At 30.8% G+C, this 115,343-nt stretch carries 107 protein-coding genes and 5 tRNA genes (2 of these 112 cut by a window edge); 54 read left to right on the plus strand and 58 right to left on the minus strand.

The genetic code is table 11. The annotated features are described in order from the left end of the window. A protein-coding gene (locus tag EQ921_RS04300; protein ID WP_128330729.1) for a hypothetical protein crosses the window boundary here: on the minus strand, positions 1–984 show its 5' portion. The gene continues 69 nt to the left of window position 1, outside the view; only the first 984 of its 1,053 coding nucleotides appear in the window; its start codon is at positions 982–984; the stop codon falls past the left edge of the window. Beyond that, positions 981–1,550, minus strand: a complete 570-nt coding sequence (locus EQ921_RS04305) for an RNA polymerase sigma factor (RefSeq protein WP_128330730.1) — start codon at positions 1,548–1,550, stop codon at positions 981–983. Before EQ921_RS04305 ends, EQ921_RS04300 begins: the two co-directional genes overlap by 4 nt. Positions 1,551–1,751: 201 nt before the next feature. On the opposite strand from EQ921_RS04305, the gene EQ921_RS04310 reads away from it, so the two are divergent. The 4 genes from EQ921_RS04310 to EQ921_RS04325 are packed head-to-tail and all read left to right on the plus strand — an operon-like array spanning position 1,752 to position 6,868. After that, positions 1,752–2,822: a DUF6263 family protein gene (locus EQ921_RS04310; RefSeq protein ID WP_128152963.1), complete on the plus strand. Its 1,071-nt coding sequence runs from the start codon at positions 1,752–1,754 to the stop codon at positions 2,820–2,822. Positions 2,823–2,844: 22 nt separating this feature from the next. Beyond that, on the plus strand, positions 2,845–3,075 hold the full coding sequence (locus tag EQ921_RS04315) for a hypothetical protein (protein ID WP_128330731.1): 231 nt from the start codon (positions 2,845–2,847) through the stop codon (positions 3,073–3,075). After that, complete coding sequence (locus tag EQ921_RS04320; protein WP_128330732.1) at positions 3,062–5,566, plus strand: YfhO family protein; 2,505 nt, start codon at positions 3,062–3,064, stop codon at positions 5,564–5,566. Before EQ921_RS04315 ends, EQ921_RS04320 begins: the two co-directional genes overlap by 14 nt. Positions 5,567–5,575: 9 nt before the next feature. Further along, entirely contained in the window at positions 5,576–6,868 is a 1,293-nt protein-coding gene (locus tag EQ921_RS04325; RefSeq protein WP_128330733.1) for a glycosyltransferase, read from the plus strand. A gap of 5 nt (positions 6,869–6,873) precedes the next feature. On the opposite strand, the gene EQ921_RS04330 is transcribed toward EQ921_RS04325, so the two are convergent. From EQ921_RS04330 to EQ921_RS04340, 3 genes are read right to left on the minus strand one after another with little or no spacing between them, the layout of a single operon-like run. Then, positions 6,874–8,109, minus strand: a complete 1,236-nt coding sequence (locus EQ921_RS04330; protein WP_128330734.1) for a glycosyltransferase family 4 protein — start codon at positions 8,107–8,109, stop codon at positions 6,874–6,876. Positions 8,110–8,134: 25 nt separating this feature from the next. Next, complete coding sequence (locus EQ921_RS04335; protein WP_128330735.1) at positions 8,135–9,409, minus strand: glycosyltransferase family 4 protein; 1,275 nt, start codon at positions 9,407–9,409, stop codon at positions 8,135–8,137. Beyond that, positions 9,396–10,424: a hypothetical protein gene (locus EQ921_RS04340; protein ID WP_128330736.1), complete on the minus strand. Its 1,029-nt coding sequence runs from the start codon at positions 10,422–10,424 to the stop codon at positions 9,396–9,398. Before EQ921_RS04340 ends, EQ921_RS04335 begins: the two co-directional genes overlap by 14 nt. Positions 10,425–10,527: 103 nt before the next feature. On the opposite strand from EQ921_RS04340, the gene EQ921_RS04345 reads away from it, so the two are divergent. Then, a complete protein-coding gene (locus EQ921_RS04345; RefSeq protein ID WP_128330737.1) occupies positions 10,528–11,145 on the plus strand; it encodes a VanW family protein in 618 nt (205 codons plus the stop codon). A gap of 59 nt (positions 11,146–11,204) precedes the next feature. Here EQ921_RS04345 and EQ921_RS04350 read toward each other — a convergent pair whose 3' ends face one another. After that, a complete protein-coding gene (locus tag EQ921_RS04350; protein ID WP_128330738.1) occupies positions 11,205–11,726 on the minus strand; it encodes an META domain-containing protein in 522 nt (173 codons plus the stop codon). 332 nt (positions 11,727–12,058) lie between these two features. Here EQ921_RS04350 and EQ921_RS04355 point away from each other — a divergent pair, with 332 nt between their 5' ends. From EQ921_RS04355 to EQ921_RS04365, 3 genes are all read left to right on the plus strand, one after another. Next, positions 12,059–12,853: a DUF2797 domain-containing protein gene (locus tag EQ921_RS04355; protein WP_128330739.1), complete on the plus strand. Its 795-nt coding sequence runs from the start codon at positions 12,059–12,061 to the stop codon at positions 12,851–12,853. 169 nt (positions 12,854–13,022) lie between these two features. After that, positions 13,023–14,363 carry a dihydrolipoamide acetyltransferase family protein gene (locus EQ921_RS04360; RefSeq protein WP_128330740.1) on the plus strand — a complete coding sequence of 447 codons (1,341 nt, stop codon included), beginning with the start codon at positions 13,023–13,025 and terminating at the stop codon, positions 14,361–14,363. Positions 14,364–14,401: 38 nt separating this feature from the next. Further along, positions 14,402–14,800, plus strand: coding sequence for a copper resistance protein NlpE N-terminal domain-containing protein (locus EQ921_RS04365; RefSeq protein WP_128330741.1), 399 nt, complete (start codon positions 14,402–14,404; stop codon positions 14,798–14,800). 50 nt (positions 14,801–14,850) lie between these two features. Here the strand turns inward: EQ921_RS04365 and EQ921_RS04370 are convergent, their stop codons facing one another. Together EQ921_RS04370 and EQ921_RS04375 are read right to left on the minus strand one after the other, a co-directional pair. Further along, positions 14,851–16,518 (minus strand): glycoside hydrolase family 3 protein, encoded by a 1,668-nt coding sequence (locus tag EQ921_RS04370; protein WP_164875579.1) that lies wholly within the window; start codon positions 16,516–16,518, stop codon positions 14,851–14,853. A 22-nt stretch (positions 16,519–16,540) separates the two neighbouring features. Further along, positions 16,541–17,113 carry a hypothetical protein gene (locus tag EQ921_RS04375; RefSeq protein ID WP_128330743.1) on the minus strand — a complete coding sequence of 191 codons (573 nt, stop codon included), beginning with the start codon at positions 17,111–17,113 and terminating at the stop codon, positions 16,541–16,543. Positions 17,114–17,317: 204 nt separating this feature from the next. On the opposite strand from EQ921_RS04375, the gene EQ921_RS04380 reads away from it, so the two are divergent. Continuing rightward, positions 17,318–18,127: a glycosyltransferase gene (locus EQ921_RS04380; protein ID WP_128330744.1), complete on the plus strand. Its 810-nt coding sequence runs from the start codon at positions 17,318–17,320 to the stop codon at positions 18,125–18,127. Here the strand turns inward: EQ921_RS04380 and EQ921_RS04385 are convergent. The 8 genes from EQ921_RS04385 to EQ921_RS04420 form a co-directional block, all read right to left on the minus strand. After that, entirely contained in the window at positions 18,124–18,738 is a 615-nt protein-coding gene (locus EQ921_RS04385; RefSeq protein WP_128330745.1) for a J domain-containing protein, read from the minus strand. The two genes, EQ921_RS04380 and EQ921_RS04385, sit on opposite strands and share 4 nt — an antisense overlap. Positions 18,739–18,883: 145 nt before the next feature. After that, the gene (locus tag EQ921_RS04390) at positions 18,884–20,533 is read right to left on the minus strand and encodes a ribonucleoside-diphosphate reductase subunit alpha (RefSeq protein WP_128152980.1); all 1,650 of its coding nucleotides are present in this window, start codon (positions 20,531–20,533) and stop codon (positions 18,884–18,886) included. Positions 20,534–20,537: 4 nt separating this feature from the next. Beyond that, on the minus strand, positions 20,538–20,831 hold the full coding sequence (locus tag EQ921_RS04395; protein WP_128152981.1) for a hypothetical protein: 294 nt from the start codon (positions 20,829–20,831) through the stop codon (positions 20,538–20,540). Beyond that, the gene (locus tag EQ921_RS04400) at positions 20,832–21,806 is read right to left on the minus strand and encodes a ribonucleotide-diphosphate reductase subunit beta (protein WP_128152982.1); all 975 of its coding nucleotides are present in this window, start codon (positions 21,804–21,806) and stop codon (positions 20,832–20,834) included. It lies immediately after the preceding gene. A gap of 293 nt (positions 21,807–22,099) precedes the next feature. Further along, a complete protein-coding gene (locus EQ921_RS04405) occupies positions 22,100–22,975 on the minus strand; it encodes an NAD kinase (RefSeq protein ID WP_228427634.1) in 876 nt (291 codons plus the stop codon). Between the two features lie 22 nt (positions 22,976–22,997). Further along, positions 22,998–23,654: a CBS domain-containing protein gene (locus EQ921_RS04410; RefSeq protein WP_128152984.1), complete on the minus strand. Its 657-nt coding sequence runs from the start codon at positions 23,652–23,654 to the stop codon at positions 22,998–23,000. Positions 23,655–23,681: 27 nt separating this feature from the next. Then, positions 23,682–24,041, minus strand: a complete 360-nt coding sequence (locus EQ921_RS04415) for an MmcQ/YjbR family DNA-binding protein (RefSeq protein ID WP_128152985.1) — start codon at positions 24,039–24,041, stop codon at positions 23,682–23,684. A gap of 163 nt (positions 24,042–24,204) precedes the next feature. Next, the gene (locus EQ921_RS04420) at positions 24,205–25,059 is read right to left on the minus strand and encodes a GyrI-like domain-containing protein (RefSeq protein WP_128152986.1); all 855 of its coding nucleotides are present in this window, start codon (positions 25,057–25,059) and stop codon (positions 24,205–24,207) included. A gap of 263 nt (positions 25,060–25,322) precedes the next feature. Here EQ921_RS04420 and EQ921_RS04425 point away from each other — a divergent pair, with 263 nt between their 5' ends. Beyond that, a complete protein-coding gene (locus tag EQ921_RS04425) occupies positions 25,323–26,567 on the plus strand; it encodes a D-alanyl-D-alanine carboxypeptidase (RefSeq protein ID WP_128330746.1) in 1,245 nt (414 codons plus the stop codon). Between the two features lie 98 nt (positions 26,568–26,665). Here the strand turns inward: EQ921_RS04425 and EQ921_RS04430 are convergent, their stop codons facing one another. The 6 genes from EQ921_RS04430 to rbfA all read right to left on the minus strand — a co-directional run bounded on the left by EQ921_RS04430 (position 26,666) and on the right by rbfA (position 32,816). After that, entirely contained in the window at positions 26,666–27,271 is a 606-nt protein-coding gene (locus EQ921_RS04430; RefSeq protein WP_128330747.1) for a hypothetical protein, read from the minus strand. A 10-nt stretch (positions 27,272–27,281) separates the two neighbouring features. Continuing rightward, positions 27,282–29,702, minus strand: a complete 2,421-nt coding sequence (locus EQ921_RS04435) for a TonB-dependent receptor (RefSeq protein ID WP_128330748.1) — start codon at positions 29,700–29,702, stop codon at positions 27,282–27,284. Positions 29,703–29,794: 92 nt separating this feature from the next. Continuing rightward, complete coding sequence (locus tag EQ921_RS04440; RefSeq protein ID WP_128330749.1) at positions 29,795–30,118, minus strand: hypothetical protein; 324 nt, start codon at positions 30,116–30,118, stop codon at positions 29,795–29,797. Between the two features lie 82 nt (positions 30,119–30,200). After that, on the minus strand, positions 30,201–31,124 hold the full coding sequence (gene galU, locus EQ921_RS04445) for a UTP--glucose-1-phosphate uridylyltransferase GalU (RefSeq protein WP_128152991.1): 924 nt from the start codon (positions 31,122–31,124) through the stop codon (positions 30,201–30,203). Between the two features lie 144 nt (positions 31,125–31,268). Then, the gene (locus EQ921_RS04450; protein ID WP_128152992.1) at positions 31,269–32,453 is read right to left on the minus strand and encodes an ABC transporter permease; all 1,185 of its coding nucleotides are present in this window, start codon (positions 32,451–32,453) and stop codon (positions 31,269–31,271) included. Positions 32,454–32,456: 3 nt separating this feature from the next. Next, positions 32,457–32,816, minus strand: a complete 360-nt coding sequence (rbfA, locus tag EQ921_RS04455; RefSeq protein WP_128152993.1) for a 30S ribosome-binding factor RbfA — start codon at positions 32,814–32,816, stop codon at positions 32,457–32,459. A gap of 242 nt (positions 32,817–33,058) precedes the next feature. Here rbfA and EQ921_RS04460 point away from each other — a divergent pair, with 242 nt between their 5' ends. The 5 genes from EQ921_RS04460 to EQ921_RS04480 all read left to right on the plus strand — a co-directional run bounded on the left by EQ921_RS04460 (position 33,059) and on the right by EQ921_RS04480 (position 40,509). After that, positions 33,059–33,940 carry a mechanosensitive ion channel family protein gene (locus EQ921_RS04460; protein WP_128330750.1) on the plus strand — a complete coding sequence of 294 codons (882 nt, stop codon included), beginning with the start codon at positions 33,059–33,061 and terminating at the stop codon, positions 33,938–33,940. Between the two features lie 291 nt (positions 33,941–34,231). Then, positions 34,232–34,762: a MarR family winged helix-turn-helix transcriptional regulator gene (locus EQ921_RS04465; RefSeq protein ID WP_128152995.1), complete on the plus strand. Its 531-nt coding sequence runs from the start codon at positions 34,232–34,234 to the stop codon at positions 34,760–34,762. Between the two features lie 5 nt (positions 34,763–34,767). Further along, complete coding sequence (locus tag EQ921_RS04470) at positions 34,768–35,904, plus strand: efflux RND transporter periplasmic adaptor subunit (RefSeq protein ID WP_128152996.1); 1,137 nt, start codon at positions 34,768–34,770, stop codon at positions 35,902–35,904. Between the two features lie 41 nt (positions 35,905–35,945). Next, complete coding sequence (locus EQ921_RS04475) at positions 35,946–39,101, plus strand: efflux RND transporter permease subunit (RefSeq protein ID WP_128330751.1); 3,156 nt, start codon at positions 35,946–35,948, stop codon at positions 39,099–39,101. A gap of 19 nt (positions 39,102–39,120) precedes the next feature. Continuing rightward, a complete protein-coding gene (locus tag EQ921_RS04480) occupies positions 39,121–40,509 on the plus strand; it encodes an efflux transporter outer membrane subunit (RefSeq protein ID WP_128330752.1) in 1,389 nt (462 codons plus the stop codon). 59 nt (positions 40,510–40,568) lie between these two features. Here the strand turns inward: EQ921_RS04480 and rsgA are convergent, their stop codons facing one another. The 6 genes from rsgA to EQ921_RS04510 all read right to left on the minus strand — a co-directional run bounded on the left by rsgA (position 40,569) and on the right by EQ921_RS04510 (position 46,281). Next, complete coding sequence (rsgA, locus tag EQ921_RS04485; protein WP_128330753.1) at positions 40,569–41,483, minus strand: ribosome small subunit-dependent GTPase A; 915 nt, start codon at positions 41,481–41,483, stop codon at positions 40,569–40,571. A 66-nt stretch (positions 41,484–41,549) separates the two neighbouring features. Then, positions 41,550–42,626, minus strand: coding sequence for a bifunctional 3-deoxy-7-phosphoheptulonate synthase/chorismate mutase type II (locus EQ921_RS04490; RefSeq protein ID WP_128330754.1), 1,077 nt, complete (start codon positions 42,624–42,626; stop codon positions 41,550–41,552). A 228-nt stretch (positions 42,627–42,854) separates the two neighbouring features. Further along, the gene (locus EQ921_RS04495; protein WP_128330755.1) at positions 42,855–43,634 is read right to left on the minus strand and encodes a TIGR02757 family protein; all 780 of its coding nucleotides are present in this window, start codon (positions 43,632–43,634) and stop codon (positions 42,855–42,857) included. Between the two features lie 5 nt (positions 43,635–43,639). After that, positions 43,640–43,972, minus strand: coding sequence for a 2Fe-2S iron-sulfur cluster-binding protein (locus EQ921_RS04500; protein ID WP_128153002.1), 333 nt, complete (start codon positions 43,970–43,972; stop codon positions 43,640–43,642). Positions 43,973–43,979: 7 nt separating this feature from the next. Continuing rightward, positions 43,980–45,032 (minus strand): NAD(P)/FAD-dependent oxidoreductase, encoded by a 1,053-nt coding sequence (locus EQ921_RS04505; RefSeq protein ID WP_128330756.1) that lies wholly within the window; start codon positions 45,030–45,032, stop codon positions 43,980–43,982. A gap of 307 nt (positions 45,033–45,339) precedes the next feature. Next, a complete protein-coding gene (locus tag EQ921_RS04510; RefSeq protein ID WP_128153004.1) occupies positions 45,340–46,281 on the minus strand; it encodes a LysR substrate-binding domain-containing protein in 942 nt (313 codons plus the stop codon). A 221-nt stretch (positions 46,282–46,502) separates the two neighbouring features. On the opposite strand from EQ921_RS04510, the gene EQ921_RS04515 reads away from it, so the two are divergent. The 8 genes from EQ921_RS04515 (at position 46,503) to EQ921_RS04545 (ending at position 54,528) form a co-directional block, all read left to right on the plus strand. Further along, positions 46,503–47,369, plus strand: a complete 867-nt coding sequence (locus EQ921_RS04515) for an RNA polymerase sigma factor RpoD/SigA (RefSeq protein ID WP_128153005.1) — start codon at positions 46,503–46,505, stop codon at positions 47,367–47,369. A gap of 81 nt (positions 47,370–47,450) precedes the next feature. Further along, positions 47,451–48,308 carry a DMT family transporter gene (locus EQ921_RS04520; RefSeq protein ID WP_128330757.1) on the plus strand — a complete coding sequence of 286 codons (858 nt, stop codon included), beginning with the start codon at positions 47,451–47,453 and terminating at the stop codon, positions 48,306–48,308. Positions 48,309–48,469: 161 nt separating this feature from the next. Beyond that, positions 48,470–48,543 (plus strand) — tRNA-Ile (locus tag EQ921_RS04525). 410 nt (positions 48,544–48,953) lie between these two features. After that, a complete protein-coding gene (locus EQ921_RS14730; RefSeq protein WP_164875580.1) occupies positions 48,954–49,091 on the plus strand; it encodes a hypothetical protein in 138 nt (45 codons plus the stop codon). A gap of 259 nt (positions 49,092–49,350) precedes the next feature. Beyond that, on the plus strand, positions 49,351–50,556 hold the full coding sequence (locus EQ921_RS04530; protein WP_128330758.1) for a DNA cytosine methyltransferase: 1,206 nt from the start codon (positions 49,351–49,353) through the stop codon (positions 50,554–50,556). Then, positions 50,553–52,715 (plus strand): ATP-binding protein, encoded by a 2,163-nt coding sequence (locus EQ921_RS04535; RefSeq protein WP_128330759.1) that lies wholly within the window; start codon positions 50,553–50,555, stop codon positions 52,713–52,715. Before EQ921_RS04530 ends, EQ921_RS04535 begins: the two co-directional genes overlap by 4 nt. Positions 52,716–52,725: 10 nt before the next feature. Next, positions 52,726–54,108 carry a hypothetical protein gene (locus tag EQ921_RS04540; RefSeq protein WP_128330760.1) on the plus strand — a complete coding sequence of 461 codons (1,383 nt, stop codon included), beginning with the start codon at positions 52,726–52,728 and terminating at the stop codon, positions 54,106–54,108. A gap of 3 nt (positions 54,109–54,111) precedes the next feature. After that, complete coding sequence (locus EQ921_RS04545) at positions 54,112–54,528, plus strand: very short patch repair endonuclease (RefSeq protein ID WP_128330761.1); 417 nt, start codon at positions 54,112–54,114, stop codon at positions 54,526–54,528. Between the two features lie 553 nt (positions 54,529–55,081). Here the strand turns inward: EQ921_RS04545 and EQ921_RS04550 are convergent. From EQ921_RS04550 to EQ921_RS04560, 3 genes are all read right to left on the minus strand, one after another. Further along, the gene (locus tag EQ921_RS04550) at positions 55,082–55,318 is read right to left on the minus strand and encodes a T9SS type A sorting domain-containing protein (RefSeq protein ID WP_164875581.1); all 237 of its coding nucleotides are present in this window, start codon (positions 55,316–55,318) and stop codon (positions 55,082–55,084) included. A 777-nt stretch (positions 55,319–56,095) separates the two neighbouring features. Then, a complete protein-coding gene (locus EQ921_RS04555; RefSeq protein ID WP_128330763.1) occupies positions 56,096–56,488 on the minus strand; it encodes a ribonuclease inhibitor in 393 nt (130 codons plus the stop codon). An 82-nt stretch (positions 56,489–56,570) separates the two neighbouring features. Then, positions 56,571–57,449, minus strand: coding sequence for a HEPN domain-containing protein (locus EQ921_RS04560; protein ID WP_128330764.1), 879 nt, complete (start codon positions 57,447–57,449; stop codon positions 56,571–56,573). A 299-nt stretch (positions 57,450–57,748) separates the two neighbouring features. On the opposite strand from EQ921_RS04560, the gene EQ921_RS14735 reads away from it, so the two are divergent. After that, positions 57,749–57,904: a hypothetical protein gene (locus EQ921_RS14735; protein WP_164875315.1), complete on the plus strand. Its 156-nt coding sequence runs from the start codon at positions 57,749–57,751 to the stop codon at positions 57,902–57,904. A gap of 103 nt (positions 57,905–58,007) precedes the next feature. Continuing rightward, positions 58,008–58,415 carry a hypothetical protein gene (locus EQ921_RS04565; protein ID WP_128330765.1) on the plus strand — a complete coding sequence of 136 codons (408 nt, stop codon included), beginning with the start codon at positions 58,008–58,010 and terminating at the stop codon, positions 58,413–58,415. A gap of 101 nt (positions 58,416–58,516) precedes the next feature. On the opposite strand, the gene EQ921_RS04570 is transcribed toward EQ921_RS04565, so the two are convergent. Continuing rightward, on the minus strand, positions 58,517–59,134 hold the full coding sequence (locus EQ921_RS04570) for a hypothetical protein (protein ID WP_128153022.1): 618 nt from the start codon (positions 59,132–59,134) through the stop codon (positions 58,517–58,519). A 506-nt stretch (positions 59,135–59,640) separates the two neighbouring features. After that, positions 59,641–61,533, minus strand: a complete 1,893-nt coding sequence (locus EQ921_RS04575; protein ID WP_128330766.1) for an MAC/perforin domain-containing protein — start codon at positions 61,531–61,533, stop codon at positions 59,641–59,643. Between the two features lie 656 nt (positions 61,534–62,189). On the opposite strand from EQ921_RS04575, the gene hxlA reads away from it, so the two are divergent. Further along, on the plus strand, positions 62,190–62,831 hold the full coding sequence (hxlA, locus tag EQ921_RS04580) for a 3-hexulose-6-phosphate synthase (protein ID WP_128330767.1): 642 nt from the start codon (positions 62,190–62,192) through the stop codon (positions 62,829–62,831). Next, entirely contained in the window at positions 62,821–63,387 is a 567-nt protein-coding gene (gene hxlB, locus EQ921_RS04585; protein WP_128330768.1) for a 6-phospho-3-hexuloisomerase, read from the plus strand. The genes hxlA and hxlB overlap by 11 nt, the downstream gene beginning before the upstream one ends. A 35-nt stretch (positions 63,388–63,422) precedes the next feature. On the opposite strand, the gene EQ921_RS04590 is transcribed toward hxlB, so the two are convergent. Then, the gene (locus tag EQ921_RS04590; RefSeq protein WP_128330769.1) at positions 63,423–64,052 is read right to left on the minus strand and encodes a Crp/Fnr family transcriptional regulator; all 630 of its coding nucleotides are present in this window, start codon (positions 64,050–64,052) and stop codon (positions 63,423–63,425) included. A gap of 126 nt (positions 64,053–64,178) precedes the next feature. Here EQ921_RS04590 and EQ921_RS04595 point away from each other — a divergent pair, with 126 nt between their 5' ends. From EQ921_RS04595 to EQ921_RS04615, 5 genes are all read left to right on the plus strand, one after another. Next, a complete protein-coding gene (locus EQ921_RS04595; protein WP_128330770.1) occupies positions 64,179–64,934 on the plus strand; it encodes a DeoR/GlpR family DNA-binding transcription regulator in 756 nt (251 codons plus the stop codon). Between the two features lie 13 nt (positions 64,935–64,947). Beyond that, positions 64,948–65,463 carry a 5'(3')-deoxyribonucleotidase gene (locus EQ921_RS04600; RefSeq protein WP_128330771.1) on the plus strand — a complete coding sequence of 172 codons (516 nt, stop codon included), beginning with the start codon at positions 64,948–64,950 and terminating at the stop codon, positions 65,461–65,463. Positions 65,464–65,803: 340 nt separating this feature from the next. Then, the gene (locus EQ921_RS04605) at positions 65,804–66,598 is read left to right on the plus strand and encodes a GIY-YIG nuclease family protein (protein ID WP_128330772.1); all 795 of its coding nucleotides are present in this window, start codon (positions 65,804–65,806) and stop codon (positions 66,596–66,598) included. A gap of 659 nt (positions 66,599–67,257) precedes the next feature. Further along, positions 67,258–67,917: a hypothetical protein gene (locus tag EQ921_RS04610; RefSeq protein ID WP_128153030.1), complete on the plus strand. Its 660-nt coding sequence runs from the start codon at positions 67,258–67,260 to the stop codon at positions 67,915–67,917. Between the two features lie 3 nt (positions 67,918–67,920). Beyond that, on the plus strand, positions 67,921–68,343 hold the full coding sequence (locus EQ921_RS04615) for a hypothetical protein (RefSeq protein WP_128330773.1): 423 nt from the start codon (positions 67,921–67,923) through the stop codon (positions 68,341–68,343). A gap of 207 nt (positions 68,344–68,550) precedes the next feature. Here the strand turns inward: EQ921_RS04615 and EQ921_RS04620 are convergent, their stop codons facing one another. The 6 genes from EQ921_RS04620 to pdxS form a co-directional block, all read right to left on the minus strand. Continuing rightward, the gene (locus EQ921_RS04620; RefSeq protein ID WP_128330774.1) at positions 68,551–70,815 is read right to left on the minus strand and encodes an excinuclease ABC subunit UvrA; all 2,265 of its coding nucleotides are present in this window, start codon (positions 70,813–70,815) and stop codon (positions 68,551–68,553) included. Between the two features lie 291 nt (positions 70,816–71,106). Then, positions 71,107–71,901 carry an SDR family NAD(P)-dependent oxidoreductase gene (locus EQ921_RS04625; RefSeq protein WP_128330775.1) on the minus strand — a complete coding sequence of 265 codons (795 nt, stop codon included), beginning with the start codon at positions 71,899–71,901 and terminating at the stop codon, positions 71,107–71,109. 180 nt (positions 71,902–72,081) lie between these two features. After that, positions 72,082–73,827, minus strand: a complete 1,746-nt coding sequence (locus tag EQ921_RS04630) for a hypothetical protein (protein WP_128330776.1) — start codon at positions 73,825–73,827, stop codon at positions 72,082–72,084. An 81-nt stretch (positions 73,828–73,908) separates the two neighbouring features. After that, on the minus strand, positions 73,909–75,684 hold the full coding sequence (locus EQ921_RS04635; protein WP_128330777.1) for a hypothetical protein: 1,776 nt from the start codon (positions 75,682–75,684) through the stop codon (positions 73,909–73,911). Between the two features lie 751 nt (positions 75,685–76,435). Beyond that, positions 76,436–77,002, minus strand: coding sequence for a pyridoxal 5'-phosphate synthase glutaminase subunit PdxT (gene pdxT, locus EQ921_RS04640; RefSeq protein ID WP_128330778.1), 567 nt, complete (start codon positions 77,000–77,002; stop codon positions 76,436–76,438). Positions 77,003–77,169: 167 nt separating this feature from the next. Then, positions 77,170–78,045, minus strand: coding sequence for a pyridoxal 5'-phosphate synthase lyase subunit PdxS (gene pdxS, locus EQ921_RS04645; RefSeq protein WP_128153037.1), 876 nt, complete (start codon positions 78,043–78,045; stop codon positions 77,170–77,172). A 612-nt stretch (positions 78,046–78,657) separates the two neighbouring features. Between pdxS and EQ921_RS04650 the strand changes: the two genes are divergently transcribed. Genes EQ921_RS04650 through EQ921_RS04665 form a run of 4 tightly spaced genes read left to right on the plus strand, consistent with a single transcriptional unit; the run spans position 78,658 to position 81,134 of the window. Further along, the gene (locus EQ921_RS04650) at positions 78,658–79,371 is read left to right on the plus strand and encodes a TIGR00730 family Rossman fold protein (protein WP_128153038.1); all 714 of its coding nucleotides are present in this window, start codon (positions 78,658–78,660) and stop codon (positions 79,369–79,371) included. A 58-nt stretch (positions 79,372–79,429) separates the two neighbouring features. Then, positions 79,430–79,900 carry a DUF6702 family protein gene (locus tag EQ921_RS04655; RefSeq protein WP_128153039.1) on the plus strand — a complete coding sequence of 157 codons (471 nt, stop codon included), beginning with the start codon at positions 79,430–79,432 and terminating at the stop codon, positions 79,898–79,900. Between the two features lie 38 nt (positions 79,901–79,938). Beyond that, positions 79,939–80,415: a lipocalin family protein gene (locus EQ921_RS04660; RefSeq protein ID WP_128153040.1), complete on the plus strand. Its 477-nt coding sequence runs from the start codon at positions 79,939–79,941 to the stop codon at positions 80,413–80,415. Between the two features lie 38 nt (positions 80,416–80,453). After that, entirely contained in the window at positions 80,454–81,134 is a 681-nt protein-coding gene (locus EQ921_RS04665; RefSeq protein ID WP_128153041.1) for an OmpA family protein, read from the plus strand. 56 nt (positions 81,135–81,190) lie between these two features. On the opposite strand, the gene EQ921_RS04670 is transcribed toward EQ921_RS04665, so the two are convergent. The 4 genes from EQ921_RS04670 to EQ921_RS04685 all read right to left on the minus strand — a co-directional run bounded on the left by EQ921_RS04670 (position 81,191) and on the right by EQ921_RS04685 (position 84,430). Further along, positions 81,191–81,532 (minus strand): hypothetical protein, encoded by a 342-nt coding sequence (locus tag EQ921_RS04670; protein WP_128153042.1) that lies wholly within the window; start codon positions 81,530–81,532, stop codon positions 81,191–81,193. A gap of 99 nt (positions 81,533–81,631) precedes the next feature. Then, the gene (locus EQ921_RS04675) at positions 81,632–82,612 is read right to left on the minus strand and encodes a C-type lectin domain-containing protein (RefSeq protein ID WP_164875582.1); all 981 of its coding nucleotides are present in this window, start codon (positions 82,610–82,612) and stop codon (positions 81,632–81,634) included. A gap of 24 nt (positions 82,613–82,636) precedes the next feature. Continuing rightward, a complete protein-coding gene (locus tag EQ921_RS04680) occupies positions 82,637–83,551 on the minus strand; it encodes a C-type lectin domain-containing protein (protein ID WP_128330780.1) in 915 nt (304 codons plus the stop codon). A 3-nt stretch (positions 83,552–83,554) separates the two neighbouring features. Beyond that, positions 83,555–84,430, minus strand: coding sequence for a C-type lectin domain-containing protein (locus tag EQ921_RS04685; protein ID WP_128153045.1), 876 nt, complete (start codon positions 84,428–84,430; stop codon positions 83,555–83,557). A gap of 1,247 nt (positions 84,431–85,677) precedes the next feature. Between EQ921_RS04685 and EQ921_RS04690 the strand changes: the two genes are divergently transcribed. The 6 genes from EQ921_RS04690 (at position 85,678) to EQ921_RS04715 (ending at position 93,935) form a co-directional block, all read left to right on the plus strand. Continuing rightward, positions 85,678–86,325 carry a response regulator transcription factor gene (locus EQ921_RS04690; RefSeq protein WP_128330781.1) on the plus strand — a complete coding sequence of 216 codons (648 nt, stop codon included), beginning with the start codon at positions 85,678–85,680 and terminating at the stop codon, positions 86,323–86,325. A gap of 231 nt (positions 86,326–86,556) precedes the next feature. Next, the gene (locus tag EQ921_RS04695; protein WP_128153047.1) at positions 86,557–87,024 is read left to right on the plus strand and encodes a LexA family transcriptional regulator; all 468 of its coding nucleotides are present in this window, start codon (positions 86,557–86,559) and stop codon (positions 87,022–87,024) included. Between the two features lies 1 nt (position 87,025). Then, a complete protein-coding gene (locus EQ921_RS04700) occupies positions 87,026–88,288 on the plus strand; it encodes a Y-family DNA polymerase (RefSeq protein ID WP_128330782.1) in 1,263 nt (420 codons plus the stop codon). Between the two features lie 303 nt (positions 88,289–88,591). Next, the gene (locus EQ921_RS04705; protein ID WP_128330783.1) at positions 88,592–90,478 is read left to right on the plus strand and encodes a tellurite resistance TerB C-terminal domain-containing protein; all 1,887 of its coding nucleotides are present in this window, start codon (positions 88,592–88,594) and stop codon (positions 90,476–90,478) included. Continuing rightward, entirely contained in the window at positions 90,475–91,797 is a 1,323-nt protein-coding gene (locus EQ921_RS04710) for an ATP-binding protein (RefSeq protein ID WP_128153050.1), read from the plus strand. Before EQ921_RS04705 ends, EQ921_RS04710 begins: the two co-directional genes overlap by 4 nt. Then, positions 91,797–93,935: a DEAD/DEAH box helicase gene (locus EQ921_RS04715; protein WP_128330784.1), complete on the plus strand. Its 2,139-nt coding sequence runs from the start codon at positions 91,797–91,799 to the stop codon at positions 93,933–93,935. The genes EQ921_RS04710 and EQ921_RS04715 overlap by 1 nt, the downstream gene beginning before the upstream one ends. 215 nt (positions 93,936–94,150) lie before the next feature. On the opposite strand, the gene EQ921_RS04720 is transcribed toward EQ921_RS04715, so the two are convergent. Beyond that, the gene (locus EQ921_RS04720) at positions 94,151–94,603 is read right to left on the minus strand and encodes a hypothetical protein (RefSeq protein ID WP_128330785.1); all 453 of its coding nucleotides are present in this window, start codon (positions 94,601–94,603) and stop codon (positions 94,151–94,153) included. A gap of 361 nt (positions 94,604–94,964) precedes the next feature. On the opposite strand from EQ921_RS04720, the gene EQ921_RS04725 reads away from it, so the two are divergent. The 7 genes from EQ921_RS04725 (at position 94,965) to EQ921_RS04755 (ending at position 99,659) form a co-directional block, all read left to right on the plus strand. Continuing rightward, positions 94,965–95,810: a hypothetical protein gene (locus tag EQ921_RS04725; protein ID WP_128330786.1), complete on the plus strand. Its 846-nt coding sequence runs from the start codon at positions 94,965–94,967 to the stop codon at positions 95,808–95,810. Beyond that, complete coding sequence (locus tag EQ921_RS04730; RefSeq protein ID WP_128330787.1) at positions 95,803–97,146, plus strand: PAAR-like protein; 1,344 nt, start codon at positions 95,803–95,805, stop codon at positions 97,144–97,146. The genes EQ921_RS04725 and EQ921_RS04730 overlap by 8 nt, the downstream gene beginning before the upstream one ends. 10 nt (positions 97,147–97,156) lie before the next feature. Next, the gene (locus tag EQ921_RS04735) at positions 97,157–97,534 is read left to right on the plus strand and encodes a hypothetical protein (RefSeq protein WP_128330788.1); all 378 of its coding nucleotides are present in this window, start codon (positions 97,157–97,159) and stop codon (positions 97,532–97,534) included. 12 nt (positions 97,535–97,546) lie between these two features. Further along, a complete protein-coding gene (locus tag EQ921_RS04740; protein WP_128330789.1) occupies positions 97,547–97,936 on the plus strand; it encodes a hypothetical protein in 390 nt (129 codons plus the stop codon). A gap of 150 nt (positions 97,937–98,086) precedes the next feature. Further along, the gene (locus EQ921_RS04745) at positions 98,087–98,284 is read left to right on the plus strand and encodes a hypothetical protein (protein ID WP_128330790.1); all 198 of its coding nucleotides are present in this window, start codon (positions 98,087–98,089) and stop codon (positions 98,282–98,284) included. 65 nt (positions 98,285–98,349) lie between these two features. Next, entirely contained in the window at positions 98,350–98,871 is a 522-nt protein-coding gene (locus tag EQ921_RS04750) for a hypothetical protein (RefSeq protein WP_128330791.1), read from the plus strand. A gap of 11 nt (positions 98,872–98,882) precedes the next feature. Further along, positions 98,883–99,659, plus strand: a complete 777-nt coding sequence (locus EQ921_RS04755) for a hypothetical protein (protein ID WP_128330792.1) — start codon at positions 98,883–98,885, stop codon at positions 99,657–99,659. On the opposite strand, the gene EQ921_RS04760 is transcribed toward EQ921_RS04755, so the two are convergent. Next, the gene (locus EQ921_RS04760; protein ID WP_128330793.1) at positions 99,630–100,037 is read right to left on the minus strand and encodes a helix-turn-helix domain-containing protein; all 408 of its coding nucleotides are present in this window, start codon (positions 100,035–100,037) and stop codon (positions 99,630–99,632) included. The two genes, EQ921_RS04755 and EQ921_RS04760, sit on opposite strands and share 30 nt — an antisense overlap. A 140-nt stretch (positions 100,038–100,177) precedes the next feature. Here EQ921_RS04760 and EQ921_RS04765 point away from each other — a divergent pair, with 140 nt between their 5' ends. Both EQ921_RS04765 and EQ921_RS04770 read left to right on the plus strand, forming a co-directional pair. Beyond that, complete coding sequence (locus EQ921_RS04765; RefSeq protein ID WP_128330794.1) at positions 100,178–100,477, plus strand: hypothetical protein; 300 nt, start codon at positions 100,178–100,180, stop codon at positions 100,475–100,477. A gap of 54 nt (positions 100,478–100,531) precedes the next feature. Continuing rightward, the gene (locus EQ921_RS04770) at positions 100,532–103,243 is read left to right on the plus strand and encodes a DUF4365 domain-containing protein (protein ID WP_128330795.1); all 2,712 of its coding nucleotides are present in this window, start codon (positions 100,532–100,534) and stop codon (positions 103,241–103,243) included. A 734-nt stretch (positions 103,244–103,977) separates the two neighbouring features. Here EQ921_RS04770 and EQ921_RS04775 read toward each other — a convergent pair. The 5 genes from EQ921_RS04775 to EQ921_RS04795 all read right to left on the minus strand — a co-directional run bounded on the left by EQ921_RS04775 (position 103,978) and on the right by EQ921_RS04795 (position 109,053). Then, positions 103,978–104,061 (minus strand) — tRNA-Leu (locus EQ921_RS04775). Positions 104,062–104,201: 140 nt separating this feature from the next. Further along, positions 104,202–104,870 (minus strand): ribulose-phosphate 3-epimerase, encoded by a 669-nt coding sequence (gene rpe / locus EQ921_RS04780; RefSeq protein WP_128330796.1) that lies wholly within the window; start codon positions 104,868–104,870, stop codon positions 104,202–104,204. A gap of 171 nt (positions 104,871–105,041) precedes the next feature. Next, positions 105,042–106,097, minus strand: a complete 1,056-nt coding sequence (locus EQ921_RS04785; RefSeq protein ID WP_128330797.1) for an NAD(P)-dependent alcohol dehydrogenase — start codon at positions 106,095–106,097, stop codon at positions 105,042–105,044. A 58-nt stretch (positions 106,098–106,155) separates the two neighbouring features. Then, entirely contained in the window at positions 106,156–107,697 is a 1,542-nt protein-coding gene (gene xylB / locus EQ921_RS04790; RefSeq protein ID WP_128330798.1) for a xylulokinase, read from the minus strand. A 21-nt stretch (positions 107,698–107,718) separates the two neighbouring features. Further along, positions 107,719–109,053: an MFS transporter gene (locus tag EQ921_RS04795; RefSeq protein ID WP_128330799.1), complete on the minus strand. Its 1,335-nt coding sequence runs from the start codon at positions 109,051–109,053 to the stop codon at positions 107,719–107,721. 189 nt (positions 109,054–109,242) lie between these two features. Here EQ921_RS04795 and EQ921_RS04800 point away from each other — a divergent pair, with 189 nt between their 5' ends. Next, on the plus strand, positions 109,243–110,253 hold the full coding sequence (locus tag EQ921_RS04800; protein WP_128330800.1) for a LacI family DNA-binding transcriptional regulator: 1,011 nt from the start codon (positions 109,243–109,245) through the stop codon (positions 110,251–110,253). Positions 110,254–110,265: 12 nt separating this feature from the next. Here the strand turns inward: EQ921_RS04800 and EQ921_RS04805 are convergent. The 3 genes from EQ921_RS04805 to EQ921_RS04815 form a co-directional block, all read right to left on the minus strand. Then, positions 110,266–110,338 (minus strand) — tRNA-Lys (locus tag EQ921_RS04805). A 39-nt stretch (positions 110,339–110,377) separates the two neighbouring features. Next, a tRNA-Lys gene (locus EQ921_RS04810) sits at positions 110,378–110,450 on the minus strand. 55 nt (positions 110,451–110,505) lie between these two features. Further along, a tRNA-Lys gene (locus EQ921_RS04815) sits at positions 110,506–110,578 on the minus strand. A 118-nt stretch (positions 110,579–110,696) separates the two neighbouring features. Here EQ921_RS04815 and EQ921_RS04820 point away from each other — a divergent pair. Next, positions 110,697–111,206: a shikimate kinase gene (locus EQ921_RS04820; protein WP_128330801.1), complete on the plus strand. Its 510-nt coding sequence runs from the start codon at positions 110,697–110,699 to the stop codon at positions 111,204–111,206. A gap of 25 nt (positions 111,207–111,231) precedes the next feature. On the opposite strand, the gene EQ921_RS04825 is transcribed toward EQ921_RS04820, so the two are convergent. Continuing rightward, complete coding sequence (locus EQ921_RS04825; RefSeq protein ID WP_128330802.1) at positions 111,232–111,618, minus strand: RNA-binding S4 domain-containing protein; 387 nt, start codon at positions 111,616–111,618, stop codon at positions 111,232–111,234. Between the two features lie 71 nt (positions 111,619–111,689). Between EQ921_RS04825 and EQ921_RS04830 the strand changes: the two genes are divergently transcribed. Beyond that, a complete protein-coding gene (locus tag EQ921_RS04830; RefSeq protein ID WP_128330803.1) occupies positions 111,690–112,382 on the plus strand; it encodes a hypothetical protein in 693 nt (230 codons plus the stop codon). A gap of 244 nt (positions 112,383–112,626) precedes the next feature. On the opposite strand, the gene EQ921_RS04835 is transcribed toward EQ921_RS04830, so the two are convergent. From EQ921_RS04835 to EQ921_RS04845, 3 genes are all read right to left on the minus strand, one after another. Then, positions 112,627–113,199 carry a 1-acyl-sn-glycerol-3-phosphate acyltransferase gene (locus EQ921_RS04835; protein ID WP_128330804.1) on the minus strand — a complete coding sequence of 191 codons (573 nt, stop codon included), beginning with the start codon at positions 113,197–113,199 and terminating at the stop codon, positions 112,627–112,629. Positions 113,200–113,365: 166 nt separating this feature from the next. Continuing rightward, a complete protein-coding gene (locus EQ921_RS04840; protein ID WP_128330805.1) occupies positions 113,366–115,051 on the minus strand; it encodes a PspC domain-containing protein in 1,686 nt (561 codons plus the stop codon). Next, positions 115,044–115,343, minus strand: the 3' portion of a protein-coding gene (locus EQ921_RS04845) for a PadR family transcriptional regulator (RefSeq protein WP_128153062.1). 48 nt of this gene lie beyond the right edge of the window; 300 of the gene's 348 nt are visible here — the last part of the coding sequence; the start codon falls outside the window, past its right edge; the stop codon is at positions 115,044–115,046. The genes EQ921_RS04840 and EQ921_RS04845 overlap by 8 nt, the downstream gene beginning before the upstream one ends.

A 115,343-nucleotide genomic window follows, 5' to 3' on the forward strand; every position in this document is an offset into this window, starting at 1 on the left:
TAGATTATTATCTAATGTTTTACACAAAGATTTAACAATTTTAAAATCATAGGGAACTCCTTTTTCTGAAACGGAAAAATGTAAAATTAATACACCTTTCGCAGAATAGCATTTATCTTCTTTTGACAAAACTACTTGTTCCTTTAAATACTCGTTATAAAGTTCATTGCCTATTACCGGAACTGCTTCATACTGAACATTATCTATAATTATCGCACTTTTTGAAAGTGATAATAACTCTCTATCGGGATACTGTTCTTTATTATCTTTATTTAATGCTAAGTCATTATTTGATAGTCTATCTTCTTGTTGTAAAGCAGAATCTGTAGTTATTACTCCCAGGTTACCATCCAGACTTTTGTTCTCTCCCCTCTCATTAATTCTACTTAATTTTTTAATCGGACTAGCTCTTAAAAATTTCTCAGATACATCTGGAACATTTTCTGTACTTATATCATCTTTATTAATACTGCTATACGAAGGTTCTAAATATGCCAAAGGCTCATTTAATGCTAAACTTTCATCTACCTTATTGGGCTTTGACTGATTTTTGTTTTTATTACTATAAGTACTGTTTTTTTCTTTTTTCTCATTATCAATTTTAGCTGTTCTTTCAGATTTTAATATAGATGACGGTTCATTTTCATACATAATTGATGGACTTGGCTTATTATCTTGTGGAAGTTGATAAGCTATGGTAGATTCTTGATTATTTGAATCATATAGTAAAAAAAGGGCTCCGATAGAAAATAATACTACGATACTGGCGGCTATATATAAATAGCTGGTATACGATTTTTTTGTTTTTGTTTTTTGATTTATCTGAGACTGTAAGCGTTTGATTGTATCCAAATGATCACCATTTATGGAATCATATCCATCTAAAGCATCTTGCAAAAAAGGATCAGTCATTGCATTACGCTCTATTTCATGTGCGTCCTTACCTCTTCGGTCTCCTTGTATGTAATCTAATAATTTTTTCACTTTAGATTTTTTTCTATACAAATTTTCAAATTTCTCTTTCCGTTCTGAATAAAACTTTTAACACTTTTTAACTGATTATTGGTTATATCAGCTATTTCTATGTAAGATTTTTCTTTAAAAAAAAATAAATTTACCGCCACTCTTTGAGGTGGAGGCAGTAATTCCATGCATTTTTCCAGGATTTTAAATCTATCTTCCTGCTCATCCTTCTCTTCTAATAGATGCACAATATCCTCAGATTCCATAATTTCACTATTAAAATCAACTACAATTTCTTTTTTAGAAGATCTAATTTCCTGAAGACAGTGATTTTTAGCAACTGAATATATCCAGGTTTTGAAGTTTAATACTGGGTAATTTAAAATTTTTGAAACTACATTTTCAAAAATCTGCATTACGGCGTCCTGAGCTTTGTCCTGATCTTTCAAATATTTAAGACATAAACCATAGATTAAAGGTATGTAACGATTATATAAACTACCAAAATATTCGGAATCCGAAGTTTCTTTATATTTTTTCAAAAGTTCTTCATCGGTAAAGCCTGATATTTGTATCTTTTCTTTCAAAAATTTTTTCTTACAGTAATATACAAAAGTAACAAATATATCAGTCTTTAACACTGATTTTATCAGAGTATTATTTTGTGATTCTGTTTTAAACACTTAGTTTTTATTCAAAATGTAAATAAGCTGTTAAAAATGACAGGTTTTTTATTCTTTTATTTACAAATAAAAATTATCTTAGTAACTTGCGAAAAATTTTACCTAATGAAAAAACCACTTATAGCGTTTTCAATTTTATTTGCTTTAGTGTCATCCTCTATATTTAATTCATGTAAAAATGAAGAAAAATCTAAATTGCTGGATTCAGCCTCTGTAATCCCTGCAAAAGATACTCAAAATCTCTCCCTTGTCAATAAGCCGGGCTTTGTTCCCTCAATTATAGATACAACTTCAAAGACTCCTATTGCAGAAACAGGAATTTATAAATCAGAAGATAATACATACCATTTACGATATATCCTTGAAAAAGGAAAAGTATACCCTTTTAATACCCGGGAAACTAATACTCAAACTTTAACCATACGAGGAGAAAGCCAAACTATAAGTATGGAATCGAAAGAACCGCTTAGCTTTACCGTATTGGATATTAAAGATGGAAAATATGTTCTTCAAGTGCATATGGGTGGTAAAAAAGTTATTACTAAAGCTGATGGCCAGCAATCGGTTTTTGATACTAACGGACAAAAACCTTCAAATCCTGATCAGGCCAAAATGTGGAAAATATATAAAGCCATAAGTAATATAACTTTTACCATGAATATGGATATTTATGGTAATGTTTCTAACATTAACGGACTTGATGCTGTTTATTCCAAAGCAAAATCCGCATTAACCGGAGATCTTAAAGGGAAAGAACTTGATGATTTTGTTCAGGCATTTAAAAAAGGATTCAATGCAGAGATTTTTAAAGCTCAATTTGAAAGTTCAATCATGAAGTTTCCTTCTCAGGGATTGAAAATAGGAGAAAAATGGAATAATAATCCTTCAATGAAAGGAAAAGGATATAATGAACTGGTTAAAGTAGATGAAAATTATGCAGAAGTAAAATTACAGGGTAATATACCCAGCCAATCAGAATCTAAGGTCTTAGAAGGTGTAACCTATAAAATTTCTGTTAAGGGATTTCAGAATGGTAAAGTTACTATTGATACTAAATCCGGATGGATTACTAAGGGAGTATTTACTGTTTCGGTAACTGAAACCCGTTCTGCTAAAAAAGGAGAAGAATCAGAACAAGCTGTACAAAAAACAGTTAACAATACTTATATTAATTAATTAATCAATAATTACATAGGAAATGGGAAGATTAATTGAATTTATCTTATTTGCAGTAGTTGCTTATTTTGTGTTTAAATTTCTAAACAGACTTTTCAGCCCAACCCCATCCAATAATAAAAAAACATCCCAGTCTTTTCAATCTACAGAGCGAAAATCACCAGATAACTCTTCTAAAAAAGATATAAAATGGGATGCTGAAACTGTTGATTATGAAGAAGTAGACACTAATAATAATAATGAAAAAAAATAGTTATATACTCCCTATTATAGGGTGTCTGGTAATTTTTACCATAATTTCTTTTGCATATTTCACCCCGCTTTTATCCGGTAAGTATATTTCTCAACCCGATATTATTCATTATAAGGGAGGAGCTCACGAACTTGAGGAATATAGAAAAGCACATGGTGAAGATACTTATTGGAGTAATTCAATGTTTGGTGGTATGCCTACTTATCAAATGGGTGCAAATTATCCTGCAGACATTATTAAAAGCCTGGATCGTTTATTGCGATATTTTCCAACTCCTGCTAACTACTTATTTTTACTTTTAAGCGGTTTTTTTCTTCTTGGAATGGTATGGTTAAAAAACTGGAAATATGCACTTTTAGGAAGTATAATGTTTGCTTTTTCAACCTACTTTTTTATTATTATCGGAGCCGGGCATAATGCCAAAGTTCATACTGTCGCCTATTTTGCTCCATTTGTAGCAGGAGTATATTTACTATATGAAAAAAAATATGTTTGGGGTTTTATATTAACAACTCTGTTTTTATCTCTACAAATAGCAGCCAATCACCCCCAGATGACCTATTACCTTTTCATGGCACTGGCTATTTTTGGAATCATACAACTGATACAAACCATACAAACTAAAACATTTAAATCTTTTGGTATCTCAACCGGATTATTGTTATCTGCATTTATTTTTTCATTAGGCATGAATTCATCACGTCTGCTTTCCACTTACGAATATTCGAAAGAAACGACCCGGGGTAAATCAGAGCTTACCATAAATAAAGATAATACATCAAATACTAATCATGGATTAGATACTGATTATATAACCCACTGGAGTTATGGAATTTTAGAAACTGTAAATCTTTTTATTCCTAACTTTATGGGAGGTGGAAACAATGAGAAAAGTTTTAAACCTGAGCATCTTCAGCCCGCCTTACAGGAAAATATCAGATCGGAACAGGAGTATGCCAATTTTCAAAAATCTTTCAATGGTTCCTATTGGGGAGAACAGCCAGGTACTGTGGGTCCTGCTTATCAGGGTGCTGTAGTTATTTTTTTATCTGTTCTTGCATTATTTTTCTATAGGAGCAAATACAAATGGTGGTTATTAGCAGCCACTCTATTAAGCTTTCTTCTTGCATGGGGTAAAAACTTCTCGGTCTTTACTGATTTTATGATTCAATATTTTCCGATGTATACTAAATTCAGAGCTGTTTCTTCAGCCTTGGTTGTTGCTGAATTTACAATTCCATTACTTGCTTTGCTGGGTGTTTATTCTTATTTTAAAGATGAACAATTTTCAGCTGAATATAAAAAGAAATATCTTCTGATAATTTCAGGAATTGTTTTAGGAATTTTATTAATTTTTTACTTTTTCGGATTCTCTTTATTTAAATTTCATACCAATTTGGAAGGAGAAACCATAAGTTCAGCTATTCTTGAAGCCATTAGAAAAGACAGATATGAATTATTTGAAGCAGACGTTTTGCGAACCTTTATATTTGTATTACTAACTTCTGCATTTTTATATTTATCTCAGATTCGTCAGTTTAAATCTGAATATGTTGTGTTTGCCTTAGCAGCCCTTTCTCTTATTGATTTATGGGGAGTTAACAAACGTTATTTAAATGATGAGAATTTTGTAGATAAACAACTTTATAAAAATCCTTTTCCTACTGAAATAACGGAAAATCAGATGCAAAAAGCAGAATCAGATCCTGCACTCGCCCGTATTGTAAATGCTGTTCCTGTTAATCAGGTGCTGGAAGCTATCAAAGAAAAAGATCAGGCTCATTACAGAGTATATAATTTACTCTTAAGCCCTTTTAATGAAACCAATACTTCGTATTTTCACCAATCTATAGGAGGATACCATGGAGCTAAGCTTCAGCGTTACCAGGATATAATTGATTTTTATTTATCGGATAGCATTAATTTGCCTATTCTGGATATGCTAAACACTAAATACATTATTACAGCTGATTCTGTGATTAGACCAATTCCTAATCCTAATAATAATGGAAATGCTTGGTTTGTCAAAGATGTTATATTTGCAAAAAATGCTGATGAGGAAATTAGCATGCTTGGTAAAATAGATAATAAAAAACAGGCTGTTATTAACTCTAAGTTCCAAAAAGATTTATCTATCAGTCCTCTTAAAGATACTCTCTCTAGTATTGAATTGATTGAATATGAACCTAACCATCTTACATATTCTTCCAATAGTAAATCGGAACAACTGGCTGTATTTTCTGAAATTTACTATCCACATGGTTGGAACGCTTACATAGATGATAAACCGACCATTATTTATCAGGCGGATTATATTTTGAGAGCACTAAAAATACCTGCAGGAAAGCATACAATTAATTTTAAATTTGAACCATCTGTAATTCAAAAAGGTAAAATTATCACTTTACTATCTTTTGTGTTTTTCATTATTTTAAGCGGAGGATTATTATTTTGGAAATATAAAAGAAATGAAATTGTAAAAACACCGTAAAATTTTAATATGGATAGGAAAATTTTAATAATTTCATACTACTGGCCACCAGCAGGAGGTCCGGGAGTTCAAAGATGGTTAAAATTTTCTAAATATCTTCCCGAATTCGGATATGAGCCTCATGTTTATATACCAAAAAACCCATCATATCCGATTGTTGATACTAGTTTACTTTCAGAAATTAGTCCGGAAGTAAAGATTATTAAAAAAAGTATTTGGGAACCTTATGGTATTGCTGAAAAATTATCTAAAAAAAATAAAGATTTTAAAGCAGGACAATTCGAGTCAAAAAAAAAGCAAGGAATATTATCGAGATTATCTGTTTTTATTCGGGGTAATTTTTTTATTCCAGATGCCCGAAAATTCTGGATTAAACCTTCCATTAAATATTTAGAAAAATATATCAAAAATAACCAGATTGATTTGATTATTACCAGCGGACCACCTCATAGTATGCATCTGATAGGTCTTGGTTTAAAAGAAAAAATGCCTAATATAAAGTGGATTGCTGATTTCAGGGATCCATGGACACAAATTTCTTATTATTCACAATTAAGTTTAACACAATATTCAGATAAAAAACATAAAAAGCTTGAAAGAAAGGTTATGAGCAATGCGGATATTATTCTTTCAACAAGTTATTCTGATAAAGAAAATTTTGAAAAGCTTGGAGCTAAAGAAGTTTTTTGTATTACCAATGGATTTGATTCTGAAATTTTAGACGCAAATAGAAGTCTAAAAACTGATAAATTTACACTTGCATATATTGGAATGCTTGAAACTTTAAGAAATCCTGATAATTTATGGAAAGCTCTTGAAGTTTTATTAAAGCAACATCCGGATTTTAAAGCTGATTTTCAATTAAAGTTTGTTGGTAAAATTGCTGAATCTATACTTGATGATTTAGGAGATACAATTATAATTGACAATATGGTTAATAAAGGTTATTTAAGCCATTCCGAATCTATTCAGGAAATGAATAATTCTAATATACTTTTAATAACCAACTTCCCTGAGGATAAATCTAAAGGAATTATACCAGGAAAGCTGTTTGAATATCTGGCTACTGGAAAAACTATTTTATCTATAGGACCTAAAGATTCCGATGTATCCAAAATAATAAATTACACACATACAGGAGAACACTTTACTTATGATGAAATAGATAGTTTAAAATTTTTCTTACTAAGTGAGTATGAAAAATGGAAAAATCAGATTTATCCTAGAACTTCTGAAAAAATAAACGATTTTCATAGAAAAAATTTAACTGAAAAATTAGTCCAGGTTATTAAAAAACATTGATTATATTAATTTGAACTTACTTCATTAATTGCTTTTATAAACTTTTCAATAATTATCTCCCATTGGTAATTATCATTAACATATTTTTTTCCATTTTTACTTAAAGCTAATTTTTCGTCCTTTGATAAAGATAATATTTTGTTAATTTCAATCTTAAAATCTTTAAAATTTGTATACGTAAAACCCGCTTTACTATTATTTATATGCTCATTCAACACTTCACATTTAGCATTAGCTAAAACAGGAATGCCTATAGACATAGCTTCTAACGTTACCATAGAAAGACTTTCATATAATGATGGTATAATTAGAGCTTCTGAATTTTTTAAATAATTCCATTTTTCTTCTTCACTAATGAAACCTGTAAAAATTACATTATCGTTAGTTTCAACTTTCAAATGATTTTCTCCTATTAATATTAATTTTGTATTTACAAGTTGAAGCTTTTCAAAATAATCAATAAGTACATCACAGTTTTTGCCTACATCAACCCTGCCTATATATATAAAATACCTATAAACAGGCTTACTCCATGAAGGATCTAAAATAATATTAATTTTATCAAAACCTACACCTGCAATATCGGATTTTGTTTTTTTTGCAACAGGATAAATTGTTTCTACCAACTTTTTCTCTGACAAAGTATTATACATAATAAACTTTGATTTTTGAAACAAGTTTTTGAATCCTTTAAAATAAAAGGGTGTTTCATCATGCACCGTTGGAATAAGTATACTTTTTTCTGAAACCTCCCTAATTCCACAATATGTTGGATAAAATAAATAAGTAAAAAAGACAACTGCCTTGTATTCTGATCTATTTACTTTTAAATAATTAACAATATCTTGACAATATGGACCTTGTTGTTGAATCCATTCTTTAAAAATTTTATTTGTATATCGATATTTAAACCGCTGAGTTAATAAATGAAAAAAATTATTTATTGTAAATTTATATTTTGAATATTTTAAATTTTTTTCTAAATAAATAGTCAGTTTTTGAGCTTTATCAAAATCTTTCTTTTTTGAATTGAATCTTCTAACTATAATGCCATCAGTTATTTCAGTTCCTTCATCGAAATAATTATCCCAACTAGTGTAACTAACCGCAGTAGTTGTTAAGATTTCAACCTCGTATTTGTGAATTAAATTACTTGCTAAATTATAAGCATGTTTTTCTGCACCACCGTTAATTTCTTTTCCATATCGCTGAATTACTATAGCTATTTTGTCTTTACTCACTTTAATTATTTAACCGACAATTTTATTAATTTTCTCCTTTTAACTTGCTGAAGAACTTATTTATAGATTTTCTTAATTTATTATAAACAGTTCTTTCCAGATAATGAACTCTTTGTTTCAAAAAAATATTTTCTGTTTTTATATACGTAAGGTTTTGTTTAACTTCTTCAGTATTTTTAAATGGAATTATGCTTTCTTCAATAACTTCAAGTCTTTTCTTCATTTTAGTCCCTATAACTTCTAATGAAAATCTATTTTTTATATCTTCTTGTGCTCTAAGACCAACTAATTTTGCCTGTTCTTGATTTTCATAAACGAACTGCATCAATTCAGCAGCATGATCAACACTAGGTTCAGACCAAAAATTACCTTTGAGCAAAGGTCCTATATCTTTTTTAAGTTCAGTTAATTCGTATTTAACAGGATATGAATTATTAATATTCATAAACTCCATGTTTCCAGAATAACCAGTTGCTATCACAGGTTTTCCTAAAGCCATAGCTTCTGCTATTGTCAATCCAAAGCCTTCGGATCTATGCAATGAGACATAACAGTCTGATTGATTTATAAGAGATAATAAATCCTCTCTTCTTAACATTTCTTCTTTGTAAAAAATATTTTTAAAGTTTTCAATTCTCTTAACTATGCGGTTCTTATCCTCCGGATGATGAGAAGGGATAGATGCTTTTAAAATCAAACTTACTTTTTCGTTTTCTGTTCCAAATGCTTTTTCAAAAGCATCAATTACTGCCATTACATTTTTCCTTAGTATTAAACTGTTATAATCAAAAATAAAGAGAAACTTATATGTATCGCTTTTTAATTCTGAATCATAGGATTCGTTGATTTTTAAAGAATTAATATCTATCGGATGAGGAATGTTTATTACTGGTATAGGAGACTTTAAAGAAATAGAATCTAAACAATATTTTGAACAAGTCCAAATTTCATCATAAAAAGAAAAATTTTCACAATATTTTTCTGGAAAATCTTCCATTTCCCACGCCCAAAATCCAATATTGTATTTATCTTTATAAAAACTAGGAGATTTTTCTTTTAAAAATTCCCAGGTAGTATCCATATTTACATGAACTATATTAACAGGGTATTTATTATCTTCACTTAATTCAATGGAACTATCATTTAATCTGTCTTTTAGATTAAGATTAAAATTTACAGCTTCAGCTTTAATTCCAACTTGGTTTAGTGCTTTTAAATTATCTCTGATTGCTTGACCAAAACCTATTTCAGCTTTGAAAAATCCTGTTAAGTTTACTCCAAAATCTTTAGTATTGTTCATCCGTTTTTTTATGAAATTGTTTTAATTGTTTTAATTGTTTTTCAAAATTAGATTCCTCGTTTAGTATTTGTTCTTTATAATCAATAAAATCTTTAATACTTGAGCTATAATTATTCATTACAAACTCTATACTTTCATTAATTTGTGGTATCAAACTTTCTGAGTACTCGAATTTATATTTTTCAGGAATATTTAAATCTTCCTGATATTTAGAAGAACCTCCTTTACCTGATATTATAGCGCAATCCATAAGTGCTGATTCTCTTAGCATTCTATCACGTCCCGGATTATAACCAAAATCAATATATAATTTTGATTTTTTCATAATTTCAGAAACTTCTTCAGGCGTCATCTTCTCTATAGGAATCCATTGGTATGACAAATTGTAATTTTTTATTTTATCAATTTGCTTTTTACCTTTTTTAGGATTATAAATGATAATATCTTCTTTAGTTTTGGAAATATCTCCCTGAAATATTGCCTTTTTTGTAAATACAGGATTCATATAATCGCATACTCTATCTATCTTAGATTCTAATACCCCTTTATCTAAAAGATATAAATAAGAACGATAAGATTGTGCCCAGTGAAATACATCAAATCTGTTTTCTAAGCCGTATTCAATTTCCTCTTTCTTCCCTACTATATATTTAGAAAAATAAAATTTTAATCCCCGATGTCTATTTTTCTTACAAATCTCATAAAAATCAACACTTAACCACCAGATAATTTTCTGTATATTGGGATAATGTGAAACATAATGAGTTAATGATTCTGGTATTATTAAAATATTATTCTTATCATCTATAACCTCTAAAGCTTCTTTTGTATCGTAGATTGTATAAGATGAAGGCTTAGGAGATTTATTTGATTTTTTATTTATATAAACCATTTGAGCATTATACTTCAACACTGTCCTTAGTTTATGACTCAGTTGATGAAGAGCTTCTGGTCCTCCAGTAGAGCTATTTGCAGGACAAATAATATATATTGTTGTTTTTGAATCTATATTCATTGATATTTTAAACTTCGGTAAAATTAAATCAAAAATAACATATAAGCTAATATTTACAAATATTGTAATAAATTTACAATTGAATCAGTAATTTATAAAAAAAATGCTTGGATTTGAAAATTTAAAAAACTTAATATTTACTTCTTATGCACAAAAGATAACTAAAGATAAAACATTTTATCCTTATAAAATATCATTAGAATATATTCTATCGGATTACACTTTAATAAAGAATAGAAATTTATTAGAAGAACTAACTAAATTTATTAGCAATTTTAATGAGGTAGTTATTAAGTCCAACCAAGTTTTTTCATTTTGCAAAATTTTTGATTCTTCTAAACCTACAAATCCTATTCTTGTACATTTAGTATCCAGTATTATTTATCAGCTGGCATTAACCTGTAATGTTGAGATAAAAGAAAGACATCATTTTAAATATGATTTATATTCCGATAAAAATCGCTTATTTCCGTTAGGTGCTGATGCTGATATAGATTATGGAACAAAAGATTTAAGATTTAAAAATAGATATCCTTTCCCTGTAAAATTAAAACTTGAATTATCTGAAAATAAATTAAGAGGAGAAATAGTATCAAAAGAAAAAATTAATTATTCAGAAATTAACTTTAAAAAGATTAATCATAAAAATTGTATTGAAATTTTCACCCGGGTTAACAAAAGAACTGTTGCTGTCTCAATATATAAATTAAATTCAATATAAAAGTAAAAAGGATCTCAATCAATTGATTAAGATCCTTTTTTACTTTGTTAAATTATATCTTATAATTTTTCAAATACTAAAACCGTTTTACCGTTTGCTAAAATTGAGAGAGTATTACCTTCCTCGTTAACTTCAGTAGCTGTTGATAAAGTATTTATAAATAAAGATTCATTTGAATTGTCACAAGATAGTTCTGTAAGAGATACTCTTGATATTCCTATTATATTATTATCTCTTAGGTAATAAGCTGTAAATTTATTGCAACCAGTAGTTCCATAAATTTGTTTCCAGAAATCATCAAATCTCATCATAGGCGAATCTGTGAATAATTCAGTAGCTTTCTGATTGTTAATTGATATCAGTTTCCATTTAATAACACTTTCATCTCCCAGATAAACCATTATTTTATCTAATTTGGTTTTATTCTGCGGATGAACTGATGCTTTGGCTTTTTGAGAAGTCTTTGCTTGCTTTTTTACATTCTTTTTGGATATTTTTTTAGTTCCTGAACAATTTACAAAGAAAAGTAAGGTTAAAAGAGCTAAACAAATAAAATTAAAATTGAATAAACGTTGTTTCATAATTGATAGCTAATAATTATAATGTTAAAAAATTCATTGACACAATATGAGGAGGTAAAGTTATAAAAAAACATAACAGATCCTAATTAATTTTATTAAATTTTATCTGATTATTTAGGTTATTAAATGTGCAAAATTTATTAAATATTAATTTTATATTTAAAATTATCTATTTTAGGGAGCTTATATATTATTTTCATCACAATTACAGTCTTTCATCTGAAAAACTTAAACTAATTAATTTATTGAAATTTGAGCTCATATCCATTATCTTTGCATTTAGCAATATGAATTTAACCTTACGGTAGGATTATACTTACCAATATTACTATATGACTATACCAGGTTTACTAACTAAGATGATTACTGAATATGCAAATCCTATTCAGTATTACCTGAATTTCGATGATGAAATAATTTCAGTTAATCAACTTTTAGAAAAAAAAATAAAAATTGAATTTAGTCATTATCAGTGTCTCGGATGTGGACAAGATTTAGAAATATTTGCTATGGGTTACTGTAAAAATTGTTATTTTAATTTAGCTCAGGCTGGAGACTGGATAGTAAGACCTGAATTATCAAAAGCTCATCTGGACATAGAAGACAGAAATATTGAGATTGAAAAACAAGCACAATTACAGCCTCATATAGTTTATCTAGCTAATTCAGGCGGAATAAAAGTCGGTGTTACAAGAAAATCACAGGTTCCAACCCGTTGGATAGATCAAGGGGCTGAATTTGCTCTTAAAATCGCTGAAACAGAAAACAGATATGAAGCAGGAATGATTGAAGTAGCCTTAAAAAGTCAAATATCTGATAAAACAAACTATAGAAAAATGTTGATCAATAATGTAGAGCTTTTAGATTTATCAAACGTAAAAAACAGTTTATTTGATTTTATTCCTAAGGAATATCAGCATTTTGTTACCGAAGATAATCAAATGTTTCAGATTCATTATCCTGTTTTAAAGTATCCTTCTAAAATCAAATCCATTAATTTAAAAAAAATACCTGAATTTGAAGGGGTACTTATCGGTATTAAAGGTCAATATTTACTGTTTGAGAATAACTTGGTATTTAATGTCAGAAGCCATGAAGGATTTGTTATAAATCTCAACATATCCTGATTGCCTAAATTTAAATTTTCATATATATTTCAATTAATTTTATTAAGATTAAATTTTACTAATATCTCAATGAATAATTAATATAAAAAATCAATTTTATACTTATAATATAAAGTTGTCTATTTTTTCTAATTATTTATTATTAGATTTGTATTAATAATTACAAGCTATGGCTGAATATAAAATGGTATTACCTCCTATGGGGGAAGGAGTAATGGAAGCTACCATTACCGGTTGGGTTAAAAATGAAGGAGATTATATTAATGAGGATGAAACTATTATTGAAATAGCCACGGATAAGGTTGATTCGGACGTTCCTTCGCCTGTATCGGGTAAATTGATAAAAAAACTTAAAGACGTGAATGATACCTGTAATATAGGTGAAGCATTTGCAATTCTGGAAGTGGAAGGTGTTTCTTCTGAAGATTCATTGGAAGATAAAAGTATTACTCCATCCATTTCAGAATCTGAAACTATAAATAGTGACCAAATAATCAAGGAAACTGTTAACGAACTCGAAAAGCCCTTAACTAAAGTACTTCAGGATCAGGATGATATACATGCAAAGGATAAATTCTATTCTCCTTTGGTTAAAGCTATATGTAAAGAAGAAAATATAACTACGGAGGAGCTTGGCAACATTCAAGGAAGTGGTTTAAACGGAAGAATTACAAAAGAAGATATTCTTACTTATGTAAAAAGCAGGGCAAAATCTTCTCAAAATTCCATATCAAATGAAAATAATTCATTCATTACAACTGAATCCGTAAACAATAAATCCTACCCGGTACATGCCTGTGCAGAAGATGAAGTAATAGAGATGGATCGTATGCGTAAACTCATTGCTGAGAATATGCTAAACAGTAAGAGGATATCTCCTCATGTCACTTCATTTGTTGAAGCTGATGTGACCAACATTGTACTATGGAGAAATAAATATAAAGATATATTTTATAAAAAAGAAGGAGAGAAATTAACTTTTACTCCTATATTTATACAAGCCATTGTCAAGGCTATTAAAGATTTCCCAATGATCAACATTTCCGTAGAAGGAAACACAATCATTAAAAAGAAAAATATTAATATAGGAATGGCTACTGCCTTAAGCGACGGTAATTTAATCGTACCCGTTATTAAAAATGCTAATCAATTGAGCTTGTCAGGCTTAGCTAAAACAATAAATGATTTAGCTAACAGAGCCCGAAAAAACAGCCTTAAACCTGAAGATGTAAAAGGAGGTACTTATACTCTTTCAAATATTGGCAGTTTTGGAAATATTGCAGGTACACCCATTATTAATCAGCCGGAAGTTGCTATTATGGTTGTGGGCAGCATTGTTAAAAAACCTGCTGTTATAGAAACTCCTCAGGGAGATTTAATTGGTATCAGACATAAAATGATTTTGTCTCATACCTATGACCATCGCGTAATTGATGGGGCACTTGGAGGAATGTTTGTAAAAAGAGTTTCTGACTATCTTGAAAATTTTGATATAAATACGGAAGTTTAAATATTTTAAAACTATTGTTCTTATAAAATATAATAATCATGAATAAATTTTCATCAGTATTTTTTACATTACTTTTTATATCCAGTTGTTCAGATAATAAAAAAACAATTAATCCTTTAATCTCAAATCAAGATTCTGTTACTTCAGCTCAATCTATTTATGGGACATATTCAGGAGAAATTTCTTGTGACGACTGTGAAAGTGTTGTTTTAACTATTATGGATAATCATCATTATTCTTTGACTATACATCTGATTGGGGAAGAAAAATCTTCCCAAAGTACTATAAAAGAAGAAGGAATATATACATGGAATGCTGATAAAACCATATTATCTTTAGACAAATTTAATTTTAAGTTTAAAGTTGATCATGGTAAGCTTTATTATCTCGATCACAATATAACAATCAATGAAGATGAAGTTCTTATAAAAAAATAATAACTAAAAAAAACAAATATCCGGACAGATATTTGTTTTTTTTAGTTTGATTATTTACCAATAGTTATTGGTATTTTTCCTTGAGCTTTTAAACTTCCATCCAGAATATTGATAATTGATGTTTGAGTATAGTTGTTATTCTGATAAGTCAAAAAAATATTTTTTATGTGATCCAGGTTAATTCCGTTTAAACTGTAAGGACTAATGAAATTACATAATGTAGTTGAATATTTTTTAGATAAGCTGTTTATGGCATTTTTTGATACATTTGATAATTTATGTGAATAATAAACTGTGGTTTCGGTATCTTTAAAAATACCTATGATCAATTCAAATTCTTTAGAATCATATTTTCCACTCGATAGCTGCTCTAAGGTTACCTGCTGAAGTATAGGGTATTTATCTTTTAAATTTCTATAAAATAAATGGTAATCTCCATCTTCGAGTGGTAAAAACAGGTATTTTTTCTTTTTATTTAAAGGATAATGATTCTTATCGGTTTTTAATTCTGTTAATGCAGCTGTAAAAACCTTCTCTTTTAAAACCTCAGATTCTTTATCGTTTAAATCTTTTATAAGGTTGGTTTCAGAAATTGGTTGATAATTACACAATCCTGCATGGTATTTAGCAAATAATATTTTTTTAACACTTTCCTCCAGTCGGCTCATAGGTATTTCTCCTTTTACAAGTGCATCTTTAATTTTTTCTTTCCCTGTTTTAACTCCTTGGGAAAATAGTAATATATCATTTCCTGCTTTAAATGCAAGATAATCCATTTCTCCAAAAGGAAAATTTTTAGCTACTCCCTGCATATTCAGTGCATCTGTAATGATCATACCTTTGTAACCGAGACGCTCCTTTAATAATTTAGTAATAATTTCATAGGATAAAGAAGCTGGTATTTTTTTATTTTTCTCATAAGCAGGTACATTTAAATGGGCTACCATAATACCCTCTACATTTTTCTTAATAAGTTCTTTAAAAGGATATAACTCCAATGAATCGAATCTTGCACGTGAATGATTTAATACGGGCATTCCTAAATGACTGTCTACATCAGTATCGCCATGACCTGGGAAATGCTTGGCAGATGAAAGAATTTTTTGACTCTGTAAACCTTCTATGTAGGCATTAGCTTTTCTTACAACGTTATATTTATCAGAACCGAACGAGCGGTTTCCTATGATAGGATTATTGGGATTGATATTGATATCTACTACAGGAGCAAAATCCCAATTTATACCTGCACGTTTACAATGCTTGGCAATCTTAGTAGCTACCTGATATACTAATGTATCATTGGTAAGAGCTCCTAATGTCATAGCCCAGGGGAATTTTATTGTTTCAGAAAAACGCTGAGCCAGCCCCCACTCTCCATCTACACCTATCAGTAAGGGTACTTTTACATTATTTTGCAATTTATTTACCCAGCGAACCTGTTTAAGAATATCATCCTGCATTAATATCAATCCTCCGATATGCTCTTTCTCAACCAAATGTGTAACTTCTTCAATATGTTTTGAATCTTTGTTTACATAGGCTGCAACTATAAATAGCTGAGCTATCTTATCATCCAAAGTAAGTGAATTATAAGTTGAGTCTACCCATGCAGAAGCTTTTTTTTGTTCATTTATAGTGATAACTTTATCTGCATGCTTTTGAGAATAAGAGCTCCCTGTTAATAAAAATATGCAAAATAAACTGATAACGTTTTTCATTGATAGATATTTTAAATATAAATTATATTTCAAGATCATAGTTGGATATAGAGAGACTGGTTAATATATTCTTTGTGTTAAAATAAAACGATACATAAATATTACCATCATTCATTTTATAAGCAGCTGAATTTTTGTATTTAACAAGCTTATTGGCATATATTTTTTGAATACCGGATAATGTACTTTTATGTAAAATTAAACCATTGCCTAACTCTAAAGAATTTAAACCTCCAAAATTAAAACTAACCAGAGATATTAAGTCAGAGCTACCCGGCTTCCCTCCTGTTTCAGATATTACACTAATTTGAAAGCCATTGGTAAAATCCCATGTATATATATTGCCTGCACCTTCTATAGGTTCAAAACTTGTATAACCTGCAATAGAATTTATTGAGCCTACAGTCTGCGGTAATTTAAAACCTGTTTTAGTGAAAAATAAATCTTTTACTTTGGCTGATGATTTGGGTCCATAGATTAACCATGATTTTTTATATTTTACAGATTCCGATTTAGTATTTTTTGTTTGAGAATTTAAATGAGCTCCAGACAAAATTATTCCTAATGTCGCTAGTATTAAAAAATTCTTTTTCATAATTTGCGGTTCAACTTAATTAAGTAAATATAGTGATAATTTTCAGGAGTTTTTTTATTAAACTTTTTCATAATTTTAACTAACGGCAAGCTATTAAATAAAAATACAGAATAAAACTATTATAAATAATTGTAAAGTTATCTCATAATTATTACCTTTAAGACTGAAATATTTATTTTTTATTTATAATTTGATAGTGTTAAAATGAAAACGTCCACATCGCTTGTTATTAGTACTTATAATAATTCCGATATACTGAATCTGGTTTTAAAAAGTATAAACATACAATCTTTATTGCCAGATGAAATTATAATAGCTGATTGTAGTTCAAACTACGAGTCAGAAATCATAATCTCTGCTTTTACATTAAAAACTAAAATACCGGTTATTCATATTAAACAAAGTGGTAATAAGTTACTAAAAGCTGAAATTTTAAATAAAGCAATTGCTAAATGTAAATCTGAATACATAATACAAATCCATGATGATTGTATACTGCATAAACATTTTATTAAAGACCATATTCATAGTCGTAAATATAATACATTCCTTTTTGGAACAATCATTCCTATTAATCAAAAAAAAACAGATTATATTATTAAAAATGATATATATACATTTAGTTTATTTTCAGGGAAAATTAAGAAAAGAATAAATAATATTTATTTACCTTTTTTTAATCGGTTTCATAAACCTACAGAGTATTTATCCAATGACATGACCGGAAATAACCTTTCATACTGGAAAAAAGATTTTATTGATATAAACGGTTTTAATGAACAATTTAATGAATATGCAGGTGAAGATTCAGATTTTTGCCAACGATTACTTTTTAGCAGTGTTTGGGGAAAAAAATTACAAAATTGCGGAATTATATATCATTTTAATTCTAATACTCCTACAATTGATAAAAACAGTTTTTCACTTATTAAACATACCCGAAGAAATAAAATCATATATTGTCCACAGGGCGTTGATAAATATTTAGGAATTAAAAAAAGCAATATACATTAACGGAATATAGTGCTTACTTTATGAGAAAAATTAACTAATATTTCCATTAAATAATTAGACTTCATCATCTTATGAGCATCTTTATATTCTTGTATACGGCTGATTTCAATCTCATTTTTACCCGCTAGTATTTCTAACCTTGAAGTTATAGATAGCATATGTTCACCTGATATAAAATCACAACATTTTAATGATTCATTAATGATTTGTTTGTTTATATCTGAGTTATTTTGATTAATAAGATATCGGATATTATTATCAGAAAGTATCGTATTTAATCCTCTGAATAAAGCCGTTTCACTGATTTTATTTTTTCCTTTTTTATAAATAAATGTTCTTATAGATTCCATTTTTTCTAAAAAAAGCTGAGGAGTTACCGGTTTTAATTCTCTTGCCATCCGCACTCTGTAACTCATATCGTATCGTTTACGAGTAGTCTCGTGCGATAAAGTTTTATATGCCTGATTTATTTCTATGAATAACTGATTAAACTCCAGATTACCACCATTGCGATCCGGGTGAAATTTAAAAGCTAAACGTCTGTACGCTTTTTTTATATCTTCAAAAGTTGCTGAAGGAGTAATTTCTAATATTTTATAATAATCTTTCATATCTTAATGAGCCTATAATCTAAAAGATACAATGGTTATAGAAACTAATACAAATTTACGACATTTTTTTATTTTAATAAATAACTTCATATAAACTAAAAAAGATTGCGTTACAGCAATCTTTTCTTAGTTTATAGAAAAAATTTTATGATTCGCAACTACTACAACTCACCAAATTCACTACCATTTCCTTAGCTACACTCTGACTGCGCTGATAGTATAATGTTTTAATACCTAACTTCCAGGCTTCTATGATTAATCGGTTAACATCTTTCACAGGTAGTTCTGCCGGAATGTTCAAATTTAAAGACTGGGACTGGTCTACATATTTTTGTCTGATGGCTGCCTGTTGAATAATTTCCAGCTGACTAATCTCTTTAAACGTTTTGAATACCTGCTTTTCTTCAAAAGAAAGTTCATTAATATGCTGTACACTTCCTCCATTAAGCATGATGCTTCTCCAAGTATCCTCGTTGTTTATTTCCTTTTCAGTCAATAACTTATCCAAATACTTATTTTTACGCATAAAATTTCCTTTGGATAATCCTGCCTTATAATAATTGGAACTAAATGGCTCTATACCTGGTGATGTCTGTCCTAAAATTGCAGAAGATGAGGTTGTTGGCGCAATAGCTAACAATGTTGTATTTCTTCTTCCATATCCTTTAAGTAAATCAGGCTCACCATATATTCTGGCTAAATCTTCAGTTGCTTTGTTGGATTTATCTTGTAAATATTTAAATATTTCTACTGTTTTTTGTTTGGCTTCCATTCCTTCAAATGGAATCATATTTTTTTGTAAATAAGAGTGCCATCCTAAAACCCCTAACCCTAAAGCTCTATGTCTTTTAGCAAATTTATTTGCCGGTTCCAGATAATAATTTCCTTCCGTTTTTACAATAAATTCCTGTAATACGGCATCTAAAAAGAATATTGCCAGTTTCACGGCTTCTGTATCTTTCCATTCATCGTATAGTTCCAGATTCATGGAAGATAAACAACAAATAAAGGATTCATCGAATGATGAAGGAAGCATAATTTCTGAACATAAGTTTGATGATCTGATAATTAAGCCTTCGTCTTTATAAACCTGCGGTTTATTTTTATTTACATTGTCTGAAAAGAAAATATAAGGCAGGCCTTTTTGCTGACGACTTTCAAGTACTTTCGCCCATATTTTTCTTTTATCCATGTCTCCATCAATCATCTCCTGCATCCAGTAATCAGGAACACAAACCCCGAAAAACAGGTTTTGGATAGGATTTCCAATATCTTTGATTGTTAAAAACTCTTCTATATCCGGATGGTCAATGTCCAGATAGGAAGCAAAAGCTCCTCTCCGTACACCTCCTTGAGAAATTGTATCCATAGCGGTATCAAATAATTTCATAAAACTCACCGCACCGCTACTTTTTCCATTATCTGAAACCGCTGATCCTCTTTCTCTCAAAGCCCCGAAATAACCGGAAGTTCCGCCTCCAATTTTCGTCTGCATAATTACTTCTCCCAATTTATGGGTAATGCCCTCAATACTATCAGGTATATGAACGTTAAAACAGGAAATAGGTAAACCTCTCTGTGTTCCCATATTTGCCCAAATAGGAGAACTAAGGCTCATCCATCCTCTTTCTATCATTTCCTGAAATGCTTCTTTTAATTCAGGTTTATATAATCTCTGGGCTGCGGCGGATGTAATTCTGTCTATAGCTCCTTCAACAGTTTCACCTTTTAAGAGATATCCTCTGTTTAAAATTTGCTCACTTTCCGAGTTCCTCCACCAAAGTTTTTCATTCATATCTTTAATCTAATCTTTTAACCATTAATTCTAGTTTTCCTTTTAATCCTGACTCTTTATGAGAAGCCAGCTTTCTGATAAAATACCCGTTATCTTTTCCTTCCGTATCAAGAAATGGCATTTCGTAAAATTCACTGAATTTAAAATTCTGTAAATAAACCGATAGAATTTCTTCCAATTCACTTAAAATCTGAAGATGTCTTTCTCTATCTTGTAATTTTACCGGAATTTCTCTTTCTATACTTGCCTGAAATTCCAGATAAATAAAACTGGCTTTTACTAAATAAAAATCACCCATTTAAAATAAATCATTCTCAGTTATACTCTTATCATGTTTGGTATACTCGGTAGGTCTTTTTGCAAAGAAATCATCCAGACTATTAGCAAAAACCTCTTCTTCAAACCAAGCCATCGGTTTGTATTGTTCGGCTGAAATATAATAAAGCTGTTCTATTCCTATTTGTTTTAAACTCTCATCCACTCTGAACTTCATAAAGTTTAACAAATTTTCTTTTTCAATGGTAGATATATTACCACTTTCAAAAATCCAGTCAAGAATCCTTCCTTCAATATCTATGGAGTTAACAACTGTTTCTCTTACGTGGCGAATCATATCTTCATCGAAGAAATCAGGAAACTCTTCCTTTATTTTATTCACAATATAAATACCAGCATTAGCGTGAACCTGTTCATCTACAGAAGTCCAACCAATAATATTGCTTACATTTTTCATTAGCCCTCTAAAACGTGTAAAGGACAAAATAATAGCAAACTGACTGAAAAGAGATACATTTTCAATAAGGATGGTAAATAATATTAGAGAGATAATGTATTTTTTACGGTCGTCTGATTTTGCATATTTCAGGGCATTATCAAGATATTCTACTCTTTCCCTAATTACCGGGATGGTAAGTAGCTTCTCAAACTCATTATTATAACCCAATACTTCAAGCAAACGGGAATATGCTTCAGAGTGCCTGAATTCACACTCTGCAAATGTACTTCCCAATCCATTAAACTCCGGTTTAGGAAAATGTTGGTAAATATTCCCCCAAAAAGTCTTGACAGCTACCTCTATCTGGGCAATTGCCAGTAAACTGTTTTTAATAGCATTTCTTTCACTATCATCCAGATGTGAATGAAAATCCTGAATATCTGCTGTAAAATCTACTTCTGAGTGTACCCAGAAAGCACGGTTTATAGCTTCGGTAAATTGTAATACCTCCGGATACTCAAATGGTTTATAATTAATTCTTCTATCAAATATTGACATAATCAAACTATATATTATTATTTCTAAATTTTACTTCATATAAGGCGACAACACTCCTGAAGAATTATATTTTAGTTAAATTTTTCATATTCTTCTGGTTTTTTACTTTAAAAATCGTAAAGGATTTTATTTAGTGTGCTTAACCTTAAACAATTGAGCGTTATTTATAAGGCGTTATTTACAGAAATAAAATTATAGATATTTCTCTTCTGTATCGGGATAAAGCCTAAAAGATATTAAGAACTTATAAACAAAAGACGCATAACAAATTGATATACATACATATACGAATGTTAATTTCTTGAATCCGTACCCCAGTTCAATTTTGCTCTAAGATTTTCATAATAGGAGTAATTGTTGTATTTAACAATCTTTATTTTAAAGTCTGCTCTCTTAATAACTATTTCGTCTTCTTCATTCATAGTGTGATATCTGGAATCAAGAGATAAAGAATACTGATGAGAACGGCTGTGAACTTTAAGCCTGATACTTACATCATCTTTAAGTATAAAGGGTCTGACATTTAAATTATGGGGAGCTATCGGAGTAATAACAAAGATATCTGCCATCGGATAAATAATAGGTCCTCCGCAACTTAAAGAGTAACCTGTGGAGCCCGTAGGTGTAGAAATTATTAATCCGTCAGCCCAAAATGTATTCAGAAATACATCATTTACATAAGTATCTACGGTTACCATAGATGTAGTTTCCTTTCTCATTACAGCTGCTTCATTGATTGCATAAGGTGGAAAGTCCTGAAAGTTATTTCGCACTTCTAACAAAGATCTTTCACTCAAGCTGTAATTTCCTTCTAAAATATCCGGAAGTTCCCTCAAGATTTCTGTTTTTTGCAAAGTAGCCAAAAATCCTAATCTACCTGTATTAATTCCAATAATGGGTATATTGGAATCTTTTATAAATGTTATGGCCGATAAAATGGTACCATCTCCTCCAAAAGTAAACAATAGTTCTGTATCCAGTGGTAATCCATCTTCTTTAGTAAAAGGAATAAAATTGGAATTTTTATATCCTAAAACCTGATATAGTTCTACGATATAGGTATCACAGACCAAAATTGTTATTTTCTTTTCTTCTAACTTTTGAAAAAAAGACACAAGAATTTCCTGATCTTCTTCTTTGACAACCTGCCCGTATATTCCGACTTTCATTTTTTTCGTCATTAAATCTTTACTAAACCTCCATAAATTTTTGTAACTGATCAAATCGATCTTTCAATAATTCGTTCTTTGAATCTTCAAAATATTTATTGGAAATCTGATATCCGAATCTTTCAAAGGTGTCTCCTATTGAACTTATATTTTCAGCAGCAATTTTTAACGTTATATATGTACGATCTTCTTCTGTATTGGTTACCAGCAATCCTAGTATACGTCCGTTGTTACTTTCTACAATATTAGCCACCTCACTTATTGAATATTTCTGGATAGGTGTAGCTATTGTCATAAAAACCCCAAATTCTGCAATAAAGGGATAAGATGCCAGTTCTTCAACCACATCTTCTTCGGATATTATCCCTAATAATTTATCTTTTGCATCTATTACGGGAATACTATTAGTTTCGTTATCACTGAATATTCTTAGTGAGTCGAAAATGGTTGCATATTCATATAAATAGAAATTATCCAGTTCAATCAAATGATCTTTCATAAAATCATCATCCTCCAGATTACTTACAATGTCAAAGCTAATGCTTCCCAGTAATTTACCCTGGCTAAGTACACTTAAATGCGTAAGTTTTAGGTCCAGCATAATTTGTTTAGCTTTCTTAACGGTATCATTCTCACTTAAAAGAGGAATATTTTTAGATAAATAATTAGTGATAATCATAATGCTAATGTATAACAAGATTTGTAACTAACCAAAATTTTGAAGGTCACTTCTTTGTTTCTTCGTTAATTTTTTTTCAACTTCTTTGTAAGAGTGTTCTATTAAGGTTTTCAATACTTTATCTGGAATCCCTCCTGCGAAGCTAACCGTATTCCAATGTTTTTTATTCATATGATAGCCTGGCTGAATATCTGAATATAAATCTCTTAATTCTAAAGCATAAGAAGGTTCACACTTCAGATTAACCCTAAAATCTTCCGTGTTTAATTTTGTTAAAGCATAAACCTTATCCATAACTTTAAATACAAGCGTATGCTCATCAAATGGGAAACATTCACTTGTACCAGGCAATTGCAGGCAAAAATCTCTGAATTCTTCAATATTCATTCTTTTAATTTATCTTAGTCTTATAAAAATACTATTATTCATATAGGTAACAAAATTAATTTTTTTACTAAATAATAAATTTATAAATAAAAATAAGATGCATTTTAAACACATCTTATTTTTATTGGTAATCATTGAAATTGATATTGTAATATCAACACATTTATTCAATTGGAATGTATAGTTCAGTCAGCAATTCTTCTTCTTTTACTTTTTCCGGGTCGTTAAGATACTTTTCAAAACTATATGAATTTCTTAGACTCAAATGGTTATCAGGTATATATTTAAATATAGTATCATATACATTTCCTAATTTTTTATATGATCCCTGATACCGGACTTTTAAATACTTTCCGCCTTTCATTTCTTTTACTCCTATTTCACCCTTAGGCAAAACATGAGCTGAAATAGTAAGACAACAATCAGTTCGTAATTTATCGGGTTCCGTTACTTTAGGATCGTCATAGTTTATACATATGTGCTCTATATCAGAAGAAAATAAAACGTTTTCTTTTACATATTCCCAAAGTTTTTTCCATGTTCCGCAATAGTCTAAAGAGTTATAATCTCCAAACAACTGAATATAAATAATTTGCTGGGGTTTGATAGATACCACCTGTGGTTCAAGATGTAGATTTTCCATAATTCTAACGGGTTTGATAATTGTAAATTTTTTATTTTTTCGATAATCGATTGGAGAAATACCGTAATATTGTTTAAAAATTTTCGATAAAGAAGAAGGTGTATTATATCCGATTCTGTAGGCAATATCTTTAAGTGGCAAATTTGTATATCTGATTAATTGAGCTGCAGTCTCAACTCTCGTTCGGATAATAAAAGATCCCAGAGGTTCACCTAAAAAGGCCTTCATAATTCTTTGAAAATGAAAGGGTGAAAAATGGGAAATACTTGCCAGTTTTTTTAAATCAATATCTTCATCTAAATGATTATTTATATAATCGATAACTATATTAATCCGTTTTAAATATTCTTCTTTAGTAGAAAATTTAGAATGCATTTTTACGATTTATTTCTATAAGCAAAATTACTATCCTGTAGCTAAACGTTCTTTTCCATTGTTGCTATTTTTAACTTTACACGCATTGGTTTTATACATTCTGGTACACTTAATTTATACCTAATTTTATAAGTTTTAAAGAAGAAACCTAAAGTTAAATATAAAAGCAGCTTTAATCAAATTTAGATTTACATATTAGTTAAACTGAATTAAAGATTATTTTTGTATTAATTAAAGTATAATAGTAAATAAAAAATTATAACATGCTTAGGTACGTAATAATAGTAATAATAGTATTTGTTAATTATCCGGTATTCTGCCAAACTCAGTTTCTTGATTCTCATTTTAATTCCGATTTTTATAAAAATCAATGGGTAGGTTTTAATTTATATGATCCAGTTGAAAATGAAGAACTTTATAATTATCAGGGAGATAAGTATTTTATACCTGCATCAAATACAAAAATAATGACCTTATATACCGGATTAAAAATTTTGCCGGACTCTATCCCTTCTCTAAAATACCAAATCTTACAAGATACTCTATATATAGCAGGTACAGGAGATCCTACAACTCTTGAACCTTTTTTCAAACAAAGAAAAGTCATTGATTTTTTAAGCAACCAGAAGTTGCCGATTGCTGTATATCTGGATAATTTTAATGATTCCAAATGGGCTCCCGGATGGTCCTGGGAAGATTATTCAGAATATTTTTCTGCAGAACGTTCACCTTTTCCTCTCTATGGTAATATTGTGACTATTTCGTCCACTTTAAACGTTTCCCCTATTTATTTTCAATCATTAGTTAAAAAAGAAAAGCATCAATATTTCAGAGATTTTACTAATAATCTGTTTTATGTTTCTACTCCAAAAACGTATGAAATCCCTTATATTACTTCACAGGATTTAACTCTGAAACTTATTGAAAGTGAAATTAATAAAAAGGTTTATAAAACCAATACATTTCCTACAGGAAACTCTAATATTTTATATAGCATTCCCTCAGATAGTTTATACCGAAGAATGATGCTGGTAAGTGATAATTTTTTGGCCGAACAGATTTTACTTATGAGCAGTCTGTATGTAAATGAAAGAATGAATAGTGAAGTAGTCATTAATCATATTTTAAAAAAACATTTATCAAAAATCCCTCAGGAACCTAGATGGGTAGACGGTTCCGGTCTATCCAGATATAATAATTTCAGTCCTAAGGATTTTGTGTATGTGCTAAATGAAATGTATCACGATATTGCTATAGAGCGTTTATTATCATTTTTTCCGGTTGGTGGTGTAAATGGAACATTGAAAAATAGTTACAAAGCAAAATCTCCTTATATTTTTGCCAAAACCGGATCAATGGGACAAGTATTTAACTTAAGCGGATTCATCAAAACCAAAACAGGAAGAATACTTATATTCAGCTATATGAATAACAATTTCAAGCATTCTAACTCTAGTTTAAAATTACAAATGCAAAAAATATTTGAATATATAAGAGACAACTATTAAAAAATTTCAATTTAAAAATTAAAAAAACTCTTCACAAGATGTGAAGAGTTTTTTTATGACTCGCAACAAGTTATTATTAGATATTAAGTAAAAATTTTTTATTGTAAATTTATTTTATAATGAGCTTCCAGATCAATTTCTCCTCCTAATTCATCCGTTGATACTGCATCCTGTTTTTTCTCAGCTGGTTGATGCATTAAGTATAAATAAACCTGCCCGGTAGCTCCTGCTTGTATGGTCCACACAGTTTTAAATCCTAATTTTCTACCTAAAGTATCAATTCTATCATCATCGGCATAAACGATACTCACATTAGATGTGTTTAGTTTTTGATAAAATACGAAATGATCATCTGCATCCTGAATAAAGATTTCATCTGTTACATCATGAAAATGATCATCATGAGGCGAGTAAAAGTGGGTTTCCACAAGGTATTCTCCAGCAGGTAAATTTACATCGGCAATAGGCAGCACAGTAGTGCCTTCCGGTACTTCGTAGGTAACTTCGTATATCGTTGCCGGTGAATTTTTTTCTCTGAATTGTAATACTACTTTAGATATTTCATCATGCTCGTGTTCAGGGATACTGTCTGTAATATCATTTCTGTCACTCGAAGAACATGAAGTTATTGCTAAACTTAATAAGATTGTAAATACTGAAAATAGAGCTACTTTCAGTGAAATTGATTTTATAATATTTTTCATTTTTTGTTTATTAAAAATTATACTGTAATTTTAAGATAAAATTTCTCCCCGTTTCATCAGCGTAATACCTCAAACGGTTCATATAGTCCCTGTAAGAAGTATCAAATATATTTCTAAGAGTCAAAGAAATATCTAAATTGTTATGAGAAGTTACTTCCCAAGTAAAACCTGTTGCTAAATCAAAAAGCTGATATGCAGCCGGCGGAGAACTTATATCTAATAAAGTAGGTACCAAAATTCCATTTTTAGCTATATCTATACTAAAATTATAATCCGGATAATGGGATTGTTTAAATACGGATGTAGAAGTAATTTTGGCAAAGAAATTATTCCATTTATTATTTTTATATTCTAAAGAGTTGACCCATTTAACAGGTGGCATGCTAATAAGTGCAATGTTATTTTTTTTGTCATTACCCCGCAGATATGAAAAATTAGATCCTAAAGTTAAATTTCGGATAAAATTATAATTAGCGGTTACATCAATTCCATAAATTTCGGCATTGGTCTGCAAATACTGCCAAACGGGAAATGCTCCTCTTATTGTGTATTCAGCACCTGTTGGAACCTGATTTATAAAATCTTTAATATAATTATAATGAATTGTGAAATCAATGTTCAACCTGTAATCCAGCAAATGAGTGTTTAAAGAAGCAATAAACTTATTGGATTTTTCATTTTTTAACTCCAAATCCCCCAGTTCTATAGCTGCAGCAGAATGATGCAATCCGTCACTAAACAACTCAGAAGGATTGGGATTTCTACTGCTTAATGAATAATTCACAGTTAAATCGCTAACGGCTCCCAACTTGTAAACGGCTCCTAAAGTTGCTGCATATCCATTAAATTCTAGCACCGGATTGGTTAAATAATTTAATCCCGTATCTTTTATAATTAAATTAGAATATTTTTTATCATATCCCAAAGCCCTCCAACGGGTCTTTTTATAAAATTTTAAGGCATCAATTTTTTGATAATCATATCTAAAACCTCCTTCCAAAGTTAATGCCTGATTAACTTTGTAGCTTTCCATCAAGTAAATACCAAAATTATTTTTTTCATAATATGGAATAAGTGGACTTACACCTGTTCCTGCATTAGGAAAGTTCTTTTGATAAACATACGATACTCCAATTTTCCCTTTAAATCCATTAAACTCATCATGATCAAAATTCAAATTAAAATCATGAGTGGTTAAATCCAGATTTAACGAAGGTTTATTTTTATATTCGGTTCTACGGATATCGTACTCTTTTCTGTTATTAAACTGATACCCATAGACAAACGTAAGTTTACCAAAATCAAAATTGTAATATGTATCAAATTTGGCTAAATTATGCTGTATTTTTTGCTTAGGAGCATCTATACGCATAGTAAAATCATTGATTATAGTCGGCTGTCGGCTATTAATGGCATTAACCAGGTTTTCAAGGTTTCCGATATGTGCCGACTTTAATATTCCTGATTCTGTACCGTAAAAGCTAAAAAAACCTTCAACTCCCCAATTATGCTTATGGTAGCCTAATTGTGCTGAAAAATCGTTTTCTTTAATCCCTGTGTTCGATAAAATATAATCGGGAGCAGATAAATCTCCCAACCTTTTATAAGTTCCCTGCAAACGTAAGGCAAAACCATTTTTCCAACCTTTCTCAATATTAGCAGAAATATTGCCTCCTCTACCATTAGAAATATACGAAGTCAAAAGGTTTCCCATAAGAGTATCTTTGGTCGTAAGTTTCTTAGGTTCAATCAAAATAACTCCTCCCGTGGCATCTCCCGCATATTGAAGAGCTCCTGCACCTTTTATTACAGATATGGAATTGGCTATATTTATATCAATATCAGGTGCATGTTCTACCCCCCACTGCTGATCTTCCTGTCTTATTCCGTTATTTAATACAGGAACTCTGCTGCTGTGTAAACCATGAATTACTGGTTTTACAATATTGTTTCCTGTACTTAATGCATTTACTCCTGCAATGGATGTTAACGCTGTACCTAAATTAGTATCGGAATACTGATTAATTTGACTTTTAGTAAGCTTGTTTTCTATTGAAGTAGTAGTTTGCTTTTTCGCTTTTCCAACGGTTATAATATTTTGAAGTTCTTTTTCGTGATGTTCTAGTGAAAAATTACGAATTGTTGCCCGATTTATACTTACCTGAAAAACTTTAGTTTTACACTCTGAATGTTTTAGTTCTGCCTGATAAGTACCTTCGCATAAATTCTCTAGACGGTAAGTTCCCTGAGCATCTGTATAGGTGTTATACAAAGACTGGTTCTTTGTATTTTTCAAGCTTATTTCTGCATTTTCTAAACCTTCACCGGTATGTATATCGGTAACCGAACCTGATAATGATAAAGTACAGGTTGTTTGCGACTGTACTATTGTTGTAAGCAACAATAACAATGCACTGATTAATTTAGCCATAAATCTTTTTGTATAAAAATAATAACGAATAATTATATTTTTGATTTCCTGATCTTTCAGGCATCAAAAATTAATTGACACTAATAATAAAATTATATGCAAAAAGGTGGCGGACGATTGTGTAGCTTATTAAAAAGCTTTTCGTTTATAAAAATTGATTTATACTGAATCTGATAAAGCTCAGTATGATTGGAGGTATGTACAAATGAGAAATGAGAAATTTCAACCGGTTCGGCATTCTGAAATTTACCAATCTGAAAAATTGTTTGACATACAGAACAGTGATCCTGATGTACTTGTTCTTGTTTATGTTGCTCAATATGAATAAATTCCTGAACTGCAATAAGCTTAAAAGCAAGCATTATTGCAAAAAAGAAATAAATAATTTTCAATTTATATAATTGAATTAACTTCATAAACAGCTAAAATTCAAGTGCAAATTTAATAAAAAAAACCTTCCGTAAAGTTCGGAAGGTTGTAAATTTTCAGTTTCTTATATTATTTACTTTCTTTTACAAGCTGTTTTTTAGATTTTTTTTCTTCAGATTTTTCAAGCTCTTTAGCTAGTTCTAGGATATAATCGTGAAGATTATCTTTGACTTCCGGATGTTTTAATCCATATTGTATACTGGTCTTTAAAAAACCGAATTTATCTCCTACATCGTAGCGGGTTCCTTTGAAAACACGAGCGAATACTCTTTGTGTTTTGTTTAAAGTATCTATGGCATCAGTAAGTTGAATTTCTCCACCTGCACCGGGCTTCTGACTTTCAAGAATTTCAAATATTTGAGGAGTCAGCAGATATCGTCCAATAATAGCCAAATTACTGGGAGCATCTTCTGGTTTAGGTTTTTCAACAAATTTTTGTACATTATACAAACCTTCTTCTACTGAATGTTCAGGAGCTATAATTCCATATTTAGATGTTTCTTCTTTAGGAACTTCCATAACCGCTATAGTTGGAGCATGAATTTTTTCATAATCATCGATCAACTGTTTCGTTAAAGGTACCTCATCCTGCATTAAATCATCTCCCAACATTACTACAAAAGGTTCGTTACCTACAAATGCTTTAGCCATTAAAACCGCGTGTCCTAAACCTTTGGGATGAGATTGTCTAATGAAATGTAAGTTTAAACCTGTAGTTTCTTCTACCAATTCTAGTAATTCGGTTTTATTTTTTTCTCTTAAGTTATTTTCTAACTCAGGGTTTGAATCAAAATGATCTTCTATAGGACGTTTGCCTTTTCCGGTAACTATTAATATATCTTCTATACCCGAATTGATAGCCTCTTCCACAATAAACTGAATGGTAGGCTTATCTACAATCGGAAGCATTTCTTTTGCTAATGCCTTTGTTGCAGGTAAAAATCTTGTACCTAAACCAGCAGCAGGTATAATTGCCTTTTTTACTTTTTTCATATATACACTAATTAAAAATACTTAATATAATTATTTTTTTATCTTAATTTTTGAATTTTATACAAATATACTAAAAAATTAGTTTTTTATCCGTAAATAAGTGTTACTTTAAATATTCTAAATAGCTGATATAATAATCTTTTATTATTTAAAAGTTAACTTCCTGGATGATAAAAATGAGACCAATAAACCAATAAATAAAACCGTTGAAATCACAATCAAGTAATTATAAGAATCAAACTTAACGGGAAAAGGCATAAATGAATTAGCCATGACTAAAGAATAATCTGCCTGTAGCCAGGTTAGTACAGTACCTAAAATAATTCCTAAAAGAACACCAGATACAGTTATGATAATTCCTATTGTAAAGAAAAGCTTTTTCAATCCTTTTCTACTGTATCCGAGAGATATTAATGATTTTGACTGATGTTTCTTATCTAAAATAATAATAATTATAGCTCCTGCCATATTAAAAGATGCAATGATAATGACCAGTATAAAAATAAGATAAATAAATAATTGCTCAACTTTCATCATTTTCAGAAAAGAAGCATCTTGCTCCTGACGTGTTAAAACCTGATACTGATTGCCTAATTCTGATTTCAATCTTGACTGAATAGACTTAACATCTCTGGTTTTTGTTTTGATCTCAATGGAAAAAGCACTTTCAGGAGGTAAATTCAGTAATTTTTGAGATACTTGAATAGGAACAAAAATATAGTTTTCATATTGATCATTGAGTGCGAAAATTCCGGTCATATGTACCTGTGTCTTCTCAAATGCATTATCTATAGTCAGCACACCCCTACCCGGTTTGGGCATATACAATGAAGAATAAGCCTCATTATCAATAGGCATTCCCAGTCTGTATGCCAAAGCAGTTCCAAAAGCAGCCTCGTCTTCACGCAAAGGATCAGGAAATTTACCTGCCTGAAAACAGGTATCTATTTTAACGACATTTAAAAAATTAGAATCTACGCCTTTTAAATAGGCTATTTCATCTTTATCGTTATATAAAACGTAAACTTTTTCTTGAATTACTTTTGTAAAAGTTTGAATGTCTTTTTCAGATTTTAAAACAGCCTCTATTTTCTGTATATTATTTAATAGCTTACCGGAAGCCGGTAGTATTTTCAAATCGGGATTAACATCACTGAATAATCTGATATTAAAGCTTTCTAAACCACTAAAAACCGACAAAATTACAAACATAGCACAGGTAGCTATAGAAATAGCTATCAACGAAGTGTACATAATTATGCTTACGGCTTGTGTACTTTTTTTAGAAATAAAGTATCGAAAAGCTATATACCATGATAAATTTTTCACAAACTATAAAATAGGGTTTTCATCTTCTCCCTTTAAAGCTCTTTCTATTTTTTCCACATCATCTAAAGTGGTATCTAAATAAAAAGACAACTCAGGAATTTGTCGCAACTGTTTAGCAAGTTTTTTGCCTAAAATTTTTCGTATTTGTGATTGCAATGCAGTAATTTCTTTCATAAGAGGATCCCTATATTTTTGAGGAAAAATACTAAGATAAACCTTAGCTGTTCCTAAATCTGGTGAAACTTTAACTCCAGTGGTCGAAATAAGAATTCCCTGACCTATATCGGCTGACTGCTTACGGAAAATTTCTGCTAATTCTTCCTGCAATAACTGATTAATTTTTTTTTGTCTATTACTTTCCATAATATTTCACAAATTTATAGAAATTAAATAACTTATAAAATTTAAATTTACTTTCAATTTTGAAATTATAAAGTCATTGCTTATAAATATTTTCGCCTAACCTAAAATGTTTAATAAATATTTTAGAATTTAATTTAGTTTTTAATAAATGTAAGGTATAAAATACTTGTTTACATACATCTAAAAACTACAAATGGCATATTAGTTGAGCTTTGTCCGTAAATACATAAATTATTTAAAATATGAATATACTTCAAGTAGCACAAGAAACTACCCCAAAAGAAATTGTAAGTTCTGCCACACTGGAAAAATTAATGGATAAATTAATCGATTTGGGTTATGAATTAGGGTTAAAAATTATTACCTGCCTAATTGTTTATTACATTGGTAAATTCATAATTAAATGGGTTGAAAAACTTGTACACAGAATTCTTGAAAGAAAAAAAATAGATCAATCCGTTAAGTCATTTTTAGGAAGTCTGGTAAACATCACATTAACAATTATGTTGATAATGTCTATTATTGGCATTCTTGGAATACAAACCACTTCATTTGCCGCTTTAATAGCATCTGCTGGCTTAGCTATAGGTATGGCTATGAAAGATAATCTGGGAAATTTTGCCGGAGGGGTGATGATATTATTTAATAAACCCATAAAAATCGGTGACTATATTTCAGCACAGGGCCAAGAAGGCACAGTTAAATCCATCGGTATATTATATACTTTGTTAACTACAGCAGACAATAAAACAGTATTTATTCCTAACGGTCCTCTTTCTACTGGTAATATTTTGAATTTTTCTACTCAGGAACAACGAAGAATTGATATTATTGTTGGTGTTGATTATGGAACTTCTCTCTCCCAGGTAAAAGAAATTTTAAACAGTATAATAAGCTCTAACCCTTCAATTTTACAATCACCAGCACCATTTGTAGGTTTACAAAAACTAAATGACAGCTCTATAGACTTTGTTATAAGAGTATGGGCTGAGTCTTCTGAATACTGGAATGTTTATTACTATCTTAATGAAAATATTTATGAACAGTTCACCAAAGAAAATATTAACATTCCATTCCCTCAATTGACGGTGCATATGGCTGGCAATACAACAGAAAATAAATAAAAATAAACTATCAAATTTATCAGTTATAATTATAGAACATAATAAATATTTACTTATTAAATTTTAAATCAAACCGATCATTATTATATCTTACTGAAAAGTAATAAAATGAATATTATACATCATTTTTTTGTTACCATAAATGTCTTTTTGGTCTGTTATTTGATATTCATATTTTTCAGTAAGTTCTTATATAATATGTATACTTATAGTTTAATTTTCAGAAAATAAAATTTTTTTTTATAAGTATACATATTATCTTTGCACTTCCAATTTTTAATTATGTGAGGTATGCAAACTGATTATAAAGAATTTTTTTCCAATATAACAGACAATGACAAAACAGGTTTTCTGCTTTGGAAAGTCAATAATTATTGGCAAAGAGCCTTTAAAAAAAATTTTCGAGAACTGGATATAACCCATAGCCAGCTTTTGCTTTTATTCGGAATTTTATGGGGAGAAACCCATCATCTGGAAGTTACCCAAAAAGATCTTTCCGATAAAGCAGGTATAGATCCAATGACTACTTCAACCGTTTTGAGAACACTTCAGAAAAAAGGGTGGATTAAAAGAAAATTTAATAAAAAGGATTCCAGAACCCGTCTGATATATATTACAGATGAGGGTAAAAAAATCGTTGACCATGCCGGAATAATAATTAAAGAATTTAATAACTCATTTTTTGAAGCATTAAAAGAACATCAAAAACAATTTCAGGAAAATTTGATAACCTTGCTTATGTCTGATGAAGACACAAAAAAAGAGTTTATTAACAATCATCCGGAAGAATTTAAAAAATATAATATTAATATCGAAAAATAATAAGTATGAAACTCAGAAGAATACAAATTATAGCCTTGCTATTTACAGCCGGTTCTGTAATTTTCACATCCTGCGGAGGAGATAAAAAGTCGGGAGCCGCTGCTGCAGGTATGGCAAACCAGGTAATGCCTTACCCGGTTAAAGTCGTAACTACTCAAACTGCCGTACTAACCAGCGATTATCCTGCTACAATAAAAGGAGAACAAGATATTGAAATTCGTCCAATGGTTGAAGGCTTTATAAAAACCATTCACGTTGACGAAGGTGCTTCAGTTAGAAAAGGACAACGTTTATTTACATTAGATGCACCTCAATATGCTCAAAATGTACTAAGCGCAGAAGCAGCTATAAAAACGGCTACAGCCGATTTAAACAATGCCCAAATGGACGTTGAAAAAATTACGCCATTGGTTGAAAAAGGAATTGTAAGTAAATACCAGCTTGAAGCTGCAAAATTTGCATTACAAGCTAAAAGAGCTGCTTTAAATCAAGCACAAACTGCTTTGGCTAATGCAAGAACCAATTTATCTTATACAAATATTACTAGTCCGGTAGATGGGATTGTAGGAGCTATTCCTTTTCGTTTAGGTAGTTTGGTTGGAAGTACAAGCACATTAACTACGGTTGCCAACACTTCTAACGTATATGTATATTTTTCATTGAACGAAAAACAATTACTTGACTTTTTAAAAGATACTCCGGGAGCTAACCAGGCTGAAAAAATACGCCGTGCAGAACCCATTCAACTCATATTGGCTGATGGTTCAGAATACAGTGAAAAAGGAAGGCTTGAAACCATAAACGGTATCGTAAATACTTCTACTGGTTCTGCTAATTTCAGAGCTAACTTCCCTAATCCTCAAGGATTATTGCGAAGTGGGTCTACCGGATCAATTAGAATAAACCGCACCGTAAAAAATGCTATCGTAATTCCTCAGAAAGTTACTTTCGAATTACAAGGACAAACTTTTGTATTTGTAGTACAAAAAGACAATAAAGTTAAACAGGTAACTATTAATGTAACTCCTGCCTCTGACGGACAATCATTTATAGTTAACTCTGGACTTAATGTAAATGATAAAATTGTTGTTAACGGAATTCAAAACCTTAAAGAAGGTATGGAAATCAAACCTCAACTTTAATTTAAATTCAGTTACTTTAATTTAATAAAAAAGAATAAAAAATGCTTAAAATATTTATTGAAAGGCCCGTTCTTTCCACAGTTATATCCATTATAATTGTGATTTTGGGAATTTTGGGAATTATATCCCTACCGGTAGCACAGTATCCGGAAATTGCCCCGCCTACTGTACAGGTAACCGCTAACTATCCTGGAGCTAATGCTGATGTGGTTATGAAAAGTGTAATTATCCCATTGGAAGAACAAATCAATGGGGTTGAGAATATGACTTACATGACTTCCAGTGCTGGAAACGACGGGAGTGCTTCCATAACCGTTTATTTTAAACAGGATGCAAACCCTGATATTGCAGCGGTAAACGTTCAGAATCTTGCTGCCAGAGCCAATAGCTTACTTCCAGCTGAGGTTACCAGAAACGGGGTAATTGTACAAAAAACACAAAGTAGTAATATTGTGTTTATGGCATTAATCAGTAAAAGTAAAAATTACGACCAGAAGTTTCTTCAGAATTATGCCAACATCAATATACTTCCACAGATAAAACGTATTACCGGTGTAGGAGATGCTCAGGCGAGAGGTTCAAACACCTACTCAATGAGAATATGGCTGAAACCAGATGTAATGGCTACTTATGGAGTTACCCCCACTGATATTTCCGGAATATTAGCTGAACAAAATATCGAAGCAGCTCCGGGTACCCTGGGTCAGAACAGTAATCAGACCTTTGAATATACTTTGAAATATACCGGGCGATTGGTAAGTGCCGAGCAATTTCAGAATATGGTTCTTAAATCCCTTCCCAATGGTGATGTATTACGTTTAAAAGACGTTGCTAAAGTAGAAGTTGGATCGGAAAGTTATTTGGTAACTTCTACTGTTAACGGATATCCTTCTGTAGTAATATCTATTGCACAGACTGCAGGTTCTAACGCTCAGCAAATTATCAAAGAGGTTGAAAAAACAATGGATGAAGCGAAAAGCTCATTTCCTCCGGGTATTGAAACTGTGTTTATGATGAATGCCAATGACTTCCTGGACGCCTCTATTGACAAAGTACTACATACTTTAGTGGAAGCATTTATCTTAGTGTTTATTGTGGTGCTGGTATTCCTACAGGATTTACGTTCAACTTTAATACCTGCGATATCAGTAATTGTTGCAATTGTGGGAACTTTCTTTTTCTTATTAGTATTCGGATTTACCATAAATATCCTTACTCTTTTCGCTTTGATTCTTGCCATTGGTATTGTGGTGGATGATGCTATTGTGGTCGTCGAGGCGGTGCATGCAAAACTGGAAGGAGGAATGAAAGATGCTAAAAAAGCTTCATTGCATGCAATGGATGAAATTGCCGGGGCTATTATAGCTATAACGTTAGTAATGGCTGCCGTATTTATTCCGGTTAGTTTTATCGGAGGTACTTCAGGGGTGTTTTATAAACAATTTGGTTTAACTCTTGCCGTTTCTATCATTCTATCTGCCGTTAATGCATTAACGCTGAGTCCAGCTCTTTGTGCCATATTCCTAAAACCTCACAGCGATGAGCATAAAACAGGTTTTGTACAAAAATTGAAAGATGGATTCAATGGTGCTTTTGATAATATGACTCAAAAGTATAAAAAAGTATTGGTTTGGACATCTAAAGCCAAATGGGTAGTATTTGCTATTATACTAGGATTTTGCGGAATCTTGTATTTTCTTATGCAAACCACTCCTACCGACTTTGTGCCACAGGAAGATAGTGGATTTATATTAAGTGATATCAGCTTGCCTCCGGCATCTACGCTAGAACAATCAACAGCTATAGCCAATCAGGTAAATGAAATAGCTAAAGGTATTGACGGAGTTAATAATATTGCCCAGCTGAATGGTATCAGTTTCATTAGTGGTGTCGGTGGAAATTATGCAGTTGTATTAATAAAACTGAAACCTTGGAATGAACGTCCGAACATTAAAATTGGTGACGTTGTACAACAATTGTTTATGAAAACCGGACACATACAAGGTGGTAGAGTAATCTTCTTCGGAGCTCCTACCCTTCAGGGATTTGGTTTATCCAATGGTTTTGAATTCCAGTTACAGGATCGTACAGGTGGTAGTATTCAGAAATTTTATGAAGCTAGTGGTAAGTTCCTTGCAGCTTTAAACCAACGACCAGAAATTATGTATGCCACTACATCGTTTAACCCTAACTACCCGCAATATGAAATCAATGTAAATGTTGCTAAGGTTAAACAAGCCGGCCTTGCTGTTACTGATGTTTTAGGTGCATTACAAGGATACATCGGAGGATTGTATGCATCCAATTATAATGAATTTGGAAAACAATTTAAGGTAATGATTCAGGCAGATCCTAAATATAGAAAAAATGTTGAGGATTTAAATGGAATGTATGTAAGAAACAGTTCAGGTGAGATGGCTCCTATATCCGGTTTCATTACACTAAAACGAGTTTACGGCCCCCAATCTCTTCAACGTTTTAACATGTTCCAATCCATGCCTGTAAACGGACAGCCTAATCCGGGATATAGTGCCGGAGATGCTATTAAAGTGATCAATGAAGTAGCAGCTCAAACTCTCCCTCAGGGATACTCTTTTGAATACTCAGGTATGTCCAGAGAACAGGTTCAAAATAGTGGGTCTCAAACTGTATATATTTTCTTATTGTGTTTGATATTTGTATATTTCTTATTATCAGCATTATACGAAAGTTACATCTTACCACTATCTATTCTTATTTCTTTACCTATCGGGTTAGCAGGTGCTTTCCTTTTTGCTAAAATATTTGGTATCACCAATAATATTTATTTGCAGATTAGTTTAATCATGCTTATCGGATTATTAGCTAAGAACTCTATCTTAATTGTGGAGTATGCCGTTCAGCGAAGAGAACATGGAATGTCTATTATTGATGCAGCTATTGATGGTGCTGTAGCCCGTCTTAGACCTATTTTGATGACATCATTTGCATTTATATTCGGTCTATTACCGTTAATGATAGCCAGCGGAGCTGGTGCTGTGGGTAACCGTTCCATTGGTACTGCGGCTGTCGGAGGTATGCTTATAGGGACTCTTATCGGTTTAGTTGTAACTCCTATGCTGTTTGTTGTTTTCCAAAGTTTACAGGAAAGATTTACCAGTAAACCTGCAACAGTTCAAGGGAATTCTAATGATGACGATGATGACGAAATATTATAATACTATAAAAAGACAAGGAATGAAAATCCAACCAATTCAATATATTACCGTATTAATTCTGGCAGGAGCGCTAACTTCATGCGTAACTGCCAAATACGAAAGGCCAGAAATTACAGATAATAAACTGTACAGGGATATGGAGATTAAAGATAGTACCACTATTGCTGACATTCCCTGGAGAGAATACTTTAAAGATGTAGAGCTTCAAAATCTGATCAATGAAGGGTTGCAGAACAGTTACGATCTACAAATAGCTGTTGCTAGGATTAAGCAGGCAGAAGCGGGTTTGTATTCTGCTAAATTAGGATATCTGCCTACGTTAAGCGCTAATGGCTCTTATACAAGCAGCAAGCTTAATAACACACAAGGTTTTGGTTTAAGAACCCATACGGAAGTATTTCAGTTAGGGGCTTCTGCCAGCTGGGAACTTGATGTTTGGGGCAAAATAACCAGTGCTAAAAAAGCTGCATTGGCAACATATTTACAAAGTGATGCATACAAACGTGTTGTTCAGACTTCTTTGGTATCTAACATAGCTAATAATTATTATTCTCTTTTAGCTTTAGATGAGCAGTTGAAAATTACCAATAATACAATTAAGCTTCTGGAAGAGAACGTTAAAACTATGGAGTACTTAAAGGAAGCAGATATTGTTACGGGAGCTGCTGTAGAACAAAGTAAAGCTTTACTTTATTCCACACAGGTGAGTGTACCTGATTTAGTACAAAACATTAAATCTTTGGAAAATGCAATTTGTCTGCTTTTAGGACGTACGCCGAGTACTATTGCCCGATCATCTATGGGTCAACAGGTTATACCTACCCAGATGGATTACGGTGTTCCCGCTCAGCTATTATCTAAAAGACCGGATGTAATGATGTATGAATATGCCTACCGGGCTGCATTTGAAAACACCAATGTTGCTAAGGCTTCAATGTATCCTTCCTTCACTCTTACAGGAAACGCTGGATATTCAACCTTAAAAAATCTGAATAACTTTTTTGATTATTCTAATTTATTTGCAAGTGTTGTTGGAGGGTTAACCCAGCCTATTTTTAATCAAGGGAAATTAAGAGCCCAGCTAAGAGCCAATCAGGCTGCACAAGAAGAAGCTTTATTGAATTTCAAAAATTCAGTATTGAATTCCAGTGTTGAAGTTTCTAATGCTCTTTTTGCTTATGAACAAGCAAAAAGTAAGGATACCAACAGAGGACTTCAAATTGCTTCTCTTCAAAATTCAGTTGATTATACCAAAGAGTTATTGATTTACAGCAGTGCTAATTATACTGAGGTTTTAACTGCAGAACAAAATCTGCTAAGTGCCAAACTAAGTCAGGTTAATGATAAGTTACAGCAACTTCAGGCTTCTATAAATCTATATAAAGCTTTAGGAGGAGGTGTAAACTAATTTCTCGATATTAGATATGAAAAAACCGGCTTTATTGCCGGTTTTTTTATTTTTATGAATTATTTTAAATCTTCCATTATTTTAAGATAATTCTGATATCTTTTCTTCGATATGCTCCCTTCTTCTACCGCTTTAACAACTGCACAGTGTGGTTCGTTGATGTGTAAACAATTACTGAACCTGCAATTTTCCCTTTCTTTGAATATTTCAGGAAAATAATCCTGAAGTTCTTCTCTTTTCACATCTACCAGCTCAAATTCCTTCACTCCCGGTATGTCAATAATACTTCCGCCAAAACTCCAATCATACATCTGAGCAAAAGTTGTAGTATGTTTCCCTTTTTCATTATATCCGGATACCGAAGCTGTTTTCAATGATAAATCAGGCTGCAACGAGTTAATGGTTGAACTTTTTCCACTTCCGGAATGACCAAAAAATACGGTTGTTTTATTTTTAACCCTTTCTTTCAGTTTATCTATATTAATCATTTTTTCTGCAGAAATTTCCAGGGTATCATAACCAATATTTTTATAAATACCGATAATTTCATTTTGTTCCTCCTTTTCATTTTCTGTTAATAAATCAATTTTATTAAATACCAGAAGAACTGGAATTTCGTAAGCTTCACAAGTGATTAGAAAACGATTTAAAAACCCTAAGGATGTTTGAGGATTTCGAGTGGTGAATATGATACAGGCTAAATCTATATTTGCCGCAAGTATATGGGTTTCTTTAGAAAGATTAACGGATTTTCGAATGAGGTAGTTTTTTCTTGGATAAATTTTTGTAATCCATGCCACTGAAGTTTCTTCCAGTTCATACTCAACCTTATCTCCCACTGCTAAAGGATTGGTATTCCTTATTTTTTCTTTTTTAAATTTTCCACGAATACGAGCCTCATAAACTTCATTTGTGGATATATCCTTTATAAGGTACCAACTTCCCGTTGATTTTGTGACCAGGGCCTGCTTCATCTCTCAAAAATAAAAAAAATGCATCACATAAGGATGCATTTTAACTATATCTGTATAAATATATTTTTATTTATCCATAATTTCGTTCTGTAAGTCTACCGATTCTTTATGAATGGAAACTAACAAATGTTCTAGAAATTCTTCAGATAATCCCATACGGGTACCATTACGAATTGCTAGTTTTTTAAGTACATTCCAACGATCCGGCTGAAAAATGGCTACGTTATGTTCTTTTTTAAGATTACCGATTTTTTTAGCTACATCCATTCTGGAAGCTAATAATCCTAATAATTGGTTATCTAATTCGTCAATTTCATTTCTATATCTGTTTAACTTAGTAGAAAAAACATCAGAAGAATCATTCTTTTTACGTAAGGTTATATCAACCAGAATGTCTTTTAAAGTTTCCGGAAGTATTTGCTGTTTAGCATCACTCCATGCTTCATCCGGGTTACAGTGTGTTTCTACCATTAATCCGTTATACTCAAGATTGAAAGCCTGCTGAGCAACCTCTGCAATTAAATCTCTTCTTCCTGCTATGTGAGAAGGATCTCCTATAATAGGAATATTCGGTAAACGATCTTTCAATTCAAGAGCAATCTGCCATTGCGGATTATTTCTGTATTTAGATTTATTGTGTGAAGAAAATCCACGGTGGATAACTCCTAAATTTTTAATACCCTGAGCTGCCAGTCTTTCCAGTCCTCCAATCCATAAATCCAAATCTGGATTTACCGGATTTTTTACTAAAACCACTTTATCCGTATCTCTTAATGCTTCTGCAATTTCCTGCATAGTAAAAGGATTAACCGTAGATCGTGCACCAATCCAAAGATAATCAACATCAAACTCTAATGCTAATTTAGCATGAGAAGCATTTGCTACTTCTGTAGCTGTAAGCATGTTGAACTCATCTTTAACTCTTTTTAACCAGTTAAGACCTATAGCTCCTACCCCTTCAAAACTTCCTGGTTTAGTTCTTGGCTTCCAGATACCGGCACGATACACCTGAACATAATCTTTGTCCAATCGTTCGGCAATTTCCATTACTTGTTTTTCGCTTTCTGCACTACATGGCCCAGCAATAATCAACGGTTTTTCAAATTGGTCTATCCAATCTTGTTTTATATCCTGTATATTCATATCTAAAATTACGTGAAAAATGCAAATTTATAAACTTAATTTATAAGTTGAGTAAATATTACTTATAAATTCGTTACTAATATATATATTAATATCAAACTTCAAAAATAAAAAATTATATTTTTATTTTTATAGTAAAAAGTAAACATGTTCTTATAAACTCAAATATCTTTTATACTATTTTAAATAAATTTGGCTAATGTTTTATAATTTAACAATTCTTTATTTTTATTTATTGGAAGAAAATTGTTCAAATACCCCTAATCCAAAAAGGGCAAAATCATACTTGGAAGGATCTTCCTTGTCTAAAGTTACCAGGTTTTCCTGCAATTCCAAAACAGATTTCCAATCATTCTGTGTACGGTTTAACAATTTTAGCATCCTCGCTGTGTTTCCCGAATGTACATCCAGTGGACAAACTAATTGAGACGGTTTAATACTGTTCCAAATGCCAAAATCAACTCCTTTGTTATCTTTCCTAACCATCCATCTAAGAAACATACTCAGTCGCTTGGCCGAAGAATTACGTGCCGGACTGCTTATATGCTTACGTGTTCTCAATGAATGCTCTATTTCAAAAAAAACGTTCCTGAAACGTTCTAAAGCATGATACGTATTAACCTCATTTTCTTTGACAGCAAATACTTTTTCAAGCCCTCCTTTATTTACATATATGTTTTGAAGTGATTTTATAAAGAAAACCAAATCGTCAGAGTTGAATGTACGGTGTACGCTTCCCTGTATTTTTTTTAAATCTGCCGGAGTATGATTCATGATAAAATCAAACGGCTGGTTGTCCAAATACTTTATTATTTTACCTGCGCTTTTAAGTATGCTTTTACGATTTCCCCAAGCAATGGTAGCTGCTAAAAATCCTGAGATTTCAATATCTTCTTTCAAAGAAAACCCATGTGGAACACTCACCGGATCCGGCTCTATGAATTCCACATGGTTATATTGTTCTACCTTTTCATCTAAAAAATATTTTACTACTGAAAGATCCTCCATAGAAATTAATATTCCGGAGCTATTTCCACTTCCAGCCCCTCTAAATCTTCCGTTATAGCTAACTGGCAACCAAGACGGCTGTTTTCTTTGACATTGAAGGCTTCTGATAACATAGCTTCTTCTTCGTCTCCCATTTCAGGAAGCGGCTGGTTTTCGTTTAGCACATATACCTGACAGGAAGCACACATTGCCATTCCTCCACAGGTACCGATAGTACCCTCAGGAGCCAGTTCATAGGCACGTATAACTTCCATCAAATTCATAGACATATCGGTAGGTGCTTCCACTTCGTGTTTATTTCCTTCCCTGTCTATGATAGTAATCTTTACATCTGACATATAAAATTTATTCTATGGATTTTACAACCGCTTTTTCCGCTTCTTTTACAGTTCCGTCAAAACCTTGAACTCCTCCTACGGTTGTATATTTTAGTACATATTTTTTTCCCGGATTTACTCTGTTATAAATACTTTGACACATAAGTGTCGCTTCATGGAAACCACAAAGAATAAGCTTTAATTTTCCGGGATAAGTATTGATATCGCCAATGGCATATATGCCTTCTACATTAGTTTGATAATCTAATGCGTTGTTAACTTTAATGGCATTTTTTTCAATTTCCAGTCCCCAATTGGCTATAGGTCCTAGCTTAGGTGTTAGTCCGAATAAAGGAATAAAGTAATCCACAGATTTATCAAAAACAGTACCTTCCTGTTCTATTACTAAAGATTCAACTTTTCCGTCTCCTTTTATACCGGTTATTTCTGCCGGAGTAATTAAATTGATCTTACCTTCATTTTTTAAAGCCTGAACTTTTTCTACGGAATCCAAAGCACCTCTAAATTCATTTCGTCTATGAACAAGAGTAACCTCCGCAGCAATGTTTGCCAGAAAAATGCTCCAGTCCAATGCAGAATCTCCTCCTCCAGCAATAAGCACTTTTTTACCTCTGAATTGTTCTGGATTTTTCACAAAATATTCCACTCCTTTTTCCTCATAATCAGAAATATTTTCAATCTGAGGTTTTCTAGGTTCAAAACTTCCCAGTCCGGCTGCAATAGCTACCGCTTTTGCGTGATGCCGGGTTCCTTTGTCAGTGGTAACGATAAAAGTACCGTCCTCCTGCTTATCTATAGTTTGTGCAATTTCATTTAAAGTAAATCCCGGTTCAAATTGTTTGATTTGCTCGTGAAGGTTTTGAACCAGCTCACCTGCCTGAACGGTAGGATACCCAGGAATATCAAATATAGGCTTTTTTGGATATAACTCTGTTAACTGCCCTCCTATATTGGGAAGTGCATCAATAATATGGCATCTTAATTTTAATAAGCCTGCTTCAAAAACTGTAAACAGACCTGTAGGACCTGCCCCTATTATCAGTATATCGGTTTCTATCATAATTCTATCTGTTAAGTTGTTGTTGTTTAATGATATATTTTTTAATCAAGTATAATCTTTCCGCTCATTTGGTCTGCTCCTGAATTATTCAAGATAAAAAACACGGTAGTTTAGTAAGATTATTATTCAGCTGCAAAGATAATGAACCTGTTTTTATAAGCCAAACCTTGTAAATTTTTAGTTAATGTATATATATACAATTAAAGTATGTTTGATCTGACAATCAAACATACTTTTTTACTTCAAGCTCTGTATTTACAATATGTATTTGAGCAATACTTTATTTACACAGAGAACCTAATTATTGTTATATCACCTTGATTTGAGGTTTGTTTTCGGTTTTTTCTTCTAAAAATAATTTTCCTCTGAGTATACTTTTTACCAGCTCTATAAACTTATCTGCAAAGGTAGTCCTTATTTGGTTTGTTGAATATATTAGCGATACTTCCCTGAATGGAGAAGCAGTAAAATATCTTACATTTTTTTTATCTACTTCTGATAAAATTTCGGACTCCAGTAAAGGAAGTATGGTAAAACCAAAACCTTCATTTACCAGGCTCACTAAGGTTGAAAAACTACCGCCTTCTAGCTTTATATTGGAATTGATAGCTTCTTTATGCTTACAAAGATCCAAAACCACGTCTCGGAAGCAATGACCTTCTTCGAGCATTAAAAGATAATTGAAATCAAGTTTATCAGTATCTAATATTTTTTCTTTGTACAAAGCACTATTTTGAGGAGAAACATAAGCAACCAATGGTTCCCTGTACATAGGGCGCTCTATAATTTGCATTTCATCCAGTGGTGTACTTGCTATACCGAAATCGATATATCCTTCTTTTATCCCTTTCAGAATATCTTCCGTTTTAAGTTCTTTTATGACTAATTCGGATTCCGGATATTTGTTTCTGAAGGTTTTATAAAATAACGGTACCAAGGTTGGGGTTATCGTAGGAATGATACCCATTACTACGGTACCGTTCATACTTTTTTTATCTTCTTCTACTATTTTGGATAATTTTCCTGCTTCCTGCAATATAATTTTTGCCTGGTTGACAATTTTTTTTCCTATCGGGGTAATTTTAATAGGATTGGTCGTTCTATCAAATAATTCAACTCCCAGGGTCTTTTCAAGTTTCTGAATCTGCATGCTTAGCGTAGGCTGGCTTACAAAAGCTTTTTCTGCGGCAACTGTAAAATTTTTATGTTCTGCAACAGTTAATACATATTGAAGTTGGATTAAAGTCATTCTATTTAGCTATATTTTATTTTGATTTAAAAAAAAGTTTTTCACCGCAATTTACTAAGATTATTCCAAATATTCTTAATAAAAAAAATTTTGTAACCTTTTGTGTTTTGTTTTCGTATATGATATGTATGGGTAGAGAAAACTGGTTTATTCTTCTACTCTTTAGGGTAACATTGTGTTTAATTTTTTAGATACATTTAAAAAAAAGCATTTTAAAAAGAATGAGACAACTAAAGATTACCAAACAGGTAACAAACAGAGAAACTGCATCTCTTGACAAGTATTTACAAGAAATCGGAAAAGTAGATTTAATTACAGCGGATGAGGAGGTTGATTTAGCCCAACGCATCAAAGCTGGAGACAGAGTTGCTTTGGAAAAGCTGACCAAGGCTAATTTAAGGTTCGTAGTTTCTGTGGCAAAACAATATCAAAACCAAGGGTTGAGCTTACCGGATTTAATTAATGAAGGAAATCTGGGATTAATTAAAGCGGCCAAACGTTTTGATGAAACCCGGGGGTTCAAATTTATTTCTTATGCGGTATGGTGGATTCGTCAGTCTATTCTTCAGGCTTTAGCAGAACAGTCCAGAATTGTTAGATTACCTCTTAACAAAATCGGCTCCATTAATAAAATAAACAAGGCATTTGCTCATTTAGAGCAGGAACATGAAAGGGCTCCTTCAGCTGCTGAGCTGAGTGAAGTGCTTGATATGAGCGAAGAGGATATTAAAGAATCGATGAAAAACTCAGGACGTCATTTATCCATGGATGCTCCTTTGGTTGAAGGGGAAGACTCCAACCTGTATGATGTACTTCGCTCCGGAGAATCACCAAGTCCGGACAGAGACCTGATGCTGGAATCTTTACAAACTGAGATTGAACGTTCTCTATCTACTCTTACTCCAAGGGAAGCTGATTTAATCCGTCTATATTTCGGGCTAAGCGGCCAACACCCAATGACTCTTGAAGAAATAGGAGAAACTTTTGATTTAACCCGCGAACGTGTTCGTCAGATCAAAGAAAAAGCTATTCGTAGATTAAAACATACCAGCAGAAGTAAAATTCTGAAATCGTATTTAGGAAAATAATTTATATTATATAAGTAATTGAGCAGTGTTTTCTGGCACTGCTTTTTTATTTGCCTTTATTTTAAATTTTACTGTTATTTTATGAAAGAAGTCCTTATCAGTGTACTGTTTAATGTCGGAGTTTCCATAATCTTAAAAATTTTCAGTTCCAAATCATCTGCATCTCAGTCCTTATTTCCAGTTATTACTTATAATTACATTTTTTCTGCACTGTTTTGCTATTTTATATATCATCCTTCGTTAACTACTATTAACTATAGCCAAGCACCCTGGCTCATTTATATCCTTATGAGTATTCTTATGCCTGTGATGTTTATTCTTATTGGACTATCAATTAAACACATTGGAATTGCACGTACAGATATTGCCCAACGAATTTCCTTACTATTAACTCTCGTAGCTTCTTTTCTCTTTTTTAAAGAAGATTTTACCTGGAAAAAAATAGCTGGCCTCTCCCTAGGTTTTATATCTATCTTTTTTATTTTCTATCAAAGCCGGAAAAGCAAATCCGAGGGTATATATTCATGGTTCTTGCCTGTTTTAATTTTCTTTGGTATGGGGGTCATAAGTATCTTATACAAAGTGATAGCTGCTAATCAGGAAATTTCTTTTACTACATCTACTTTTTTTATTTTCGTTGGTTCTTTTATAACCGGAGTAATTATTTTAGCATTTAGTAAACAAAAATTTAACCTTTCTTCTCTGGTTTGGGGCTTAGCGGTAGGTGTTTTTAATTTTGGCAATGTGTTGTTTTATTTGAAAGCTCACCAGACTTTAAAGCATAATCCTTCTATGGTTTTTGCTACGATGAACTTGGGCGTTATTATCTTAGGTAGTATTACCGGAATTTGCTTTTTTAAGGAAAAGATGTCTTCCCGTAATTATTTTGGATTGTTCTTAGCTCTTATATCTATTGTGTTAATCACTTTTTGGAAATGATAAGACAAAAAATAGTTAACAGAGCACTTATTTTTTATTACTTTTATTTTACTGATTCTTAGCAAAAAAGATAGTTATGGTTAAAAAATATCAAGTATTTTTTTAATTACGATTTGGAGAATTAAAGAAAAGGCGTATATTTGCAATCGCTAATCAGCACTGGTCCTATAGCTCAGTTGGTTAGAGCACCTGACTCATAATCAGGTGGTCCCTGGTTCGAGCCCAGGTGGGACCACTTTTTGAAATTTAAATTATTTAAAACCTGTATTTTAACGTACAGGTTTTTTATTTTTAGACAATGAATTGAATTTTTATTAGCAACATAACAACTTTTCATACGTACCAGGCGGATAGCTTTCTGCAATATCTATTTTTCTTCTTAAAATGATTTCTTTTTTGGTTAGCTTTCCCTTGTAATGTTTCTTTCTGTATTTTTTTAATATTCATCCTAAACTTTCTCAATAAAAACCTTTTCAAACATCTCTAATAAATCTCTGTTCTTTTGGTAAAGTGTTTGTTTTTCATAGTAAGCATTAGACTGATAAAAATATTAAAGAAAATAATAAAATTAGTCTAAATAACGACATAAATTCATCTACAATAGAAATAATAATTTAAAAACTCTTAACCAGAATATCTTTTACAATGAAGAGGATTGAACAACTAAGTGCTAAGTCTATAAAAAAGAAACATGGATTTACAGCAGGAATTCCTTTAAGAATAATAATGAATCTAAATTATACCGGATGCATAAGCTTACAGAGGGTGAAAGGGGCGATGTAATTATGGACTGGGACGAATTCCCAGAAGACATGGTAAAAGTAATTTACTATGACAAACAGGTGAATAAAATAATGGGATATGTGATAACTTTTTTCCTTGCAGTTTTTGGAGGCTGAATAATTGTAAATTGTTCATATAATTAACTAATTAACAAAACAATATACTATAGTGATACCAATTTTAAGATAAAAAATAATATTCTACTTTTACATATAAAAAATATTGTTTAACTTCCGAAGTTAAAAACATTCAAAAATTAATGAATTTTGTAGATTTATTTGCTGGTGCATCTGGAATGTCTGAAGGTTTTATAAGAGCTGGATTTAACCCTATTGCTCATATTGAAATGAATGAAGAAGCCTGTTTTACGATAAAAACGAGAGCAGCATATCATTATCTTAAATCAAAGAATAAATTAGAAATATATTATAGTTATATCAGAGGAAAAATTTCAAGAGAAGAATTTTACAAGAATATACCTAATGAAATTCTGGATTCTATCATAAATGTTGAGATAGATGATAATTCTATAAAAGAAATTTTTAGAAAAATTAATAAAAAAAATCAGAAAATTAATTTAATAATTGGAGGGCCTCCTTGTCAGGCATATTCTCTTTTAGGTCGATTTCAAGAAAATATAGAAAATGATCCTAGAAATAAACTATATATACAGTATGGCAGGTTTTTAAAGGAATTTAACCCTAAAGCGTTTGTTTTTGAAAATGTTCCGGGAATTTTGAGCGCAAATAAAGGGCAACACTTTAAAAATTTAAAAGCGTATTTCAGAAAGTTAGGATATGAGGTATATCACGAAATGCTGGATGCTTCAGATTACGGAGTGGTACAGGCAAGAAAAAGAATTATTATTGTTGGTTGGAAAAAGGAGTCAGATTTTGGCTTTCCGGATTTTGATAAAGTAAAGAAAAAATACACTGTTAATGAAGCTTTTGAGGACTTACCGGAATTAAAACCGGGTGAAGGTTATCAGTATATGAATTATAAAGAGTTAAAGAATAGTAATCTTGAAAAGTTTGAATTAAGAAACGGAATTGATTTTTTAACGCAGCATATATCACGCCCTCATAATGAAAGGGACCTAGCAATATACAAAACAGCCATTCAGAAGTGGAATAATGAAAAAATAAGATTAAAATATCCTGACTTACCAGAAGAACTTAAAACACATAAAAACGAATCTTCATTTATTGACAGGTTTAAGGTTGTTAATGGCACAGGAGTTTCTCATACTGTGGTGGCACATATTGCAAAAGATGGTCATTATTATATACATCCTGATGAGGAACAATGCCGTTCTATTTCAGTAAGAGAAGCAGCAAGATTACAGTCATTTCCGGATGATTTTTATTTTGAAGGTTCCCGCTCAGCAGCATTTAAACAAATTGGTAATGCAGTACCACCGTTAATGGCTTATGCTATTGCTAAAAAAATGAAAGAATTATTATGAGTAATATTAACAAACATAATATAAAAGCCAAAAGTCATATTTTAAGTCTTTTAGGAGACGAGCTAATTGGTAGTGATAGTCTTGCTATTTTTGAGTTGGTTAAAAATGCTTATGATGCAGATGCAGAAGAGGTAACAGTAGAATTTATAAATCTTAATCAGTCAGATCAGCAAATAATTATTGAGGATGATGGACACGGAATGACTAACAAAGTTATACAGGATGTATGGCTTACTATTGGTACTGATTTTAAAAGAGGGAAAAACAGAAAAGAAAGCAAAAAATTCCATCGAGTATCATTTGGAAATAAAGGAGTTGGAAGATTAGCTGTACATAAATTAGCTAAAAGAATAACTTTAGAGACCCAAGCAGAAGGAGAAATATTTTCAAGTCGTTTAACAATAGATTGGGCGGAATTAATAGCTTCAAAAGAATATATACAAGATCTTGAAGTGAATGTGGAAACTGTTGCAGAACAATTATTTGAAAAAGGGCAAGGAACAAGAATTATTTTAGATAAACTAACAACAAAAAAATGGTCAAAAAAAGCATTAAAAGACTTAGTCAGAAAAATTGATAACATAAAGAATCCTTTTAATCCTAATCCCAAATTTATCATAAAAATTGAAGCAAATGATTTTCATAACGAATGGATAAAAGAAGTCACCAGTAGTAATGATATTCTTAGTGATAGCTTATATCAATTTAATTTCAAAATAAAACCAAGTAAAGGGACATCAGATGATTTTGCTAAATTTCTATGGAGATATTCATTTAATCCGCCACTCCAAACAAGTATTCTGAAAAGATCCTCTAGAAATACTGATACTACAAATTTTCATATTGGTGAATTATATAAAGATCTTGATGGTGAAAAGGAATATAATAGATTCTTAAGAAATAAAGATTTGCTTGATATTGGTATTATTAAAGGTAAATTCTATGTGTTTAATCAAAGTTCTATTCTTTTAAAAATGAACTTTGGAGGACAGATTATTGCTGTTAAACAATTTATTAAAGATAATTCAGGAATTAAAATTTTTCGGGATAATATACGGGTTTACAACTATGGAGAATCATATGATGATTGGTTAGGACTTGATTTAGATAAAATCCAAAGAGCTGGAGATCATTTTGGAAAAAAAGTTACTATCGGTGTTGTTGATCTTGATTTAAAATCCAGCAATGATGGATTAGTTGAAAAAACAAACCGTGAAGGCTTTATAGATAATACCGAATTTAACAGATTTCAGCTATTAGTAAAAGAAGTTTTTAATTTCTTTGAAAGAGAAGCTAGTAATGATAAAGATTTGATTGAAGCTTTTTTAGAGGAAACCCGACCTGTTAAAAAAGTGGGATTTGGAGAAACTATAAAAGAACTGGAAAATAAGATTAAAGATAAAAATCTAGAGAAGGAATTAAAACCATTACTTATTCGTGTTGATAAAGATTATACTGAAATGCGTGATATTATGGTTAATTCTGGTATGACCGGGCTCAATCTGGGTGTTGCTTTTCACGAAGTAGAGAGAGAAATCAGGTTTATTAACGCAGATCTGAGTACTAATAATATAAATATAGAAGAAATTAAAGATAAGGTACGAAATCTTATCCAAATATTAGAAAGTCTATCTCCTATATTAAGGCAAAATAAAAGTTCTTTATCTACTGCTAAAAAAGTAATAGAGATAGCTAAAAGAAGAAATGAAAATCGATTTAATTTTCATAAAATAATCTTTTCATCTCCGGTTTTAACAGGAGAAAACAAAGATTTTAATTTTAAGGTTCCAACAAATCTTTTGATTTCTGCAATATCAAATTTAATTGATAATGCTATTTACTGGACACGAACTCAATTAGATTTGATTAAAGTTCAAAATAATCTATATAAACCTGCTATCTATATAGGAACAGATTTGTTAACATTTGAAGGTTTTGCTATTATTATAGCTGATAATGGGCCTGGATTTTCTTCTGAACCTGAATATTTAACTCAGCCTTTTAAAACCAAAAAAGAGGGAGGTATGGGATTAGGATTATATTTTGCCGATTTAGTAATGAATATGATTGGTGGTAAATTGCTTTTTCCTGACAGCTCAGATTTAGATATTCCTCCAATTTATATTGGTGCCTGTATTGCATTAGTATTCCCCAAATAATTATCAAAATATGTTGGAAAAACAAAACAAAATTATAATTGTGGATAACATTCCTGCACAGTTAGAAATATTAGGTAAATCTTTTTTTGAAAATGGTTTAGGCTGCAGAACCTTTGTATATGATCCCTCATACGATTCTCCACTTGAAAAAGTAAGAATTGCTTTTTTTGATATCAATCTTACAGAGAAGGTAGTAGATGCCGATTATGAATCAAATGAAGAGATACTCGAAAAAAACACTTCTGTATTTAATGATTTGGCTTATGCAATTAACCAATATATTTCTAAAAATAATGGTCCCTATGTTTTAATTTTCTGGACGGCAAACAGTAAAATTGCAGATGCTTTTAAACTTTATATAAGTGATCCTGATAGAGGTTATTCAGATACAGCGTCACCTATTTTTATTGATTGTATAGATAAAACTCCATTCGCTGATAATAATGGAGAACAGAATAATTTATCCGATAAAATATTAGAATTATTGAATGGGAATGAGAAGATAAAGTTTTTATTTAATTTGCAGGAAAATTGTCGAAAATCAGGTGAAGAAACTATAAATAGATTATATCAAATTATCCCTAAAGAAGAAAATTGGGGAGAAAGTACAGTTTTTTTTGAAAATCTTGATATAATACTATCAAAAATTGCCTCATCCACTTTAGGATGTCAACATGCAAAAGAAAATAATCAGAAAGCAATATATGAAGGTCTTCTACCAATTATTAATTATGAACTAATTAATAGTGAGAATACATTGGATTGGTTACAAATCTTAACAAAATTAAATCAATCAACAGATTGTAAAAATTTAGTTATTCAAGAAAAATCTATTGAAAACAAATTGAATTCTTTATACCACATCGAAAAGTATACAAATCAAACTAAAAACTTTCGAGGTTGTGTAATTGAGATTAATAAACATTCCATTGAACCATTAAAATCACTTAATATTTTAAATACTGAAACTTGGGTAAGTAAGATGCTTGCTGTTAAGGAAGGAAATGAAACACAAAAAAAACGTAAATCAGAAATATTAAACAACTCTAAAATAATTGCTATAGAAATAAGTGCCTCATGCGATTTTTCCAATAATAAATCAAGAATTAATAAATATATTTTAGGAGTTCTATGCAACAATCTGAATAAAGATTTAGATAAAGATCTAAATTTAAAAAGTAGACCTGAATTTTGCTATCATTTAGGTGGATGTTGTTTCTATCATGAAGAAAATGATTACAATATTTTTCTAAATCTTAATTATGTATTTTCCTCAAACTTTAATGATTTAAAATTAGGCAATGTACTTTTTATATTAAAAAAAGAAATAATGGATATGCTGGGTAATAAATATGCAAGTCACATTTCAAGAATTGGGATAACAAGTTTATAACATATGGATGTCCATACACCTGAACAACGTTCAAAAAATATGCGAGCAATCAAAGCAATAGGAAGTAAGGATGAAATTCGTCTGGCTAAAGCTTTGTGGCATCTGGGATATAGATACCGTAAAAATGACAAAACAATTTTTGGAAAACCTGATTTAGTTTTCAAAAAACAAAAAATTGCTGTTTTTGTTGATAGTGAGTTTTTCCACGGTAAAGACTGGGAAACAGAAAAATTTAGAATAAAAACCAATCAGGAATTTTGGTACAAAAAAATAAGCAGAAATATAGATCGAGATAAAGAAGTAAATCAATATCTTACTGATAATGGCTGGAAAATATTAAGATTTTGGAGCAAAGAAGTAAAAAGTAATCTTCAAAGATGTATCTATGAAATTATCCAAGCTATTAATTCTATAAAATAGGCTAAATTAAATTGATGCTCAAACCCACATACATCCACGATACTCCATAGTAGTACAAAAATAATTAAAATTGGTGTTTTAAGGTACTTATTAGTGTATATAGTTATATATCAATATATTGATTTCGATACAGGTGGAACCACTTTAAGAATGACAAACCTACTCAGGTTTGATGATAAATCGCAAAAAATCAATGTATTATGCGATTTTTTTTGTGTTTTGTATGACAAGAAAAAGACTCGAAAAAGACGTTTTTTTGTCAGTTTCCGTTACCAAATCGTTACCACTTTTCAAAATTCCAAAAGTGATAACAATTATGCTTATAGGTCATTGATTTATAATTAATTAGTCAATAGTAAATCACCGTTTTACAGAGGAAACAGGAATGTTTGTAACTAATTTTAACACGATAAATTATGAAAAAGAGTACATTCAACATTTTGTTTTATCTGCGTTCCAACCGGATTATTTCAATCTGTATGAAATAATGAAATTTGAATTTTTGTATTAGAGAAAAAAACACCTCCGACTCCAATCGAAAGTGTTTTTAACTTTAATAGTTTGTATTTCTATTACTTTTAATAAACTTCTTCATAACGATTCCCTGACGGGTTTGTATAGCTAAAATATAACCGCCTGAGGCAAGATCCTTCACGTTAATCTCGTTATTTGGAACGGTACGAAGTCTTTTTATTTCCTTTCCCGAATAGTCGTAAACAAAGATTACATTTAATTTAGAAGTTGCATTAATTTTAATCAAATGAGTTACTGGATTTAAGGAAATTTCCAAAAGTAAAATTCTGAATCAAACTTTTTTAATTTATTTTACAAAATAGCAGATTATTCTTTTTTAGTTAATTTTTTATATCTTTATCAAGATAGCTTATATTTTAAATCATATATTTGTTTTGATTAGTAAATATTATGATTCTATTTCCTTTTTTAATTTTAAGTGTTGTTTTAGTTAGTATTATTTTAGCCTCAATGATGGGTTATATTTGGATAAAATGCGATCAGGTCAGCAAAAAAGAGATATTTTCAGGCATTCTGTATTCCATTATTTGTATCTCAACTCTTTATATAGAAGTTTTAAATCATTTTTTGAATTTTATTTTCCTGTCTTTTATATTACCAGCAATATTTTATCTGGTATTTAAAACCACAAAAAACACTAGAATACAATTTATTTATAAAACATTACTTTTTGGAATTATATTCAATACTATATTTGGTATTTTCATAATAGGATATACAGTTTTGTTTAATTAAAATTTTTATTATAATCTTTTACTTACGCTCTTTTCTTTTAATATAATTTATTGATTATAAGTAAATTATTTATATATTTAATCCTTAAATTTCCCCAATACATATACTTTTTAATAAAGAAATACATGACGATTTGAGATCATATATTCTCGTTATTTATTTGCTTTGAAGTTCTAAAAAAGTTTGTTTATTATTTCCAAATGAGCCTATTGAAGAAATTATTGGAAAATAGCGTTTGAGGTTTCATTTGTTAAGACCTGTTTATCTAAAGAGTACGAAAACCTATTTTCACCTATTTTTAGTTTTGTATCAGTTGGATGTTGGGGTGTGCAGTGATTATTTCCAATATAATATCGAAATAGGTAGGTCCTGTTCCGTTTTCCAGCTCATTTAGCTTTTGTTGTATGTAAGGAATGTTATACAAAGCTGGCGAATTAAGTTTTTGCTGGTAATATGCTTTAGTTTCTTCTTTTCCTAAATCCTGTTTGTTTTTCTCAAAATCTTTCCAGATAAGGTGTATAGGTTCATTTCCTTTCATTTCTCCGAACCCCCCGTAAAACAAGTCATTCAAAGCATCCAGACTCTCTCCCACTTGCCAGTCTTCATTGACCATAAAGAGGCGGTTTATTTCCCGGTAAAATGAAGGTATATCCTCTATCCGGCTTCCTTCTATAATGAATGTCTTTGCCACGGTACATACTTTTTTTCCTGAATTGATAGTTCTTTACCCAATTTGCCAGTAGCCCTATGTCGAAATTTACGGACAACTGTTACTATACCATCTCCCCGTATTCTTTAATCTTCTTTTCGCAAATCTGTTTGGTTATATCCATCAACAATTTTACTTTCGGAATCAGCGCATCAATATCCTCTTTGGTAACTACAAAGTCCGGATTGTAACGGGCTTCTACATACGCGGCTTTTACTAAATGAAACAACCTTTTTTCTTCTGCGGTGTGTAGAGGGAAAACCTTAGCCAGTTCTTCGGAATATTTTTTTACTGAGGAAGATAATTTGGCCAGATTGTGCTGTTTATTATTCCGAAGGGTAAAAACCAACCGTATCGCGTAATAACAATTCTCACAAGCCTGATGAAGATTAAATATTGAATCTTTATACCATTCTTTTCCAAGAGCTAGTTGTGCCATTCCAAGCTTTCTTCCCGCACTTTCAAATTTTTCTTCAAAATACTCCTGTGCCTGTTTTTGTATTTCGTCGTACCGGAGCTTTCTTCTTCGGGCCAGCTTAAAATTCCCGCTATCATACAAAACGACTCCTTCCTGTTTAATCTGGGTATAAAAATATCGTCCTTCTTCCAGATCTTTGTTCAGCTTTTTTATATCGTCGTTTATAAATTGTACGGGTGTTTGTTTTTCGGGATTTCGGTAGTATTTATCGTCTACCTGGTCCAGAATGCGTCCGGCATCTTTATCGGATATATGGTGAGTAGCCACCAGGATATCATAATCGCTCATATAGGAAGTGGGTATACCAAATTCTATGCGTTCATCATAGTCTACATATTCATTTCTTGCATAACTTCCATACAGGATAATCATTTCCGCCTGCGGAAGTCTCTTACGTATTTCGGTTACCAGATTATTGATATCTTCCTGCTTGCGTTTGGGAAGATAGGCTATGGACTTTTTCATCTGCGGGTGTCTTCGTTTCTGTTTTTTCTTACTCGTGTACAGCTTTTGATATTACAAAAATAACCTTTTTAAGATAAATTCTTATTTTTTATTATTCTAAAGCTAAAGGTAACAAAAAAGAAATTTCTGAAGTTTTATTTTATCTTATATATTTGTAAAGTAATTATAAAACTATTTTATATATTGAAAAAATAACATAAATGATACGTAATACTTAAAACAGTGTTTGACACTAAAACTGATGGTTATAGTAAATTTTATGTCGGGCACAAGGGCTCTGCTTAAGGAAAAATAATTGTGTGAAAAGCATTTATCAACTACTGGCCGGCTGTTTCTTTATTTCTTTTATCTATCGTGCCCTTACCAGACGGGCATGGATAAAACCGTGCAAGAATCTGCCGTACGAATTTAGCCTTGGTGGAATTGTATTTATAGGTTGCCCTGAATATGAATGATATAGCTATAGAGGTGCAGACATAACGTCCCTTTGTTTTTATGTATTTTCTATAAACTGACTTCCTGTTCGGGGACAACAGGTAAAAAATAAAGTAACTTATCATGAGTATAAATTGTAAAGACCCAAATATAGCACAGCGTTTTGCAACTTTACTTGGCTATGCCCGAATTATACACGGACAATACCGGGAAAGCATACGCAGCACTTTTGAAGAGCAGGAATCCTGCACTTTTGAGTATTTTGATACTAAGGAAGTACATAAATTAATGGAAATTGAATTTCCGGAGGCTTCCCTAATGTGTACATTCTCAGAAAAAGGACGTTGCAATTTTTCCGGCTATATTTTTAAAAGTTTGTGTAACCTTATGGAATATATAAATTACTGCAACGAAACGTACGTATATAATATGCATACCCAATCATGGGAGATGGATCGTTGTTTTTTACGGCTACAGCTTCGTAAAAAGAAATTTATTTTTTCTCTGGTTCCGCTGGAAATGTTTAACTAATAGTTTTCTTAGATAGTACAGGCTCACCCTTTCGGGTGAGCCTGTTTTTATTTTCTTTATTGCAGCTAAACTGTTATTTATTATTATTTATTATTTGTTTTCTACTGGCCTACAGTGGAATAATCCCAATTATAACTGTATATTATACCTCCCCAAATGACAGATCTCAAACCAATATCATAGGTTAAGACCGCACCTCCTTTTTTTGGAGTTAATTTTGCACGAATAGGAATAATAAACATTGCAGCACTGTTTTCTGAAGGATTTTCAGGAGACTTTAGCATTATAAAACGACTTTGGGTATTGTTTCTTACGTAATACAAATATTCTGCCTTATATCCGGCATAATTATATTTATAATAATCGCCCTGATGGGCTGCATAACAAAGTTTTCCATATTTACCTGCTTTATTAACAGATAACAATTTATATTCATAGTTAAAAGCGTATTTTAACCACCCCCAATCATCAACTATAAACCATTCGATGGTATAATTGGAATTTAATTGGCTGGTGTTGGAAGTTTTATGGGCCTTCACTTCCAAATCTACATAGTTACCAGCCGAATTAAGGTTTATGTAAAAATCCGTTTTTTTTAATGCGGTACTGCCCATTATTCGCTGAGCATTTGATTCACTGATTTGTTCATTTACTATATCTTCCGTACATGCTGTAAACAATAGCGAAATAAGTAAAAAATAAAGGCTAAATTTTCTCATAGTTATTTATTTTATATTGTTATTATTAGTAAACTAATATACAAAACAAATACAAATAAACCAAACATAAATAATAATAAGAGATAATAATAAAAGTTATTTATCCTATATATTTGATTATTAAAAAATTTAAGATTAAATTATCAGTTAACTTTTTTAGTTCGAAGGCTGTTGAAACTTATGTAGGGCTATACTAAAAATTCAATAGCTTACCTTTTATAAGATAAAGGAAAGCGTAGCTTTAAAAATCTATTTTTGTGTATAACTATATATAGATACAATTTGATTAGCCGGCTTTCATATAATTTACATTGATCTCTATTTAGATACAGTATATTGCCTTTATATTGAAATAATCGTGAAAAATATGAAGTTAGAATTTAGGAATTACTATATAATAAATAATTACTTAGTTTAAAATATAACGAGATGCTTTGAGAAGCATCTCGTTAATTAGTAATGTTTTAATTTTTTATTCAGTTTATATAATCTAAAATATGCATAATTTATTTAAATTTTGTTTTATGTACGGTTAAATAAATATAATCACCCTTTGCACCTCTGTTTAAATCAGCCCATTCATTTCTTTGTCCATTATTATACAACATAACCCATGACCAACCTAAATCTAAATTTCTTGATGGGGGATTTTTACCATAATGAGCTCCTATGTAATCAATAGCTTCTTTATCTGTTGAATTCACTCTTCGATATGCAAGATATAAACGTTCACCTTTTTTCTTAGTATTTCTGTTTAGATCAAAATCAATTTTTTCATATCCATTGGGCGTTGAATTATTATTCTGCAAAATTACAATATCTGCAATAGGAATTTGATTATCATTTTCCTTGGGTGACAATCTATAACCTAATCGGATATAAACACCTTTGGCTCCTCTATTTGCATCCAAGATATCTTTATTTTCAGTTCTGTAAATACGCCCCATTACATAGTTTGTCAGAGGAGGCTCCGGTATTCTAGGAACATCATTTTGTTCCCATACTCTGATAAAATTTATGAAGTTTTGGATATTAACTATCCCTTTTTTCCTATCATTTAGCCTTTTATTAAATTCATCTTCAACCGCTTTTGCTTTCCCCGGGTCTACAAAATTTATAATCAACCATATAGGCAGTAGGGAGTTATTAAAATTACCTATACCTGATAAATCGGGATTTTCCTTGATTGAATTGACCCATTCGCCATATCTATTCATAAACTGCTCTTCGCTCGTGGCACTATAATTACCTCCGCCTTTACTTACAAAATGAATATATGTATTATTATTAAAATCTTCTTGAGAATTAGAAAAACCTGACGTGGATTCTAAGGTAATAAACTTATAACGAGCCTTAACATGTGCATCCATTTCTTTTGTAGATTTTATTTCAGATCCGGAGTAAGAAAATGAAGATTCTATGCTTCCTCCCTGATAGCATCTTATAAAGATATGGGAACCATAAATATCAAGTATTTCTGATGCTTTATATTGCATGATTCCGTTTAAAAAATCATCGGTAATATATTTTCTGAGGGTACCGGGATCTGATGTTGTCAGAAACTCTTCTAAAACTTTATGATCTGCTCTAAAATATGAATATTTATTGGTTTGTTTATTTAGATACGTTTGCTTGTATTTTACACCAAAATCGCCACTGAATAAAGGTAGTCCTATTTCAACTCCAACATTTGCATATCTTGTTTGGTGAAGAATAATTAAAGATTCTTCTGTATTGGAACTCCAGGAAGTTTGAAACGACGGAGTTTGGTTTATAGCATTTACTGAATTTAATTTATCTATATCTAATACGGGTCTGGTAAGCTTTACATCGTCTCTGTTAATATAGGAGCTGTTTATAACGTCATAACCAAGCCCTAAAAAAGTTTCTCCGCGCTTTATAGGGCTATCATCTTTTTTAGTTTTACTTTTGTGCTCATTAATATTATGATAATTTTGTTGGTTTTTTTCTACATCCGGATTAATTACCACTAATACTTCTAAAAATGTTTTAGTTTCAGAAATACTCAATTCTAGCGTAACCACTTCTGATATAACATTTCCCCTTTCAGCCGAAAGCTTATTCAATCTGTTTAAAGAAATTCTGTTACCTTCCAACAACAGATTTCCTTCATATGGCTGATTGTATAGTCCTATGGATTTAATTTTTACAATGGTTTTAGCATCTAAAACCTGTCCTTCTTTGGGTATTATAACTTTATCCGTTATATCTTCTCCCTGAGTAGCATAAACAGCAACTGCCGTTTCAAGTTTTTCTTTTTCTTCTGCTAAAGTTTTGTATTGTAACTCAACTCCGGATTCATTGGAAGTTTCAACATCGCCTTTTGTACATGATGAAAGTACAATAAGAAATAATAAAAAAAAAACAGTAAATTTCATAATCTATTAATTTGTTAAAAAAATATTATGTCAAAAATATAAATTATAAGTATTTTTTACCTCTAAATAATATAATTTATTTTTAAATAAATTTTTTACATTAAGTTTTATCGAATTGTTTATAAGTACTGCACACACTTAATATTCATACTTTAAATTAAAATCATATGATAGAATAAGTGGTTATGTATCTGTTATTTAAGAAGACATTTAACCTTAGCTGAATACTTTTTTAATCGTTATATGCTTCTATTTTAAGACTCAATAATTTATTTTATAGATACAAGGCATAACCTCTTTTCCGACAAAATCTATTCAACCCGCAGTTTCCTCATTTTTTCATAAATGGCTGGTATTATCTCTTTACCGGCAATATCTTTCAATCCTCATTTTTCAATTACTTTATTTTTTAAATCTTTAATATCATTAATAAGAGAATCATTTGTTTTTCCTGAATTTATATCATCATATTCACCATAATTTATGTTTTATAACAAAAAAAAAGCAAGAAAAAATATTACTGGAATTAAATTGCAAGAACCAGCCTATTATGAGTAAGCAATAAAAGTTTAAAGAGAGTCTGTATTTTCTAACAAATGTTATTTTATATATGATGTAACCGCTATAATTTTACACTTGTTTAAATTAAATCAATTATGAAAATACAATTAGCATTAGATACTATTCGTTTGGATGAACTAGTTAGTAAAGTTACTCCGCTCATTGAGTATGTTGATATTTTAGAAGTTGGCACTCCTTTGATGATGCTGGAAGGAATGGAACCCGTGCGTATATTAAAAAGACATTTTCCTGATAAAGAAATACTTTGCGATACTAAAATAATGGATGCAGGAGCAATGGAAGCACGACATGCTTTGGATGCGGGAGCAGACTATATTACCGTTATGGGGGTTACAGATAATTCTACTATACAGGCATGTGTTGATACGGCTAAGCTTTATAAAAAAAAAGTGGTAGCAGATATGCTATGTGCCGATTTAAAAAAACGTATTCCTATCATTGAAAATCTTGATGTTGATTACCTGGGTGTGCACACAGGAGTTGATCAACAGAAAAATGGAAGAACTCCTTTGGAGGATCTTGTTGAGATTAAAAATCTTACAAAAAAATCTAAAATAGCTGTGGCTGGGGGTATTAATGCCGACAATTTACAGGCTTATTTAGTCTATAGTCCAGAAATACTTATTGTAGGCGGCGGTATTATGGCATGTAAGGATCCTGTACAAGCAGCTAAAACCATTTATACTTTAATAAATAGAAACAAATATGAAAACTAAAGAAAAATTACAAAAAATCATTCAGGAACTATCATTCAACTCAAGTCTGATTAATGATGACGAAGTTGATAATTTCGTTGCCTATATTATGAAAGCCAATCGTATATATCTTGCAGGTGCAGGTCGTTCCGGATATGTTATAAGGTGCTTTGCCAACAGACTTATGCATCTCGGATTTTCCGTAAATTTTGTTGGCGATGCTACAACTCCGCACAGCAAGAAAGGCGATTTATTAATCATTGGATCCGGATCGGGTGAAACCCAGAGCTTAGTTGCTATGGCTAATAAAGCGAAAAAAAGCGGATTAGATTTAGCATTAATAACACTCAACCCTCATTCCAGTATCGGACTACTAGCTAATGCCATAATACCCCTTCCCGGAGTATCCCCAAAGGCTGATCAAAAGATAACAAATAAAACTTTATCCATACAACCCATGGGATCTGCTTTTGAACAACTTAGTTTTTTACTTTATGATGCCATAGTCCTAAGCCTCATGGATCAATTGAAGGAAACCGGAGATAGTATGTTTGCCCGACACGCTGATTTGGAATAATTACTACTTTTCAATTAAAGTATGTAAACTTTCTGTTATTCTACTATTTTTGCGATGGTTTTTCTTATTCTGCTTAAAGATTCCGGAGCCATGGATAAATAAGAAGCAATATGCTTAACCGGAGCTCTTAAAAGCGCTGAAGGATATTCTTTCATAAAACGTTTGTACCTTTCGGAAGCTGTAGATAATCTCCAGGAATCTGCTTTTTTCTGAGATATTATTAATGAAGTTTCCAATATTTTTTGAAGTAACTGAATCGCTGCGGGATAATGGTGTGTAAGATCTACGATGCCCTGGTAGGGAATTGCATGTATGATACTTGTCTCAACAGCTTCAATCAATAGTTTAGTTGGTTTTTTTTCAAACAAACTTTCAATACAAAATGTAACTTGACTGTTACAGGTAAAATGTTCTGTAATCTCAAAATCATCTTTAAAATAGTATTGTCTCAATATACCTTTCTCAACGTATAGGATATCTTTGGCAGTCTGCCCTATATTTAAAATTATCTCTCCTTTGGTATATACTGTTGTATTTATCATTAATGATAAATGGTTAAGAGCTTCAATAGGTAAAGTACAGTACTTTTCAGAAAAGAGTTCAGCAACAGCTAAAGCCGGCAAGTATTTTTCACTTTTCCAATTGCATACATCCGAATGAACCATAAGCGTAATTATTTATTTATAAATATAAGCATATTAACGCATATATTAATTTTTTTATTTAAAATAATGCGCATTTATGCGTTTATATTACTTATATTTGCCTGTTTAATTTATACTCATAAGTTTATGCTTAAAGAAGAGCGTCACCAATACATCCTCAAGAAACTTAAACAGGATTACAGAGTTCAGGTAACAATGCTAAGCGAAGAATTGCTTATATCTGATGATACCCTGCGAAGAGATCTTGCTGAACTAAATAAATTAGGTCTTTTAACCAGAGTTCATGGGGGAGCTATAGCCAAATCAGGCATTCCTGTTGAATTTACTAAACGACTGGATACCGGAATCCCTGAAAAACAAGAACTTGCTAAAAAAGCAATTCCTTTATTTTCTGAAAATGACATTATTTTAATTGATGGAGGAACTTCTAATCTGGAACTGGCAAGGCAATTACCGAATGATATACATCTGACCATTTACACCAATAGTTTTCCTGTTGTAAATGAATTAATAGACAGAGAATCTATAGATTTGATGTTTTTAGGAGGAAAAGTCTTTCCTTCTTCACGCATTACTACAGGTGTGCCTGTCATAAAAGCCTTACAAACTTTTACTGCTGACTGGTATGTGTTGGGAGCTAGTAATATACACCCTGAAAAAGGAACCACAGACCCTAACCGAGAAGAAGCTTTTACTAAAATAGCTATGACGGAACGAAGCAGGCAAATTTTGGTTTTAGGAGACAGTTATAAACTTAACACCGCAGAAACCTATACAACTGCTCAGCTTTCCCATATAGATTATCTTATTGTAAAAGACGAGCAGGTTCATCAAATAAAATCAACCTGGCTGAATGATGCTATGCATTGTACGGTCATTTAAATCTAATTAAGTTATGAAAAAACAAATTTTAGTTGACATGGACGGCGTACTGGCCGATTTCTATACTCAATTTTTAAAAAAAGAATCTGAACAATCAGGAACATTAATAGAGTTGTCTACTTTAAGCGGAAAGCCTGAATCCGAAGCTTTTCCAAACTTTAATTCTATTATCAGATCAGAAGGATTCTTCAGAACGGCTCCTTTAATTGAAGGAAGTGTCGAAGGTCTTAATTACCTTAATGATAAATACAAAGTATTAATTGTTTCTTCAGCCACAGAGTTTCCGAACAGTCTAAAAGAAAAATTAGATTGGCTGGCTGAATTTTTCCCGTTCATTTCATGGAAACAGGTGGTTCTGTGTGGTAATAAAGATTGTGTAAGAGGAGATATTATGATTGACGACCATCCTAAAAATCTGGATTTTTTTGAAGGTGATAAAATAATATTTAGTCAACCTCATAATATCCTTATAAAAAACGATGACTACATCCGTGTTAACAATTGGAATCAAATAACTGATATTCTTTAAAGTTGAAAGCATTACTGAATACATTTACTTTAAAAGTACTTCTTTGAATTACTTTTAAATTTTAATATTTTCCTTTGTAAAAAACAGCTTTGTATAATTTAAGAGTCTCACAATATTAGGGAGCCTCTTAAATTTTTTAATATTCTTGGAGTAATTTACATGCATATACCTATAAGCTAAGCCATCTAAAAAATAATCTTACGAATGTTTACTTACTGATATAAATTATAAGATAAAAATATTTCATTTATATGTAGATACGTTGAACATCTGCATTATCACCTTATTTATAGTTATATTTTTTCACTATCTTATTAATCTTTAGTAACTTTGTAAAGTAATGATGCGTGAAGATTTAAAAAAAATTGTTGACGAATTACCCAATCAGCCTGGTGTCTATTATATTTATTCCCTGAATGACCGATTAATTTATATTGGAAAAAGTAACAATATAAAAAAAAGACTTGCTCAACATTTTACATGCACAGATCGAAAGTCTATAAACCTTCAAACATTTGCCTGTCGTGTCAGCTATGAACTTACCGGTAGTGAACTTATTGCTCTGCTTTGGGAATCAGAACAAATAAAAAAATACAAACCTATATATAACAGAGCACAAAGAAACAGTATATTTTATTATGGACTGTATGCAGAAACTACTGCTGAAGGTTATGTTGCTTTAGTCTTAAAAAAAATAAATAATTCTTTTCAGGAAGTTAATTCTTACCCTAGTCTTAAACACGGACGTGAAGATTTATTCCGTATTACTGAAAAATACAATCTCTGTCAAAAAATAAACGGATTATATAAGTCAAAAGCTCAATGTTTCCACTACACTATAAAGGAATGTCTGGGCGCATGTATTTCTAAGGAACCGGTTATGGAATATAACTTAAGAGTTGAAAAATATCTGAGTGAGAATTCATTTCCGGAATCTACCTTTTTGCTGCAATTAACAGGAAGAACTACCAATGAAAAAGGGCTCGTCCTTATTGAGAATGGAACTTACAAAGGATTTGGCTTTTGCTCTAAAAAAACCCGAAAAAAGCTGGAAAGTTTTATAACCCCTAAAACAGATACTAAGGACGCACGTAGAATAATTCGTAGTTATTTAAGAAATAATTCCTGTATTTAAATTCTCTTTATGTAATAAAGTAATGGTTTTTAATTAAATTTTTAAGTAATATACTGACCTATAAATTAATACTCTATTTAACATTAAATTGGAGATATAATATTTTAATCTGTTTTTTTATCCTTTAATGATTAATTTTCAATCTCAGAATAGTCTCACTCCTTTCAAAACCTTATTTAAAGTAAGCTGCATGTAATTGATTTATTAATTTAATTCTATTTATTTGTAATCTTTACTCTTTCACCCCAATTTTTTACTCTGATTTTATTAAATTAATCAGAAAATATAGGTTCGTCTAAACAATGTGAGCTTCAAAAATTTCATAATTTTTACTTAGTAAAACGCTTTCCTATTAATTATATCTCTTTATCTTTTATCTCCCCAATATCAATTATACATTTTGTCTAAGAATTCGCTCCTGTAAATCATCTATATTGATAAATACTCATCATAAATCAAATACAGATTACATTTTACTTTTATTAAAAATCCTTAACAAATATCTGTTTTATTGACTATATTAATAAAACACATTAATTCCTATATGTAAATAAAAAAAAGTAAAAGAACAATTATGTTAAAATATATTTTTAATTATTATTTTTATATTATATTTGTTTAACAAATTCATTTATATAAAGAATTTAACTTTATAATTTATGTCTATAACTAAAAAGACAGATAGAATGGATATTTTTATTGAGGAAGAACAAAATAGTATTCTTGTTCAGGAAAAATGGCAATATCTATGGCACACAAAAGTAACTCCTTGGTTATTGAGTGAAAAAAGGCATTTTCATAAATTAGCCGATTTGCGTATATGGTCTGTCTGGAGCGGGTATTTTAAATTGAAAGTTACCGGTAGTTCCAATTTTGCTACTAAGCATAAGAGCACTTCGTTTACATTGAACTTTGATATTAAATGGGTGTTAAAGAATCCCCACTGGAATGTTACTGTTACCAAAATTGCACCTAATACTTTTGAACAAAGTTATATCAAATGGAATGAAAGAGTTATCCATTTAGATACTGAGGATACTAAATTAAATTTTAAAGGAAAGGTAAATTCTAAATCTTTTTATCAATATCCTATAGCTCATGAGTTTGGACACACAGTTGGAAATTCTTATTTTGCCCTGATCGGCAAAACAGCCATTCATAGCGATGAATACAGCCTCAATAATCTTTTGAACGGCGGATTCAAACTGGATTATTCCAGCATCATGAACATTGGCAACGAACTAAGAAACAGACATTTGGATTATATTCTAATTCAATTGAACAGCATGATACCTAATACCTATTTTATAATTGCTTAATCTATGAAAAAAATTATTCTGTATATATTCATTTTACTGGCTTATTCTTGTAATAAATCACAAACAAAAAATTCTGTTCAGGCAGATCAGAAATCTAATAAAGTAAAAAAATCAGAGATTCCAATGGTCACGAATATATCTTTTGAAAATATTGAAAATCTTAGTATAGAAGAAGCCGTACAAAAATATCCTCCGCTGAGAGATGATACATTTATATTAGGCAAGGAAGAAGGTGCTATAAATGAGTTCAGATCGGGCTTGTCAAACCATTTTAAACAAAAAGATATTGAAAATAAAAATATTTGGATCAGAGAAATTACCTGGAGTGCCAGTGAAAAAGATAATTTAACAGTATGGTATCATAAGCAAAATGGCCGATGGAGTTCTATTGCCCATACTACCTATAGCAAGGAAGCCGAGTTTTAACGTTTATTCTACAAAGCTATACGATTATCTATTTTACTTTGTTTAAATAATATCAAACAGTGATTTTAATACAAAATTTTCCCTTACCCTATTTTATAATGCAATAGTTCTTGTTTAATTCTTTATTAATATGATTATGAGACTTTTAATAAAGGTAAAGTATTTTAATGTACATTTCTCTTAACTCATATAAAATAATTAATTCTATTATATATTAACATAGTGTTTCAAATAATATCCGGTTTTATTATCTGATAGTTTAATTATATCTTTAGGATATCCTTCAAAAATAATTTTACCTCCGTCGCGTCCGGCTCCGGGACCTACATCTATGAGCCAGTCAGCTTTTGCTATTACATCCAGATTATGTTCAATAATAATTAATGTATTTTTGTTATCGGATAAACGATCAAAAAGCTTCATAAGCTTCGCTATATCTGAACCATGAAGTCCTGTGGTGGGTTCATCAAAAACGTAGCAGTTTCCTTTATTACCCAGTTCATTGGCTAGTTTTAACCGCTGCCTTTCTCCTCCGGAAAGCGTGTTCAATGACTGTCCTAACGTTAAATACTCCAAACCAACCTCATATAATCTCTCTAATGCTGATTTAATCGCAGGTTCGGTAAAAAAACCTAAAGCCTCTTCAACGGATAATCCTAATACCTCAACAATGTTTTTACCATTTAGTAAATAATGTAAAACTTCATTTTTAAACCCACTGCCATTACATGAATCACAAATAACCTCCACAGAGTCCATAAATGCTAAATCAGTGGAAATAATTCCATTTCCTTTACATTCCGGACAGGCTCCTTCGGAAAAATTACTAAATAATGATGCTTTAACTTTATTTTGTTTGGAAAACATCTCTCTGATAGTATCCATAATTCCGGTGTAAGTTGCTGGTGTTGAACGTCTGGATCCTCTTAAAACACTTTGATCAATCATAATTACTTCCGGATTGCGAGAAAGAAAAGCTTTAATTAATGAAGATTTTCCTGATCCTGCTACTCCTGTAATTACTGTAACTACTTCTTCCGGTATTCGTGTTGAAACATCTTTTAGATTGTGAAGATTTACATGGGATAGATCCATATATCCTTTCGGTTTTCGGTATTGAGTTTTTATAGATTTTGGTTCCGATAAATAGTTACCTGTTCGGGTACCGGATTTTAATAACCCCTTTAAACTTCCTTTATAAACAACCTCTCCTCCATTTCTTCCGGCATTTGGCCCCATATCTACAATATGTTCGGCAAGCGCTATCACATCTGGATCATGCTCAACAACTAAAACCGTATTGCCTTTTTCTTTAAGTTCAATTAATAATTTGTTTAATTTATGAACATCACTGGGATGTAAGCCTATACTGGGTTCATCAAAAATATAAATTAGATCGGTAAGACTGCTTCCCAAGTGACGTACCAATTTAATGCGCTGTGATTCTCCTCCTGATAAGGTAGGTGTTATACGATTTAAAGTAAGATAACTTAATCCTATAAGAATCAAATTCTCTAGCATTGGCATTAACTCTTCTAATATCGGCTTTATGACAGGATTTATTTTTATACTTTTTAAAAAATCCAGTAAATCATCAATCTGCAATGAACAACAATCTGCTATGTCTTTTCCTTGTATTTTGCATTTAAGCACTTCCTGGTTGAGCCTTTTACCATGGCATAACGGACATTCTCCTTCTACAGCGATTTCATTGAATCTTTCTGCAACTTTTCCGGTTTTCAATCTTCCTTCATTTTTAAAAAAACTTCTTTCAAACCTGGGAAGTAATCCTTCATAAACAGCAGTTTTAGGAAATTTTGGATCCGGGTTTTTAAGCTTCACTTTTTCTGCATATAACAAATTATGCCATTCTTCTTCTGAGTATTCACCCAGCTTCTTATCTCTATCAAATAAACCGGTATAAGCATACCGTATCCATCTCCATTTTCCAGGTTCAAAAGTTGGAAATTCAATAGCTCCTTCATTTAATGACTTATCTTTATTAATAATACGTGTTAGATCTATCGTATTTACTTTTCCTAAACCTTCACAACGTGGACACATCCCCTGGGGATTATTGAATGAAAATATATTTGAATAACCTACAAAGGGTTCTCCAACTCTTGAATATAATAATCTTAGTAAAGCATATATATCTGTAATAGTACCAACCGTTGAGCGAGAATTACCTTCGATTCGTTTTTGATCTATAACTATAGTTACTGCCAGGTTTTCTATTTTATCAACTTCCGGTTTCGTGTACTTAGCCATCATTCTATGTCGTATATAGCTACTATAAGTTTCGCTTAGCAAACGTTGTGATTCAGTAGCTACAATATCAAAAACCAAAGAAGATTTCCCTGAACCTGATACGCCAGTGAAAACAGTTATTTTTCCTTTAGGTATTACCAGAGAAATATTTTTCAAATTATTTTCTTTAGCTCCGGATATTATAATATCATGAGTTTCCATAAAATTTTAAATATATATAGATGATGTTAAATTAATTAATTATTGCCGAGCTTAGCCTGATTGATATTCCAATATTTTATTAATGTATTCTTTGTAATATATTAATTTTATAAAATGATACTATCAGAATAGCATAACAACTTTTTCTTATTTACAAAGATCAGGCCTTACCTCTACTCTAATTTTAATTTTTTACGTAATTATTTAATATTAAAATAGTTTTAGTTTAAAATATAAATACAAAAAAACAGGTAAATAAATTTACCTGTTTTTTAACTCTCTATTTATAAATTAAAATGCTGTATTAACAACACCTCCATCTACCCGCAAGGCTGCACCGGTAGTGGCAGAAGCTCTGGGACTGGCAGTATAAACCACCAGATTAGCAACTTCTTCCGGCTGTGCAAATCTTTGTATAATCGAATCCGGTCTTTTCTCCTTTACAAATTCAAAAGATGCTTCTTCAACAGTTATATTTTTCTCTTTTGCTGTTTTTTCCATTCCTTTCAGATTACCCGCAGACCAGGTTGGACCCGGCAAAATGGAATTTACTGTAATCTGTGTACCTCGCAAGCTTTTAGCTAATCCCCGGCTAAGAGATAAAAGAGCTGTTTTAGTTACTCCATACAGAATCATATCTTCGGGAATATTTATTGCAGACTCACTGGATATAAATATGATTCTACCCCATTTTTTCTTTTTCATACCCGGTATATAATGCCTTGACAAATGAACCCCGCTCATAACATTAATTTTAAAATCACGCATCCACTCTTCATCAGAGGTTGTCTCAAAAGGTTGTTCACCATAAACACCAACATTATTTACAAGAATGTCTACCTGATCAACTTTTTTAATAAGAGACTCTATATCTTCATCTTTGGAAAAATCTGCCGCAACTGCATCCACATCAGCATCTGGAACTTCTTTACGAATTTTTTTTAATACTTCTTTTAATTTTTCTTCTTCACGTCCGTTGATAAATACTTTTACTCCTTCTTTCAAAAGTCCTACGGCGGTTGCATATCCTATGCCTGCTGTTGAACCAGTAACCAAGGCTGTTTTTCCTTTTAATTCTAAATCCATTCCGATTGTTTTTTAGGTTTAATGATAGTATATATTCAAAAACCGATCCTTCTACCCTATTTCACCTAACTATTTTCTTTTATTTTTCTGAAAATTAAATTATTAGTAAATTCTAGACACAAAAAAGCCTTGTATTAGTACAAGGCTTTTTGTTTATTGAAATATAATATATTAATTCTTTTATTGAGTATCATGATTATGTACCCAATCAATCGCCCAGGCAACAGCATTGGCATATAGATAACTATTATATACTGTACCTCCGACGAACGTTTTAGAAGCCGGTATTCCCAGAGGATTCATAGCCGCAGGATACGTAGTTGTATCAGTATTAGTTACAGTACCTGTCATCCATCCGGAATCTCCAAAGAAAACATAAGGTAAGGTAGGGTGCTGTACTCCCCAAACGGTATCATTACCATTATTTTTCGCCAAAATGATTGCATTTGATGGCAAATTATATACATAATCTGCGTTATTTACATCATTACCTGCATATAAGATATTAGTAGCTCCTGTAACATTTCTTAAATCCATGAAAGGACCATTAAGAATCGGACTATCAACATCAGTAAACGGATTTAGAAGTGACGGAGATGCGGCTGTAGCCGTTACGGTAGTAGTTCCAAACAAATTGTTCATTATACTCTGAATTCCTGTCTCTCCTGTTTCCTGTGAATGAATCACCGGTTTGTTATTTCTAATCATATCTGTCAGAATAGTTATCGATTGATCATTTGGCAGATAATTATATCCTATAATTACAATATCAATATTATTATTGGTGATTAGCGTTTGAAGAGCAGTTCCCTGATTGTAATCACCATTTACAATATTAATACTTTGAACTAATATTTTACTATCAGCAGTAGATCCAAAATTACTTGTGTTTTGTAAAATAGCTCTTGAGGCAATATCATTTGAAGCTGTTCCTGGCTGATAAACACCCCCACCTAAGCCTAAGATGTTTATGGTTCTCATAATTTCTTCTACTTTAACTGCTGCGTCGCAATTCGTTATTTCCATTGTACTATTAGACTTTATAGTAAAGTTTTTAGTCCCCTCGGTAGTAAATGTACCAGTTGGTGTTAAATTAACAACCAAAGTCTGTGCAGCTTTTATGGTACCTGTAGCACTAAATGTAACACCATCTATAGTATCCGTATATAAATTATAACTATAACTGTTCCTGTTTGAAGTATTTACCATAGTCACAGAAATATAGTTATTTGAAGTATTGGTATCCATTGAAACAATATAACGTCCGTTTACTTTTGTTTTACTACAATCTACCGTTACATAAACCGGAGGCACATTTGATTCTACAGTTATGGTAGGATAACAAGTTTGTTCCTGTCCATTGATTGTTAATTTAAGTGTATCTGTTCCAACATTCTGAGGAGTTCCTCCCGCTTTTAATGCAATTAATTGATCTCCAACCCCAACCATTGGACTGTAATAAGAAAAAGTATACCCATTACTGGATTGAACAATGATATTCAGAGAACCCTGAGAAGTGATTTCTATCGGTAAGTATACAGTATTACCCGAGGTTATTGGATTGCCTTGAATGTATCTTCCAGAATTATTAAATGCTGACTGCCAACTATTACAGGCATCTGTTCCTGTTCTAATTTTAGCAAAATTGGCTGGCGATGCATCTCCACACATTTTTTTCCATTTTTCACCATTATAAAAATTCAGACAGTTATCTGTTATATTATAAGTTAAAAGCCCTTCTACAGGAGTAGTTATCCTTTCCTGTTCTTTTTCTGATAAACGTGAAATAAGTGCTCCGGCAGTTCTTGAATTAACTTCTAAGAGTGAACTGTCTTCTGGAGCATCTGTACCAACTCCTACCTGAGCTGAAAGCTGTATATTTACACAGATTATAAAAGTTAGTACTGTTAGTATATATTTTTTCATTCTGTATTTCAATGTTAAATTTAATAACAAAAATAAATGCATAAAAAGACAGAATTTGAATTCTGTCTTTTATTTGACCTATTAATTATCGTTACGTGTTACATATTTTATTGCCCAAGCTACTGCATTAGCATACAAGTAACTATTATAAACAGTTCCACCCTGATAAGATTTAGATATTGGAACACCCAATGGTTGCATTGCTGAAGGGTAAGTAGTATCACTTGGATTATTAACCAGTCCTAACATCCATCCTGAATCTCCAATATATACATAAGGAAGACTGGCATGTTTTAAGCCCCAAACGGTTGTATTTCCATTATTATAAGCCAATATTTCAGCCGTAGAAGGTAAGTTGCTTACGTAATAACTATTATTTACATCATTTGCTCCATATTTAATATCTGTAGCCCCGGTAGCATTTCTCAAATCCATAAACGGACCGTTTAGTATCTCATTGTCCACATTTGTAAACGGGTTAACTAATGTCGGTGATGAACCTGTAACCGTAATATTAGAGGTACCGAATATGGAATTTAACATATTTTGTACGCTCACAACCCCGTTTTCCTGTGAATGGATAATTGGCTTATCACTTGTTTTCACTAAATTACTTAAAATAGTTATTGATTCGTCCGTTGGCTGATAATCATATCCAATTATCACAATATCTATACTATTATTTGTAATAAAATTTTGCAATGCCGTACCCTGTGCATAAGCACCGTTAACAATGTTAATACCGTTGACTAAAATTTTACTATTTACATCTATACCGAAATTGGCTGAATTTTCTAATATTGCTCTGGGAGCATATGCACTACTTGCTGAACCTGGTTGATAGGCTCCTCCTCCTAATCCTAAAACATTTACTTTGCGATAAATTTTTTCGAAAGTTATAGGAACTGTACAACTTGTTGTTTCAACAGTACTATTGGAATTTATGGTAAAAGTAAAAGAGCCCTGGTCCGTAGGGGTTCCACTAGCCAATAAAGCTATCACTTTAGATTGAGATGCTTCCAGTGTTCCGCTTCCGTCAAAAGACACCCCGTTAATTGCGTCTGAAGAATATACATGATAGTTAACTGATTCAGTGGATGAAGTATTGGTTACTTTAATAGTTATATAATTGTTCCCGTCTACAGCCTGACCTTTAATATATCTTCCGTTAACTGTAGCCGTAGTACAATCTACAGTAAACTCTTTAGGGTCAACATTCGGGCCTACTGTTATAGTTGGTTTACAACTTTGAACTTCTCCGTTAATAGTTATAGTAACTGAATCGGTGCCTTCATTTTTTGGACTACCACTAGGTATTAAATCTATTGTTTGTGATCCAACACCAATTAAAGGATTATAGTATGAAAAATTATACCCGTTAGAAGTAACTGCAGTTACAGTTATAGCTCCCTCACTAACAACATCAATGGTTAGCCTGATAGTGTTATCACCAGTTAAAGGCCTTTGTGCCCGTACCGTAGGTGTGCCGTTTGCAACGGGTGGATCCTGAGTATAATCAATGGTCTTGGTTGCAAAATCGAAGTCAGTTTGAGCTTCGGTGCAATCCAAAGCAGATACTTTAGCTAGCTCTGCATCGCCACAAAAACTTTTCCATTCACTTCCTTTATAAATATTCAGACATTTTTCATTCAAATTGTAGATAATTAATCCTTCTGCCGGATTAGTAATTGCATTCCTCTCTGCAAGTTGCAAACGTGGGAGTAAAACACCTCTATCTCTAGAGTAAATTTCCAGTTGCGCACTTTCATCGGGCAAATCTGTTCCAATTCCTACCTGGGCATTTAAATTTATTCCAAGAAAGATTGTAAACATTAAAAATAATAAAGTCCTTTTCATGTGTTAATACATTTTTGTTTAAATTATAATTTATGAATAATATTATAATTTTAAAAATTATAATATGAGCTTTAATTTTTGATTGACAAATTTCTAAATTTATATTTAAAAAAACAAATTTTACATAATATAACGAGAAAAAATAATCAAATTGAAAAAAAACATATACATTTATTAAATTAATTATAAAAATTATATATAATATAAATATATAGGATTTGAAATTAAATTTTCAATTATTCTTTCATCAATTAACAAATTAATATATATTGGATTAAAAACCATTTATTAAATCATTTATATATAATATTCTTTCACATAAAAACTAGTAAATAAGTCAAATTGATAGATTTACTGACATAATTTAATCAATAAGAAAATATTTTATTTTATTATGAATAAATTTTAAATATTTATACTAATAATTTGATTAAAAAAATTGCACAAAACAAATAGAATAAAAATTTAACAAGTAAATCATAATTTTATGCAAAAATAAGACAAAATTCTTACCAAGAATTTATTTAATTAATTTAAAATATAATTAAACTATTAACATTATTTATAAGATTTAATTTCTTTTATAATTTAATAATATTTTGATATAAATCATTTATAATACATTTATTTAGCTAGTGAATAGATTTAAGTATAATAATTTTTTTAATAAATAATTATAATAAATAAAAAAACTGCTAAGTATAACTATTTAGCAGATTATGATATTTTTTTAATGTAAAAAAAGTCGAGACTAATAACAAAAATTATCAAGAAAATATTTGTGTACCTGATTTGATGAAGTTAATTCCGGATGATAGGAAGTTCCTAACATATTTTTTTCACTTGCTGCAACAATATTTCCTCCTACTTCAGATAACACTGTGACACTATCTGATAATTCTGAAATATAAGGTGCTCTAATAAATGTCATGGGTATATTTCCTATATCTGTAAATTGCGCTTCTGCAAAAAAACTTCCTAATTGTCTTCCATAGGCATTGCGTTTCACTGTTATATCCATAACGTTTAAAAATGACTCTTGACTACCTTCTATTTTTTTTGCTAAAAGAATAAGTCCTGCACATGTACCAAAGACAGGTAATCCGTCTTTTATTTTAGACTTTAAATCGTCTAACATATCTAAATCATATAATAACTTACCCATAACAGTACTCTCTCCTCCTGGCAAAATAAGTCCATCCATGGATTCTGATAAATCAAATTTATTTCTGATTTCGAAAGAATCTGCCCCTAATTCAGTTAATTTTTTTCTATGTTCAATAAAAGCTCCTTGCAGAGCCAATACTCCTATTTTCATGTTATATAATATTTACATAAAAAATCATCCTGGGAAGTGAAAAATCTTTTTAATCAGATGCAAATGAAACCAAAAAGACAATTACATAAGATAGCTGATACCCTTAAAGAACATCAGAATATCATTTCCCAAAATGATTACAATTTTTTATTTATAATTGGCTAATATTATTTTCCTCTTTCAGCCATTAACAATTCTATTTCAGCTTCATTAATTCCTACCATTGCTTCTCCTAAATCTTCAGAGACTTCAAGTAAAACTTCAGGCTTATTAAAATTAGTAACTGCTTTTACTATAGCTTCAGCTCTTCGTTCAGGATCTCCTGATTTAAAGATACCAGATCCCACAAATACTCCTTCTGCTCCCAACTGCATCATTAAAGCTGCATCTGCAGGGGTAGCAACTCCTCCAGCGGCAAAATTAACGACCGGCAATTTCCCGTTTTCATGAACGTATTTAACTAAATCGTAAGGTACTTGCAGTTCCTTAGCTTCATTAAATAGTTCATCCTCATACATTCCCTGTATTCTTCTTATTCCTTCACTCATTGCTCTAAGGTGACGAACGGCCTGCACTACATCGCCAGTACCAGGTTCTCCTTTAGAACGAATCATGGCAGCACCTTCCTGTATACGTCTTAGAGCCTCACCTAAATTTTTAGCTCCACAAACAAACGGAACTTTAAATTTAGTTTTATTCACATGGTATTTATCATCTGCAGGGGTTAACACTTCACTTTCGTCTATGTAATCAATTTCCAATGCTTCCAAAATTTGAGCTTCAACAAAATGTCCGATTCTGATCTTTGCCATAACCGGAATGCTTACTGCTGCTTGTATTCCTTTGATCATTTTAGGATCACTCATTCGGGAAACTCCACCTACTGCTCTAATGTCTGCCGGAATTCTTTCTAATGCCATAACTGCAGCAGCACCGGCTGCTTCTGCTATACGCGCCTGCTCTGGAGTTGAAACATCCATAATTACCCCTCCTTTTAACATTTGAGCTAAATTTTTATTTAATTCATACCTGTTTTCTCCCATAGTATAAAAATTTATATTTTTAGATTATACAAAAGTATTATAAAATAAGCTTAAGTTCTCACTAATAACTTCATTTTTTTAGATTTTTTATTTGTGTACCCCCTGATTTTATTAATTAACTTGGTTATAATTTTGAAATTTCCTTAATTTTAGTTAATTACAGGATTTTAATATTAAAATAAAAATGATTATATTTATTATTCTCCATTAATTTAAATAAAAACTACATATCAAAAAAATAGTCAAACTTACCTTTCATTCTTAACTTAAAGCAAAATAAAAACAGTGATAAGATATCTTATTTTTTATTATCTATTTAGTCTGATAGTAGTAAAAAATTTAAAACTCTTATTTGTCAATCTATTATTATATAATAATCCGTCTTAGCCATTTTTAAAGATTTTATAATTTATATAAAGAATTATGTAACAAGTTTTTAAAATATCTGTTTTATATTTTGGTTTTTATTTATAAAAAAACAATATGAAGTGCAAAATTTTTGTATTAATTTCGAAAATAATAATCAGATTATTAAAAGTACATTAATAGGCTAAAAATATTAAATATAGTGTATTTTTGTAATTAAACATAAATAAAATAAAAATATAGTATATGGATAATTCAGAAGATAATCAACTAATTACTCATAAGTTCAAGCAAAAAAACTGGAACGAAATTAAAACTAAAAACAGCTGGATGCTTTTTAAGATAATGGCTGAATTTACCAACGGATTTGAAACCATGACCAAAATAGGTCCATGCGTATCTATTTTCGGATCGGCGCGTTCACTACCAGAAAACCCTTACTACCAAATGGCTGAAGACATTTCCTACAAACTTACTAAGCTAGGATTCGGAATCATTACCGGCGGCGGCCCTGGAATTATGGAAGCGGGAAATAAAGGTGCTCAGGCTGCAGGAGGCAAATCTATAGGACTTAATATTGAATTACCTTTTGAAACTGGAAGTAATGCCTATGTTGATCATAAATTAAGTATGAATTTTACTTATTTTTTTGTCAGAAAAGTTATGTTTTTAAAATATTCCCAAGGATTTATTGTGATGCCCGGAGGTTTTGGTACTATGGATGAACTTTTTGAAGCTCTGACTTTGATTCAAACGAAAAAAACAGGTAAATTTCCAATCATTCTGGTAGGTTCTGAGTATTGGAAAGGCTTACTTGACTGGCTAAGAAATTCTATGTTACAAGATAACTATATTAAAGAACAAGACTTTAGCTTGTTCCGGCTGGTAGATACAGCCGATGAAGCTGTAGAACATATACGTGCTTTCTACGATAAATACAGTATTAAACAAAACTTCTGATTTGAGCATTTGGCATCAAATTTGTCTTTCTTATAACACAGATAAAAATTATCAAATAATGAAAAAAATTATTCTTTCAATTATACCTCTGGCTTTACTTGCCATATTTGCTTTTTATTCCAGTGAATTTTACACCTCTATAACTAAAGTTGAATATGTAAGTAATAATAAAACGTTAAAAATATCTTCTAAAGTAAATGCCGCTCATATTGAACAGGCTGTAGGTAAAAAAACGGATGCCAGCGATTTTGATTCTTCTTTGAGCAAATATCTGCAGAATAATGTAAAAATAAGTGTTAATGATTCTCCGGTAAACTATTCTTTTTCTTCTAAAAATAAAGATGGAAATGTGGTGTGGATTTATTATGAAGTAGCTGGTGTAGATAACATTTCTTCAATTACTATGAAAAATACGCTACTACTTGATAAGTTTCCTGAACAACAGAATTTTACAAACTTTATAATCAACGGTCAGAAAAAATCATTTGTTTGTAAAAAAGGTTCTGAAAGCGGAAAAGTAAATTTTTAATACAATTATACAATAACCTTTAAAAGAATTTTTGATATATGAAAAATTTAATGTTTATTGGAATTTTGAGTATGTTTTTTTTCTACTCTTGTTCCAGCACGAATCCAACAGCTGTAAACAGACCTTCTCAAAGGGATATCAGAGGAACCTGGAATCTTGATAAAGTTACATATTCTGAAACTATGGTTAAGGTTAAAGCCTTTGATGCTTATGACGCTCAGTGTTTAACTAACAGTACGTGGTATTTTATTGCCAATAATAATACGGGTAATTTTACTTTATCCGGAGGAGCAGGTTGCCCAAGCGGAGTACAAAACTTTACCTGGTATGTTGATAAACAAGACATGTTTATTTTAAAACTGTTAAATGAAGGGGATAAAGCGCGTAAAGTTACAACCGGAACTACCTATCTGTTTAAAAATATTTCAGAAAACGAATTCAATCTTAGCCAAGTAATAAGTGGTGTAACCATTACGTACCATTTCACAAAATTAGCTTCAGGAAAATTAAAATAAATAAATAATTAATTAGTAAATAATACATTTTATAAATTATGAAAACAATCTATACAAAATTAACCCTTATTCTGTTATCTGTAAGCGTATTGCTATCTTGTAATGCTAATAACACTCAAAAAGGAGCTGGTATCGGTGCTGTTGCCGGTGGAGTTTTAGGTGCTGTTATCGGTAATAATGTAGGTAATAAAAACAATGCCGCTTTAGGTGCAGTAATAGGTGCAGCTGTGGGAGGTACTACAGGTGGGCTTATTGGGAACAAAATGGATAAACAGGCACGAGAAATTCAGCAAAGTATTCCCGGAGCCAGTGTTGAACGTGTGGGTGAAGGAATTAAAGTGGTTTTAAATGAAAATGCTATCCGATTTGATTTCGATAAAGCAACTTTAACAACCGCAGCTCAGCAAAATCTTGATAAAATTATCACTGTTTTCAAACAATACCCTGATACTAATATCGGTATTTACGGATATACTGATTCAAAGGGTGCTGATCAATACAATTTAAACCTATCTGAAAAAAGAGCACAAAGTGTAGCTTCATATTTAACAGGACACGGAATCAACGCAAGCCGTTTAACTACTAAAGGTTATGGTAAAGCTGATCCTATAGGAGACAATGCCACTGATGCGGGGAGAGCTTTAAACAGAAGAGTTGAATTTTCCATAACAGCTAACGAAAAAATGGTTCGTGAAGCTCAGGAACAAGCAAATAAATAAAAAACGATACCTATTTATAAATAAAAAAGAACAGATAATTATCTGTTCTTTTTTATTTATAAAAGCTTTTCATCTGTAAAATACTGAATTATAGCTTTCTTCATTAATAATGTTTGCTCATTAGGTTTTAGTGAGGGTAGTTCATCTATTAATTCATAATGTGGCCAATTATCTTTATCATATCCATCGAACCTATAATAACCAAAAGGCTCTAGAAGACGACAAACCGCAATATGAATTAAATTCATTTTTTCATCTTTTTTATACTTTTTATATCCTAATCCAACTTCTTGCAAACCTATTAAAAAGATCATTGTATCTAAATCCGGTTTTTCATCACAGGTAAACTTTTCTTTAAAAAATTCTTCTATCTGTCCCCATATCTGTGCTTCATTCATATTAATTATCTGTATTAAATTTTGCCCAAATTTAAAATAAATTTAATTAAACTACCGGTAAATCACAGGTTAAATTCTTTTTAATATAAACTTATTATTTTACTGATCAAACTCTACCAGAATAAGAGCAAATCTTCTACCGTAATTATTATTACTTACACAATTGAGATCATTCCATTTACTTGCAGCAGAATGATTGCTGGACAATGTATGGACACAACCTTCGGTTGAATTGCTGTTATTGGGTTCTGATGTATTCTGCCAATCTCCAAAGGGCTTGGATTGATTTCCCCACTGGCTTGAGTTTTCTCCGGTAATCCATGTGTATTCTAGATTATTTCCACTATAAGTTACCTTGTTTAACCCTAACCAAATAGGATAGTAAAATCCCTGTAACAAACCAGAACTACCACTTGATGCACTTCCCGCATTGCTTTTAAGCCAGTTCCATTCATCCTGGGTGGTCACTGTTGCCAAATATCCTCCCATTCTTTGTGCAAAAGCAAAGGCCTGAGCCCATGTTACATTTCGTCCGCTACTACCGCCGGTTGGATTTTGCTGATTTACTCCGAATGAACAGTACCAATGTCCGTTTCCGCCTTGTGCTTCTGTCCATTGCGAACAGGTTCGTTTATAAATGGTGCACGTAGATGCTGATGTAGAGTTATAACACGGGTAGCCCGTAACAGTTGCAGGTACTTCAGAAACTTTACCGGAAGGCTCGTACCCAAGGGTATTGAATTTGTTATTTTGAGTATTTTCTACTAAATCATAATGAATTCCATTTCCTAAAACTTCCCATCGTAATCCATTCCAAAAATAATATCCTTTTTGCAAACTGGTTTCGGGATCTGCCGTATGTATTACAGAGCTATTATATACCAATAGTCCTTCAGCCGGTTTAATTACAGTGAGTGTATCATTGACATTTTTCAATTCAACTTTAGGTCCTAAAAAACCTTTGTTTGATGATGATACTTCCAGTATGGCGGAAGGATGTGGATCTTCTACACCAATCCCTACTTGTGAATATAATGACCAAGTGAAAAAAAAGATTAATAATGTACTGTATATTTTCATGTTAAAATGTTTCATTTTATATCTTTAACTATTAAACTCTACGATAAGATGATTAGCATTTGAGAGAGTACAATCTGTTGCTCCCCATGAATTTCCTCCATTATTATTCAGATAAATATATCCACAATTTTTGCTACTTACATCTGAATTTTCAAAATCCAGATTATCAAACTGAGATTCTACGGAACCTGTAGTCCAATTAGTTTTATCAATTTCTCCGGTAATCCAGGAATACCTGAATTTAACTGCAGAATCAGAACTGCCATCATTATTAAGAAATCCTCTTCGATTATATCCTAACCAAAAGTTATTTGATGTTAAATCACTTGTATTTGACTTTATATTGTTTAAATGTATAAAATCCCATTCTCTATCAGAAGTAATGGTGGGTAAGTATCCACTCAAGGCCTTAGCTATATTGAATGATTGCGCCCAATCAGCCGACGTATCAAGAGTATATACACAATATGAATGATTGTTGCCTCCTTCTTCAGGAATCCATTTTGCACATATATCTTTAGTTGCAGTAATACCATTTACAGATAATACAGCGGGCGACGTTTCACCGGTACCTAAGGGATCATAACCTAAAACATTAGTTTCAAACACATCTGAAACAGTGATATCTCTTTGTAAAATGCCCATACCTTTCCATGAGCTACCTGACCAGAAGTAATATCCTGCATAAAGCTCAATTCCCTGATTTTCGTTGACATTATAAATCATTAACCCCTCAGGAACAGTACCTGATATAAAGGAAGTATCTGTTAAAGATGTTAGAGCTAGCTGTGGTAATAATAAACCTTTATCGGTAGTTTGTATTTCCAGCATCGCGGAACCATCTGGTTCTTCCATGGTTTCGAGCGAATAAATGACAAGTTGCGAATTAACATAGTTATAAAAGGTGCATATAAAAAAGAAAACAATATATTTATTCATATTTTAATTTAAAAGTTCTACAATTAAATAAGTGGTATTAGCTGCAGTATTACAGTCTCTTGTTTGCCAGTATTTATTGGTACTGTTACCACTTATATATGAGCAATCTCCGGAAAAAGATTCTGAAGGTGCAAAATTAGTTTCTATGGGAGCTCCGGTATTGGTAGTCTGCGACCAACCAATTTTACTACGTTCTCCTGTTATCCATATATACTGGTTATTCCAAACAGTTCCGGGATATTGAGCCCTGCTGTAACCTATCCAAATGTCACTTGTGTTTGTTGTTACCAAGTTTGTTTTCAAGTAATTCCACTCTTCACTTGTTGTAATAACAGGCAAAAAACCTCCGGCTGTTTTTGCAAGGTTAAATGCTTCCTCAAAGTCAATTTCACGATTTATCTTATATCCACAATATGAATGAGAAGCAAATCCTGTATTGGTACTATTTTTTACACATTCCATTTTTGTGGCCTGAATATTGCTATACTCAATAACATCCGGAGATTTGTTTCCATCTCCGTATGGATAATATCCTAGTACGGCTACTCTGATACCGTCAACATAATACTTGGTGTATGTTTTTTTTTCTGTCATGGTTCGCCATTGCATTCCATTCCAGAAATAATAACCAGGAGTTAAGTCCGATACAGTTTCAGTGTTATAGATAATCAAGCCTTTTTTAGGGTTATTAATAGGTTCAGACAAGCTCGAATCTACTAATTTTACTTTGGGTCCTAAAAAACCTAAATTTTTCTTTTCCCCACTCGAGACTTCCAACATGGAAGCCGAACTGGGTGAGTCTGTTCCTATTCCAACCTGCGCATAGAGAGAGGGCATAACAAGGCTATTAAACAAGCCTATCGTTATAAGTTGTTTCATATTATATATAATTAATTAATTAATTTATTCTTATCTTATCAGATTACCGCATTGACTTTGATATTCAGATTTGAATATCCATTGTATCTGAAAGTATTTTATTACGAATAATAAGTTGCCAGTTTTTTATTAAAATATCAAAAATCGAAGTACAAATTTATTATTTTTTTCAAAATAACCACTTTTAAACCAACTTATTAACAATATTAACAAATATTTAGATTTAAATTCTCATATTATAAATAGTGAAATTTATTTTAATATGTAATTGATATGATTTTAAACGCTAATGGTTATCATAAATATATTTATATCTTATTTTTAAGATTAAAAATCATAATAAGTGTATTTTATTTTTACATATTAGATAATTAACAATATAATTATACATATAAAGACTAAATTGACAGGAATAAGGATTGAAAAAGAACAAATTCAATGAATAGGTTTTTTAATTTACTTAACTCTTAGTATAATTTAACTTTAATAAACTGATTATCTGCTTAAAACTTATTTAAAATCAATAGGATCGTTTATATCTTAGTTTATTATATTCTAAAAACTGTTTAATTTTTGTGTGTAAATGAAACTCTATGTTTTTGAGTTGATTTAATTTATCCGCTACTTTTAATAAAAATAAATATCAGTGTATGAAATAATTAATTTTAAATACTAACACACAAAATGTAATTGTATGGTACATTTGATATTTTATATATATTCAAAATAAAATAAATCCAAAAAGCGATAGTTAAATTGAAGGAACTACTGAAAGACTTAATTTATGCATTGAATATCGTGCATAAAAATAGCTTCAGACTAGCAATGTTAGTATTGTTGGTCATTCTTTTAAAATAATTAAAACAGAATACAACTTTGAACATGATATTATTAATATTTCAAGGCCCCCAAACATAAATTTATACTAAGGCAAAAAACGTTTGATCAAAGATCAAATACATATTACTTGCACGATAAACTCTTTCATCAAGAGGTTATTTATATATATACCCATTTTATTGCTTTTTATTTATTTATCCAATAAGTGATTATCTATTTTTTATTAACTCAGGTTTCAGGTATTTGATTTCTATAAAATTACCTATACTGATAGTTTTATTTCATATTTAATATAGATAAAAGAAAAAAAAGAACAATATTAATTATATACTAATGAAATGATAAATATTCAAAATAATAATCTTAATTTTGTAAAGAATATAAAACTATAGCACTAAAAAATTATTATGTACAAAAAAATTATAATCACAGGTGATTTTGGCAGTTACAATACACCTATTCTCAAAATGATTGAGGAATTAGGTTCTACTACTGCTGAACAAGTTTTCACTCCAAAAGACGCTATTTCAAATATTAGAAATGCTTCTTTAAAGAATTCCAACTACGAACTACTAATTACTGATTTATCTGCTTCTGAATCATCTGAACATCTTATCTGTGAAAAAAAAGAATTTATCCATCAGGTCAAAAAAGAATTTCCGGATATAAAAATTATTGTTTTCTCAGTTGAAAGTGACATTTATAAAATTCAGTCATTATTTGAAACTCATGACATTGATGGATTCGTAACTAAAGGGCCTAAAGATATTGATGATTTAAAAGAGATAATTACCGAAATTTATAAAGGAGGGAAGCATATTTCATATAAAAATACCAATTTTTATGAATTTACAAATCAGGACATTGAAATAGCAAGCTTATTGGCTAAGGGAATGACTATTGAAGAAATATCTGCGTATTTAAAAAAAAATGAGATAAATCCCAATAGTGAAAGTTATATAAATAAAAGACTCATGATACTCAGACAGCAGACAGGCGCGAGCAACACTACCCATTTACTTTTTATTCTTGCTAATTGGGGGCTTATTGAATGATAACTGAATCTGCTTTATTTTAATAAAAAAATGACACTTTTTAAAGTATTTATTTCTATTAAAAAATTAAAAAAATAAAGTACATTACCATACCAATGGCTAAAAAAGAATTATTAATAATATAAAATACAAGATTATTTATTTTTAAAAATACCTTGAAAATTAACGATAAATTAAATTATTCGCATTTTTTTGCTTATTTTTTTAATCATTTATTAATAAATTTGTATTGTGAAATCAGGCTCAATACATAAAAACAAAACACTTGAAATATTTTCTTTTGAAATCACTCATAAAAAACAAATTTCTTTTGTGGATGATGGGGTTAAGGCAGGATTTCCTTCTCCTGCCTCAGATTTCCCTATGCAGAAAATAGATTTAAATGAAGAACTTGTACGAGATCCGGAAACTACTTTCTTAGCTCGTGTAAATGGAGACTCTATGAAGGACCTGCGTATATTCGACGGAGATTTGATTATTGTAGATAAGGCTTTGGAGCCTCAAAACGGCAATATAGCAGTTTGTTTCATTGATGGAGACTTCACATTGAAACGGTTAAAAATAGTAAAAGAAAAAGGGCTTATAAGAGAAATTATATTGCTTCCGGAAAACAAAGAGTATAAGCCTATTTATGTTACTCCTGAAAATGACTTTATTATCTGGGGAATTTTAACTTATAATATTATCAAGTTTATATAAAATGTATGCTCTTGTTGACTGTAATAATTTTTACGCCTCATGTGAAAGGGTTTTTAATCCTTCACTCAGAAATGTTCCCATATGTATATTAAGTAATAATGACGGATGTGTTATTTCCCGATCTGATGAAGCTAAAAAGTTAGGAATCCCCATGGGCGTTCCTGCATTCCAGGTAGATAAACTTTTTAAAAACCATCAGGTAAAAATATTTTCTGCCAATTTCATTCTGTATGGAGATTTAAGCCACAGGGTTATGAATATTGTAAAACGCTACAGTTCTCAGGTAGAAATTTATTCTATAGATGAGGCATTTCTTAATTTAAAAGGACTGAAAAATATAAATCTGGAAGAACATTGTTTATCCATGCGTAATTATATTTTTAAGGGAGTAGGTATCCCCGTTTCCATAGGTATTGCTCCTACTCAAACATTAGCAAAGGCAGCCAACTTAATCGCTAAAAAATATTCCGTTCAAACAAAATCTGTTTATCTTATGGATACTCCCGAGAAAATAGAAAAAGCGCTTAAATGGCTCAACATCGAAGATATCTGGGGAATTGGAAGACGGCTCAATAAACGCTTTTCAACCATGGGTATAAGAAAAGCCTGGGACCTAGTTAATATGCCAGATACATTTATCCGGAAAGAAATGGGAATTATAGGAATAAGGATGATTAATGAATTGAAAGGCATACCTCAACTAGAACTGAGTCCTCCCTCAAAAAAGAAAACTATTGCAACGACCAGAACCTTTGATATTATGACGGAAGATTTAGCTCCTTTAAAAGAAAGAGTTACTACTTTTGCAGTAAAGTGTTCGGAACGTTTAAGAAAGCAACAATCCTGCTGTAATTATATTACAGTTTTTCTACATACTAATTTTTTCAGGGGTGACCATACTCAATACCATCCTTCATATACCATTACTTTACCCAACCCTCACAATAGTGCCATAGAACTTAGCAAGTATGCACAAAAGGCCTTGGATGCTATTTATAAAAAAGGATATTTGTATAAAAAAGCAGGAGTTATAGTTTCCGGCTTAATTCCGGAACAAACCAGACAAATCAGTCTTTTTGATGAAGATAACTATATGAAACACGCTCCCTTGATGGAGACTATTGATAAAATTAATAAAAAACTCCATTGCGATAAAATAAAATTAGCATCTCAGGATATTAAAAGAACCTGGAAAATGAAACAGAATTTATTATCTCAGCATTATTCTACCAATATCAACCAAATTATCCGGGTAAAAATATAATTTTCATTTTAGACACAGGAAATTTGTTTTACGATTCATGATTAAATATAAGAATTACTTTTTTTTCCTAAAAAATTATTTCATGCCAATCAACGATTCGACAATTTTATTATTTCTCTCCCTAAACAAATATTTATTTGGAGTAAAAAAACATTTCAGAAGGTAATTTTTAATCCATTACCTATCTAATTAATCAATAACCTACTATGTCTTAGCTCATATTAAATAATAAATAAAAAATGAATTGTAAGAATAAAAATAAACAAAAATTAATATCTTTGAATTATTATTTTAAATAAATTCATGATATTCTTAATTATTCTATTCATAATAGTTATAATTGTTCTTTTTAAAAATAATGCATCTACAACTAAAAAAGCCTCTTCGGATAAGTTAGTTCGGCGATCAGTAAATTCAGTAGAAAATATTTCTAATGAAGGACATTCTATAAACTGGCAAAAAAAAATTTTCACTCATGGGGAAATATTAACCCCTAGAGCTAATGTTCCTATTTGGGGTAATAGATACATAAACTCTTATGTTGACTTAGAGAGTGCTACTACAGAACAAAAAGACTTTTATCTGCTATTTAAAGAAAGCTTTCTCTATGGAGATTATTATAATTTATATGGAAATTGGAATTACGCTTTCATTTTATTATTTGATTTATTAAATGAGTATGAAATTCATAAAAATATACAGGTTTTAGAAAATCAATTGAATTTGTTAGGCTTTTATTACAGTAAAACCAAATCTTATTGTGTTTCATTTTTAATCAAAAAACTTGAAATTATTGGTGATAATGCAAAGATTAATGAACTCATTAATGAATATCCTTCCGACTATTATAGTTATGAAAATGAAAATCCGAGCAGTATATACGGCAAAAAACTTAAGTTAAATGCTAAAGAAACTGAACTATTAGACCAGCTATGTATTTCTAAAAATACTTTCACTGAAATAGAAATGTGTTTGGAAGAGACTCTCAAACTTTATTTATTATTATTTAAAAATTTAAATGATACCAGCTTTGAGGGTGGAAAAAATATTGGACAGATATTGGCTGAAATCTCAGATCTTTATATTAAAAAACATTACAAGTATAAAACTGATAGTCATAATTATAATTATGCTTTTGAAGATACAATCAAATATTTTCATCAAGCTATATTTAAAATCTGTGAAAATACCGTACGTGAATCTTATGGACATAAAAGAAAATTAAATGAGGATTTTTTACTGCATGTTCCTGAAGTAAATAGTCTTTACCAGAATAAAATAGCCCCCTTTATTACGGATACGTTGTCCAGGCTAATTCCAACAATTCTTCCTCCTGATGATGATACAGAAACAATGCTGTACACATTGAATACAACCCGTTGGAAAACAAAGTTTAATGAAATTACTGAAGGTTTTAACGGCAAACCTGAAGAATTTTCAAAAGCAATCATACGCTTAGGAAAACATAATGAAAATAATCCCTCGGTTGAAAATATTTTTTTTGATTCTTCTAAGTTTATAGCTAAATATGATAAAGAAACTGCCTTAACACTATATATCCATTACTTATATTATGATTTAAAATCTTCGACTTTTAATAATAAACCTTTAACAAAAACGATTCAAAAAAGTTTATTTAAAAACAATGAGCAACTTCATGAATTTGAAATAATTATAGATGACTTTATTAAAACCCGAGATTTAAAAAGCACATTACAGAAAATCCCATCCATCTATATATCAAAACGAAAAAGAATTCATCTCAATAAAGAGATTATAAAAGAAGTCCAGGAACAACATTCAGAAACTGTTGAACTACTCAATGAATATTTACAGGATGAATATGAAAGTGAAGATTTATCTATAAAATCGCAAGATATAAATAATGAGGAAATCAAAATTGAAATTACATCTAAAAAGCCAGTTGATTTCACAAAGTCCAATTATGTAAACGAAATAAATTTAACATCTAACCAGATAGATGTTTTAAACTTTTTTTCGAAAAGTAACCTGTGTATTTCCTTCGAAGATTTTGAAGCTTATGCAAAAGAAAAAAACTTTTTAAAAAATCATGTAATAGATAGTATCAATGAAATTTATTACGATACTTTAGATGATATTTTAATTGAAGAAGAAGAAGAATTTTACACAATTTTAGAAAACTACTATCAAAAAATAACACTCTCATGATAAATATTAAGCCTAAAGAAGCCACAGCTATTATTAATTCACTAATCAGCGGAGTTGTACCTAAAATAGGAGTGCAACATATAACTGTTGGAAGATCCGAAGAAATTACTGCTTTTGTTTCCGCCTTGGAAGATGTTAAGAACGGACAAAGCCTGGTTAAATTTTGGATAGGTGATTTTGGTTCGGGAAAATCATTTATGCTACATCTACTAAATACGGTAGCTCTTAAACAAAAATTTGTAGTTGCTAATGCGGATTTTACTCCTGAAAACCGTTTATATTCCAATGATGGAAAAGCTGTATCTTTATATAAATCCATCATGGATAATATTGCTATACAAACTAAACCGGAAGGGGGTGCGTTGGCTATTTTAATGGAAAAATGGATTGAACAGATCATTATAAAAACAGCTCAGGAAAACCTCATTCCAACGTTGGAAATACGAAATGAGAAGTACCTTGATTTAATCAGTACCAATATAATGAAAACCATCAATGAAATCACCGAAACTGGAGGTTTTGATTTTGGAACGGTGATCATAAGATATTATGAAGGCTACATTAAAGACGATGAACAGCTTAGAAGAAATGCCCTGAAATGGCTGAAAGGTGAATACAGCACAAAAACAGAAGCCCGTCAGGATCTTGGCATTCGTGAAATAATTAACGATCAGAATTACTACGATATGCTCAAAAATTTCTGTAAGTTGTTTGTAAGCATGGGATATAGTGGATTTATGATTAATCTTGATGAGGCTATAAATCTGTATAAAATATCTACCTCTGCCATGAGGGAAAAGAACTATGAAAAAATATTGGCTATTTATAATGATTGTTTCCAAGGTAAAATATCTCATCTATTCTTTAATTATGCGGGGACAAAAGACTTTTTAGAAAATGAACGCAGGGGATTATTCAGCTATCATGCTTTAAAATCAAGATTGGAAACCAATAAGTTTGAGACACTGGAAATAAGAGATTTTGCACAGCCAGTTATTCGGCTTATGCCACTGAACCACAATGAAATTTTTGTTTTATTAAAAAAGTTAAAAGAAATTTTTAATTTTAATTACAAGATTGTTGTCGATATTTCAAATGAAGACATACTCGCTTTCATGGAAGAAATATTCAATAAACCAGGCGCATCAGAGTTCTTAACACCTAGAGAAGTCATTCGGGATTTCCTAAATATTTTGAATATCATCCGACAAAATCCGATGGTAGATAAAACCCAGTTATTTGGAGAAATTGAAATTACTGACGAACGTCCGGATGAAGATAGTTTATTAGACAAACTTGAGGGTATAGAAGAGCTATAATGTCTTTTGAATTACTTTCAGAACCTATCAGAAAATATATCAGAGATAAAAGATGGGAAGAGTTAAGACCTATTCAGGCAGCAGCAATTGCTCGTATATTAACGACTGATAATAATTATATACTTGCATCTAAAACTGCCTCCGGCAAAACGGAGGCTGCCTTTCTTCCTATTCTATCTACTGTTAATTTTAATGAATCAGGTGTTCAGGTTTTATACATCTCGCCTTTGATAGCTTTAATCAACGATCAGTTTTTACGTATTGAAGAACTTTGTAAATATTTAGAAGTTCCGGTTGTCAAGTGGCATGGAGAAGCAAATAAAAGTCAAAAAAATAAACTCCTTATTGATCCTAAAGGAATAGTTTTGATTACGCCTGAATCATTAGAAGCCATGTTCGTAAATAATTCATATCATGTCAGGCATTTGTTTTCCAGTTTAAAATTTATGGTCATTGATGAAATTCATTCTTTCATTGGTACTGATCGTGGAATACAACTGATGTCTATTATTTCCCGGTTAAACGACAATAGCAGTTCTCCCTCTCGCATCATTGGACTTTCTGCAACTATCGGAGATTTTGAGGAAGCTAAAAAATTTACCGGTCGCTATGAAGAAACAAAAGTTCTTTTAGACAAAACCACTAACAAGGTTCAATGTTATTTTAAATACTTTACGAGTGATAAGTCGGAACTTCCTTTAGATATATTAAAAGATATTTATTTGGAAACTCTAAATAATAATGTTTTAATTTTTCCCAACAGTAGAGGAAAGGTGGAAGAAATAGCCGTTAAACTAAAAAAAATTTCAGAACGTGTAGGTAAATACCAAAATTATTTTTCACATCATTCTTCGATTGACAAAGATGTTCGTGAATACATAGAGTTTTTTGCCAAAAATAATAAACGTGAAAATTTTACTATTGCATGTACTTCAACTCTGGAACTGGGAATAGACATTGGTTCTGTAGATAAAGTGATTCAAATAGATGCAACACACAGCATAGCCTCATTAATACAGCGTATAGGAAGAAGCGGAAGAAAGAAAGATGCCTCAAGTAAGCTTATACTTTACTCCACTAATTCGTGGAGTTTATTACAATCAACAGCTACCTGGCTTTTATACATGGATGGATTTCTGGAACCTCCTTTATCTGTAAAAAAACCGTACGATATATTAATTCATCAGATACTGTCTATAGTTAAAGAAGGTACAGGTATAAATATAAATAACCTCATAAAAAAAATTGAAAAAAACTCTGCTTTCATAAACATATCTGTGGAAGAAATTAAAGAGCTTATATCTTATTCTATAGAGAATGAAATAATAGAAAAAATAGGCAGTGAAATTATTATGGGTATAGAGGGTGAAAAAATTGTAAATAACCGTAATTTTTATAGCGTTTTTAAAACTGAAAATAATTTTAAAGTCATTAATTCAGGAAACACGATAGGAGAATTACCATTTTCACCACAAATACAAGTCGAGGAGAATATTTTCCTGGCTGCACGTGTATGGAAAATAAAAACTATTGATTTTAAATCTCACCGAATCGAAGTCTGTCCAGCTGCTGATGGTAAAAAGCCAAAATTTTTTGGAACCAGTGGAGAAGTACATTCTAAAATACGAAAAAAAATGTTGGAAATCCTTACTTCTGATGAGAATTATGAATTTCTAGATATTGCCAGCTATGAAGAATTGGAACTATTAAGGAAAAAGTTTAAAATTTTCAACCTGAATCCGAATACTGAAGACAGACCAGTATCCATTGTGGGTACACAACTGACATGGTATACGTTTGCAGGCTCCAGAATTAACAGGACACTCGAATTATTATTTGAAATAGCGGGCATACCATACTCAATGGACGAACAAGAAAGTACCTTTCAACTTCAGACAACAGATTTAAAATGGAATAATTTAACACATATACTCTTTAATTCTATGGAAAATATTGATCAACAGCTCCTATGTTTTTTGGAAAAATATCCTTCTATCATTGAGTTTTCTAAATGGAGCTTTTTACTTCCTAAAAAGTACCAGATTTACATTTTAAAACAAAAATATTACGATTTTGAAAGTACTGCAAACTATTTAAAATCTATAAAACTAGTGGTATCTCACAATCAGTCCTACTAATGTTTGATGTTAAAGCTTTGGATTTATATCGAAAAAACAGAAATAAATATTTATACAACGGGCAGAAAAAGTTAGAATATCGTTTTAACATTACAATATTGTGCTCACGACCGGATCAGATTATCTGGCCATGAACTGAACATGATGTAACGGTGCACTATCAATTATAAAAAAAAGCAAGAAATAAGTATAGATATTTTGTTTCAAATTATTTTTTATTTAATTTTTCTTAATGTCATTATTTGTTCTCCCTCTTCCTCAAATTCAGTTTTTTCATTTTTATCTAAACTAACTTTTAGGAGTATATTATTATCATCAATGAATTTTAAATAACCAAATAAAATCTTATCTTTTACCTCCTCACCTATACTAGGAATTACATAAAGTTCTATGGGAGTTATCTCAAAATTAATCTCATACTTTAAACCACCTTTCTTTTTATCATTCACTCCCCCTTTTATTATAAAATTTTCCCCATCCACCATTTCACCGTCAATAGTCAGTGACAAATAACTATCTTCTGAAAAAGCCATCATACTTTTACTCCCCCAATAATCTTCTGCCATCCAATTACCTATTATATCAAAACTGGAATTTTGAGAATAGATACCATTAAATATAAAAAAAGTAAGAATAACTATAATTCTATTGCAGATTTTGTTTTTCATACTAAAGTGGTTACAATAATTGATAAAAGTACAAAAATATCTGCTGTTATACTTATTTTCGAACGATTAGCTGTATCTAAATAGCTACTATCACTTACTACCTACAGCATAAAAAAAGCACTCATCCTGTAGGTTAGCATATACCTAGATTTTGTTATGAAGAATCAATGATTTATAAACTCAAAAAATAATTAATAGTACCCTCTAATATTTAATTTAATATCCCATTTTAAAACACATTAGTATTAAATATTGTATTTTATAAGAATTAAAATGTAAAAATTATACTATTTTAATTTTTATTATCCAATAAATATTTATCTTTATCCCTTATTTTTTATTATAATTTATATAATTAGTTATGCGATTTTCCACCCAACAAGAAGATTATATTTATAATCGTGCTCCTTGTTATGATTATGAAGTAAGAGGAAGTTCTGAATATACACTCGGAGAAAACTACACCGAAAACAATTTTAGCTCTTTGGTTTATTTCAAAGAAAAAGAAAACAAGCAAATTGATTTTAAAACTACACATTTCTTCCAAACCTCTAAAGGATTAGTTTATCAGTTAGCACAAGATTTTTCCTCCGTTACCTCTGAATTGCTATTACAACTCAATGGTAAAGGACAAGTAACCCAAATTTGTAATTTAGAGCAAATACAGCAAATATATCAGGAACAAAAACCCATTCTCTTAGAGAAATACAACAATATCCCTGACTTTGAAACTGTTGTCAAGAATTACGAAACCAATATACAGAAAGAAGAAAAACTTAGAAACTCTTTGTTTTACTATGGAATCTACCGCATCTTTTTTGCAGGGATAAAAGAATTGGTTCAAAGACATTATCCTAATAGGCAGGTTGCCCGAACCCGAAAATATAACAACTATATTTTTACAGTTGATTTACCTGTTGTGGAAACCATCACCATAGATAAGCACAACGAAGGTTATAGAGTCACTCTTAAAGGAAAAATAGATTTAGAACAGCTTGATGAAAAGCAGTTTTTAGATGCCTGTCGTACCTTGTATGGAAAAGATATTTTACTTTCCAATATACTCTTTGAAACCAAAGAAACCTATGAACTAGACCTTAAATTAAATTATCATAAAGGTTCTTACTCCCATCATTTTGAAATCAAAGGGAAAGAAGTAAAAACAGACTATATAGAATACAAACTTAAAAAACACAGTTTTGTCTGATATTGATAAAAAATATGTGCCGGAAGGAGTGTATCTGGTTTGTGACAAAGGGCAAATCGTAAGTCAGTTGTTAGCTAATCCCAGCCGGAATGTTTTTATTTATGGAGCAAAAAAATGTACGGAAGCAGATAATAAATTTGAGCAAAATATTTTACCCTTTGGAAACTGTAAAACCTGTGGAACTTGTAAATTTGCACAGGTAGAATGGACGAAAACCAAACAAGGAGTAAGAGCAAACGGTTCTTATGCTTTGTTGGAACATTCCGAAGGAATTTGCAAGGAAGGGCAGGGAATTATTAAAATATATTTTGATGAGTATTTAGCAGACCTTGCCAATGAGAATAATAATGAAAGTGCTTTTGTAAAAGAAAGTATATCTTCAGAAATAGTAGGAACTGTTTTAACCTCTCCTTTCGGAAAAGTGATAGATTTGTTTTGTGATGATGATAACAAGTTTACCGAAGGCGTAGGACGAGGATTTAAAAAGGGGATGGAAGGCACATGGAACTTTTTTACAGAGGACATGTGGAAAGCAGACACTTGGAAAGGAATGGGAAAACTTGCCGTTATTGGAGTTGCTTATTCCAGTCCGGTGACAGGGATGTTGATGGGTGATACCACTTTACAATCTTTAGACAATGCTTTTGGTACAGACTTTAAGCAAACCAAAGATGGTTTGGTCGATGGAGTAAAGAAAACCGCAGGAAACGCTTGGGAAGATGTTAAGAGGGGGAATATGGGAGAAGTCGGGGAAAGTTATGGGCAACTTCAATATGCAGTAGTAGAAGCCATAGCAGGAACAAAAGGAGCAGGATTAGCTCTTAAAGGAGCAACCACAGGAGCAAAAGCCTTAATCGGAGCTGAACGGTTAGCACAAGTAGCAGCAACTGCTTCTAACTGGATGAGTAAGCTCAAAGCAGGAGCTTTAGGATTGGTGAAGGTGGGGAGACGAGATTGGATGGGTGGAAAAGGATTTTTTAGTTGGGGTAATGATGCTCGTACTTTAAGAAATAAAGCAAGATTGTTAGAACACCCTTCCCCTCATTATTATGATGTTTTGACACATGGTTATCCCTATATGTTTGAACCAGTAAAGGGAGAATTGATTGATGCCACACAATTGTATACAAGATTAATTAATAACGGATATAAACAAGGAACTCCTATACGATTAATATCTTGTAGTACGGGAAAAGAATTAGATGGTGCAGCACAACAATTAGCTAATTTATCCAAATCTAAAGTAATAGCTCCTACGGATTTAGTAGCTGTTGATGATGCAGGAGTAATAATAGTCAAAGGTAATGGACATTTTAGAATTTTTTATCCTGAATAATAATTGATATATGAAAACAATAGGATTTTTAAAAATACATGATGAATCTTATAAAGGTTCAAAAGATTTAAAAACTATGATAAGTACACCAAGAGCTTATTATAATTTAGATAAAATAATAGAATATTTAGAATCAGGTCATTATTTTGCCGATCCACTTGTATTCTTAGATGATGATGAAGGATTACCTCTACCTGATATAGGTTACCAAACAGATGGAGAATGGATTTGGCCTAATTATTTTCCTTATTATTTGAAAAAATACCCTAATTATGAGATAGATAAAGAGTTTTTAAATTATCTAAATAAAAAGAATTTTATCTATGTAGCGCCTGATAAATCTCAAACAATTAAAGCAAGTGATTATTTTTCTCGTAATATTTGGTAAGTTTAAATATAAATGAAAACAATAGGATTTTTAACATTGCATGACAAAACTTATAACGGTTCAAAAGATTTAAAAGAATTAATTGAAACTCCAAGAGCTTACTCTAAAAGGGAAGAAATAATAAAATATTTAGAATCAGGTTATGATTTTACAGGAGTACCATTAATGCTTCATGATGATGACGATGAGCCCATGTTTGGTTTAGCTTATTTAACAGACGGAGAATGGATTTGGCCTAACTATTTTTCATATTATCTGAAAAAATATCCTAATATGGAGATAGATATCGAATTTATTAAGTACTTAGAAGAAAATAATTTTAGTTTTGAAAAACCAAGTAAAGAAAAAATTAGGGAAATAGATAGTTTTTTTGATAAAGCTATTTGGGGAAATATAATATAAAAATACAAATTGGCTAACATAATAAGTTATGAATTTAGATTTAAAATCTTTCTTTGATTTTACAAAATTACCCACTAAAATATTTGTAGTGATATCTTTTGTATCAGGATTTTTCATTTTTATGATGTTTTGACACATGGTTATCACTATATGTTTGAACCAGTAAAGGGAGAATTGATTGATGCCACACAATTGTATACAAGATTAATTAATAACGGATATAAACAAGGAACTCCTATACGATTAATATCCTGTCATTCGAGTAGTAAATCTACAGGAGGTGCTGCTCGTTTAGCTAAAATATTAGAGGCAAAAGTAGAAACTCCTACTAATCGATTCGAATATTAGAAGACGATACGTTTGAAGTAGCCAAAAAAGGAAAATTGGTAATATTTGAACCTTAAAATTATACAATGAAATACATAGGATTTATAAAAGAGTTTGATGATGTAATCTTTGCTAAAGAATTCAAAGATTGTGTTACTCATATTTACAGAGATAATACAGGAATAATAAAATATTTAGAAAAAGGAACTTATTTTGGTGGGTGGATGGAAGCTGTAACAGAGGTTGAAAATGATGATATATTTGTATCTAATTTAGAATATTTTACAGATGGAGAGTGGGTTTGGCCAGCTTATTATTCTTATTATCTAAAGAAATATCAGAATTTTTATGTATCTCCTAAGTTTTTAGAACATATTAATAAAAATAAAGAAAAACAGATAAATCTGACAGAAAAAGAATTATTAAATATGGAAAAAATGTTTTTTATAGAATATAAAAAAGAAGAGTTTATAGAGAATGATACTTTATCAAAACAGCTTAAAACTGAATTGGAAACTTATAAAACCTACAAAGGGAAAAACTATACAGAGGAAGAATGGAAAATATTTAAAGAAAGGTTATATCTAGAGTATTTTGAGAAGGAATAAAAAATAAAAAAATGATAAGAGATTTTTATGAATTAAATGCTGAATATCCTATATCCAGAACAATTTTAGGCGAAGAGAGAATAAAGAAAAGTAATACTAAAGCTAAATGGATTTTAGTAGTAATCAGCATTCTTATTTTTCTTTTTTGCTTTATTTTTAATAAACATGAATATGGAATGTTTATTATTTTATTTGCTTCTATTATTTCATTAGTTGTAATTATCTGCGATAATTGCAAGTCTATAGAATATATAAAAACTCAAGTTCTTGAGTATAAACCCAATCTTATATCTTATTTTAAAGGAGTAGATTGGAATAATTATTTAATTGAAGAAAAATGGATTGAAATAATAGAGCAAAAAAAATATTATGAAATATCTACTAATACTTTAAAATATAATTATGCAATAACTAAAATGGAATTATCCGAAAAGCCAAAAATAAATTATTCTAATTTACTAAATATTTTAAATATTATCATATCTCTGGCAATAGTTGCCATTATAACTCCAATTAAAGAGCATTTTAATATAGATTTAAAGGATGTAGAAAATTTTAAATTCTTTATACTTATTTGTGTTTTTACTTTTTTCTTAATATTTTTTATATTTGGTTATTGTCTTATACTCATGAGACAAACATATAGTAGAAAAATGGATAAATATAATGAGTTAAGAAGATACAGCTTTGCTATGTTATCTATTATTCATAAAAGAAAGGAGGAAGTAACAGAAATTAAAAAGCCTAAAAACTCTCTTTTAACTATTCTTAGACAACTTTTCAATTAAAATATCCTTGTCATTTAGCATTTGCTTGTAAAGTTCTTCTTTTTCAGAGTATAACTCAACAATTTTATCAATGGGATTAAAAGTTGGATTGTAATTAATTATTCCATTTACTGTAGAATTATCATTAAAAGTATTTATAAAATTATGAGTAGCTTCATCACTCATGTTCTTAATGGCTTCCACAGGAACTTTCAAAACTTTAGAAACTTTCTCTAATATTTTTTCATCTAATGCTTCTTTCTGCTCATAATCTGATACAGTTGCTTGGCTAACACCTAAATCAAAAGCTAAAGATTCCTGCTTAATTCCAAGCATTTCTCTTAATCTTTTTATATTTCTTCCCTGATGTACTTTCTTAGGTGCTGTATCTGTATTCATAACAAAAGTGTTTTAGCAAAAATAAGAAAAAATCTGATAAAAACAGACCTGTATTTTACTGGTACAAACATATAATATAAAGGACTTATCAATACTATATTGCCTTATCTCCTATTTTCTTTGCAGTAAAATATTGTGTTATGGGAAATAGTAAAGAATTATTTGAAAAAGCAAAAGACTATCTAAGCACATTAGAAAAAATAGGAGAAAACAGATATAAATTTATAGCAGAAATAGAGAGTTATAAACATTTAGGATTTGCTTTACATTCTATATTTAATGTTTGTCAGAGTGCTATTTTAGCGAAAGAAGAAGATATACATGTGCATACTGATTTAGATATTTATAATTTATTGGATTTAGCAAAAAGTTTGATTCCAAAACCAGAATTAGAATTTTTGGATGAAATTAAAGGAGAAATTTTATATAATCCTTCATAATATATAGTATAAATTATTCATATATTTATTTTAAGAAAAAATAAATATACGAAAATGAATAAGATACCTACTAAATATACTGAAAAAGTAGCTAATGATTTGCTAAAAGGTAAGTTGAGAGATTTATTTTTAGAAAATGGATTAATCTTAGGTGAGCATATGTCAGAAACCAGTGAGGAAGTAGGTATTGATCACTTTTTTGAGGTATTAAATTACAGTAATAATCATCTATCTTTTTTCCTTAATCAAAATAAAGGCACTAATAGCCCTTTAACTATTATTAAGATTGATGTTGAAAAAAAAATTTCATTTCAGCTTTCCTTAAGACATGTTAAATACTTTTATAATGAATTAGAAGAACCTCTAATTTTCACTTTATGTGATATCCAAAATAAAAATATTTATTGGTATACAATACAGACAGATTCTTCCCTACCTGAAAGAATACTTTTAGAAGAACATAGAAATACAGAAAAGAAGAAAAATAAAAAAACAATACAAATCTATATTCCTGTAAAAAATATTTTAAACCCCACAACTTTCAATAGATTTTTAAGTGACATAGAATATGTCAGGAAGCATCAGATTAGAAAAAAATATATAATAAATGAAAATTTAAAAGCTGACTATACCAAACTTGAAGAAAAAATAGAAGGACTTCATATCATAGATAAGCTATATACAACTATAGATGCTTTTGAGTCTATTAATGTGATTCCTAATAACATTATTTTAAGATTACCACATTTTAAAAACTCTTCCATTTCAGGATTTAGCTTATATACAAATGATAATGAATTATTTGACTTAGTAAATGATATAAAAATAAAAAATGGGAAATATATTTTATCTAATAATGAAGAAAAAGTAAAAAATCAAGAAAAAAAATTAAAAGCTATAATTTATTTTTTTAAAGTTAATTATATAGAACATATACGATGGAAAGGCAATATAAATGATAAAGAAAAAAGCTATGTTTGTATTCATAAGTTGCGTTCATATAAAAAATGTAATTGTGAACGGTGTAAAGTAGAAAGACTTGAATATACTGAAGCAGAAAAATTACTCCAAAAACCTTTAAATGAAAAATCACCAATATTTGAAAAATTAAGAAGAGGATATACTTACTATTTATTAGGAGATTATCCAAATTCAGCATTAATTTTTTTAGACATTTATAATACTGCAAAAAAGAAAGATAACCCAATCAATTATGTTATTTCAGTTTATAACCTTATTCAACTAAAAAGGATTTTAAAAAGTTGGTGGTTAATTAATGAAAATAAAGATTTAATAAATAAATTAGAAGAAATTGAATTTAATATTGAGGAATCTTTTATAATTCAGTATGCTCCTCATTTCTTAGATATTTATAAAGAAATAAAGGATGACAAATTTTATCAAAATTCATATATTAAAATAGGATTAGCATTAGAAGAAATAAGAAAAATTTGGTATAGTGATAAATACGGCGACTGGACATCTTCTTCAGAAGATAGTTATTCTGTATTATTGTCAGTTTTTTATAAATTCTATTCGTATTTAGATTTTAACTTTATTATTTACAATCAATTTATAGAATATAAAGAGCTGTTAATTAAATTATTAGAAGGGGTTTTTGCTTTGTATACATTAAAAAATCCAGAGGCAATAAAATATCAAGAATTTCATTATAGCATAATCAAAATGTGGATTTTTAGCATCAGTTATGAAAAATCTAAATTCTTATTAAAAAAATATAATATTAAAAAAATAAAGCTTATTACTGAAGATAAAGTAATTAATAACATTGAAAATTTACTCCATAACTTATACATCAACTATAATAAAAATAATCAAAAATCTAAATATACAGCTAAAAGAGATGAAGGAATAATATCAAATATTGGATTGATATTATCATTAATTGAAATTGAAAATAGGAGACTAAATAACTTAATAAAGAAATTGATTTCTTTCAATGATAATATAAAAGGAAATAAAAGCGATTATTATCATTCCTTATATTTAATAATTAAATCTAATCCAATAAAAGTTAACAAAAACTATATAAGACTAGTAATATATATGATTATTAATTCAAGTTTTCGTATGAATTTCCTTCCTGAATTGATAAAAATATATACTAATAAATGTCTAAAAAAAGAAATAAAATCATTCGTTTTAAATACTTTACAAATTAAAAGTATAGATGAAATAGTTATTGATAATCATTTACCTTATGATTTATTCTATGACTTATTTGAAACTTTCGATTTATTAGATAGTAAATCAAAATCTAAAATAAACAGTATTATAAACAATACATTAAATTCAAAATTTATTTATGAACTATATTATAATTCTTTAGTATATGACTTAATAAAACCTGATGATAAAAATTTGTTTAATCTGTTTTTAGCTTGTATTCCTGACCAATCACAAGAAAGGAAAGAAGACGATCCTTTTAAAATTGCTCCCGATAATATAACTTTAAAAGAAGTTATAAATGTAATTTATAAATACGATTTAGAAATCACAGAAGAATTTAAAAATCTTATAGATAAAAGTTCTGTTGAACAAAGAAACTATTTTATTTGGTTACTAAATTTAGAAGATTTTGATTATTCTAATTTCAACTCTTATTGGATTTTAGAATGTAGTACGGATTATTACATAAAGGCATTTAAAAAATCAAATAAATTAATAACGGAATTGCAAAAATCATTAAAGAATGATTATATTGAAGGAGTTGCTGAAATATATTTTGATAAATTAGTTAATTAATTTGAATTTAAATGAATTTAGTAATTAATTATTGGGTTCAGCTAACTATTGTTATAGATATTATTGGATATATTGTTAATACAATTTTAGATTATATAATAAAGAGTTAAGATTTAAATTTTTCTATAAACTTAAATCAAAAAAATCATTGAGTTATATACTAAAGTTGCAGAATTACAAATTATCATAGATATAAAAAAAAGAACTAGATCAATATTATTGGGAAAGTAAATTTTATTTTTCAAAAAAAATATTTAGATTTTTTTTCAGAATAGTTAATTATTATCTTTGAAACTAAAGGAGTATTAACGGAATCTCCTGATTTAAAAAATCAATTTCAGAAAATCACTAATGCTCTTATTCAAGAATTCAAAAAAGAAATAAAATAATTATCTAAATTTGAGAGATAAGAGTCTATATATAAAATTGTCCCCTAATTGTTCAAAAGGCAATTGGATTTCTTTCGAGGAGTGGATTTGAATGTTTTTATTTTTTATCTTAAATTTTTCAACTTTTTCATTCAGTTGCTCTCGCTTGATTATTAGTATAGTCTATTGTTGTTGTATATAATATTTTATAGTATTTTTATACAAAGTAGTTATGTAAGAAGAAAGCTAATATTTTTAAAGTCTCTTATTGATAATAGTTTGAAGATGAATATTTAAAAATTAAAAAACAAATATTTATACAACGGGCAGAAAAAGTTAGAATATCGTTTTAACATTACAATATTGTGCTCACGACCGGATTCGAACCGGTACATCCGTACGGACACCACCCCCTCAAGATGGCGTGTCTACCAATTTCACCACGCGAGCTTTAATTGCATAAATATTTGTAATATCACTTAAGGTACAAACAAAGTGTTTGTTTATAACGCCAAAGATATATAAAAAATATACTATACACAAAAAGCAACCATATTTACAAACTAAGTTACTTAGTTACATTGCAAATTCTATAATGTATCAAGTAAACTTCTCATTTTACGAATATTTTCAACCATATCACCAGAGAAAATTGCTTTTCCTGCAACAATAATAGTTGCTCCTGCCTGAACTACTTGCTTTATATTATCCATCGTTATATTCCCGTCCACTTCAATATCTGCCGATTTATCAATTTCATGAAGTTTTTTTTGTATCTCAGATATTTTATTTATTGAATCTGGAATAAAACTCTGCCCTTCCAATCCCGGTTCTACAGTCATTAACTGCACAACATCTATAGGCATTAAAAGGTTTTCTGTAAGAACATCTAAAGAGGTTTCCGGTTTTATGGCTAGTCCTACTTTTTTACCCTCTTTTTTTATACTATTCAATGTTCCCGTTAAATCTTTACAAGCTTCAAAATGAACTGTTATAACATCTGATCCTGCTTCAGCCATTTTTTTTATAAAGCGATGCGGCTCCTGTACCATCATATGAACATCAAATTCTAACTTGGTAGATTGACGTATACTTTGAATCATTTTCATTCCCATAGATAAATTCGGAACGAATGTACCATCCATAACATCAATATGTACACTATCTGCCCCTGCTGTTTCCATCATTTTCAGCTGTTTATCCAAAAAGCGATAGTCGGCTTCCAATAATGAAGGTGCCAGTTTAATTCTTTTTTTCATGTATTAAATCTTATATTTTATTTTTCAACGCCAACACATATTAACTTTATTATAATCAATTAAATAACCCTCTCTTTGTGTTAAAGAAAGGGTATATTCAATATCGATTTCAATAAAATGAATCTTTATTATTTATAATATTCACTTAAAAAACATTAAAATAATTAATCTTTAATCAATTTTGATAATTGCTTTAACCACATTTGATTTATCGTAAATACAAGCTTCAAAAGCATCCTGAATCTGATCCAGCGAATATTCATGAGTTATAATCTTTTCTAAAGGAATTAGTCCACTTTCCACCGATGCTATTGCTTTAGGAAATGTATTTACAAATCTGAACTGTGATTTTATTCTGGCTTCTTTGGCCATAATCAATCCAAAATTGTACGTAATTTCTTCTTCAGCAGCCATTCCTACCAAAACGATCAATCCACCCTGACAGACTACATGCGGCGTCTGAGCTATAGTTACAGAATTGCCTGCTGCTTCAAAAACTACATCAGCTCCTCTATTACCTGTTATACGATTAATTTCGGCTAACAAATCTTTTTCTCTTCCGTTAATCACATAATCAGCTCCTAATTCTTTAGCCTTATCAAGACGTATACTTTCCAGATCACATACAATAACTTTGCTAGCCCCTCTCGCTTTACAACACATCAATATCAATAACCCAATACATCCTGCACCAAGAATTACTACAGTGTCTCCTACAGTAACTTCACCCAATTGCGCAGAATACATACAAGTAGACAAAGGTTCTATCAAAGCACCTACCCGGGTACTAATATTTTTGGGTAATCGATAGCATAGATCGGCCGGAAAGGCCAGGTATCTTTCATAACATCCTTGAACCGGTGGAGTTGCTAAGAATTTGACGTCAGGACATAAATTATATCTTCCTGATTTACAAAATTCGCATTTTCCACAGGTAATACCCGGTTCTACACAGACCCTGTCTCCTGTTGTCAAATGTGTAACTTCACTTCCAACTGCAATTACGGTTCCTGCACACTCATGTCCCAGCATAAATTCCTTATCTTCAACGACAAAAGTTCCACACCTGCCATCATGAAAGTAATGAACATCTGAACCGCAAATACCTACATATTCTACTTTGATAAGCACTTGATCGGTAGTTATTTCCGGCACAGGTATCTCTTTGATGATCATGTGATCTATTCTATCCATAAATGCTCCTTTGTTTTTTACATTCGTTGTCATAACTATTGGTTTTAAAGTTTTAAGTCATCAGTAAAGGCAAATGAATTTTCATATCAAGTTAAAGTTTCGCTAAAGCTGTAAAATCAGCTCTTAAAGAATCACACATACTATCATAAACTGTATGAAACTTTTTATAAACTACACTGTCTTCCAAATCGGGAAGTAGTGAATCTTTTTCTTTAATAAATTGATCACAGGCATCCTGAACAGATGAATAAATTCCTACTCCGGTACCTGCAAGAATGGCTGCACCATATGCCGGACCTTCTTCATTTTCAAGTGTACAAACTTCACATTCGTAAAGAGCAGCCATCATTTTTCTCCAGACAGGACTTCGGCTTCCTCCACCGCAAGCACGTACAGAAACCAGACTTACCCCCTGCTCTTTTAACAGGTTATTGCAATCTGCAAGACAATAGGTTATCCCTTCCATAATCGCCCTGAGCATATGTGCCTGTGTGTGCACCACATTCAAGCCTAAAAAAGCACCTCGATAAAGAGGATCTATGTGCGGGGTACGTTCTCCCATTAAAAATGGTAAATAGATAAGCTTTTCACTTCCGATAGGAACTGTCTGTACCATATTCATCATTGCATCGTAAAAAGTTATACCTTCCTGCTCTGCTTTTTCAACTAAATCAAGACAAAATTTATTTTTAAACCATTCGATAGAAAGAGCTCCGGATTGCGGTCCTCCCATCGTGTGCCAACACCCCGGCACTGCACTACAACAAAGGTGTAAACCTCCACTGGGAATTTCAGTATATTCATCTAAATGTGAATATAATACTGCAGATGTTCCTATAGAAGTAAATGCTTGCCCCTGTCTTACTACCCCGGTTCCTATACCGGCGCAGGCATTATCACTTCCCCCTGCAACTACAGCACAATTAACTGTTAATCCGCATTTATCTGCTATTTCAGGTAAAAGGTATCCGGTTATTTCCTGACTTTCATACACATCTGCCAACAGTTTGGGATCTATCTGAAGAACATTGATAATTTCTTCTGACCAGCATCTGTTTTTTACATCCAATAGCTGCATTCCCGAAGCATCTGATACATCTGTTGCAAATTTCCCGGTCAATATATATCTGATATAATCTTTAGGTAATAAAATATGTTTGCAACGAGAATAGTTTTCCGGTAAGTTTTTTCTTACCCATACTATTTTTGCAGCTGTCCAACCTGCCAGCGGAGGATTTGCTGAAATTTCAATCCATTTTTCCATTGGCATTAAGTCCAGCATTTCTTCTGCTTCCTGACTACTCCTCTGATCACACCAAATGATAGCATCACTAATAAGATTATTTTGCTCATCCAGCATAACTAACCCATGCATTTGTCCGGAAAGTCCTATCCCTAATATATCTTCTGACTTTACTCCTGATTTTTTAACTACTTCCTGTATTGTAGATAAAACAGCTTCTTTCCATACTTGTGGACTTTGTTCTGCCCATCCGTTTTTAGGCTGGTTCATGGAGTATAATTGTTTGGCTGTAGCTATAGTCTTACCTTGTTCATTTATAAGAACAGTTTTGGTAGCACTGGAGCCTAAATCGACACCAATAACATATTTATTTATTTTTTGAAATTCCATATAATTATTTTTTTATGATTTTTATATATTGTTATCTGCAGTTATTGGCTTTTCTTTAATTTTACTTCCATATACTGCATACCAAAACATAACTAATTCGCAGATAATTATGAGTCCCCAGGTCCATTGCCAGGAACCCCAGAAATCTGCTAAAAAGCCTTGTAAAACAGGAAACACAGCTCCACCAAAAACTCCCATCATAAAAACTCCGGAAGCTTTAGAGGTGTATTTACCTAAATCTTTAACAGCCAAAGTAAATATACATCCCCACATAACGGAATGGCATAATCCTACGGAAACCAAAATCCAGAGATTATTTGTAATTATAGCTATTAATGTTAATAGAGCTGCTACCACTGTAGCAATCATCAACTGTAAACGTGGAGAAATGTTATTAAATAATCCGGAAATAATCCTACCAATCATCATTCCTCCCCAATAAAAAGTAGCTAATAAAGCTGGAATGCCTAAATCAATATTTCCAACCATTAAATGTGTTTTTCCGAAAAAAGCCAATCCGCTACCTGTACGTTCTAATTCCATTGCGTGCAGATTTACATTGGTTCCTACTCCCATTTCGGCACCTACATAAAAAAAGATGGCAACTACTCCCCATTTTAGATGGCTAAATGACCATATATTTCTTTGTTTATTATCTTCTTTATCTATTCTTGTATTTTTAATATCCGGCAATGCTATTCGACCGACAATTATTCGGGTAGATGCAATACATAGAGCAATAAGCAAGAAAGGAACCATTAGCTGACCTGCATTGAAATCATTCATAGCAGCTCCTCCAAAAATGACTGCTGTTACGAAAAAAGGAGCAATTGTAGTTCCAAATGAATTCGCGGCACAGGTAATATTAACTCTTTGTACTGTGGATGTATTGGGAATAACATATGCAGATACGTAGGGAATAATTACGGTTTGTACTAATGAAACTGAAGAGCCTAAAAGAAAAGATCCTAAAATAAAAATAAAAAATCCGTAAGGAACTTTTCCATCTCCTATGTTTATAACATATTGACTATAATTTTCAGCTACCCATGAGGAAAGGCAGGTTACAAGTAGAGCAATTACCATTAAAACCAGACCTCTTAATAGTGGTGTTTTATAGCCGTGCCGATTTATCCATTTGCTACTAATTAAGGAACTGATTGCAAATCCTGAAAAAAAACAAAAGGAAATAAGATTAGTTAAGGTATTTTTAAGCTCTCCTGCTTGATCCAGAAAAAGAATTTTCAAGGGACCCTGACATTGACCGTTAATAGTGGTCATAAAGCCTAAAATAAAAAAAACGAAGGTTAAGACAAGATAGGGTCCCAATGTATTGGAAACTTTTGTATCATTCATAGCAAGTAATAATTTGTGGTTATAGACGTAAATTTATAACATGGATAAAAATAAAATCACCGTTTTAAAAAAAATTAGTTTGGAAACGTTTGCGGGAACGTTTCCAAATACTGCAAACGTTTTCATTTATTTCAAATATTTGGTTAAATCTCACGCAAAATGTACTTTTGCTAAATTAAGCCGGAATTTATGAAGCACATTACTATAAAAGATATAGCTAAAGAACTTAAAATATCTATTTCTACAGTATCGAGAGCTTTAACCAACGATAAGAATATTCGAAAGGAAACCAAAAAAAGAGTTTTGGATACAGCAGAAAAACTCGGCTATATGCGCAATCCGGTAGCTATTAATTTAAAAACGGGACGTTCTAATACTGTAGGGGTTATAGTTCCGGAAATTGATACTCCTTTTTATGCACAGATTATTGAAGGTATTCAAAATGTGCTCTATAAAAAAGGTCTTAAAGTTATAATTGCCTACTCTGGTGAAAATCCGGATAGAGAGAAAGAAAACCTTCTTCTGATGGAAAGTTTTATGGTCGATGGTATCATTATAGGCATTTGTCATAAAGATAAAAATAAAAACGAATTTCAACGGTTGATAAATAAGGGTATTCCTTTAGTTTTTTATGATCGTATTCCTACGGATATTGACGTTACAAAAGTAATTGCTGATGACTATGTTAAATCATTTTTATTAACAGAACACTTGATTCGAAAAGGAGCGAAAAAAATAGCTCATATTATGGCTCCTGAATATATGCAAAGTTCGTATGTAAGATGGAAAGGGTATAAAGATTCTTTAGAAAAATTCGGAATTCCATATGATTCCGCTCTGGTTATCACTTGTACCGGGATGCATTTTAAAGATGGGATTAAAGCAGCCCAATCATTAATATCTAAAAAAATATCTTTTGATGCTGTTTATGTTTATACGGATTTGATAGCCATTGGAGTAATGAAATATTTGCAGAATGAAGGTTTTAATATTCCTAAAGACGTAGCAATTGCAGGTTTTTCCGGAACCTTACTATCTGAAATGGTGTCTCCTCCCTTAACAACTGTAGAACTTCCTTTATTGCAAATGGGAAAAGTCGCTGCAGAGCTAATTCTGGAAAAAATAAAAAATCCTGAGAAAGAAAATCAAACCTTGATTCTTGATGCTGAGATAAAACTGAGAGCCTCAACAGAAGGTTAATTAATGAATGAGTGACCCCGGAGAGGCTCGAACTCTCGACCCACTGATTAAGAGTCAGTTGCTCTACCAACTGAGCTACGGAGTCTTAAAAACAAAAAGCCTGAGCAAGTGCTCAAGCATTTAGTGACCTGGCTGGGGCTCGAACCCAGGACCCCAACATTAAAAGTGTTGTGCTCTACCAACTGAGCTACCAGGTCATTTGTCTTTAATAATTGTACAACCTACCATTTGTATGAAAATACAAATAGTAAGTGACCTGGCTGGGGCTCGAACCCAGGACCCCAACATTAAAAGTGTTGTGCTCTACCAACTGAGCTACCAGGTCTTAATTTATTTAGTGTTATTGTCGCTATTTCTGTTTAGCGAGTGCAAATATAGTTACTTTTTTTTTGTATCCAAATAATATCATAAAAAAATCTCATATTTGTAAAAAAAATTACATTATGATTATTTCCTTAACTGGTTACATGGGGAGCGGTAAATCCACTATTGGAAAGAGTTTATCTAAAATAACAAATTTAAAATTCATTGATCTGGATGAGTATGTTATTTTTAGAGAAAACATGTCCGTTAAAGATATTTTTTCTAAAAAAGGTGAAATTTATTTTAGAAAAGCTGAACATTTATATTTAAAAGAACTTTTATCTCAGGACAATTTTATACTTAGTCTGGGAGGAGGAACTCCTGCTTATCATAATAACATGGACTTGATTAATGATAAAAGTATTTCCTTTTATTTAAAAATGACACCTGTAGAATTAGCCGACAGACTCATTAAGGAAAAAAATCACAGACCCCTTATTGCCCATCTGAATGAAGAAAATATTAAAGAATTTATAGCCAAACATCTTTTTGAACGCTCTGTATTTTATGAAAAAGCTATCCATAAAATTAATAATAACAATAAATCGGTTTCTGAAATTTGTACTGAAATTTTAGATCTTCTATCGTAAACTCTCAATTGTAAAAGAAAAAATTTTATTCATCTTCCCATCCGTATTCATCAGTGGTATAATCTTCCAAATCTCTCCGATCCTTTTTAGTAGGCCTACCCAGACCTTTCTGTCGATAATAGTTTTGTGCCTGCATTCGGGTTTTCATTTCTTCAACCTGTTCCGGATCTGTCAAATCTTTTACGTATAAAGAAACTAATTTTGCTCCCAACCTGCTGGCAGGAATCTGAATTACCTGCATTTTATAATCAATCTGATTCTTTCTTATTGTATAAATTTCCCCAATATTCACTTCCTTGGAGGGCTTTAAAACATTTTCACCTAAAGAAACTCTGTTTTTTTTACATTCGTCTGTTGCTAGTGCACGGGTTTTGTAAAACCTAACACACCATAAAAATTTATCTATTCTCATATCATCTAAAAAAATTTATCAATTTTAAATTAAATTGTAAATTAGCACCTAATTTAAATATTTTTATTCACATGATTAAAAAATTTCTTTTATTGGGTGTTATCAGTTTATTTACCGTGCTAACTTCATGCAGCAGTGATGATGATAAAACGAAGACTCTTACTATTGATGAGCAGAATGCTGCGGATGATGCATCCATTGTAAATTTTTTAGATAATTATTATTTTGATGATTTGGGAAAAGTTACCAAGTTTACTGAAACCGTAACTTCTAAAGATAAAGATCCTTTACGTAAAAACGCTAAAAAGGATGCTTCCGGTTTCTGGTATGTTCCTAATCCGGCTGTAACTTCAGCCAGCGGAACCAAACCTAATGGGTCTAACAATATTCTACTTCATTATACTTTGAATTACTATGTAGCTTCTGAAGGAGGTAGCGGATATTCCAGCCAAACAACAGCATCCAGCTCTATTGACGGTTTGGGTATTGCTCAACAAAATCCAAGCTTTTACAAAAAACCTTCGACTGATACTACCAATGTTGAGAGTTATTATGTAATTAAAGGAATTGTTGATGGACTCAAGTATTTCTCTCCAACTAATAAAAGTAAAAATGATCCTTACGATGTGTTACAAGGGGTTATTATTGTTCCTTCCCGATTAGCTTACGCACGAAACTCTAATTACATGAGCCTGAGTAATGCTACTTTTGTTTTAAATTTTGAACTTTATAAAGTGTGCGCTGAAGGCGTAACCTGCGAGTAATTATAAAAGGGATTAATTAATTAATTATTTATTTATTTATATGATATAAATCATATAAATAACTTTTTTCTAACTATATACAATTGGTCGTTTCGGATACGGAACATTTAATCCAGACGGAACAAAACATAATGATGATTCTTTTTGAATTAAACTTTAATGATATTAACTTAGGGGTTAAGTATGTATTTTAATATTTACCACTTTAAAATAAAAAAAAGAGGCTTCTTTTAAGCCTCTTTTTTTATTCTTTTCTAATATAGATTTGCGGGTTATAGTTATCCGGATATTTTGCCATCTCAGGTTTATAAAAACCTTCAATTTCATTAAAAACTTCTTCTACTGTTTTGTCATCTATATGAATAACTTTAGATATACCTGCAATTTTATTTTTGTAATCAGCATAAGCAAGTACTACCGGCACACCTGCTCTTTTAGCTATAAAATAAAACCCTTTTTTCCATTCTTTTGCCCGAGAACGTGTACCTTCCGGAGTATTTATCAATGACATGGATTCTGATTTTTTAATTAACGCTGCCGAGTAATCAACTAAATTATTATGCTGACCTCTGTTAACTCCAATACATCCTAATTCTTTGAAAATAAAACCAAACCACGGCTTAGTGTAAGCATCTTTAATCATAATTCGGTATGGTATTCCCATAGACCAAAAGCATGCAAGACAATAATAAAAATCCCAATTGGTTGTATGTGGGGCACATACTAAGACACTTTTTTTAAAATCGTTTACTGGAATACTGCACTCGAATTTCCAGCCAGCAATCCATAACATAAACCTTCCTATAATTTTTTTCATTTATAATTTTTAAATTAAAAAAGTTCAGCTATATACGATAACTGAACTTGCAAATTTATATATTTTATTTTATTTATTAATCAGCCAAATATAGCCATTATCCAATCCACAACGACTAAAACAATTTTAAATATAACTTGTACCATAATTATCTGTTTAGGTTTTATTATTTTTTTGAACGAATTTTTATACCATCTCTATTAATTGAGATGTTAGTTTCTGATTGTGAATCTGAAATTTCATTTTCAAATTCGGAACAATTAATACATTCCAGATTATCATCAGCAAATTTAAAAACTTTATTTGATAAATTATCATTGATTATAAAAATATTATGCTCATCATGCTCATTATAAATAACTTTTTTTACATTCTGAGTTTTTAAATATTTATTTTTAGGCAGATATAAAACAAGTTCTATTTGTTGTTCTCTGAACTTAGCATTTTTAGGAAGTAAAAAATATGAATCCAGATTTAATACATTTTTATTTGAGTTATAGTTGTATGAAATTTCTGAAAGATTTTTCAATGCTTGTGCTTCTGTTTTTCCAGAAGCTGAATTTATAATTTGTATGTAGGCATTTGAGTCATTACTTTGTCTGATTTCCAATTTATTAGATAATTTCTTTTTAATATTCTGTGAAGTAAATACAATTCCTTTAATAGAGTTCACATTAAATCGCCTGTTATGCATATAGGGAGAAGTAAAATCCGTTGAATTCATAGTTACAGTTAGAGTGTCCGATGGTAAATTCAAAACGTATTTGTTTGCTCGTTCTACATTGCTTGAATAATTACTTACTAAAAATGAGAAGGCAAAAACAGGTGTTATTATCAGCGATGTAAGCCATATTAAAAGTAAAGTTATTGATGCAGCCATATTTAACTTTATTATTTTTTTTCTTGTTATCAATCTTAGTCCGAATAATATCAAATAAAAACAAGAGATAACTATAAATAAGCCACATAAAATAATCATAGTGTATAACTGCCAAGGTGAATCAAACACAAAATCCATGAGATGATAAGGACTATTACTTTCATAAATATCGGACAAGGTTCCGATGATATATGCAAATAATAATAAAAAGCCTATCAGCAAACATATCACCCCCGCAATCATGGAAATTATGTTGACTATCAGTTTAAATAAAGTTTCTAAAAAATGTCCTATTCCATTGCTTGCTTTTGAAATATTATTTTTAATTTTCCCTGATTGCTCAACTAATTCTTCTTTATTAACATATTCTTTAATTGAATCAAAGTTAATCGGCTTTCCTTTCATTTTCAATTTATCTGAAGTTGTTTTGGCCTTAGGTATTACTATTAAAAGAACAATATATCCTAATATAATAGTTGGCACCAGTCCTTCAGATAGCCACCCTGAGAAAAATAATAATAAAACCATCGCTAATCGTAACCAAATGGGCTGGATTCCAAAAAAATGGGAGATCCCGCTACAAACTCCTCCTATAATTTTATCATTAACATCTCTAAATAATTGTCTCTGATAAAATTTACCTTTTTCTGCATGATCTGAATTTTGTTCTTTACTGGAAGTGTTTGAGTAGTCGGTACCTTCATCTTCTGAATTGTATTGTTCGGGTGTCCCCATAATACTAATCATTTTATCTACATCTATATCATCTATAACTTGTCTATGAATACCTAACCATTCAGTAAATAATTCTGCAATACGTGTTTCTACATCTTTCAATATTTCTTCCGTTTCATCCTCTGCCGTATTCAAAGAATTTTTCACTTCAATTAAATATTGATGTAGTTTACTATAAGCATCTTCTTCAATAAAAAAAGATCTGCCACCTAAACTTATTGATATTGATTTATTCATGATTTTTTGTATCTGTACTTTTAGTTATAATATTTACTGAGTGGGTTAATTCTCCCCAAGTCTGAGCTAATTCTTTTAAAAAATTTTCACCTTTGGGAGTAATTGCATAATACTTTCTTGGAGGACCTGAAGTGGATTCTTCCCAACGATAAGTTAAAAATTCAGCATTTTTAAGCCTGGTCAAAAGTGGATAGAGTGTACCTTCAACAACGATAAGCTGCCCTTTTTTAAGCGCATCAATCAAGTCAGATACGTAAGCATCACCTCTTTTTATAATGCTTAGAATACAATA

The organism is Apibacter sp. HY039, from assembly GCF_004023655.1.
GTDB lineage: Bacteria > Bacteroidota > Bacteroidia > Flavobacteriales > Weeksellaceae > Apibacter > Apibacter raozihei.

Excerpts from the sequence above, each read along its gene's own strand:
- pdxT (WP_128330778.1), bottom strand. The coding sequence starts at position 77,002 with ATGAAAATAGGAGTATTGGCTCTGCAAGGAGCTTTTATTGAACATAGA.
- EQ921_RS04505 (WP_128330756.1), bottom strand. The coding sequence starts at position 45,032 with ATGATAGAAACCGATATACTGATAATAGGGGCAGGTCCTACAGGTCTG.
- EQ921_RS04415 (WP_128152985.1), bottom strand. The coding sequence starts at position 24,041 with ATGAATATTGAAGAATTCAGAGATTTTTGCCTGCAATTGCCTGGTACA.
- EQ921_RS04470 (WP_128152996.1), top strand. The coding sequence starts at position 34,768 with ATGAAACTCAGAAGAATACAAATTATAGCCTTGCTATTTACAGCCGGT.
- EQ921_RS04435 (WP_128330748.1), bottom strand. The coding sequence starts at position 29,702 with ATGGCTAAATTAATCAGTGCATTGTTATTGTTGCTTACAACAATAGTA.
- EQ921_RS04355 (WP_128330739.1), top strand. The coding sequence starts at position 12,059 with ATGACTATACCAGGTTTACTAACTAAGATGATTACTGAATATGCAAAT.
- EQ921_RS04725 (WP_128330786.1), top strand. The coding sequence starts at position 94,965 with ATGCGATTTTCCACCCAACAAGAAGATTATATTTATAATCGTGCTCCT.
- EQ921_RS04395 (WP_128152981.1), bottom strand. The coding sequence starts at position 20,831 with ATGGGTGATTTTTATTTAGTAAAAGCCAGTTTTATTTATCTGGAATTT.
- EQ921_RS04710 (WP_128153050.1), top strand. The coding sequence starts at position 90,475 with ATGATAAATATTAAGCCTAAAGAAGCCACAGCTATTATTAATTCACTA.
- EQ921_RS04825 (WP_128330802.1), bottom strand. The coding sequence starts at position 111,618 with ATGAGAATAGATAAATTTTTATGGTGTGTTAGGTTTTACAAAACCCGT.
- EQ921_RS04600 (WP_128330771.1), top strand. The coding sequence starts at position 64,948 with ATGAAAAAACAAATTTTAGTTGACATGGACGGCGTACTGGCCGATTTC.
- EQ921_RS04800 (WP_128330800.1), top strand. The coding sequence starts at position 109,243 with ATGAAGCACATTACTATAAAAGATATAGCTAAAGAACTTAAAATATCT.
- EQ921_RS04735 (WP_128330788.1), top strand. The coding sequence starts at position 97,157 with ATGAAAACAATAGGATTTTTAAAAATACATGATGAATCTTATAAAGGT.
- rpe (WP_128330796.1), bottom strand. The coding sequence starts at position 104,870 with ATGAAAAAAAGAATTAAACTGGCACCTTCATTATTGGAAGCCGACTAT.
- EQ921_RS04625 (WP_128330775.1), bottom strand. The coding sequence starts at position 71,901 with ATGGATTTAGAATTAAAAGGAAAAACAGCCTTGGTTACTGGTTCAACA.
- EQ921_RS04770 (WP_128330795.1), top strand. The coding sequence starts at position 100,532 with ATGAATAAGATACCTACTAAATATACTGAAAAAGTAGCTAATGATTTG.
- EQ921_RS04530 (WP_128330758.1), top strand. The coding sequence starts at position 49,351 with ATGAATTTTGTAGATTTATTTGCTGGTGCATCTGGAATGTCTGAAGGT.
- EQ921_RS04750 (WP_128330791.1), top strand. The coding sequence starts at position 98,350 with ATGAAATACATAGGATTTATAAAAGAGTTTGATGATGTAATCTTTGCT.
- EQ921_RS04515 (WP_128153005.1), top strand. The coding sequence starts at position 46,503 with ATGAGACAACTAAAGATTACCAAACAGGTAACAAACAGAGAAACTGCA.
- EQ921_RS04320 (WP_128330732.1), top strand. The coding sequence starts at position 3,062 with ATGAAAAAAAATAGTTATATACTCCCTATTATAGGGTGTCTGGTAATT.
- EQ921_RS04835 (WP_128330804.1), bottom strand. The coding sequence starts at position 113,199 with ATGAAAAAAATTATAGGAAGGTTTATGTTATGGATTGCTGGCTGGAAA.
- EQ921_RS04495 (WP_128330755.1), bottom strand. The coding sequence starts at position 43,634 with ATGGAGGATCTTTCAGTAGTAAAATATTTTTTAGATGAAAAGGTAGAA.
- EQ921_RS04420 (WP_128152986.1), bottom strand. The coding sequence starts at position 25,059 with ATGCATTCTAAATTTTCTACTAAAGAAGAATATTTAAAACGGATTAAT.
- EQ921_RS04500 (WP_128153002.1), bottom strand. The coding sequence starts at position 43,972 with ATGTCAGATGTAAAGATTACTATCATAGACAGGGAAGGAAATAAACAC.
- EQ921_RS04720 (WP_128330785.1), bottom strand. The coding sequence starts at position 94,603 with ATGAAAAACAAAATCTGCAATAGAATTATAGTTATTCTTACTTTTTTT.
- EQ921_RS04795 (WP_128330799.1), bottom strand. The coding sequence starts at position 109,053 with ATGAATGATACAAAAGTTTCCAATACATTGGGACCCTATCTTGTCTTA.
- EQ921_RS04760 (WP_128330793.1), bottom strand. The coding sequence starts at position 100,037 with ATGAATACAGATACAGCACCTAAGAAAGTACATCAGGGAAGAAATATA.
- EQ921_RS04690 (WP_128330781.1), top strand. The coding sequence starts at position 85,678 with ATGTACAAAAAAATTATAATCACAGGTGATTTTGGCAGTTACAATACA.
- EQ921_RS04665 (WP_128153041.1), top strand. The coding sequence starts at position 80,454 with ATGAAAACAATCTATACAAAATTAACCCTTATTCTGTTATCTGTAAGC.
- EQ921_RS04385 (WP_128330745.1), bottom strand. The coding sequence starts at position 18,738 with ATGAAAGATTATTATAAAATATTAGAAATTACTCCTTCAGCAACTTTT.
- EQ921_RS04365 (WP_128330741.1), top strand. The coding sequence starts at position 14,402 with ATGAATAAATTTTCATCAGTATTTTTTACATTACTTTTTATATCCAGT.
- EQ921_RS04405 (WP_228427634.1), bottom strand. The coding sequence starts at position 22,975 with ATGAAAGTCGGAATATACGGGCAGGTTGTCAAAGAAGAAGATCAGGAA.
- EQ921_RS04615 (WP_128330773.1), top strand. The coding sequence starts at position 67,921 with ATGAAAAAAATTATTCTGTATATATTCATTTTACTGGCTTATTCTTGT.
- EQ921_RS04545 (WP_128330761.1), top strand. The coding sequence starts at position 54,112 with ATGGATGTCCATACACCTGAACAACGTTCAAAAAATATGCGAGCAATC.
- EQ921_RS04785 (WP_128330797.1), bottom strand. The coding sequence starts at position 106,097 with ATGACAACGAATGTAAAAAACAAAGGAGCATTTATGGATAGAATAGAT.
- EQ921_RS04475 (WP_128330751.1), top strand. The coding sequence starts at position 35,946 with ATGCTTAAAATATTTATTGAAAGGCCCGTTCTTTCCACAGTTATATCC.
- EQ921_RS04745 (WP_128330790.1), top strand. The coding sequence starts at position 98,087 with ATGTTTGAACCAGTAAAGGGAGAATTGATTGATGCCACACAATTGTAT.
- EQ921_RS04540 (WP_128330760.1), top strand. The coding sequence starts at position 52,726 with ATGTTGGAAAAACAAAACAAAATTATAATTGTGGATAACATTCCTGCA.
- EQ921_RS04430 (WP_128330747.1), bottom strand. The coding sequence starts at position 27,271 with ATGAAAAATATTATAAAATCAATTTCACTGAAAGTAGCTCTATTTTCA.
- EQ921_RS04390 (WP_128152980.1), bottom strand. The coding sequence starts at position 20,533 with ATGAATGAAAAACTTTGGTGGAGGAACTCGGAAAGTGAGCAAATTTTA.
- EQ921_RS04510 (WP_128153004.1), bottom strand. The coding sequence starts at position 46,281 with ATGACTTTAATCCAACTTCAATATGTATTAACTGTTGCAGAACATAAA.
- EQ921_RS04565 (WP_128330765.1), top strand. The coding sequence starts at position 58,008 with ATGAGTATAAATTGTAAAGACCCAAATATAGCACAGCGTTTTGCAACT.
- EQ921_RS04460 (WP_128330750.1), top strand. The coding sequence starts at position 33,059 with ATGAATATACTTCAAGTAGCACAAGAAACTACCCCAAAAGAAATTGTA.
- EQ921_RS04310 (WP_128152963.1), top strand. The coding sequence starts at position 1,752 with ATGAAAAAACCACTTATAGCGTTTTCAATTTTATTTGCTTTAGTGTCA.
- EQ921_RS04380 (WP_128330744.1), top strand. The coding sequence starts at position 17,318 with ATGAAAACGTCCACATCGCTTGTTATTAGTACTTATAATAATTCCGAT.
- EQ921_RS04650 (WP_128153038.1), top strand. The coding sequence starts at position 78,658 with ATGGATAATTCAGAAGATAATCAACTAATTACTCATAAGTTCAAGCAA.
- hxlB (WP_128330768.1), top strand. The coding sequence starts at position 62,821 with ATGAAAACTAAAGAAAAATTACAAAAAATCATTCAGGAACTATCATTC.
- EQ921_RS04680 (WP_128330780.1), bottom strand. The coding sequence starts at position 83,551 with ATGAATAAATATATTGTTTTCTTTTTTATATGCACCTTTTATAACTAT.
- EQ921_RS04675 (WP_164875582.1), bottom strand. The coding sequence starts at position 82,612 with ATGAAAATATACAGTACATTATTAATCTTTTTTTTCACTTGGTCATTA.
- EQ921_RS04340 (WP_128330736.1), bottom strand. The coding sequence starts at position 10,424 with ATGAATATAGATTCAAAAACAACAATATATATTATTTGTCCTGCAAAT.
- EQ921_RS04440 (WP_128330749.1), bottom strand. The coding sequence starts at position 30,118 with ATGAAGTTAATTCAATTATATAAATTGAAAATTATTTATTTCTTTTTT.
- EQ921_RS04700 (WP_128330782.1), top strand. The coding sequence starts at position 87,026 with ATGTATGCTCTTGTTGACTGTAATAATTTTTACGCCTCATGTGAAAGG.
- EQ921_RS04575 (WP_128330766.1), bottom strand. The coding sequence starts at position 61,533 with ATGAAATTTACTGTTTTTTTTTTATTATTTCTTATTGTACTTTCATCA.
- galU (WP_128152991.1), bottom strand. The coding sequence starts at position 31,124 with ATGAAAAAAGTAAAAAAGGCAATTATACCTGCTGCTGGTTTAGGTACA.
- rbfA (WP_128152993.1), bottom strand. The coding sequence starts at position 32,816 with ATGGAAAGTAATAGACAAAAAAAAATTAATCAGTTATTGCAGGAAGAA.
- EQ921_RS04740 (WP_128330789.1), top strand. The coding sequence starts at position 97,547 with ATGAAAACAATAGGATTTTTAACATTGCATGACAAAACTTATAACGGT.
- EQ921_RS04360 (WP_128330740.1), top strand. The coding sequence starts at position 13,023 with ATGGCTGAATATAAAATGGTATTACCTCCTATGGGGGAAGGAGTAATG.
- EQ921_RS04685 (WP_128153045.1), bottom strand. The coding sequence starts at position 84,430 with ATGAAACAACTTATAACGATAGGCTTGTTTAATAGCCTTGTTATGCCC.
- EQ921_RS04410 (WP_128152984.1), bottom strand. The coding sequence starts at position 23,654 with ATGATTATCACTAATTATTTATCTAAAAATATTCCTCTTTTAAGTGAG.
- EQ921_RS04635 (WP_128330777.1), bottom strand. The coding sequence starts at position 75,684 with ATGAAAAGGACTTTATTATTTTTAATGTTTACAATCTTTCTTGGAATA.
- EQ921_RS04570 (WP_128153022.1), bottom strand. The coding sequence starts at position 59,134 with ATGAGAAAATTTAGCCTTTATTTTTTACTTATTTCGCTATTGTTTACA.
- EQ921_RS04425 (WP_128330746.1), top strand. The coding sequence starts at position 25,323 with ATGCTTAGGTACGTAATAATAGTAATAATAGTATTTGTTAATTATCCG.
- EQ921_RS04820 (WP_128330801.1), top strand. The coding sequence starts at position 110,697 with ATGATTATTTCCTTAACTGGTTACATGGGGAGCGGTAAATCCACTATT.
- EQ921_RS04480 (WP_128330752.1), top strand. The coding sequence starts at position 39,121 with ATGAAAATCCAACCAATTCAATATATTACCGTATTAATTCTGGCAGGA.
- EQ921_RS04335 (WP_128330735.1), bottom strand. The coding sequence starts at position 9,409 with ATGAACAATACTAAAGATTTTGGAGTAAACTTAACAGGATTTTTCAAA.
- EQ921_RS14730 (WP_164875580.1), top strand. The coding sequence starts at position 48,954 with ATGAAGAGGATTGAACAACTAAGTGCTAAGTCTATAAAAAAGAAACAT.
- xylB (WP_128330798.1), bottom strand. The coding sequence starts at position 107,697 with ATGGAATTTCAAAAAATAAATAAATATGTTATTGGTGTCGATTTAGGC.
- EQ921_RS04670 (WP_128153042.1), bottom strand. The coding sequence starts at position 81,532 with ATGAATGAAGCACAGATATGGGGACAGATAGAAGAATTTTTTAAAGAA.
- EQ921_RS04325 (WP_128330733.1), top strand. The coding sequence starts at position 5,576 with ATGGATAGGAAAATTTTAATAATTTCATACTACTGGCCACCAGCAGGA.
- EQ921_RS04345 (WP_128330737.1), top strand. The coding sequence starts at position 10,528 with ATGCTTGGATTTGAAAATTTAAAAAACTTAATATTTACTTCTTATGCA.
- EQ921_RS04610 (WP_128153030.1), top strand. The coding sequence starts at position 67,258 with ATGTCTATAACTAAAAAGACAGATAGAATGGATATTTTTATTGAGGAA.
- EQ921_RS04490 (WP_128330754.1), bottom strand. The coding sequence starts at position 42,626 with ATGAATATACAGGATATAAAACAAGATTGGATAGACCAATTTGAAAAA.
- EQ921_RS04520 (WP_128330757.1), top strand. The coding sequence starts at position 47,451 with ATGAAAGAAGTCCTTATCAGTGTACTGTTTAATGTCGGAGTTTCCATA.
- EQ921_RS04465 (WP_128152995.1), top strand. The coding sequence starts at position 34,232 with ATGCAAACTGATTATAAAGAATTTTTTTCCAATATAACAGACAATGAC.
- EQ921_RS04375 (WP_128330743.1), bottom strand. The coding sequence starts at position 17,113 with ATGAAAAAGAATTTTTTAATACTAGCGACATTAGGAATAATTTTGTCT.
- EQ921_RS04660 (WP_128153040.1), top strand. The coding sequence starts at position 79,939 with ATGAAAAATTTAATGTTTATTGGAATTTTGAGTATGTTTTTTTTCTAC.
- EQ921_RS04715 (WP_128330784.1), top strand. The coding sequence starts at position 91,797 with ATGTCTTTTGAATTACTTTCAGAACCTATCAGAAAATATATCAGAGAT.
- EQ921_RS04755 (WP_128330792.1), top strand. The coding sequence starts at position 98,883 with ATGATAAGAGATTTTTATGAATTAAATGCTGAATATCCTATATCCAGA.
- EQ921_RS04765 (WP_128330794.1), top strand. The coding sequence starts at position 100,178 with ATGGGAAATAGTAAAGAATTATTTGAAAAAGCAAAAGACTATCTAAGC.
- EQ921_RS04595 (WP_128330770.1), top strand. The coding sequence starts at position 64,179 with ATGCTTAAAGAAGAGCGTCACCAATACATCCTCAAGAAACTTAAACAG.
- EQ921_RS04370 (WP_164875579.1), bottom strand. The coding sequence starts at position 16,518 with ATGAAAAACGTTATCAGTTTATTTTGCATATTTTTATTAACAGGGAGC.
- EQ921_RS04350 (WP_128330738.1), bottom strand. The coding sequence starts at position 11,726 with ATGAAACAACGTTTATTCAATTTTAATTTTATTTGTTTAGCTCTTTTA.
- EQ921_RS04840 (WP_128330805.1), bottom strand. The coding sequence starts at position 115,051 with ATGAATAAATCAATATCAATAAGTTTAGGTGGCAGATCTTTTTTTATT.
- EQ921_RS04315 (WP_128330731.1), top strand. The coding sequence starts at position 2,845 with ATGGGAAGATTAATTGAATTTATCTTATTTGCAGTAGTTGCTTATTTT.
- EQ921_RS04830 (WP_128330803.1), top strand. The coding sequence starts at position 111,690 with ATGATTAAAAAATTTCTTTTATTGGGTGTTATCAGTTTATTTACCGTG.
- EQ921_RS04560 (WP_128330764.1), bottom strand. The coding sequence starts at position 57,449 with ATGAAAAAGTCCATAGCCTATCTTCCCAAACGCAAGCAGGAAGATATC.
- EQ921_RS04535 (WP_128330759.1), top strand. The coding sequence starts at position 50,553 with ATGAGTAATATTAACAAACATAATATAAAAGCCAAAAGTCATATTTTA.
- EQ921_RS04655 (WP_128153039.1), top strand. The coding sequence starts at position 79,430 with ATGAAAAAAATTATTCTTTCAATTATACCTCTGGCTTTACTTGCCATA.
- rsgA (WP_128330753.1), bottom strand. The coding sequence starts at position 41,483 with ATGAAGCAGGCCCTGGTCACAAAATCAACGGGAAGTTGGTACCTTATA.
- EQ921_RS04705 (WP_128330783.1), top strand. The coding sequence starts at position 88,592 with ATGATATTCTTAATTATTCTATTCATAATAGTTATAATTGTTCTTTTT.
- EQ921_RS04400 (WP_128152982.1), bottom strand. The coding sequence starts at position 21,806 with ATGTCAATATTTGATAGAAGAATTAATTATAAACCATTTGAGTATCCG.
- EQ921_RS04605 (WP_128330772.1), top strand. The coding sequence starts at position 65,804 with ATGATGCGTGAAGATTTAAAAAAAATTGTTGACGAATTACCCAATCAG.
- EQ921_RS04630 (WP_128330776.1), bottom strand. The coding sequence starts at position 73,827 with ATGAAAAAATATATACTAACAGTACTAACTTTTATAATCTGTGTAAAT.
- EQ921_RS04620 (WP_128330774.1), bottom strand. The coding sequence starts at position 70,815 with ATGGAAACTCATGATATTATAATATCCGGAGCTAAAGAAAATAATTTG.
- pdxS (WP_128153037.1), bottom strand. The coding sequence starts at position 78,045 with ATGGGAGAAAACAGGTATGAATTAAATAAAAATTTAGCTCAAATGTTA.
- EQ921_RS04590 (WP_128330769.1), bottom strand. The coding sequence starts at position 64,052 with ATGGTTCATTCGGATGTATGCAATTGGAAAAGTGAAAAATACTTGCCG.
- hxlA (WP_128330767.1), top strand. The coding sequence starts at position 62,190 with ATGAAAATACAATTAGCATTAGATACTATTCGTTTGGATGAACTAGTT.